We start from the raw sequence: 111733 nt of genomic DNA, 5'->3' as shown, positions 1-111733 counted from the left end.
GCGCTGGCCGCCGGCAAGCGCCGCCTCAACCTTGAGGTGGTGCGCGGCGCGTTGATCGCGACCACGCGGCTTGCATCTTTCGTGATGTTCATCCTGGTCGGCGCACGGGTCTTCTCGCTGACCTTCTACGGGGTGAACGGGCATGTCTGGGTGGAGCACCTGCTGACCGGCCTGCCGGGCGGACAGATGGGCTTCCTGATCATCGTGTCGGTCCTGGTCTTCCTGCTGGCCTTCTTCCTCGATTTCTTCGAGCTTGCCTTCATCATCGTGCCCCTTCTGGCCCCGGCGGCCGAGCGGCTGGGCATCGACCTGATCTGGTTCGGGGTAATCCTGGGGGTCAACATGCAGACCTCGTTCATGCACCCGCCCTTCGGCTTCGCGCTTTTCTACCTGCGCTCGGTAGCGCCGCGCGGCTCATACGTGGACAAGGTCACAGGCCAGACGCTCACCGGGGTGTCCACCGGGCAGATCTACTGGGGCGCGGTGCCCTTCGTGGTCATCCAGGTCGTGATGATCGCGGTGGTGATCGCCTTCCCCGGGATGGTCATGCACTACAAGGGCAAGGTCATCGACCCCAGCACGATCGAAATAACCGTGCCCAGCCTGCCGACCCTCGGCGCGCCTTCGGGCACGGGCGGCGGGCTGCCAACCCTGGGCGCCCCCAAGCTGGGCGTTCCCCAGCTCGGCGCCCCGCAACTGGGCGCGCCCCAGCTTGGCGAACCCGTCGTCAAGCCCTGAGCCGAAGCGCACTGAACAAAGAAGGCCCCGGAAATCCGGGGCCTTCCTTTTGCATGACGCCCGGTGATCAGAGTTTGCCGGCCTGCTGCTGGCTCATCATGAACACGTCGTAGTTGTATTCGGACAGCTGCGCCCAAAGGTAGGCGTCCCTGCGGAACGCGTTCTGGCTGTCGAGGATCTTCTTGAACATCGGATTGGTCGCGCCGATTTCCTCGTAGGTGGCTTGGGCCGCGTCGAAGGCCGCCGACATCACATCCTGCGGGAAGGGCCGCAGTTGCGCACCATTCGCCACGAGCGAACGCAGTGCGTTCGGGTTCTTCCAGTCGTAGCTCGCCATCATGTTGGAGTTCGCAGCCTCGCAGGCCGTGGCCATCACCGACTGGTAATGCGCCGGCAGCTCGTTCCACTTCTCGAGGTTGACCATGGTCGAGAGCGTCGGCGCGCCTTCCCACCAGCCCGGGTAGTAGTAATAGGGCGCGACCTTGTAGAAGCCGAGCTTCTCGTCATCGTAGGGACCGACCCATTCGGCCGCGTCGATCGTGCCCTTTTCGAGCGATGGATAGATGTCACCGCCGGCGATCTGTTGCGGCACGACCCCCAGTTTCTCGATGATCTTGCCGGCAAGGCCGCCGATCCGCATCTTCAGCCCCTGCAGGTCGGCGACCGAGTTGATCTCCTTACGGTACCAGCCCCCCATCTGCGCGCCGGTGTTGCCACAGGGCATGTAGTGCAGGTTCTGGGTGTGGAAGAACTCGTTAAGTTGGTCGATGCCGCCGCCGTAGTAGAGCCAGGCGTTCATCTGGCGGTAGTTCATCCCGAACGGCACCGTCGTGCCGAGCGCATAGGTGGGGTCCTTGCCCCAGAAATAGTAGGACGCCGTATGGCAGACCTCGATCGTCCCGCTCGAAACTGCGTCGGCCGCCTCAAGCCCCGGAACCAGCTCCCCCGCCGGGAAGACCTGGAGCGTGAGCCCGCCATCGGTCATCTCGTTGACGTATTTTGCCATCGTCTCGGCCGCGCCGAAGATGGTGTCCAGCGCCTTGGGGAAGGAGGAGGTCACGCGCCAGGTGAACTGCGGTGCGGATTGCGCGATCGCAGGGGCGGCAAGCGCGGCCGATCCGGCCGCCCCGCCAAGCGCGGCCTTAGTCAGAAAGGAACGACGATCCATTAAGCTGAAACTCCCGTTTATTATATCGGTTCCGGCCGTTGATCAGCCGGGACGGCGAAAGAATAGTCGGATCGCCCCCCGGTTCAAGCGCGGGTTTGCCGCACCCTTGGCTAACGCAGGGTCAACCGGCGGCCAGCCGCCCTACCCGTTGCAACAACGGCCGCTAAATTTACCCGCACCCCCTTGCAATGCGCGGTTGCGGCGCGATCTTTTAGCGCAGGCGGAGCGGAGCGTATTTTGATCTTCTTGATGTTTCTTGCGGGCCTCGCGGGGCTTATCCTCGGCGGCGAATTCCTCGTGCGAGGTGCGGTCGGGATCGCCCAACGCTTTCATGTCCCCCCGCTCGTCATCGGCCTGACCATCGTCGGATTTGGCACCTCGACGCCGGAACTCCTCGTGTCGGTCCAGGCGGCCCTGGGGGGTGTTCCCGCGCTCGCATTGGGCAATGTGGTCGGCTCGAACATCGCCAATGTCCTTCTAATCCTGGGGCTGTCGGCCATGATCGTGCCGGTCGTCCTGAACCTTGTGAAACTCAAGCGCGACTTCGTCTTCATGCTTGGGGCGACGTTGGCGCTTTGCGTGGTCCTGCTTGACGGCGTCGTCTCGCGGATCGAGGGCGGGCTCCTTGTCGTCTCGCTTATCGTCTATCTCTGGATCTGCCTGACCAGCGCGCGCGAGATCCCGGAAACCGCCATTCGCGTGCGACCCGTCTGGCAATCAGTGGCGCTTCTCGCCGTCGGATTTGTCGGCCTTCTGCTCGGCGCCAATGCGCTGGTTGCCAGCGCCACCCAGATGGCCCGCGCCTTCGGCGTGTCCGAGGCGGTGATCGGCCTCACGATCGTCGCGATCGGAACCTCGCTTCCGGAAATGGCGACCGGCGTCCTCGCCGCGATCCGCAAACACCCCGAGATCGCCATCGGCAATGTTCTGGGCTCCAACATCTTCAACATTCTCGGGATCCTCGGCATCACCGCGGCGATCACCCCCATTCCGGTCGACAGCGACTTTTCGGCCCTCGACATCGGCCTTGCCGCCGCCGCCGCATTCGCGCTTCTGGCCTTCGCGGCGTTTCCCGGACGTATCGGGAGGGTCGCGGGCGTGGGCCTTCTTGGGACTTACGGCGGCTATCTCGTCCTGCTTGGGTTCAGCTAAGACGCTACGGATTCGCATTCTTGCGCCGTATCGCTGGCATTACGCAATAAAAGTACGGCCATTTGAGCCCCTGCGACACTTTATTCCCGATTTTGGCGGTTGACGCTGCAATCAACCCTGAATAAATTCCGCCGCACAGCAGCGAAAGGACCCGAGGGGCGATGCACGCAATCCTCGTACTTGTGGAAAGAACGCGCATGGGCCGGTGACGGTTGCCAGAATGGTTCCCATGCGCCCCGGTCAAGATGATCCGGGGCTTTTTGTTGCCAAAGACGATGCACGGATGGAGCGAGAGATGTCAGGGCAGATGACCGGCGCGAGAATGGTAGTTCAGGCGCTGAGGGATCAGGGGGTGGACACGGTCTTCGGGTATCCCGGGGGCGCGGTGCTACCGATCTATGACGAGATCTTCCAGCAGAACGACATTCGCCACATCCTCGTGCGGCACGAACAGGGCGCGGTCCACATGGCCGAGGGCTACGCGCGTTCGACAGGCAAGCCGGGGGTGGTCCTGGTCACCTCCGGGCCCGGCGCGACGAACGCCGTCACGGGCCTGACCGACGCGCTCATGGACTCGATCCCGATCGTCGTCCTGACGGGCCAGGTTCCGACCTTCATGATCGGCACCGACGGCTTCCAGGAGGCCGACACCGTCGGCATCACCCGCCCCTGCACCAAGCACAACTGGCTGGTCAAGGACACCGACAAGCTGGCCGAGACAATCCACCAGGCCTTCCACGTCGCGACCCAGGGTCGCCCCGGCCCGGTGCTGGTCGACATTCCGAAGGATGTGCAGTTCGCGACCGGCGCCTATGTCGCGCCGAAGGCCGCGCGCGTCAGCCACTACCAGCCGCGGGTCAAGGGCGACATCGAACTGATCACCGAGCTGGTCGAGATGATGGAAAAGGCCGAGCGCCCGATCCTTTATACCGGCGGCGGCATCATCAACTCCGGCCCCGGCGCCAGCCAGCTGCTGCGCGAACTGGCGGATGCAACCGGGTTCCCGGTGACCTCGACCCTGATGGGGCTCGGCGCCTATCCCGCCAGCGGCAAGCACTGGATCGGCATGCTCGGCATGCATGGCCTCTACGAGGCCAACCTTGCCATGCATGACTGCGACCTGATGATCAACCTCGGCGCGCGCTTCGACGACCGGATCACGGGCCGCATCGCAGACTTCTCCCCCCGCTCGAAAAAGGCGCATGTCGACATCGACCCGTCCTCGATCAACAAGGTCATCCATGTCGATCTGGGCATCGTCGGCGACGTCGGCCATGTGCTTGAGGACCTCCTGAAGGTCTGGAAGTCGCGCGGCCGCAAGACCAACAAGGAAGGTCTCGCGAAGTGGTGGTCGCGGATCGATCAATGGAAGGCCAAGAAATGCCTGACCTACCGGGGCTCCGACACGGTCATCAAGCCGCAGTACGCGCTGGAGCGGCTTGAAGCCCTGACCAAGGGCCGTGACCGCTACGTCACGACCGAGGTCGGCCAGCACCAGATGTGGGCCGCGCAATTCCTGGGCTTCGACGCGCCCAACCGCTGGATGACCTCCGGCGGGCTCGGGACTATGGGTTACGGCCTGCCGGCCTCGATCGGCGTGCAGGTCGCCCATCCCGACGCGCTGGTCATCAACGTCGCGGGCGAGGCGTCCTGGTTGATGAACATGCAGGAGATGGGCACTGCCGTGCAGTTCCGCGCACCGGTCAAGCAGTTCATCCTGAACAACGAACGCCTGGGCATGGTGCGCCAGTGGCAGCAGCTGCTGCACGGAGAGCGCTATTCGCACAGCTGGTCCGAAAGCCTGCCCGACTTCGTGAAGCTGGCCGAGGCCTTCGGCTGCTCCGGTGCCAAGGTGGACAGCCCCAAGGATCTCGACGACGCGATCATGGCGATGATCGAATACGACGGGCCGTTCATCCTCGACGTTCTGGTGGAGAAGCACGAAAACTGCTTCCCCATGATCCCGTCGGGCAAACCGCACAACGAGATGCTTCTGGGCGACGCCTCGACCGAGGGCGCGATCCAGGCCGGTGGCGCCGTTCTCGTCTGAGACGGCGCGACCCCGCGCAACTGACACAACGAAGACTGCACTGCGAGAGGATGAGGGCTGATGTCGGCGCTGAAGATCAAGAAAGGCTCTACGAGCCACTCCGCCTATGAGCTGCGCGACCCCAACGCCGAGGTGATCGAGACCCATACCCTGGCCGTCCTGGTCGATAACGAGGCCGGGGTGCTGGCGCGGGTCATCGGCTTATTCTCGGGCCGGGGCTACAACATCGAAAGCCTGACCGTGGCCGAGGTCGATCACAAGGGCCATCGGTCGCGGATCACCGTCGTCACCCGCGGGACGCCGGGCGTGATCGAACAGATCAAGGCGCAGCTTGGCCGCCTGGTCCCCGTGCATGAGGTTCATGACCTCACGGTCGAGGGGCCCTCGGTCGAGCGGGAACTGTCGCTTTTCAAGGTGGTGGGCACCGGCGAAAAGCGGATCGAGGCGCTGCGCCTGGCCGAGATCTTCCGCGCCAACGTCGTCGACAGCACGCTGGAAAGCTTCGTCTTCGAGATCACCGGAACCCCGGAAAAGATCGACGCCTTTGCCGACCTGATGCGCCCGCTGGGCCTGGCCGACGTCGCGCGCACCGGGGTCGCGGCCCTGGCACGCGGCGCCTGAACCCCTGCCCGTGCTGCGGGCGGTCAGGGCCGCCCGCGCAAAGCCACACCGCTCAAAAACATCGGGCCCCGGCGCTTGCGCTCCGGGGCCCTTTCGTACGTATCGGATCGCTGGGGCCGATCAGGCCGCGATCTTGCCAGCTTCTTGCGCAGCGGCCAGTTCGTCGGCGTCCACCGCACCGTCAGCGTTCGCGTCGATCTCGGCGAACAGCTCCGGCGTCATGTCCGGGTAAGCAGCGGTCAGCTCCTCGATCGAGTAGGTGCCGTTGCCGTCGGTGTCGGTGACGGCCGTCTGGGCGTGGGCAGCAGAGGCGATCGCAGCCATGGCGCCGAGTGCCAGAACGAACTTCTTCATCTTCTTTGTCTCCGGGTAAGGGCATTTGCCCTGGAATCAGTGGCTTAAGCGCCACCACGCGCTATCTGCGCCGCCCCGGAGGTTTCGGCAAGAGGCCTTGATGGGCCCCCCTGCCCGGCGCGCGCGCCCATCGGCAATCCCTTGCCGATGGGGCCCGTCCAGCGGCCCGCCTTGCGCGGGTTCCGGCCTGTTCGGCTTACGCGATCAGCCCGTTCTCGATCGCGGCCTGAAGCTCGTCGGCATCGACCTCGCCCGAGCCATCGACATCGATCTGGGAAAAGAGCGCATCGTCGATGTCGGGATAGGCCGCCGTCAGTTCCTCGAACGAGAAGGTGCCATTGCCGTCGGTATCGCTTACCTGGGCATGAGCGGCCACGGCGGCCAGCGCAAAGACGCCGGACAGGGCAAGTCGCGAAAGCTTCATCGTCATCTCCTATGATGGCCGGGCGCGCGCATCACCTGGACACTGTGCCCGTTCGATCGAGAACATGGGCCGGACGCGGCTGTTAGGCAATAACAGCTGCGGCGCAGGTGGATAACAAGGGCGAAATCGCGCCAATCTGACCCGGATCGCCCGACACCGGCGCGTGTCAGACCCGGCCGCCGCCGGCCGCGAAAAAGAAAGGCCCCCGAAATCTCGGGGGCCAGTCTCGCCGTTCAGGCTCATCCTTTGTACCGCTCGGTGTTCTCGCCTGCGGCCTGAACGTCGTCGGGGGCGAGCGCACCCGCCCCGGAACCATACCCGGCCGCCCCATGGACGGGCCGGGTCTGGAGGTCTCAGCTACACCCGCTCGTTCCGCCGCAGGTGTTGCACTTCATGCAGGTGCCGTTGCGGACCAGCGTGTAGTTGCCGCATTCGCCGCAGGGATCGCCCTCGTAGCCTTGCATCTTGGCCTTGGTACGGGCGTCCATCGTGACGGTGCCGGTGGCGAGCGCCGTGGCCCCGCTTACCGCGGCCTGCGCGGTCGCGGGCACCAGCGTGTTCAGCGCCGCGACCGGGTCGCCCGCCAGCGCCGTCGCGCCGACGCCGCCCTGGAACACGACCAGCTCCTGCGGCAGGCGCTTGCGCAGATAGCCGGGCGAGGCAACCTGCTTGAGCATTTCGAGCGACTTCGAGGCCGCCGTCTCGCTCACCTCGGACACGTTCGCCTTGCCCTCGTCGGCACCGCCGCCAAGGTCGTCGAAGGCCGCGCCCTGCGGCTTCACATGGGCCAGATCCGTGCGATCAAGGTAGCTGACCGCCAGTTCCCGGAAGATATAGTCCAGGATCGAGGTCGCGTTCTTGATCGAGTCGTTGCCCTGCACCATCCCCGCCGGTTCGAACTTGGTGAAGGTGAAGGCGTCCACGAACTCCTCCAGCGGCACGCCGTATTGCAGGCCGACGGAGACCGCGATGGCGAAGTTGTTCATCATCGCCCGGAAGCCCGCGCCTTCCTTGTGCATGTCGATGAAGATCTCGCCCAGTGCGCCGTCCTTGTATTCGCCGGTGCGCAGGTAGACCTTGTGCCCGCCGACGATCGCTTTCTGGGTGTAGCCCTTGCGGCGCTCGGGCAGCTTTTCACGGTGGCGGCGGATAACCTCCTTCACCACGATCTTCTCGACGATCTTCTCGGCCAGAACGGCGGCCTTTTCCTGCGCCGAGCCGGTGGCCAGGATTTCCTCGGCCTCCTCGTCATCCTCGACCAGAGCCGAGGCAAGCGGCTGCGACAGCTTGGACCCGTCGCGGTAGATCGCGTTGGCCTTCAGGCCCAGGCTCCAGCTCAGCTCATAGGCCGCCAGCACGTCCTCGATCGTGGCCGAGTTCGGCATGTTGATCGTCTTGGAGATCGCGCCGGAGATGAACGACTGCGCCGCCGCCATCATGGTGATGTGGCTGTTGACGGAGAGGAACCGCTTGCCCTTCTTGCCGCAGGCGTTGGCGCAGTCGAAGACGTGGTAGTGGTCGGTCTTCAGATGCGGCGCGCCTTCCAGGGTCATCGTCCCGCAGACGTGATCGTTCGCGGCCTCGATCTGCGCGCGGGTGTATCCCAGGTGACGCAGCAGGTCGAAGGTCGGATCGTTCAGCTTTTCGGCCGGGATGCCGAGCGTGCCGGTGCAGAATTCTGCCCCCAGCGTCCACTGGTTGAAGACGAAGCGGATGTCGAACGCGGTCGGCAGCGCGGCTTCGATCTTTGCAAGCTCGGCCTGGCCGAAGCCGTGGCCGATCAGCGCGGTGTGGTTGATCGCCGGGCAGTTGCCGAGGCTTGCGTGACCGACGGCATAGGCCACGATCTCCTCGATCTGTGCGGAGCCGTAACCGAGCGTTTCGAGCGCGGCGGGAACCGAGCGGTTGATGATCTTGAAGTAACCGCCACCAGCAAGCTTCTTGAACTTCACCAGCGCGAAGTCCGGCTCGATCCCGGTGGTGTCGCAGTCCATGACCAGGCCGATGGTGCCGGTGGGGGCGACGACGCTGGTCTGGGCGTTGCGGTAGCCGTGCTTTTCACCCAGCTCCAGCGCCTCGTCCCAGGCGGACCTGGCCAGGCCGACCAGATCCTGATCGGGCACGTTGGCGAGGTCGAGCGCGACCGGCTTGACCGCCAGCGCCTCGTAGCCCTCGGTCCGGCCGTGGGCGGCGTTGCGGTGGTTGCGGATGACGCGCAGCATCGCGTCGCGGTTCTGCGGATAGGCCGGGAAGGCCCCGAGTTCCCCCGCCATCTCCGCCGAGGTGGCATAGCAGACGCCGGTCATGATCGCGCTCAGCGCGCCGCAAAGCGCGCGGCCCGCGTCGCTGTCATAGCCAAGCCCCATGTTCATGAGGAGCCCGCCGATGTTGGCGTAGCCGAGGCCCAACGTGCGGTAGTCATAGGACCGCTGCGCGATCTCGCGGCTGGGGAACTGCGCCATCAGCACCGAGATTTCCAGCGTCACGGTCCAGAGCCGGGTGGCGTGGACATAGGCGTCGGCGTCGAACTTGCCGCCCTTGTAGAAGGTCAGCAAGTTCATCGAGGCCAGGTTGCAGGCCGTGTCGTCCAGGAACATGTATTCCGAACAGGGGTTCGAGCCGCGGATATCCCCGTCCGCCGGGCAGGTGTGCCAGGCGTTCACGGTGTCGTGGAACTGGATGCCGGGATCGGCGCAGGCCCAGGCAGCGTGGCCCACCTGCGCCCAAAGCTCGCGCGCCTTGACGGTCTTGGCGACCTTGCCGTCGGTGCGGCGGATCAGTTCCCAGTCGGCATCGTCGCGCACTGCCTTCAGGAAGGCATCGGTGACGCGGACCGAGTTGTTGGAGTTCTGGCCCGAAACGCTGGCGTAGGCCTCGGAATCCCAGTCGGTGTCGTAGGTCGGGAACTCGATGCTGTCATAGCCCTGCTTGGCGTAGTCGAGCACGCGCTTGACATAGGTTTCCGGGATCATCGCCTTCTTGGCACCACGGATGGCGGTCTTGAGGCTGGCGTTCTTCGCCGGATCGACCGCGTCCTCGGTCGAGCCATCCCAGCCGCGGATCGCCGCGAAGATCTCGTTCAACTGGCGTTCATGCGACTTGGACCCGGCGACGAGCGAGGCGACCTTCTGTTCCTCGATCACCTTCCAGTTCACGAACTGCTCGATATCGGGGTGATCCATGTCGCAGATCACCATCTTGGCCGCGCGGCGCGTGGTGCCGCCCGACTTGATCGCGCCCGCCGCGCGGTCGCCGATCTTGAGGAAGCCCATCAGCCCCGAGGACTTGCCACCGCCCGAAAGCTTCTCGCCCTCGCCGCGCAGGGACGAGAAGTTGGTGCCGGTGCCGGAGCCATATTTGAACAGCCGCGCCTCCCGGACCCAGAGGTCCATGATGCCGCCCTCGTTCACCAGATCGTCGGCGACGGACTGGATAAAGCAGGCGTGGGGCTGCGGATGCTCGTAGGCCGAGTCGGACTTCACCAGCTTGCCGGTCTTGTAGTCGACGTAGAAATGCCCCTGCCCCGGACCATCGATCCCATAGGCCCAGTGCAGCCCGGTGTTGAACCATTGGGGCGAGTTCGGCGCCGCCATCTGGCGCGCCAGCATGAAGCGCATCTCGTCGTAATAGGCTTCGGCGTCGGCCTCGGTGGTGAAGTAGCCGCCCTTCCAGCCCCAATAGGCCCAGGCCCCCGCCAGGCGGTCGAAGACCTGCTTGGCCGAGGTCTCTCCGCCAAAGCGGGCCTCTTTCGGCAGGCGTTCCAGCGCCGCCTCATCCGGGACAGAGCGCCACAGGAATTCCGGCACGCCCTTTTCCTTGACCTTCTTCAGGCAGGCGGCCACGCCCGCCTTGCGGAAATACTTCTGCGCCAGCACGTCCGAGGCCACCTGGCTGAAGCCGCGCGGCACCTCGACGGAGTCGTTGCGGAAGACGACCTTGCCGTCCGGGTTGCGAATCTCCGACACGGTCGTCGTGAACTCGATCTCGCCATAGGCGCCGGCCCCGGCCGTGGTGAATTTTCTTTCGATCTTCATCTCTGCCCCGTTTGCTTGCGGTCGTGTGCCGCCTGATATCTTCCCCCGCAGGCGACGCTTCGAAGCGCTCTTGCCTGCGCTGCCGTTTGGGAAAACACGACCAGCCCCCAAGGACTGATCCCCAGGCCGATGCCACAGCTTTGTGCAGTCTGCGTTTTCGCTTTTCCCGCTGGAGCCACTAGATCTAGTGGGCGCCCCGACAGCCCGCACAAATTGGCGTGTAAAAGCCCTCCGGGTCAACATCATTTTTCGCGCGGGGCGATGTTATTTTCCATTGACCCGGCCCAAGTGGCGCACCGCCCGTTAGGCGGGGCGATTCATGCACAGGGGGCCTGGAAAACCGGCATGCGCGAAAAGGCAAAGAAATGGTGACCTTTGGCACCGATAGCTCATCAAGCGCGTGAGTTTATCCACAGAAGCCGAGGCGAAGGGCGCGCGCGGTCAGCGAAAGCAGCTATGGCAAAAAGACGACAGCCGACGGCTTCTGGCCTCGGCCCCCTCACGAATGCTGCGTCTCTGGATGGTCGGGGCGAGAAGATTCGAACTTCCGACCTACGGTACCCAAAACCGTCGCGCTACCAGGCTGCGCTACGCCCCGACGACTTGTCTCTAGCGGCTTGAGGCCGGGTTGGAAAGGCCCGTTATTGCCCGGCGCAGGGCCAAAGGGCGCGCCCCTGGTCCATCGCGGGGTGGCGCAGTTCGGCCCCTTCCGAAATGCCCAGCCGCCGCGCGAGGCCGCCGTTGATCTCCAATACATAGGCGATGTTCGCGCCGCCGGGGATCAGCGTCTCGTCATGGGGGATAGCGTTTTCGTGCACCTTGGCCACGCGGCCGTCCGGCTCGACGAAGAGCATGTCGAGGGGGATCAGCGTGTTCTTCATCCAGAAGCCCACCTCGCGCGGGCGGTCGAACACGAAAAGCATCCCGGCGCCCGAGGACATGCTTTCGCGATACATGAGCCCACGCGCGCGTTCCTCCGGGCTGTCCGCGATCTCCACGCGGAAGCGCGCGCTGCCTCCGTCCCAGCGCAGCTCAGCAACGTCGTCGGAGCACCCCGCGAAGGCAGCGGATGCAGAGAACGCTACTGTCAGAATCAGCAGGGCGGCGCGGATCACTTCCCGGTCCTTAGCGCCGCTTCCCAAGAGGTCACCTGCGCGGCCATCCGGCCCCGCTTGCCCTCGATCACGCGAAGACCGATCGCCTCGCCCGGCGCGAGGTCCGCGAAACCGGACCGGCGCAACACCTCGATGTGGATGAAGACATCCTCCGGCCGCGCGAAGATATTCGCAAAGCCGAACCCCTTGCCCTTGTCGAACCACTTCACGCGGCCCGGCTCCAGCGGCAACGCGAGAATCACGGTCATGTCGCTGTCGCCCAGATCCTCGATCGGGGGGGCTGTGTCGCCCTCGGGCGGCAGGATCTCGATCACCTCGACGGCCTGGGCGCCACGGCCCGTCACCTGAACCATCACCGTGATGCGGGCGTTATCGGCAACGGAACCTTGGCCGAAATTCCTCAAGACATTCGCGTGCAACAGAATGTCGCCTGCGTCATCATTCCCGATGATAAACCCAAAACCCTTAGCGGGGTCGAACCACTTGACCCGGCCTGTGACCCGTTTTGATGCGGGTTCTTGTTGTGTCATTTGAGTGCCCCGTCTTTCGTTTGTGGGGGTATCTGTCTAGATAACCAAAACTCGCACGGACGACAATGACGTTTCAAGTAACCTACATGCTTGTTAACGAAATTGTCGGACATTAAACCGTCAAATTGCGACAACTAAGGGTTTAGTCGCTGAATGTGCCAGTCGTGCAACAAATTGCTCCTTTGCCATCTGAACCGGTCGTGCAGGCGGAAGGCGCCATCGGCCCAGAACTCGATCTCAAGCGGACGGATCCGGTAGCCCCCCCAGAACGGCGGCCGCTTGGGGTTGGGCCCGTGCTCAGCCGTGACCTTGGCCACCTCGGCCATCAGCGCGAGGCGTGACGACAGCGGCCGCGACTGCTGCGAGGCCCAGGCGCCGAGCCGGCTCTTGAGCGACCGCGAGGCATAGTATTCGTCGGCTTGGGGGCCCTCTTCCCGGCTGACGACGCCGCGGACGCGAATCTGCCGGCGCAGCGATTTCCAGTGTAGCACGAAAGCCGCCTTGCCGGCGCCCTCGATCTCCTGCGCCTTGGCGGATTCGTAGTTCGTGTAGAAGACGAAGGCGTCGGCTTCGATATCCTTCAGAAGGACCATCCGCACATTGGGCAGCCCCTCTGCATCGACGGTCGCAAGCGCGATCGCATTGGGGTCGTTCACCTCTGTCCCCTCGGCCTGCGCAAGCCAGGATCGCGCGATCGCGAACGGGTCGTCGCCCGCGAAAATTCCGCCTCTGTCGCTCATCGGCCAGTCCTCTTCGGGGCGCACGGGCGCCGTTCATTACTTGAGCCCGGCGAATTTACCGTTCGCGGCGGCGCATTCAACCCTTGCCGTTACCCTTGCGGGATTCCCTGACATGTCCTAATGGAATACCTCTCGGAACAGGGCCTCGGGGGACGGACATGACGACGAAGCTGATGGCTGGCAAACGCGGCCTGATCATGGGCCTGGCGAATGACAAATCCATTGCATGGGGCATCGCCAAGGCCGTTGCGGATCAGGGGGCGGAGCTTGCCTTTTCCTATCAGGGCGAGGCGCTGAAGAAGCGCGTGGAGCCGCTCGCGGCGGAGTTGGGCTCCAACGCGGTCATGGAGTGCGACGTGTCGGACGAAGCCTCGCTCGACGCGCTTTTTGGCTGGATCGAGAAGACCTGGGGCAAGCTCGATTTCGTCGTTCACGCGATCGGCTTTTCGGACAAGAACGAACTGCGCGGGCGCTATGTGGACACCAGCCCCGCGAACTTCCGCATGACCATGGACATCTCGGTCTACTCCTTCACCGCGGTGTGCCAACGCGCGGCGGCGCTGATGCCCGATGGCGGCAGCCTGCTGACGCTCACCTATTACGGGGCGGAGCGCGTGATGCCGCATTACAACGTCATGGGCGTGGCCAAGGCCGCGCTTGAGGCTTCTGTGCGATATATTGCAGAAGACCTGGGCAAGGTCGGCATCCGCTGCAACGCGATTTCGGCCGGCCCGATCAAGACGCTCGCCGCCAGCGGCATCGGTGATTTCCGCTACATCCTGAAGTGGAACGAGCTGAACTCGCCCCTGCGCCGCAACGTCAGCCAGGACGAGGTCGGCAAATCCGCGCTTTACCTGCTGTCGGACCTCGGCTCGGGCGTGACGGGCGAGGTTCACCATGTTGACGCGGGCTACCACCTTGTCGGGATGAAGGCGGTCGACGCCCCCGACATCGATGTCGTGACCGGCCGCAAGGAGTGATCAGATGACCGACCGTCTGCCGCACGAGAAGGGCTTTCATGTCTCCTGGGACCAGATCCACCGGGACGCGCGCGCGCTGGCCTGGCGGCTGGACGGCAAGGGGCCGGACGACGGCGCCTGGCGCGCGGTCGTGGCGATCACCCGGGGCGGCATGGCCCCCGCGATGATCGTCAGCCGGGAGTTGGACATCCGCGTCGTCGATACGATCTCGGTCAAGTCCTACAACCATCAAGCCCAGACCCAGCCCCGCGTGATCAAGGCCCCGCAGGCCGACATCATGGGCGACCAGGGCGAGGGCGTGCTGGTCGTCGATGACCTTGTCGATACCGGCAAGACGCTGGAACTGGTGCGCAACCTTTACCCCAAGGCGCATTTCGCCACCGTCTACGCCAAGCCGGAGGGGCGCGGCATGGTCGATACCTATATCACCGAGGTCAGCCAGGACACCTGGATCTTCTTCCCCTGGGACATGGCGCTGCAATATGTCGAGCCCTATCGCGGGCGCGACTGACGGATTGGGCCCGCGATGATCCGCCAACACGCTGACCGGGTCGCGCGCTGGCTTCATCGGCTTTTCGAGGCCTCGCTTGTCGTCAAGGGCCTTCTGGCCACGGCCGAGGCCGCCTCGGGCCTCGGCCTGCTTCTGACCCCCAACACGGTGATTCAGGGCTTCGTTGCCTGGATGACCCGCAACGAACTGGCCGAGGACCCCGGCGACGCGATGGCGCAGTGGGTAGAAAGGCTGGCGCACAGCTTCTCGATCGGGCTTCAGCATTTCTACGCGCTCTACCTGCTCAGCCACGGGCTTTTAAAACTGTTGATGGTCTTGCTGCTGGCCGCGCGGGTCAGCTGGGCCTATCCCGCATCGATGGCGGTTCTGGCGGGTTTCATCCTCTACCAGTTGCAGCAATGGACGGCCTCCGGGTCGCTGCCGCTTCTGGCGCTCTCGGCGTTCGATGCCGTCATGATCGCCCTCATCTGGCGCGAATGGCGCGCGCTGAGGCACAGCGTGCCCGGATAAGCGCACCCGCCCCGTTGCCTGGCGCCGCCACATCGGCAACAACAGGGCAAACCGAAAAGGAGCCGCACCGGTGACCCTGCCCCTGAACCCCGCGATGGCCGCGACCTTTGCCCCCCCGGTCATGGAAGCGCGCCGCTGGCTCGAAGGGGTCAGCTTCCCACCCGGTCGCCCGCTCCTGAACGTGAGCCAGGCCGCCCCGGTCGAACCCCCGCCCGAAGGGCTCCGCCGGGCATTGGCCGAGGCCGCCTTGAATGACCCCGCCGCCCATCTTTACGGCCCGGTCCTGGGCCTGCCCGACCTGCGGACAGAGGTCGCGTCCCAGTGGTCGGCGGCCTATGGCGGCACCATCGCACCCGAGGAAGTCGCGATCACCCAGGGCTGCAACCAGGCTTTCTGCGCGATCCTTGCCACCCTGGCCGGCGCGGGGGATGAGGTCATCCTTCCAACCCCTTGGTATTTCAATCACAAGATGTGGCTGGACATGCAAGGGATGAAGGCCGTTCCCCTGCCGACGGGCGAGGATCTGATCCCGCAGGCCGAGGCTGCCCTGCGCCTGATCACGCCGCGCACCCGCGCGATCGTCCTGGTTTCACCGAACAACCCCGGTGGTGTGGAATACCCGGCCGAGACGCTGCGCGCCTTCTTCGAGCTTGCGCGCACCCATGGGATCGCGCTGATCGTCGATGAGACCTACCGGGACTTCGACGCCCGCAGCGGCGCGCCCCACGACCTGTTCGCCGATCCCGACTGGCGCGGCACTCTGGTTCAGCTCTACTCCTTCTCCAAGGCCTACCGGCTGACGGGGCACCGGGTCGGCGCCATTGTCGCCGACCGCGCGCAGCTTGCTGAGGTGGAGAAGTTCCAGGACTGCGTCGCCATCTGCCCCAGCCAGTTGGGTCAGATCGGCGCGCTTTGGGGTATGCGCAACCTTTCCCAATGGGTCGCGGGCGAGCGGGATGAGATCCTGGCGCGGCGCGCGGCGATGAACGGGGCCTTTGCCGACTTGCCGGGCTGGCGCATCCTCGGCTGTGGGGCCTATTTCGCCTATGTCGAACAGACGAGCGGCATCCCCTCGCCCGAGCTTGCGAAGCGGCTGGTGCGGGAGGCCGGCGTACTGATGCTTCCCGGCACCATGTTCATGCCCGAGGACGACCCCCGCGCGGCGCGCCAGATGCGCATTGCCTTCGCCAATGTCGATCGCGACGGCATCGCGAACCTTGCGCGAAGGCTGACCTCCTGGCGTTCCTGAACCGGCGGTCCCTTGCCCCTTGCGGGCCGCTGCCCTAAACACCGTGCAAATCCTCTGACCGGAGCCTGCGAGATGTCCCAGAAGCTGCGCAACAAGAAGGGCAAGAATACCGTCATCTGGGTGCTGATGGCGCTGATGGTGGCGGGCCTTGGCGGTTACGGGGTCACCAACTTCGGCGCCTCGATCGGCGCCATCGGTTCGGTCGGCGGGCGCGAGGTGGACCTGCGCGACTATGCCCGCGCGCTAAACCAGGAAGTTCGTGCGATGTCGGCCCAGCTCGGCACCCCCCTGACCTTCGCCCAGGCGCAGCAGTTCGGCATCTCCGGACGCGTGCAGGCGCAGATCTTTGCCGCAACGGCGCTCGATGGCGAGGCCGCGGACCGCGGCCTTTCGGTCGGCGACGAGGAAGTGCGCCGCCAGGTGACCGACATCCAGGCCTTCAAGGGGCTCGACGGCAGCTTCGACCGGGACGCGTACAAACTGACGCTGCGCCAGGAAGGATTGACCGAGGCTGAGTTCGAAGTGCGGCTGCGCGCGGACGCGGCCCGCGGGCTCTTGCAGCGCGCCGTCGTCGGCGCCGCTGCGGCGCCCGAAACCTTCGTGACCTCGGTCGCGGGCTGGGCCAACGAAACCCGCGACTTCACGCTGGCGGAGCTGATCGCCGCAGACCTCGACGCCCCGGTCGAGGCGCCCACGGAAGAGGCGCTGAGCGCCTATTACGAGGCCCACCCCGAGGATTACACCCGCCCCGAGACGCGCCACATCACCTATGTCTGGCTCTCGCCAGAGATGGTCCAGTCCGAGATCGAGATCGACGATGCCACGCTGAGAGCCGCCTATGACGCGCGGATCGATGAGTTCGTCATCCCCGAAAAGCGGCTGGTCGAACGGCTGGTTTTCGCCAACGAGGACGAGGCCAGGGCCGCCAAGGCGCGCTACGACGCGGGCGAGGCGAGCTTTGAGCAGATCACCAGCGAACGCGGCCTGGCGCTCGCCGACATCGACCTGGGCGAAATGTCGAAGGAAGAGCTTGGCGATGCGGGCGAGGCGATCTTCGCCATGGCGGAGCCGGGCGTCGTCGGCCCCCTCCCCTCGACCCTCGGGCCCGCGCTTTACGCGATGAACGGCGTTCTGGCCGCGCAGGAAACCACCTTCGAGGAGGCGCGCGACACGCTCCTGCCCGATCTGACCATCGACCGTGCGCGGCGCCTCATCCTCGACCGCAGCGAAGGGATCGCCGATGTGCTCGCCGGCGGATCCACGCTGGAACAGGTGGCCGAAGAGCAGAAGATGCAGCTTGGCCAGATCGACTTCAGCGCTGAGACGAGCGAGGGCATCGCCGCCTATGCCGCCTTCCGCGACGCGGCCAAACAGGCCACCGCCGATGATTTCCCTCAGCTTGTCGAACTGGAGGATGGCGGCCTTTTCGCGCTGCGCCTCGACGGGATCGACCCGCCCGCCGTGCGTCCGCTCGATGAAGTGCGCGCGGCCGCTGTCGCGGACTGGACGCGGGCCGAGACGCACAGCCGCCTTCTGGCCAAGGCGGCGGAGGTTCAGGCGGCGCTCGACAATGGCGGCACGCTTGCGACGCTGGGGCTGGTGACGACGCGCTATGACGGCTTCGCGCGTTCCGGCCACCTGGCCGACCTGCCCGCCAGCATCGCCGAGCGCGCCTTCGCGCTGGAGGACGGCAAGTCCGGCGTGATCGACGCCGCCGCCCGCGTCTTCGTGGTCCAGGTCGACGCGGTGCACGCCGCCGACCCGGCCGAGGCTGCGGCCCTCGCCGACAGCCTGAAGCCCCGGATCGCGCAATCCATCGCGGGGGACATGCTGGACATGTTCACCACCGCGCTTGAGAACGAAAAAGGCGTCACCGTTGATCAGGCCGCGATCAACGCCGTGCACGCGCAGATGCAGTAGGACCGGACCCGTGGCGCTTATCCCCTCTTTCGCGGAGTTCGAGGCCGGCTGGAACGCGGGCCGGAACCAGTTGGTGTTCACCCGGCTCGCCGCCGACCTCGACACGCCGGTGTCGCTGATGCTGAAGCTCGCCGACGCGGGCCGGATGAGCTTCATGCTGGAAAGCGTGACGGGCGGAGAGGTCCGGGGCCGCTATTCGGTCGTGGGCCTGAAGCCGGACGTGATCTGGGATTGCCGTGGCACGCAAAGCCGCATCAACCGCCAGGCGCGCTTCGACGCCGAAGCCTTCGAACCGCTGGAGGGTCATCCGCTCGACACGCTGCGCGCGCTGATCGCGGAAAGCCGGATCGAGATGCCGGAGGGCCTGCCTGCCATCGCCGCCGGGCTCTTCGGCTACCTAGGCTATGACATGATCCGGCTGGTGGAGCATCTGCCGAACGTCAAGCCCGACCCCATCGGGGTGCCCGACGCCACGCTGATGCGCCCCACCATCGTCGCGGTGCTGGACGGGGTGAAGGGCGAGGTGACGGTCTGTTCGCCCGCCTGGGTCTCCTCCGGCCTTTCGGCGCGGGCGGCTTATGCGCAGGCGGCCGAGCGCGTGATGGACGCGGTCCGCGACCTCGAACGCGCGCCCTCGGGCGAGACGCGCAGCCTGGGTGACGCCGCGCATCTGGGCGAGATGAAGTCGAACTTTACCCCCGAGGGGTACCGCGCCGCCGTCGAGAAGGCCAAGGAATACATCCGCGCGGGCGACATCTTCCAGGTCGTGCCCTCGCAGCGCTGGACGGCGGATTTCAAGCTGCCACCCTTCGCGCTATACCGCTCCCTGCGCCGCACCAACCCCTCGCCGTTCCTGACCTTCTTCAACTTCGGCACCTTCCAGATCGTCGGCGCCAGCCCCGAGATCCTCGTGCGGCTGCGCGACGGCGAGGTGACCGTCCGTCCGATCGCCGGCACCCGTCCGCGCGGCGCCACGGTCGAGGAGGACAAGGCGCTGGAGGCCGACCTTCTGGCCGACAAGAAGGAACTGGCCGAGCATCTGATGCTGCTGGACCTGGGCCGCAATGACGTGGGCCGCGTGGCCAGGATCGGCACCGTGCATCCGACCGAGAAGTTCATCATCGAGCGCTACAGCCACGTCATGCACATCGTCTCGAACGTGGTGGGCGAGATCCGGGAGGACGAGGACGCGCTTTCGGCGCTTCTCGCGGGCCTTCCAGCGGGGACGGTCTCCGGCGCGCCGAAGGTTCGCGCGATGGAAATCATCGACGAACTGGAACCCGAAAAGCGCGGCGTCTACGGCGGCGGCGTGGGGTATTTCGCCGCGAACGGCGAAATGGACATGTGCATCGCACTGCGGACGGCCGTGGTGAAGGACGAAAAGCTCTACATTCAGGCCGGCGGCGGGGTCGTCTACGACAGCGACCCCGAGGCGGAGTTCCAGGAAACCGTCAACAAGTCCAAGGCCCTGAAGAAGGCGGCCGAGGATGCGGGTCTGTTCATTCGGCGGACCAACGGCTGACGGCACCGCCCGAACGGGCTGTGCGGTGCCGCCACCCGTTCGCGGCCGATCGCCGCTAGGCCCGCGCGGCGCTTGCGCCCCGCGCCCTAACCTTTTCCGCTACTGCCCGGACATCTCCGCGATCATGCGGGCGGAAACCGGGGCCAGCGTGACCCCCTTGGGGCCCGAGGCGAACCATTCGCGAAGCGCCTGCATCGTTTCGGGATAGGCGTGTGCCACGATTACCGCCTGCCCCTTCTGCCCTGCGTCGAAGGCGGCCCGATCCAGAAGTCTGCGCACGGAATCGGCGTCCTCCTTGTATTCATCGACGACGCGGTCGACGCTCGCGTGCGGGACGCCCGCCTGCCCGGCGGCCTGACCTGCGACATTGAGGCCCCGCGCATAGGTGATCAGCCCGCGCCCGTCGTCCTTGAGCGCGAAGGCCAGGTGTTTGACCACCTCCCGGTCGATCTGGAACAGGGCGTCGGGCGCCGGAACCACGGCGACGGTCTCCGGAAGCGGGGTCAACAGCGCCTCGACCGCCACCTCGACATCCTTGGCGGTCATGCCGCGCTGCAGGCCGTTGCCGACGACCGCGACAAGTTCGAAGCCCGCGGCACGGAACTTGCGCGCCCGGTCACGCGACTCGGAACTGTTGGGATCGAAGCCGATGGTCGCGGGGAAAGGCAGCGCCTCGATCTCGGCCGCGTCCACGCCGTCGCGGCCCTCGCCCGGGTCGAGAAGCACGATTGACACGGTCGGGCCAACGCCGGTCAGGTCGAAGGGGGCCGCATAGCGCATAAGCGCAGGCAGGCCCTCGTCCTCCAGAGCCGCATCGTCCGAAGCGGGCTCCGTGTCCGCAGGGGGGGCCGCAAGCTCAGGCGCGACGTCGCTGATCGTCGGCAAGGTCCCGGCGCGCTGGCCTGGCATGGCGGTGACCGCCGCTTCGGCGCTGGCCTCGGGCTCCGTGCTAGGTTCGGGCTCACTGGCGGGAGCTTCCTCCGCCGACGCTGGCTCGGCCGCGGCCTCCTCTGTCGGCGCGGGCTCGGCCGGGGCGGGATCGACCGCCGGATCGGTGGCTGCATCGACGGCGGCATCGACGCTTTGCGGGATCTGGGGCATCGCATTGCCTGCATCCGCCGCGACAGGCTGCTCGGCGGGCTCGATCGACCCGGCCTCAACCGGGGCGCTCTCCGCCTGTTCGGGCGCAGCCGAGGCGGTCGCTTCTTCGGTCAGTTCCGGCGCCTCGGGGGCGGCAGGCGCCTCCGTCTGGCTTTCGGGCTGGCCGGCGGTGTTGACCTCGGCCAGCTGCGGCGCGCCTTCGCCGGCGGGCTGCGAAACGGCCGGTGCCTCCTGCACAGGCGCGGCCTCGTCCGGTGTGGGGACCTCCGCGGCTTCCTCGGGCTTGGCCTTCTCGAACTCGGAACCGGCGGGCACCTCGACGATGGGGGTGTCCGGGATCGACTGGGGCTCCTCGCCCGCGGCCTCCGAGGGGGCGGGCTCGACCTCGGGCTGGACCTCGGCCTTGGCCTCGGGCTCCGGCATCGCCGCGGGGGCCGGGGCGGGTGCCGCACCGCGGGCGGCCTCTCCCGCCGCGCGCACCGCTTCAAGCTGCTGACCTGGAGGGGCCGCCTGCAGCGACAGGATCGCCGCAGTTGCGCCGCCCAGAATGGTCCCCATCAAAAGACCCGACAGTATACTTTTGCCCAATTTTGCCTCCGGCTGAATTCCGCCCAATCCGCTTCGCCCTTGACCCCGGCGCGCGGCTCTGACCATGTATAGCCCGACCTGAATGGGGGTTCACCCCCCGATTGCCGCCGATCCCACCGAGGCCCACACCATGTTGCTGCTGATCGACAATTACGACAGTTTTACATACAACCTCGTCCATTATTTTGGCGAACTGGGCGCCGATGTCGTGGTTCGACGCAACGATGCGCTGAACGTGCAAGAGGCCATGGCGCTGCGCCCGCAGGCGATCGTGCTTTCGCCCGGCCCCTGCGACCCCGATCAAGCCGGGATCTGCCTTGCGCTGACCCATGCGGCGGCCGAAACGCGCACGCCGCTTCTGGGGGTGTGCCTGGGCCATCAGACGATCGGCCAAGCATTCGGCGGACGTGTGGTGCGCTGCCATGAGATCGTGCACGGCAAGATGGGCACCATGCACCATGCGGGCAAGGGTGTGTTCGCGGGCCTGCCCTCCCCCTTCCTCGCGACCCGCTACCACTCGCTGGTGGTCGAACGCGAGACCCTGCCCGACTGCCTGGAGATTACGGCCTGGCTCGCAGACGGGACGATCATGGGCCTGCGCCACCGCGAATTGCCGATCGAGGGGGTGCAGTTCCACCCCGAATCCATCGCCTCCGAACACGGGCACCGGATGCTGCAGACCTTCCTCGAAGGCGCGGGCGTGGATCTGAAGGTGCCGGCATGAGCGATATCCGTCCCCTGATCGGTCTGGCCGCCGACCGGCCCCTGACCCGTGACGAGGCCGAGGCCGCGTTCGAGGCGCTTTTCGAAGGCGCGGCGACCCCCAGCCAGATGGGCGGTCTGCTGATGGCGCTCAGGACGCGCGGCGAAACGGTCGAGGAGATCGCCGCCGCCGCCCGTGTCATGCGGGCCAAGTGCAACAAGGTCCGCGCACCCGAGGGCGCGATCGACATCGTGGGCACCGGGGGCGACGGCAAGGGGACACTCAACATCTCCACCGCCACGGCCTTCGTGGTCGCGGGTGCGGGCGTGCCGGTGGCCAAGCATGGCAACCGCAACCTGTCGTCGAAATCCGGCGCGGCGGATGCGCTCACGCAGATGGGCATCAACGTGATGGTCGGTCCGGAGGTCGTTGAAAAGGCTTTGGAAGAGGTCGGCATCGCCTTCATGATGGCGCCCATGCACCACCCGGCGATCCGTCACGTCATGCCGACCCGGGCGGAGCTTGGCACACGCACGGTCTTCAACCTTCTGGGGCCGCTGACAAACCCCGCCGGGGTCAAGCGGCAGCTGACCGGCGCGTTTTCGCGCCAGTGGATCCGGCCCATGGCCGAGACGCTGGCCGCCCTCGGCTCCGACCGGGCCTGGCTTGTCCACGGCGGCGATGGCACGGACGAACTGTCGATCGCCGGTGTCAGTTGGGTCGCGGCGCTGGAGGATGGCGCCGTGCGGGAGTTCGAACTGCACCCGGAGGATGCGGGCCTGCCCGTCCATCCCTTCGAGGCGATCATGGGCGGCACGCCCGAGGACAACGCAGCCGCCTTCCGCGCGTTGCTGGACGGTGCCGGTGGCGCCTATCGCGACGCAGTGCTTCTGAACGCGAGCGCGGCGCTGGTCGTCGCTGGGGCGGCTTCGGACCTGAAGGACGGCGCCGCAAAGGCGGCTGAGGCCATCGATTCCGGTGCCGCCAAGGGCAAGATCGAAGCGCTGGCGCGCGTCACCGCGGCCGCATGATCCCCGAGGCCTGGGTGCATCTGCCCTTCTTCAGCCGGGACTGGCCGCGGATCGCGACCGCGCTGGCGGCAGAGACGGCGCCCGTCTATCCCCCGCGAGAGCGCCTCTTCGCCGCGCTTGAGGCTGCGGCGCCCGATGCCGTGCGCGTGGTGATCCTGGGCCAGGACCCCTATCACACCCCCGGAAAGGCCGACGGGCTGGCCTTTTCCATCCCGGATGGGTTTCCCGGCCGCCTGGATAGCCTTGGAAATATTTTCAAGGAGTTGCAGGCCGATCTTGGCGTTGCGAGAGCGCGCACGCAACTTAACGACTGGGCCGCGCAGGGGGTGCTTTTGCTCAACACCGCGCTGAGCGTGCCGGAAGCACGGCCCAAGGGTCACGACAGGCTCGGCTGGGACCGTCTCGTGGGGGAGGTTCTGGGCGCACTGGACGCCACGCCGCGCGCCTTTCTGCTCTGGGGTGGGCCGGCGCAAAAGCTCGCGGCACGGTACCTGAGCAACCCGGACCACCTGAGGATCGAAACCGCCCACCCTTCGCCCCTGTCGGCTTATCGCGGCTTTTTCGGATCGCGCCCGTTCAGCCGGGTCAACGCCTGGCTGGAGGCTCGGGGCGAGGCGCCGATCGTCTGGGCGGGCTGAAGCGGCCGGCCGCGGGGGTTTCACACCCCCGCACCCCCGTGGGGTATTTCGGCAATGAAGAACGCAAGGGGCTTTTCGCCCCGCAAGCGGAGGGGTAAGAGAAGGCATGGATATTCTCGACAAGATCAAGGCCTACAAGCTTGAGGAAATCGCCGCGGCGAAGGCCGCGCGCCCCCTGGCGGAGGTCGAGGCAGCAGCGCGCGCAGCCGGAGCGTTGCGCGGCTTTCACGCGGCGCTGGAGCGGGCGGAGCGGGCCGGTTACGGGCTGATCGCCGAGATCAAGAAAGCCTCGCCCTCCAAGGGGTTGATCCGGGCCGACTTCGATCCGCCGATGCTGGCGCGCGCCTACGAGGCTGGGGGGGCGACCTGCCTTTCGGTGCTGACAGACGCGCCCTCGTTCCAGGGCGCACCGGAGTTCCTGACAGCCGCGCGGGCAGCCTGCGCCCTGCCCGCACTGCGCAAGGATTTCCTCTATGACACCTACCAGGTGGCCGAAGCGCGTGCCTGGGGCGCGGACTGTATCCTGATCATCATGGCCTCGGTCAGCGACACGCTGGCCGCCGAGCTTGAGGACGCCGCCCGCCACTGGGGAATGGACGCCCTGATCGAGGTGCATGACGAGGCCGAGATGGAGCGCGCGCTGGCGCTGAAATCGCCGATGATCGGCGTCAACAACCGCAATCTCAAGACCTTTGAGGTGACGCTCGACACCACGCGGCGGCTGGCACCGATGCTGCCCGAGGGACGGATGCTGGTCTGCGAAAGCGGTCTGTTCACGCCCGCAGACCTCGCCGCGATGGCCGAGGTGGGCGCGCGCAGTTTCCTGATCGGGGAAAGCCTGATGCGGCAGGCAGATGTTACGGCCGCGACGCGGGCGATCCTGGCCGATCCGCTGGGGGTCTGAGATGGCGCTGACGCATTTCGACACCGAGGGCAACGCCCATATGGTCGATGTCTCGGACAAGGACGTGACGGACCGGATCGCGGTGGCCGAGGCACGGGTCGAGATGCTGCCCGAAACCCTGGCGCTGGTGACCACCGGTACCGCGAAGAAGGGCGATGTTCTGGGCGTGGCGCGGCTGGCGGGCATCATGGCCGCGAAGCGGACCGCCGACCTGATCCCGCTCTGCCATCCGTTGCCGATCACGAAAGTCTCGGTGGACCTGCGGCCCGACCCGGCTTTGCCTGGGGTGCGGATCGAGGCGACGGTCAAGACGACCGGCCAGACGGGGGTTGAGATGGAGGCGCTGACTGCGGCCTCGGTCGCAGCGCTGACCGTCTACGACATGCTCAAGGCAGCAGAAAAATCCATGCGTATAGAAGGCTTGCGGGTCGTTCTTAAGGACGGCGGGAAGTCCGGCCGATATGAGGCCGGGGCGTGATCCCGGTCGAGGAGGCGCTGGCGCGGGTCCTGGCGCTTGTGGCGCCGACCGGGGTTGAAAGCGTGCCGTTGCGACAAGCCGCGGGCCGCGTCTTGGCCGAGCCGGTGGCGGCGCGCCTGACGCAGCCGCCCTTCGCCGCCTCCGCCATGGACGGCTATGCAATCCGCGAGGCCGATCATGTCGCTGGCCGGGTGCTAACGGTGATCGGAGAGGCCGCCGCCGGGCGCGGCTTTGGCGGCACCGTCTCAGAAGGCCAGGCGGTTCGGATCTTCACCGGCGCGCCGGTGCCGGCGGGGGCTGAACGCGTCATTCTGCAGGAGGACGTGACCCGCGCAGGCGAAGACATCACCTTGGGCACCCGCCTGGAAGAGGGGCGGAACATCCGCGCGGCCGGCCAGGACTTCGCCGAGGGCGACCTGATTTCGGCACCACGGCGGATCGGAGCGAAGGAGATCGCCCTGTTCGCCGCGATGAACGTGCCGGAGGTTTCCGTCCGCCGCCGCCCCGTCGTCGCCTTCCTGTCAACCGGAGACGAGCTCGTGATGCCGGGCGAAGCGCCCGGCCCCGACCAGATCGTGGCGTCGAACGGCCTGGCCCTGGCGGCGATGGCGGAGGCCGAGGGCGCCGAGGCCCGGGTGCTACCGATCGCGCGTGACACGGAGGCCTCGCTCCGTTTCACGCTGGCGCTGGCCGAGGATGCGGATCTGATCGTGACCATCGGTGGCGCCTCGGTCGGCGATCATGACCTCGTGGGCAAGGTATTGGCCGACCTCGGCATGGCGCAGGCGTTCTGGAAGGTTGCGATGCGGCCGGGAAAGCCGCTGATGGCCGGGACGCTCGGCCGTTCCGCCGTTCTTGGCCTTCCTGGAAATCCTGTTTCTTCAATTGTTTGCGGCCACATCTTCATGCTTCCCGCAATCCGCGCGATGCTGGACCTGCCCGATCCGGCTGCAACACCGATTCAGGCGACGCTGTCGGCCCCGGTCGAGGAGAACGGGCCGCGCGCCCACTACATGCGCGCCACCGTCAAGACGCAGGACGGGGTGCCGGTGATCCACGCGCTGCCGCGGCAAGACAGTGCCTTGCTGTCGGTTCTGGGCATGTCGAATGCGTTGCTGATCCGCCCCGTCGGGGACAAGGCGCGCGAGGCGGGTGAACTGGTCAGCTACCTTCCCATCTGACGCAGTCCCGCGCCGGTTGACACAAACCGGGAACGCGCGTAGAACATTTGCGAACAGATGACCCGACAAAAGAAGGGAAGCTGCCGCTATGCTGACACGCAAGCAACTGGAACTTTTGAATTTCATCCAGAAGCGCATGGCGCGCGACGGCGTTCCGCCCTCTTTCGACGAAATGAAGGACGCGCTGGACCTGCGCTCCAAGTCCGGCATCCACCGCCTGATCACGGCGCTGGAGGAACGGGGTTTCATCCGCCGCCTCGCCCATCGCGCCCGCGCCCTCGAGATCGTGAAACTGCCCGAAGCGATGGAGAAGCAGACCTTCCAGCCCCGCGTGATCGAGGGCGACCGGCGAGATCCGCCGCCCGGCGCCATGCCGGTCGAGGCCGTTCACGCCCTAGAACTTCCGGTGATGGGCCGGATTGCCGCCGGCGTCCCGATCGAGGCGATCTCGGAAGTGTCGCACCATGTCGCCGTGCCCGGATCGATGTTGTCCGGAAAGGGGGCGCATTACGCGCTTGAGGTGCGCGGCGATTCGATGATCGACGCGGGGATCAACGACGGCGACATCGTCGTGATCCGCGAACAGACGACGGCGGACAACGGCGACATCGTGGTCGCGCTGGTCGATGGGCATGAGGCCACGCTGAAACGGTTTCGCAGACAGGGCGCGATGATCCTGCTTGAGGCCGCGAATGCCGCCTATGAAACCCGCGTGCTGCCTGCCGCAATGGTGAAGGTGCAGGGCCGGCTGGTCGGGCTGATCCGCTGCTACTGACGGTCGCCCCTCGGGAAGGCTCAGTTACCCAAGCGCCAGGCGCGCAGGACCCTGTCGTTCCAGAGGCGTCTACCCGAAATGTCGCGCGCGGCGGTAATTCTGAGGTCCCCGCCTTCCATTGAAATCGCCAGAGCACCGCTGCGCGCCAACGACTGCGCGTCGAAGAGCAGGCAGTCCGGTCGTCCGCCGTGCCAATACCCGTCCAGCACCACGATCGTGTCCGAGCGGCAAAGCTCCCCCGCCCGGCGCATGCCGGTCTTTCCGGTCAGGTGCCAAAGTCTTCGCGGCCCAAAGCCCGCGGCGACCTGGCCGCGCGGACCAGTGAACGCGCCGCGCCCGAAGGCGGTTTCCTGATCCGCGCCGTCGCCATCATCTTCAAGCCAACTCGACGCGACAAAGCCCGCGCCCAAGGGCTTGGAGAGCGCCCGGCCGCCTTCGGTCATCACCCCGACCAGCTTGCCCTCAGCGGCAACCAACAGAGCCGGCCGGTCGGCAGAGGACCAGAGCGCGATGCCCGCCACGACGGCCGCCGCCCCCGCGAGTTGAAGCCCTCGCCGCCGAGTCAGGGCAAGGATCAGCGCGCCGAGGCTCATCAACGGTAGAACCGCGCTCGCGGGCGCCGGCACCGGGATGACCGCACCGTCGAGCGCCGTGATCCATCCCGCCACCGCCAGAATCGCGCGACAACCCGCCTCCATCACCCAGAGCGCCGGGGCCGCAAGCCCCAGCGGCGCGAGGAGCGCGGCCAGCACGCCCGCGGGCATGACCGCAAGCCCCATCAGCGGTACGGCGGCGAGGTTGGCCGCGAAGCCATATTCCGCGATCCGGTTAAAATGCGCCCCCGCAATCGGCGCGGTCGCGAGCCCGGCGGAAAGCGAGGACAGGCAGAGCCCCGCGACCGGCCGAAGCACCGCCGGTAAGCGGGCCGCGACGCCCCCCCAGTGCTCGAAGGCGACGATCAGCGCGACAGTGGCCCCGAAGGACATCTGAAACCCGGGCTCCACCAGGCTTTCGGGGGCCAGCGTCAGGACGAGCAGCGCCGCGATCGCCACCGACCGCAAAGAGATCGCCCGGCGGTCCACCAGCACCGCGCACAGCATCACGGCCGCCATCACGAAGGCGCGGCGCGTGGCCACGTTGGGACCGGCCAGGAAAAGGTAGAAGGCCGCCGCCAGCAGCGCCACCACCGCAGCGACCTTCTTCGTGTTCAGCCGGAGCGCGAGCGGCGGCACAAGCGCCAGGCCGTAGCGGCAAAGCGCAAAGACAAAGCCCGTCAGCAACCCCATGTGAAGCCCGGAGATCGAGATCAGGTGCGACAGGTTCGAGGCGCGCAGGGCCTCGGTCGTCTCCCGCGTGACGCCTGAGCGGTCGCCGGTCATCAGCGCCGCGGCGAAGGCGCCCGCCTGCCCCTCCATCCGTCCCTGCATCGCGCGCGAGAGCGTCATGCGGGCGCGGAAGGCCCAGATGTCGGGGCCCGGCGCGGCCTCGGTCAAGACCTCGACCGGATCACGCGTGTAGCCGACGGCCCCCAGCCCCGAGAACCAGGCAACGCGCTGGAAGTCGAATCCGCCCGGCTCCACCGGGCCGTCGGGCGGCGACAGATGCGCGGTAAGGCGCACGCGCTGACCGGGCTCAGGCAGGATGTTTTCCGCGCCGTGAAGCGCAATGCGCACCCGCTCCGGCGTCCGGGACGGCGCGACGACCTGCAATGTTACCGCATCGAGGGTCAGGCGCAGCTGGTCCGAAAAGGACCGGTCGATGCCGACGATCCGTCCCGTGACGGGGCCGTAATAGCGCTCCGCCAGGACCGGGGCGGCGACAAGATGCGCGTGCGCCATGGCCGCCAGCAGCCCCGCCAGCACCAGCAGAAGCACCAGCGCGGGGACGTGCCAGCGTTCCGGCCCGCGCAGCCGCAAGAGGAACGCCCCCGACAGAACCGCCCCGATGGCCATCGCCGCAGCGCCGCCGGGCTCGACCGGCAGCGCGAAGTAGGCGCCGATACCCAAGGAGAACAGCACCGGCGCCCAGAGCAGAAACCTGCCACGCGCCGCCGCGAGTTCCTCCAGCAGGGCTGCTGCCCCGCCCCCCTGCCACCATCGCACCTTGTTTCCCCGCCGGGGTTTGCCTAATGAACGCGGGTCAGCCTGAACTCGTTTGGTTTCCGAAAGGTTAACGCGCCCATGACCCAGATCGTGACCCGTTTCGCCCCCTCGCCTACGGGCTATCTGCACATCGGCGGCGCGCGCACCGCGCTGTTCAACTGGCTTTTCGCCCGCGGGCGCGGCGGCCGCTTCCTGCTTCGCATTGAGGATACCGACCGCGAGCGCTCCACCCCGCAAGCCACCGAGGCGATCCTGCGGGGCCTGAAATGGCTGGGTCTCGACTGGGACGGCGACGTGGTCAGCCAGTTCGAACGGCGCGCCCGCCATGCCGAGGTCGCCCATGAGATGCTTGCGCGCGGGACCGCTTACAAGTGCTTCGCCACGGCGGACGAGATTGCGGCGTTCCGCGCCGAGCAGGAGGCGAAGGGCGCCTCCTACGCGGTGTTCCAGAGCCCCTGGCGTGACGCGGACCCCGCCACGCACCCCGACGCACCCTTTGCAATCCGTATGAAGGCGCCGCGCGACGGGGAAACCGTGATCCGCGACGAGGTTCAGGGAATCGTAACGGTCAGGAACGAGAATCTGGACGACATGATCGTCCTGCGCTCCGACGGCACGCCGACTTACATGCTGGCCGTGGTGGTGGACGACCACGACATGGGGATCACCCATGTGATCCGGGGGGACGACCACCTGAACAACGCCGCGCGCCAGCAAATGGTCTACGACGCAATGGGTTGGACCGTGCCGGTCTGGGCCCATATTCCGCTGATCCACGGCCCCGACGGCAAGAAGCTGTCGAAGCGCCACGGGGCGGTGGGACTGGAGGAATACCAGGCCATGGGCTACCCGGCGGCCGGGATGCGCAACTACCTCGCGCGGCTGGGCTGGGCCCATGGCGACGCGGAATTCTTCACCGACGAACAGGCGCAGGAGTGGTTCGACCTGTCGGGAATCGGGCGGGCGCCGGCGCGGCTCGACTTCAAGAAACTCGAAAACCTGTGCGGCCAGCACATTGCGGCCACGCCCGATGAGAAGCTTTTGCCTGAAATTGAGGCATTTCTGGAGGCCTCGGGCCAGCCCGCGCTTTCGCAGGTGCAGAAAAATGGCCTTTCGCGCGCGCTTTACTGCTTGCGGGAACGATCGAAGACATTCCCGGAACTCATTGATAAAGCGCATTTTGCCCTGACCTCCCGCCCCCTTGAGATGGAGGAGAAGGCAGCGGCGGCGCTTGATACGGTATCCCATGGTATACTGCATGAATTGACGCCGCAGCTGCAAAATGCTAGCTGGTCGAGAGATGAGCTGGAGGCCGTTGTTGCCGCCGTTGCAGCCGCGCATGGCCTGGGTCTTGGAAAGATCGCAGGCCCGCTGCGCGCCGCTCTGGCCGGGCGGACGGTCACGCCCAGCGTCTTCGACATGATGCTCGTTCTCGGGCGGGAAGAAGTTATTGCCCGCCTGAAGGACGCGACGGCCTGATCCCCGCATCGGGAGGAACGGCCAACAGGGTCACGTTCGCCGGTCCTGAACCGGTGAACCATGAGGAGAGGGACGCAAATGGCCGAGACGAAGAAGACCGCAACCATCAGCATCGAAGGCAACAGCTTTGACTTGCCCGTGCTGACGCCGACCGCCGGCCCGGACGTGATCGACATCCGAAAACTCTACGGCCAGGCCGGCGTGTTCACCTACGACCCCGGCTTCACCTCGACCGCGGCCTGCGACAGCTCGATCACCTATATCGACGGCGATCTGGGGGAGCTGCTCTACCGCGGCTACCCGATCGAACAGCTGGCCGAAAAATCGCACTTCCTCGAAGTTTGCTACCTGCTGCTTTACGGAGAGCTGCCGAACGCCGCCCAGATGGTCGACTTCGAGGGGCGCGTGACCCGGCACACGATGCTGCACGAGCAGATCCAGTACTTCTTCCGCGGGTTCCGCCGCGACGCCCACCCGATGGCGACCATGGTCGGCGTGGTCGGAGCGCTGTCGTCCTTCTATCACGACAGCCTTGACATCGCCGACCCCTGGCAACGCGAGGTTGCCGCGATCCGGATGATCGCCAAGCTGCCGACCATCGCGGCCTGGGCCTACAAGTATTCGATCGGCCAGCCCTTCGTTTACCCGAAGAACTCGCTCTCCTACGCGGGTAATTTCCTCCACATGTGCTTCAACGTCCCCTGTGAGGACTATGTTGTCCGTCCCGAGCTTGAGCGCGCGATGGACCGCATCATGATGCTGCATGCGGATCACGAACAGAACGCCTCCACCTCCACCGTGCGTCTTGCGGGCTCTTCGGGGGCGAACCCCTTTGCCTGCATCGCTGCCGGTATCGCCTGCCTTTGGGGCCCCGCCCACGGCGGCGCCAACCAGGCCTGCCTGGAGATGCTGCGCGAGATCGGCTCGGTCGAGAACATCCCCGAGGCCATCCGCCGCGCCAAGGACAAGTCGGACCCGTTCCGGCTGATGGGCTTCGGGCACCGCGTCTACAAGAACTTCGACCCGCGTGCGAAGGTCATGAAGGAATCGGCGGATGAGGTGCTGGACCTTCTGGGCGTCCATAACAACCCGCTGCTCCAGGTTGCCAAGGAACTGGAGCGCATCGCGCTCGAGGATCCCTACTTCGTCGAGAAGAAGCTCTATCCGAACGTTGACTTCTATTCGGGCATCATCCTGGAGGCGATGGGCTTCCCCACCTCGATGTTCACGCCGATCTTCGCGCTGTCGCGCACCGTCGGCTGGATCTCGCAGTGGAAAGAGATGATCGCCGATCCGCAGCAGAAAATCGGCCGCCCGCGCCAGCTTTATGTCGGGCCGACCCGCCGCGACTACCCGGAGGTCGAGGCGCGCTGAGCGCCCCAGCAATACGACAGCGGGCCGCCCTTCGGGGCGGCCTTTCTTTTTCAGGTCCCTTGCAGAGGGATCGCAGTTGAACCGCCTATCCGTCAGACATCACGGCGCGCGGCGTCGCGCATGACCTTGTAAAGCGACATGACATGCGCGTCCTGATACCCGGCCTTTGCTGCGCGCTCGAAGAACAGGGCGACATGTTCCGGGAACTCGGCATTGATCCCGGCGTCCTCGGCCTGACGGACAAGCAGATCCAGGGAAGCGGACCAGACCTTCAGCGTCGCGCTCGGCGCATCATAATTGCCGTCTCGAATTGTCCCGACATGGTGCTGGATCTGGGCGTCGTCCGGGAACAGCGCCATGAACTGCGATAGATCCACGTCCTGGGACCGGCATAGATTGGCCGCATGGATCATGCCCATGAACTTGCCAAACCGCGTGGAGAGCCAGGCAAGGTCCAGGGTCGAGGCGGCTCTCACATTCTCGCCCAGATACTGTACCCCGTCACCGAGGCAGCCGATCAGATCCCTTGCGCGCGCGTAGGCCTCCTCTTTTCCGCAAATGAGGAGTTGTCCGTCGCTCGTGCCAATGGCCGCCGGTCCGCAAAGTATCGCGCCGTCGAGGTAGGACGCCCCAAGAGACCGGAGCCAGCATTCCGCTTCGTCTGCCTGACTTGGCAGGCAGGTACTCAATTGGATCACGGTTTTCCCATCAAGATGCGGCGCCACCTCGGGAGTATTGAGAAGCGCTTGGACCGAATCCGGCTTATCGACGCACAGAACGACAAAGGGGCTCGCCGCGACGGCCTCGGCGACACTTCCGGTCGCGGTCATGCCCCGGGCGGGAAGCTCCGCGTAGCGGCCCTGCGACCGATTCCAGACCGAAAGATCGAAGCCCGACCTTTCCCATGCACTGGCGAGCGCTGAACCCATGAGCCCGAGACCCAGAACTGAAACACCTGTCATCTCCAATCCCTCCGGTGCTGCGGCGACGGGCCTGCACACGCCTTGGGGGAGCAGAGGCCATACCCCCGCAGATCAGGTCGGGACCCCTGGTCCGATCCACTCTCGGGCCATTCCTGCCGCGCGACAGTCCGTTCGATCAGGAGGTCCTGACGTTTCGGGCAGCCCCATTCACGCGGCCGCATGTTCCTTGCTGATCTTCTCGGCCTCCTTGCCGTAGATCTCCTCGTAGTGATCGAAGGTCGCCTCATGCCAGGCCGTGCCTTGCGTCGAAGAGCCGAGCGCCATCACCAGGTCCTCGGTCGCGGAGGCGGGGATGAGCGCGCGGAAGATGTCCCAGCCCCGGAAACCCGGATCGGCGTCGAAGCCCAGGACCTGCCCCTTCATCGACGAGACGAGCGAAACCATGGCGCCCGAATAGACCGAGGGGACGTGGATATCGACGCGCTCGATCGGTTGCAGCAGCACTGGGCCGGCCTTTTGCAGCGCCTCGCGCACCCCCATCCGTCCTGCGGTGCGGAAGGCGAAGTCGGAACTGTCCACCGCGTGCGACTTGCCGTCGGTCAGCGTCACCGCGACATCGATGACCGGGAAGCCCAAGGGTCCCTTGTCGAGCGCCTCGCGCGCGCCTTCCTCGACCGAGGGGATGTAGTTGCGCGGCACCGCCCCCCCTTTCACCACCTCGCCGAAGCGGAAGCCCTCACCGCGCGTCACCGGTCCGACCGTCAGCGCGACATCGGCGAATTGCCCGGCGCCGCCCGACTGCTTGCGGTGCCGATAGTGTTCGTCGATCTGGGCCGAGATCGTCTCGCAGTAGCGCGGTGCGGGGGCGTCGATCGTGACCTCGATCCCGAAGTCGTCCGAAAGCGCGGCCAGCGTCTGGCGCTGATGCATCGGGCCTTGCAGGCGGATCGCGGCGTGGCCGGTCGCGGCGTCCTGACCGACCGACAGCATCGGGTCGGCCTCTGCCAGCCGCGCCAGCGCCGCCGACAGGCGCACCTCGTCGCGTTCGTTCGCGGGCATCACGATCCGCGTCAGCGCGGGCGGGCACCCCGCCGCCCAGGCGGGCGCCGCATGCGCGGCGGCGGCGGAAAAGAGCTTGCCCGCGTCAAGCTGGTCCGACTTGACCGTCACCGCGACCTCTCCGGCGGCAAGCCGGTCGGCCTGCCCCTTGCCGCCAAGCTCGACAAGGCCGCCGAGGTTGTCGCCGCCCAGTTGGCCCCCCGCCGCGACCCCATCGTCGAGCGCGCGCAGGAAGACACATTTGCCAAGGTGCTTGCGGTTCTGGGCGTGAAAACCCACGGCCAGCGCAGTGCCCTCCCCCAGCCGGGCCTTGAGCGCCGCGACCTGCGGCGCCTCGTGGCGCAGCGCCTTCATCAGCCGCATGACGCCGTTCATGTGGCTTGCCGCGCCGAGGAAGGTGGGGATCAGGACGCTGTCCTGGGTTTCGCGCTTGGCGATGGCGAAAAGCGCGCCGGTCGCGGGCTCATGATCCTCGATCAGTTCCTCCAGAAGCGCGTCGTCGAAATCCGACATGTGTTCCAAAAGCTCGGCGCGCGCCTCATGCTCGCGCTCCGCCTCCGCCTTGGGCATCGAAACGAGGGTGGAGGGCTGGCCCTCCCGGTAGCGCCAGGCGCGTTCGGAGATCAGGTCGATCGCCCCCACGATCTGCCCGCCCTCACGGATCGGGATCTGGCGCAGGACGATCGCGTGATTGGTATAGGCCTGAAGCGCCCCCACGATGTCGCGTACCCGGCCCTTCGGGGCGTCCATCCGGTTGATGAAGATCATGCAGGGCACGCCCGATTCCTCGATCGCGCGGAGCCAGGGGGCGGCCAGGACCGCCTCCTCCGGGTCGGCAGAAACGCAAAGCACCGCCGCGTCGGAGGCCAGAAGCGGCGCGCCCGCCATGCGCGCGAACTCGGGCCCGCCAGCCATGTCGATCGCACACCACTCCTCGCCCATGAAGCCGAAACGGGTCAGCGACAGATGGCCCGCGCTTTCACTTCGCGCGGGCTTGCCGTCGAGATTGGCGAGCTGTTTGACCAGCTCGCTCTTGCCCGAATGCGATGGGCCCAGGACTGTGATGCAACGCATGAATACCTCCCCGTTCGGCACATTGAAGAGGGTGCGGCGGATCGCCGGCCCCTCGTGCCAAGGGGCCATGCGCCCTCTGGTTCAACCTTCGGGCGGGAAAGGGTTCCGGTCAAGCCGGGACATGGGCGTGGTGCGGAAAAGCGCCGCGGCTTATCAGCGCCCCTCGAAACTCGCGGGGCGTTTTTCGAGGAAGGCGATCACCCCCTCCTTGAAGTCGTTGGTCATGCCGCATTCGCCCTGGAGTTTCGCCTCCAGCGACAGCTGGCCGTCAAGGTCGCGGTCCCACGCGGATCGCAGCGCGATCTTCATGTTGCGATAGGCGACGGTCGGCCCGTTGGCCAGATGCCCGGCGCGGGCGCGCCAATGGGCGTCGAACTCGGCATCAGGGACGCATTCCCAGATCATCCCCCAGTCGGAGGCCTGCCGTGCCGGGATGCGGTCGGCGAAAAGCGCCGCCCCCATCGCCTTCGCGAATCCCATCTGACGCGGCAGCCACCAGGTGCCGCCCGCATCCGGCAGCAGGCCGATCCGCGCGAAAGCCTGGCTGAAGAAGGCGCTTTCAGCAGCGATCACCACATCGGCCGCCAGCGCAAGGTTCGCCCCCGCCCCGGCGGCGGCCCCGTTCACCGCCGCGATGACCGGCACCGGGCAGTCGATGATCGCCCGCAGCATGGGTTCGTATTCGTCCCTGAGCGTGCGTTCGAGGTCGATATCGGCGATCTGCGCCCGGTCGCCCAGATCCTGGCCCGCGCAAAAGGCGCGCCCCGCGCCGGTCAGCACCACGCAGCGCGACGAACCGGCGGCGCGGCGCAGCGCGTCGGTCAGTTCCGCCCGCATCTGGGTGTTGAGCGCATTCATCACCTCGGGCCGGGTGAGGGTAATGATGCTCAGCCCCTCGGCCGTTTCGGTTGTGATCGTCTGATAGGCCATGTGCGCCTCCCCTTGCTGGCGGCGCCAGATTAGCGGGCGGGGCGGCAAGGGGAAGGGGAACGGTGCGTCACTCCTTCAGGATTTCCTTAAGGCGCCGGGACTCGTCCTCATCGAGCGGCGTGGGCGCGGCCTCGGTCGCGGCCCCGCGGCGGCGCAGGTAAAGCGCGGCACCCATCAGCGCGATCAGCAACATCACCGGCCCGGCGACCCAGAGGATGATATTGGCCCCCCGCGCCTGGGGTTCGAAAAGCACGAACTCTCCGAAGCGCTGGACGACATAGTCGATCACCTGCGCGTCGGTGTCCCCCGCGACCACTCTTTCGCGCACGACAAGGCGCAGGTCGCGCGCGACCGGGGCATTGGAATCGTCGATGGTCTCGCCCTGGCAGACGGGGCAGCGCAAAACCGCAGAAATCTCGCGTGCCCGCGCCTCAAGCGCGGGATCGGACAGGATTTCGTCCGGCTGGACCGCCAAAACCGGCGTGGCCAGAAGGAAGAACGCCAGCAGTATCCGTTTCATTCGCGCTACTCCGCCGGTTGGGCGGCCGCGACGGCGCCGCGCCGCGCGCCCGCCGCCACGCGGTAGCGGCGGTCCGAAAGGCTCAGAAGCCCGCCCAGCGCCATCAGGATGGACCCCGCCCAGATCCAGTTGGCAAAGGGTTTGACATAGGTCCTGACCGCCCAGCCGCCGTTCTTCTGTTCGTCCCCGATCACGAGGTAGAGGTCCCGGAACACGCCGTTGTCGATGGCGGCTTCGGTCGTGGGCATGTTCGCGACCGGATAGAAGCGTTTCTCGGGGTAGAGCGTCGCGACATGCTTGCCGTGCAGCGCCACCTCCATCGTCGCCATGGTCGTCATGTAGTTCGGCCCCCGCGTCTTTTCGACATCGGCGAGCGTCACGGAGTAATCGCCAAGATCGAACGTCTCCCCGACCTTGGCCACCCGGATATCCTCGATGCTCCAGGCCATCAAAGTGGAAATGCCGATGAAGACGATGCCAAGGCCGGAATGCGCGGCGGCCTTGCCCCAGTCCGCGCGCGGCAGGCGCCGCAGGCGGTTCGGGTTGCGGCCCGCGCGCAGCCAAAGCTCGGTCGCGGAGCCTGCGACCAGCCATGCGCCCAGCGCGATGCCCACCGGGGCCAGCGCGGTCTTGCCGGTCTGCATCGCGAAGGCAAGCGCGCCAAGGGCGAGCGCCAAGGCCAGCGCGCCGCCCAGCGGGCGCAGCACCTTCGCGACGGAGCCGCGCTTCCAGGGCAGGATCGCGCCGACCGGCAACAGGATAGCCAAGATCACCATGAAGGGGGTGAAGGCTTTTTCGAAGAAGGGCGCGCCGACCGACAGTTTGCGGTCAAAGAACATCTCGGCGAAAAGCGGCCAGACGGTGCCGATGAAGACGACGAAGGCCGCGACCGCCAGAAGCACGTTGTTCATTACCAGCGCGGATTCGCGGCTGACCACCCCGAAGACGCCCCGCGCCTCAAGCGCGCTTGCCCGCGCGGCATAAAGCGTAAGCGCCCCGCCGATGAAGATGGCGAGGATGGCAAGTATGAATACCCCCCGCTCCGGATCGTTGGCAAAGGCGTGGACGCTGGTGATCACGCCGGAGCGGACGATGAAGGTCCCGATGAGCGAGAAGCCGAAGGCCAGGATCGCCAGGAGGATGGTCCAGCTTTTCAGCGCCTCGCGCTTTTCCACCACGATCGCGGAATGCAGGAGCGCGGCCGCCAGAAGCCAGGGCATGAAGCTTGCGTTTTCCACCGGATCCCAGAACCAAAACCCGCCCCAGCCCAGTTCGTAATAGGCCCACCACGACCCCAGCGCGATGCCGATGGTCAGGAACATCCAGGCCGCCAGCGTCCAGGGACGGACCCAGCGCGCCCAGGCAGCATCGACCCGCCCCTCGATCAGCGCGGCGACGGCGAAGGAAAATGCCATCGAAAGCCCCACATAGCCGAGGTAGAGGAACGGCGGATGGAAGGCGAGGCCGGGGTCCTGCAGAAGCGGGTTCAGGTCATGCCCGTCGAAGGGCGGCAAGCCCACGCGGTCGAAGGGGTTGGAGGTGAGGATGACGAAGGCGAGAAACGCCACGCCGATCATCGCCTGCACCGAGAGCACCCGCGCCAGAAGCCGGGGAGGCAGCCCGCCGCCAAAGACCGCGGCGGCCGCGCCGAACAATGCCAGGATCAGCACCCAAAGGAGCATTGAGCCCTCGTGGTTCCCCCAGACGCCCGCGACCTTGTAGAGCATGGGCTTGAGCGTGTGGGAGTTCTCCACCACCACCCGGAGCGAAAAGTCCGAGGTGACGAAGGCATGCGTCAGCGCCGCGAAGGCGGCGGCGATCAGGATCACCTGGATCTTCGCGGCCGGAACCGCGACGGCAATCCAGCCGGGCCAGCCCCGCCAGGCGCCGATCAGGGGAACGATGGCCTGCACAAGGGCAACGCCCAGGGCAAGGATGAGGGTGAAATGGCCAAGCTCTGCTATCATGAGGGCGGATCATAGTGCCTTGCCGCGGCAGCGCCAATGGCCTGCGCGCGCATGTCGCGGCGACGTGAGGGTCGCGGGCTTCGAAAATTATCTGATTTTTTCACTCGGGTATTGACGGGGCGCACAGGATCGCGCAACAGGGGCGCAGACTATCCGACAAAAGGACTCAGGAAATGAAGACCCTTATGATGCTGTCGCTGCCGCTTCTGGCGATCGCCCTGCCCGCCGCCGCGCAAGAGGTGAATGTCTATTCGCACCGCCAGCCGGAGCTTGTGCAGCCGCTGTTCGACGCCTTCACCCAGGAAACCGGGATCGAGGTCAATGTGGCCTATGTCGACAAGGGGATGGTGGAGCGCCTGGTGTCCGAAGGCAGCCGCAGCCCCGCCGACCTGGTGATGACGGTGGACATTGCGCGGCTTGCGCAGATCGTCGACGCGGGCGTGACCCAGCCGGTCGAATCCGAGGTTCTTGCGGCGAATATCCCGGCGGAATTCCGCGACCCCGGCAACCAGTGGTTCGGCCTGACCTCTCGCGCCCGGATCGTCTACGCCTCGAAGGAGCGCGTGGCCGATGGCGAGGTTACCACCTATGAGGATCTGGCCGATCCGAAGTGGCAGGGCCGCATCTGCACCCGCCCCGGCACGCATGACTACAACCTTGGCCTGATGGCGGGTGTGATCGCGCACGACGGCGAAGAGGCCGCGAAGGAATGGGCCACCGCCCTGCGCGCCAACCTCGCCCGCAAGCCCGAGGGCAACGACCGCGGCCAGGTCAAGTCGATCTGGGCGGGCGAATGCGACATCTCTCTCGGCAACACCTACTACATGGGCGAAATGCTGGCCGATCCCGAGCAGAAGGAATGGGCCGACAGCGTCCGCATCGTCTACCCGGTCTTCAAGGACGGCGGCACGCATGTGAACGTCTCGGGCGTCGCCATGACCAAGGCCGCGCCGCACCATGACGACGCGCTGAAGCTTATGGAGTACCTGTCCTCGGACGCGGCGCAGAAGATCTATGCCGAGATCAACCACGAGTTCCCGGTCAAGCCCGGCGTCCCAAGCTCCGATCTTGTCGAAAGCTGGGGGCCGTTCACGCCCGACAGCGTGAACCTGATGGACCTTGCGCGGCTGCGCCCCGACGCGCTCCGGATCATGGAAGAAGTGAACTTCGACGGCTGAGCCTCCCTTCCCGGCCATCGACGCGAAGACCCCGGCCCTTCCGGCCGGGGTCTTTTCTTTGCCGCTGGACAAGCCCCCCGGCCCACGCCAAATTCGGCGCTTCGAGTGAGGCAGGACATGGCGCGCAAGATCATCATCGACACCGATCCGGGGCAGGACGACGCGGTCGCGATCCTCTTGGCCCTGGCCTCGCGGGAACTGGATGTCCTGGGGATCACCACGGTCGCGGGCAACGTGCCGCTGGACCTGACCACGCGCAACGCCCGCATCGTCTGCGAGATCGCGGACCGCCCCGGGGTGCGCGTCTTTGCCGGATGCGACCGCCCGCTGACGCGCAAGCTCGTCACCGCCGAATATGTCCATGGCAAGTCCGGCCTGGACGGAATCGCGCTGTTCGAGCCCACGATGCCGCTGCAATCCGCCCACGCCGTCGACTTCCTAATCGAGACGCTGCGGCGCGAGGCGCCGGGCACGGTGACGCTTTGCCCGCTCGGTCCGCTGACCAACATCGCCACCGCCTTCACCCGCGCCCCCGACATCGTGGACCGCGTGGCGGAGATCGTGCTGATGGGCGGGGCCTATTTCGAGGTGGGCAACGTCACCCCGGCCGCCGAGTTCAATATCTACGTGGACCCCGAGGCCGCCGATATCGTCTTCCGCGCCGGCGCGCCGCTGGTCGTGGTGCCGCTTGACGTGACGCACAAGGCGCTGACATCGCGCGCCTGGATCGAACAGCTCAGGGCCATGGGCACACGCGTCGGCAATGCCGTCGCGGGGCTGACGGACTTCTTCGAGCGTTTCGACATGGCGAAATACGGCAGCCAAGGCGCGCCGCTCCACGACGCTTGCGTCATCGGGTACCTGTTGAAGCCCGAGCTATTCACCGGCCGCCACATCAACGTGACGATCGAGACGGCGGGCGAGTTCACCACCGGCATGACCGTCGCCGACTGGTGGCGCGTGACGGGGCGCGAGCCCAACGCGATGTTCCTGGGCGGCATCGACCGCGACGGCTTCTACGCGATCCTGACCGAACGCCTGGCGCGGCTATGACAACTGCGCTGACCCTTGCGGGGCCAGAGGATCTGGAACGCCTCCTGCCGCTGGTCGCCGCCTATCACGCGTTCGAGGGGATCGAGACAAACGACGCCCAGCGCCGCGCGGCGCTTGGCCCGCTGCTGGCGGGCACCGAGTTGGGTGCGGTCTGGCTGATCGGGCCGCGCGCCGCACCCTTGGGCTACATCGCCACCGGGCTTGGCTGGTCGATCGAACTGGGCGGGCCAGATGCCTTCGTGGATGAGCTTTTCGTGCTGCCAGAGGCACGCGAGCGCGGCCTGGGCAAGGCGGCGCTCGCGCATCTGGAAGGCGCCCTGAAGGCGCGGGGAGTGGTTGCCCTGCATCTGGAGGTTGCGCGGGACAACCGCGACGCACAGAGATTTTACGCGCAAGCGGGCTATGAGGCGCGGGACCGCTATTTCCTGATGACCCGCAAGCTCTAGATTAAGACCATGAGCATCGCCCTGCCCTTCGACAATTCCTACGCACGCCTGCCCGACCGCTTCCATGTGCGGCAAGCCCCCGTGCCGGTGGCCGACCCCGCGCTGATCGCGGTCAACGACGCTTTGGCGCGCGATCTTGGCCTCGACCCTGCGGCGTTGCGGACAGAGGCGGCGGTTGCAGCCTTTGCGGGCAACACGCCGCCAGACGGCGCCGAACCGCTGGCCCAGGCCTACGCCGGGCATCAGTTCGGCAACTGGGTGCCGCAGCTCGGCGACGGCCGCGCGATCCTTCTGGGCGAGGTCGTGGCGCCGGACGGGCGGCGGGTCGATATCCAGCTGAAGGGCGCGGGCCAAACGCCGTTTTCGCGCCGGGGCGACGGGCGCGCGGCGATCGGGCCGGTGATCCGCGAATACATCGTTTCGGAAGCGATGGCGGCACTGGCTGTGCCGACCACGCGGGCCTTGGCGGCGGTGACGACGGGTGAGGTGGTCTGGCGCGAAACCGGCCTGCCCGGCGCGGTGCTGACGCGCGTGGCGGCCAGCCATATCCGCGTCGGCACCTTCCAGTATTTCGCCGCGCGCGAGGATGCGGAGGCGCTCGACCTTCTGACGCGCCATGTGATCGCACGCCACTACCCCGGCGCAGAAGATCCGCTTGCGCTGCTCGACGCCGTCACCGAACGCCAGGCGCGCCTGATCGCGCGGTGGATGAGCCTCGGCTTCATCCACGGCGTGATGAACACCGACAACATGGCGGTGTCGGGGGAAACCATCGACTACGGCCCTTGTGCCTTCATGGACGGCTACCACCCGCGCAAGGTATTTTCCTCGATCGACCAGTTCGGGCGTTACGCCTATGGCAATCAGCCAAGGGTGGCGGTCTGGAACCTTGCGCAATTCGCCTCCTGCCTATTACCGCTGATGGGCGCCGAGGGCCCGGCGGTGGAGGCCGCGACCGAAAGCATCAACCGCTTCCCCGCGATCTACGAGGAAGAATGGCTGAGGCTGTTCCGGGCGAAGGTCGGGATCAGCTGGCCTGAAGAGGACGACTACGCTCTGATCGCGGCCCTCCTGGAGGTCATGGCGCAACAAAACGCCGACTTCACCCGGGTCTTCCGCGGCCTTGCGACCGGCATGGCGGCCGCCGAATTCACCGACACCGCCCCCTTTGCCGCGTGGGAGGATCGCTGGCGCGCGCGCATCGCGGAGGAACCGGCGCCAGAGGCGGTCATGCGCAAGGTCAACCCCGCCTATATCCCGCGCAACCACCGGGTGGAGGAGGCGATCCGGGCCGCCACCGAAGGCGATTACGCCCCCTTCCACCGGCTGAACAAGGTGCTCGCGCAGCCCTTCGAGGAACGGGAGGCCGATGCCGCCTTCGCCCTTGCCCCCCTGCCGGAGGAAGAGGTGCGCCGGACCTTCTGCGGCACCTGAGCGCCCTAGCGGCGCTTGCGGAAGAAGCGCCGGTTGGCGGCGACGAACTCCCTTATCGCGGCCGTCAGCCCGCCCAGTTCCTGCCCCTTGAGATAGGCAAGCCCGGCGATGGCCCCGATGCTGGCGCCCGCGGTGTCCACGATCAGGTCCCACATCGTGTCGATCAACCCGGTCTTCTGCATGTTCAGCCCGAAGATCTGGTCCATCGCGAACTCGAAGATCTCCCACATCGTGCCGATCGAAAGGGCGAAGCAGAAGCTGATGAAGGCTACCGCCCAGGCGGGCGCGGCATAGCGGTCGCCCTCAAACAGCATGAAGACGAAAAGGAACCCGGCAAGGCCGAAGCCCACCGCCGAGCCTGCATGCAAGATCACATCCCACCACCAGTAGCGATGGTAGAAATCGAACGCCTCCCCCAGGAAGATGGTGCCGAAGACGAAGAGCACGATCCAGACGAAGAAGCGCACCGGCAGGCGAATGCCGAAGCGGCGCGAGGCGAGGACCGGCAACAGTGAAAGGCCAAAAGTCGCGGCCGAAACGAAGGCCAGCGACCAGCGCCCCTCGATCAGGGCCACGACGAAGGCCACGACCAGCACGGCCCAGATGATCTGGACCACAAGCGGCTGGCGCAGGATGCGGCGGTGCAACATGAAAGAAGGCTAGGTACCCGCGCATCCCGCTTCAAGTCCCCGGCGCGGGCGACTACACCCTTGGACATGAAACTCCGACTTGCCTCTTACAACGTCCACAAATGCGTGGGGCTCGACCGGCGCCGCAAGCCGGGCCGCATCATCGATGTGATCAACGAAACCGGCGCGGACATCATCGCCTTGCAAGAGGTCGACCTGCGCCTTGGCAAACGCCCCGCAGCCCTGCCCCTGTCGCTGGTCGAGGACCAGACCGACTACCACGTCCCCGACTTCGCCCCCGACAGCCCGAGCCTCGGCTGGCACGGTCAGGCGATCCTTTTACGCCACGGGATCGACGTGACGGAGATCCGGCGCATCCTGCTGCCCGGGCTTGAACCGCGCGGCGCGCTGATGGCGGACCTTGTCCGCGATGGCCTACCCTTCCGCGTCGTGGGCGTTCACCTGGGGCTTCTGCGGCGTTACCGGCTGATGCAGATGGCCGCGATCCGCGCGGCGATCTCGACCCGGAAAGCCATGCCGGCGGCAATCCTGGGCGATTTCAACGAGTGGTCCTCCCGCAACGGGGTGGCGCCATTCGCCGAGGCGTTCCGCGTTCACGCGCCGGGCCGGTCCTTTCCGGCGGCGCGTCCGATCGGGCGGCTCGACCGCATCGCGCTTTCCGACGGCTGGCACCTGAAGGACGCGGGCGTCCACGTCTCCGCGCTTGCCCGCGTGGCCTCGGACCATCTGCCGGTCTGGGCGGATGTCACGCTTTCCGCAGACGGTTGATCGGGGCGGTCCCCAGCGCTGCCGGCATCGACGCGACCGGCTGCCGCCCCCAAGACGCATTGAGCCTCAATGCACCATGCGCCGCACGGGAACGTGCCGGAGCCTTCGCCGGGGTCGAAGTCAAGGATGGCATCAGGGGAAATTCCCGCTTTATCCTACGCCACGATCACCTTAAACCGTGCGGCGAAGACCGGGAAGCGGACACATGGCGGAAAGCATCATCGCGCGCTGCGAGGCCAAGGGCCTCCGACTGACGGAACAACGTCGGGTCATCGCGCGCGTGCTCGAATCCTCCGACGATCACCCCGATGTCGAGGAGCTTTATGCCCGCGCCTGTGCGGTGGACCCCAAGATCTCGCTCGCGACGGTCTACCGGACGGTCCGGCTCTTCGAGGAGACGGGGATCGTCGAGAAGCTGGAATTCGGCGACGGCCGCGCCCGTTACGAAGACGCGGAGCGCGAGCACCACGATCACCTGATCGACCTTGAGACCGGCGAGGTGATCGAGTTCTGCGACCCTGAGATCGAGGCGCTTCAGGAAAAGATCGCCGCACGGCTTGGCTACAAGCTCAAGGGCCACCGGATGGAGCTTTTCGGCGTGCCGGCCAAGCGCGGCAAGAGGGACTAGGGCGCAATGTCGAACCTTCGCGGGATCGCGCTCGTCCTTTACTCCATGACTGTCTTCTCGGTCGAGGACGCGCTGATCAAGTCCCTGACAGAGACGCTGCCGATCGGGCAGGTGCTGCTCATGGTCGGCGTATCCGGGATGCTCGTCTTCATGATTGCCGCGGGCGATGGCGGGCGCGCGGCAATGGTCCACGCCGCCACGGTGCCCAGCGTGCTGCTGCGGACCTTCAGCGAGGGGATCGGTGCGGTCAGCTTCGTGACCGCGCTGTCGCTGCTGCCGCTATCGACGGTGGCGGCAGTCTTTCAGGCGACGCCTCTTGCCGTGACGGCGGGTGCGGCACTGTTCATGGGCGAACGTGTGGGCTGGCGGCGCTGGCTGGCGGTGCTGGCGGGCTTCATCGGCGTCCTGATGATCATCCGTCCGGGCGCCGAGGGCTTCCGGGTCGAGGCGCTTCTGGTTGTGGTCACGGTGGTCTTCATCGCGCTGCGCGACCTCGTCACGCGCCGCATCCCGTCGCATGTGCCCTCCATCGCGGTGTCCTGCTACGGGTTCCTCGCGGTCGCGATCGCGGGCGCGGTCTTGATCCTCTTGGGCGATCGCCCGGTCATGCCGGGGGTGGAGGTGCTGTGGAAGATCGTGCTGATGGTGATCTGCTCGACGACCGGATACTACGCCATCGTCGCCGCCATGCGGCTTGCCGAGGCCTCGGCGCTGATGCCCTTCCGCTATGCCCGCCTAGTCCTGTCGCTTGCCATCGGCATGGTGGTCTTTGCCGAGCATCCGGACGCGCTGACGCTGGCGGGCGCGGCGGTGATCGTCGGCGCCGCGTTCTACACCTACCTGCGGGAACGGGCGGTCTCGGTAGCGCTAACGCGCCGCCCGGCCTGATTTCCCTTTCCCTCGCGCCCCCAACCGCGTAAACACCGCGCGTATCAATTCTTTCCGCCGTCAGGGAGCGCCTCATGAGCACGATCATCGACATCCACGCCCGCGAAATCCTCGACAGCCGCGGCAACCCGACCGTCGAGGTCGACGTGACGCTGGAAGACGGCACGATGGGCCGGGCGGCCGTACCCTCGGGCGCCTCGACCGGCGCGCATGAGGCGGTCGAGAAGCGTGACGGCGACAAGTCGCGCTACATGGGCAAAGGTGTGCAGGAGGCGGTCGCCGCCGTCAACGGCGAGATCGCCGAAAACCTTCTGGGCGCCGACGCGACCGAACAGGTCGAGATCGACCGCCTGATGATCGAGCTTGACGGCACGCCGAACAAGGCGCGCCTGGGCGCGAACGCGATCCTCGGCGTCTCCCTCGCGGTCGCTAAGGCCGCGGCCGATTTCACCAGCCAGCCGCTTTACCGCTACGTCGGCGGCACCAATGCCCGCGTCCTGCCGGTGCCGATGATGAACATCATCAACGGCGGTGAACATGCCGACAACCCGATCGACATCCAGGAATTCATGATCATGCCCGTCGCCGCCGCGAACATCCGCGAGGCGGTGCGCATGGGATCGGAAGTCTTCCACACGCTGAAGAAGGAGCTGTCGGCGGCGGGCCTCGCCACCGGCGTCGGCGACGAGGGCGGCTTTGCCCCGAACCTCTCCTCCACCCGCGCGGCGCTCGACTTCATCCTCAAGGCGATCGAGAAGGCGGGCTACAAGCCCGGCGAGGACATCCACCTGGCGCTCGACTGCGCCTCGACCGAATACTTCAAGGACGGGAAATATGTACTTTCGGGCGAGGGCAAGACCCTGTCGCCGGAGGAAAACGTGGCCTACCTCGCGGCGCTGGTTGCCGACTACCCGATCATCTCGATCGAGGACGGCTGCGCCGAGGATGACTGGTCCGGCTGGAAACACCTGACCGACGTGCTGGGCAACAAGTGCCAGCTGGTGGGCGACGACCTCTTCGTCACCAACCCCGTGCGCCTGTCGCAGGGGATCAAGCAGGGCGTGGCGAACTCCATGCTGGTCAAGGTCAACCAGATCGGCACGCTGACCGAAACGCTCCAGGCCGTCGATATGGCCCACCGCGCGCGCTACACCAACGTCATGTCGCACCGCTCGGGCGAGACCGAGGATGCGACGATCGCCGACCTCGCCGTCGCGACGAACTGCGGCCAGATCAAGACCGGCTCGCTCGCGCGGTCCGACCGGCTTGCGAAATACAACCAGCTGATCCGCATCGAGGAAATGCTGGGCGAGACCGCCGAATACGCCGGCCGCTCGATCCTGCGCGGCTGAGGCTTGCGCGAGGGGCGGGGCGGTTCGCGCCGCCCGCCCCTTCTTCCCCGCCCCTTCTTCATTGTCCAAATACCCCCGCCGAAGGCGGTCCCGGCCCCAGGGGCCTAAAGCGCGACCTTGTATTCCTGGATCGTGTTGCCGCCGTCCACCACGACAAGCTGCCCGGTCATGTAGCTCGCCTCTTCCGCGGCAAGGAATAGGACCGCGTGGGCGACCTCCTCGGGCCGGCCGGGCCGGCCGAGCGGCGTGTAGCGCCCCGCGGTGATCTCCGCCGCGCTTGACGATCCGGTCTGGATCCAGCCGGGGCCAACGCAGTTCACCGTCACACCCTTGCCGCCCACGTCGATGGCCAGCGCCCGGGTCATGCCTAGAATGCCCGCCTTGGCGGAGGCATAGATGGCCGAGGTCGGGATGCCGACGACCGGCCCCGTGACCGAGGACATCTGGACGATGCGGCCGTAGCCCCGCGCGGTCATCCCCGGCAGAACCGCTCGGGTCATCCGGAAGACCGAGGTCAGGTTGATATCGAGCCCGAAAGCCCAGTCGGCATCGGGCGTGTCGGCAAGGCTGCGGGATTCCGTGTCGTGCCCCGTCTGGACCATGCCCGCGTTGTTCACGAGGATATCGATCGGCCCCAGCGCGGCTTCCGTCTCGGCGATGAGGCGGTCGACATCCTCCTGCCGTGTCAGGTCGGCCGGCGTGGCAGAGGTGCCCTCCACCCCCAGCTCCGCACGGCGGTCGTGGATGCGCGACGTGGTGGAGCTGATCGCGACCTTCGCGCCCTGTGCCTTCAGAACCTTCGCGCAGGCAAAACCGATCCCGCTTGCGCTGCCCGCGCCAGTCACCAGTGCCACCCTGCCTTCAACGCCCGCCATGACCGCCCCCGTTCCTGCCATTCGCCGCCAGAGTAATCAGGCATCGCGACCGCAGGCAACGGGCTTGCGGATCGATCTGACTGGCGGCATGGTCGCCCCATGACGGCGGACGAGATCATCCGATCGCTGGACCTTCGCCCCCACCCCGAGGGCGGCTGGTACCGCGAAACCTGGGTTGCGCGGGGCGAAGGCCGCCCGGCGGGCACCTGCATCTATTTCCTGCTTCGCGCGGGCGAGCGGAGCCACTGGCACCGCGTGGATGCAGACGAAATCTGGCACTATTACGCGGGATCGCCGCTTATTGTTTCCATATCGGAAACAACTAACGGGCCTTTCGGAAACAATATCCTCGGGATCGACTTACTGTCCGGACAGCGACCGCAGATTATCGTTCCGACCGGGCACTGGCAATCCGCTCGCACGACAGGCGACTGGACGCTGGCGGGCTGCACGGTCTCACCCGGCTTCCACTTCGAAGGGTTCGAACTTGCCCCACCGGGCTTCGACATTCCGTCGCGCTGAGCGCATCCATGAAAGAGCAATTCCAGATGGCTGACCACCGCGACTTCCTGTCCCAACTCGCCGCGGAGGACAAGGCAAGGCTGACGCTGCCGAGCGACCGGGCGGGGCTGATGCATCTGGCGGGCCATTGGGGGCTGATCCTTGGATGCGGCGCGCTGATCGCGGCGCGCGTCCCGCTTTGGCCCCTGCTGCTGCCGGTGCAGGGGGTGCTGATCGCCTTCCTCTTTACGCTGGAACACGAATGCACGCACCGGACGCCCTTTCGGACGCCCGCGATTTCTGACTGGGTCGGGCGGGTTTGCGGGGTGCTGCTGATCCTGCCCTTCGAATGGTTCCGCTACTTCCACCTCGCCCATCACCGCTTCACCAACATCCCCGGCAAGGACCCGGAACTTGAGGGCACGAAGCCCGGGACCTTGTGGCAGTGGGTCTGGCATGTCTCCGGCCTGCCGGTCTGGCGGGCGAACATCGCGCTGACCTTCCGGCTGGCGGCGGGGCGCGAGCGCGCGCCCTATCTTCCCGAGCGCGCCCTGCCCCGCATGGAACGCGAGGCGCGCGTGATGCTGGGGCTTTACACGCTGGCGGCACTCTCGCTTCTGTGGTCGCCGCTGCTGCTTTGGGTCTGGGTGGTGCCCGCCCTGCTCGGCCAGCCGATGCTGAGGCTCTACCTGCTGGCGGAACATGGCGACTGCCCCTTCGTTGCCAACATGTTTGAAAACACCCGCACCACCTTCACCAATGCCGTCGTACGGTTCCTGGCCTGGAACATGCCCTATCATGTCGAACACCACGTCTTTCCGGCCGTGCCGTTCCACCACCTGCCGGAGCTTCACCACCTGATCCGCGCGGAACTGAAGGTCACAGCAAAGGGTTACGCGGCCTTCACCCGCGCCTACCTCGCCCGGCGCCTGCGCTGAATGTATCGGTGACAAAGAGGCGATGGCGGGCGCCTGGCCATTCCGCTAGTCAGGCCGCGAACCAGGGGGATCGCGATGGCCACGGGGCAGACACCGGCAACCGGAAGCGGCGACAGCCTGCCCGGCTTTCTGTTCGCCTTGGCCGCTTATGTGCTTTGGGGATTCCTGCCGCTCTACATGAAGGCGCTGGCGCATATCCCCCCGCAGGAAGTGATCGCCCATCGCGTCCTCTGGTCGGTTCCGGTGGCCGGTGCGATCCTGATCGCCACGGGCCGGACGGCGGATCTGATGCGCGCGCTTCGCACACCCCGGATGCTGGGCATGGCGGCCCTGACCGCGGCGCTGGTCTCCCTCAACTGGGGGATCTACGTCTGGGCGATTGGATCGGGCCATGCGCTGGACGCGGCGCTGGGGTATTTCATCAACCCGCTGTTTTCGGTCTTGCTTGGCGCGGTGCTGTTGGGGGAACGCTTGTCGGGCGCGCAGTGGCTTGCCATCACGCTGGCGGCCCTCGCCGTCGCAATCCTGACGATCAAGGCAGGGCATCTGCCCGTCGTCGCGCTGGCGTTGACGCTGACCTGGGGCTGCTATGCCTTCTTCAAGAAATGGCTACCGATCGGTCCCAATCAGGGCTTCATGCTTGAGGTTCTTCTGCTGACCCCGCCGGCTCTGGCCTATGTGCTTTGGCTCGCCAGCAGTGGCCAGGGCCATCTGCTTGCGGGATCGGCCTTCGACACCTGGATGCTTCTGGGCTGCGGGGTCGTAACCGCCGTGCCGCTGGTGCTTTATGCAAACGGGGCGAAAAAGCTGACGCTCTCGACCATCGCGATCATGCAGTACATCGCGCCGACGATGATCTTCCTGACCGCGGTCTTCGTTTTCGGAGAAGAGTTCGACACCACCCGCAAGATCGCGTTCCCGCTGATCTGGGCGGCGCTGGTGATCTACACGATGGCGATGCTGCGGGGCCGCAAGCGCGCGGCGGCCTGACGGCCGCTCAGACCGCTGGCGCGACGGGGTAGCTGATTTGGCCGCCCCCCACCGCCGCGCCTACCCCCGTGGTCGAGGGGCAGGAGGTCGGCAAGCCTCGCGCGACCCGGACGGCAAGGTAGGCGAAGGCCTGCGCCTCCAGCATGTCGCCGTCGAGGCCCGCGTCCTCCACTGGGGCGACGGGCGCGTCGAGCACGTCGTCGAGCATCGCCATCAGCGTCACGTTACGCCGCCCGCCGCCGGTCACGAGGATGCGTTCGGGTGGCGAAGGGAAATGCTCGGCCGCACGTCCAACGGCGGCCGCAGCTGCAAAGGTCAGCGTGGCTGCGGCATTGGCATCCGACAGGTCCGCCACCATGCCGAGAAGCCCGTGAAAGTCGTTCCGGTCCAGCGATTTGGGCGGCAGCTTCAGGAAATAGGGGTGATCGAGGAAGCGGGCGATGACGGCTTCGTCCACCGCGCCCTCCGCCGCCAGCCCGCCCGAGGCGTCATGCGAAACACCCAGCCGCTCCGTCATGAGGTCGTTCACGGGCGCATTCGCCGGGCCGGTGTCGAAGGCGAGGCATGCGCCCGGCACTTCGGGCGCAGGCTGGGCCGGATCGACCCAGGTCAGGTTCCCGACCCCGCCAAGGTTCAGGAACACGACCGGAGCCCGCGCGCCGATCCAGCGCGCGCAGGCGAAGTGAAAGAAGGGCGCAAGCGGCGCCCCCTGCCCGCCCAGTTGCACGTCCGAGGACCGGAAATCCCAGACCACGGGGCGGTCCAGATGCTGGGCAAGCCGCGCCCCGTCGCCAGCCTGATGGGTGCCACGCCCGGCGGGATCGTGGGCGAGGGTCTGGCCATGGAACCCCACGAGGGCCGCCCTGGGCGCAAGCGGGGCCAGGACCTCCTCATGCGCGGCCTCGACCATGCGGGCGGCGGCGGAAACGGCAATCCCCTCGGGCCATTGGCCGAGCGCGGCACGGATCACGGCGCGTTCATCATCCGAATAGGGCCGGTAGGCTGTGTCGCCGAAGGCCTCGATCCGGTGGCCATCCGTCAGAACAAGCGCCGCGTCCACCCCGTCGAGCGAGGTCCCCGACATGGCGCCCAGCGCCCAGATGGAACCCGATTTCATCATGCCCTTCCCCTCGCCCGCCCCCACAGATATACGCAAGGCGCAATCAATGGGACAAGCGGCGATGACCTACCACCCGAAATCCGATTTCATGCGCGTGATGATGGAGCGCGGCTTCCTGGCCGACTGCACCGATTATCAGGGCCTGGACGAGGCTTTGGCGAAGGGCGTGGTCCCGGCCTATATCGGCTTTGATGCCACGGCGAAGTCGCTGCATGTCGGCTCTCTCATCCAGATCATGATGCTGCGTTGGTTGCAGAAGACCGGGCACAAGCCCTTGGTCCTGATGGGCGGCGGCACGACCAAGGTGGGTGACCCCTCCTTCCGCGCGGAGGAGCGTCCGCTGCTGACGCCCGCGCAGATCGACGACAACATCGCGGGCATCAAGCGGGTCTTTGCCGCCTATGTCACTTTCGGCGACGGGCCGGCGGACGCGCTGATGCTGAACAACGCGGAATGGCTCGATACGCTCAACTACCTCGACTTCCTGCGCGACATCGGGCGGCATTTCAGCGTCAACCGGATGCTGTCGTTCGAAAGCGTGAAATCGCGGCTGGACCGCGAGCAGTCGCTGTCGTTCCTGGAGTTCAACTACATGATCCTCCAGGCCTATGACTTCCTGGAGCTGAACCGCCGTTACGGCTGCCTGTTGCAGATGGGCGGCTCCGACCAGTGGGGCAACATCGTCAACGGTATCGACCTGACGCGCCGGGTTCTGGACCGGGAGATCTATGGCCTGACCTCGCCGCTTCTGACGACCTCGGACGGCAAGAAGATGGGCAAATCGGCCTCGGGCGCCATCTGGCTCAATGCCGACATGCTGAGCCCCTACGAGTTCTGGCAGTTCTGGCGCAACACCACGGATGCCGACGTGGGGCGGTTCCTGAAGCTTTACACCGAGCTTCCGATCGAGGAATGCGACCGGCTGGGCGCGCTGGAAGGCGCGGAGATCAACCAGGCGAAGGTCGTCCTTGCAAACGAGGTCACGACGCTGGCCCACGGGAGCGAGGCCGCACAGGCGGCGGAGGCGACCGCGCGCGAGGTCTTCGAGAAGGGCGGCGTGGGCGAGGACCTGCCGACGTTGCAGCTGAACCCGTCCGAGCTAGGCGAGGGCATCAGCCTGGCGCAGTTGATCGTGCGCTCTGGCCTCGCGAAATCCGGCAAGGACGCCAAGCGCCTGATCGCCGAAGGCGGGGCGCGGGTGAACGACGAGCTTGCGACCGATGCGGGACAGATGTTCGGGGCAAGCCATTTTGCGGCGCCGCTGAAACTCACCGCGGGCAAGAAACGCCACGCGCTGGTAGTCCTGAGCTAGGCCGCCGCCCGGGCCTTTGGCGCGCGCGGGGGGCTGTCTGCCCCCCGCACCCCCCGAGGATATTTGTGAAAAGAAGAAGGCGGGGTCGCGGATTATTCCGCGACCGTCACCTTGTCCATGCGGTCGGGGTCGCTGACCGACCCGTTGCGGGCCTGGTCGCCGCGCTTGATCGCATCGACCACGTCCATGCCTTCGATCACATGCCCGACGACGGTGTAGTCGCCGTTCAGGAACTCCCCCGGCGCGAACATGATGAAGAACTGAGAGTTCGCGCTGTCGGGATGCTGGGAGCGGGCCATGCCGACGATGCCGCGCAGGAAGGGCACCTCGGAGAACTCCGCCGGGATGTCGGGGAGGTCGGAGCCGCCCATGCCGGCCATCGACAGATCGCCACCGGTCTTGCCGTATTGCACATCGCCGGTCTGGGCCATGAAACCGTCAATGACGCGGTGGAAGACCACGCCATCATAGGCGCCCGAGGCCGCAAGCGTGGTGATCTGCTTGACATGCAGCGGCGCCACGTCCGGCATGAGGTCGATGACGATACGGCCATTGGCCTCGCCCGCCACCTCGATCACAAGGTTGGGGCCGGGGCCGTCGGTCGTGTCGGCCTCGGTCCCCGACTGGGCCACGGCGACCATCGCGCCAAGCGCCAGGAAACCGGCGGCGAAAAGGCCGCCGGCAAGAAAGCGCGGATCACGCATCTGCGGCCACCTTCACGGTGATCATGCGATCGGGATTCATCGGCGGTTCGCCGCGCTGGATCTTGTCCACGTGTTCCATACCCGAGATGACACGGCCATAGACCGTGTACTGGCGGTTCAGGAAGTGGTTGTCCTTGAAGTTGATAAAGAACTGGCTGTTGGCCGAGTTCGGGTTCGATGAGCGCGCCGCCCCGAGCGTGCCACGGTCATGCGGGACGCCGGAAAACTCGGCCGGAAGGTCAGGCAGGTCCGATCCGCCGGTCCCGGCGCGGCGCGGGTTCCAGCCCTGCTCCATGTTGGCATGTTCAACGTCGCCGGTCTGGGCCATGAAGCCGTCGATGACACGGTGGAAGGCCACGTTGTCATACTTGCCGGCGCGGGCGAGGTCCTTCATCCGCTGGCTGTGATGGGGCGCGACGTCGGGCAGAAGCTCGATGACGACGGGGCCGTCCTTCAGTTCGATGATGATGGTGTTTTCGGGGTCCTTGATCTCGGCCATGGCGGTCTCCTCAGAAAAAGTCCCGCGGAACCTAGTGCGGGCGCGGGCGTATTGAAAGGGCAAAGCGATGCCTTCGGTTGACCTTTGGTGAATGTTGGGCTGAATGGTCGGAAAAAGGCGGGCGGTGCGCCCGGAATGGAAAGGATGCGGCGATGCGCTGGAAGACCCTCGACGACATGGAGCTGAAGGACAAGACGGTGCTTGTCCGGGTGGACATCAACGTGCCGGTCGAGGCGGGCCATGTCACGGACGCGACCCGCATCGAGAAGATCGTGCCGACCGTCCGCGACATCCTGAAGGCGGGCGGGCGGCCAGTTCTGCTGGCGCATTTCGGGCGCCCCAAGGGCGAGGTCGTGCCAGAGATGAGCCTGCGCATCACCCTTCCCTCTTTGGAAAAGGCGCTCGGGTGCAAGGTGATCTTTGCCGAGGACTGCATCGGCGGACCGGCGAAGAAGGCCGTCGCGGCGATGCAGCCGGGTGACGTGGTGCTTCTGGAAAACACCCGCTTCCACAAGGGCGAGGAAAAGAACGACCCCATGCTGGCGGCCAGCATGGCGGCGCTGGGCCAGGTCTATGTGAACGACGCGTTTTCGGCGGCGCACCGGGCGCATGCCTCGACCGAGGGAATCGCGAAGCTGATGCCGTCCTGCGCGGGACGTTTGATGGAGGCGGAACTGAAGGCGCTGAACGCGGCGCTGGGCGATCCGGCGCGTCCCGTGGCCGCCGTCGTCGGTGGCGCCAAGGTTTCCACCAAGCTCGATCTGCTCGGCAATCTGGTGACCAAGGTCGATCACCTGATCATCGGCGGCGGCATGGCCAATACTTTCCTGGTCGCCCAGGGGATCGGCGTCGGCAAGTCGCTGGCCGAACATGACATGGCCGACACGGCGCGCGCGATCCTGGCCAAGGCGGCGGATGCGGGCTGCACGATCCATCTGCCCGCCGACGTGGTCGTGGCGCGGGAATTCGCGGCCGGTGCCGCCAGCGCGGTCGTGGCCGCCGACGCCTGCCCCGAGGACGCGATGATCCTGGACGCGGGGCCGGAGGCCGTCGCAGCCATCGCCTCGGTGTTCGAGACATGCCGAACGCTCATCTGGAACGGGCCGCTCGGCGCGTTCGAGATCGAGCCGTTCGATGCCGCGACAAACGCGGCCGCCCGTACGGCGGCGGAACTGACCAAGGCGGGCAAGCTGGTGTCGGTCGCGGGCGGCGGCGATACCGTTGCCGCGCTGAACAAGGCGGGCGCCGCGGGGGATTTCAGCTATATCTCCACCGCCGGAGGGGCGTTCCTGGAATGGATGGAGGGCAAGACCCTGCCGGGTGTTGCCGCGCTGATGGACTAGACGACACGGTCAGTCGGGATTGTGCGCCCGCCGGGCGGCTGTTTGCGCCACCATATTTGCATCGCCCCGGCCCCTCGCCTAAGACTGGGCGCCGGGGCGTAAACTCATGGGATTCCTTGGCGGAGAGAATGATGGCACGGCAGGATCAGGCGAAACAGATGCGGGCGGGCAAGGGCTTTATCGCGGCGCTCGACCAGAGCGGCGGGTCCACCCCGAAGGCGCTGAAACTTTATGGGATCGCCGAGGGCGCCTGGTCGAATGACGAGGAGATGTTTTCGCTGATCCACGCGATGCGCAGCCGCATCGCGACGTCGCCCGCCTTTACCGGCGACCGCGTGATCGGCGCCATCCTGTTCGAGCGGACCATGGACGGCGAGATCGGCGGCAAGCCCGCCGCGCAGTACATCTGGGAAGACCGCGGCGTCGTGCCCTTCCTGAAGATCGACAAGGGGCTTGAGGACGCGACCGACGGGGTCAAGCTGATGAAGTCCATCGGCGGGCTCGACGCGCTTCTGGAGCGGGCGGTCAAGGCCGGTATCTTCGGGACCAAGGAACGCTCCGTCATCGACGCGGCCAACCCCAAGGGGATCGCGGCCTGCGTGGCGCAGCAGTTCGACCTGGCCCGCCAGGTTCTGGCACATGGGCTGATGCCGATCATCGAACCGGAGGTCACGATCTCCATCGCCGACAAGGCCGAGGCCGAGGACATCCTGCTGACCGAGATCCTCAAGCAACTGGATGCCCTGCCCGACGGCACCGAAGTCATGCTGAAGCTGACGCTGCCGACGAAGCCCGATCTTTATCGACCGCTGGTCGACCACCCGAAGGTCATGCGCGTCGTCGCGCTTTCGGGCGGCTACAGCCGCGACGAGGCCAACGCGCATCTCGCGCGGAACACCGGCGTGATCGCCAGCTTCTCCCGCGCGCTGACCGAAGGGCTTTCGGCCCAGCAGTCGGATGCGGAATTCGATGCCGCGCTGGATCGCGCGATCCAGTCGATCTACGAGGCCTCGATCACCTGAGACGGCCCGAAATAGGGAAAAACAGGGGATTCCCTTGGCGAATCGCCTGTGCCATTATGCCTCGCAGCCACCCGTCAGAGGCGGCAGCGAGGCATAGATGAGCGCAGCACGAAATTCACCCCGCATCGGGCCGGTGTTGTTTTACGCCGGGGCCTTGGCGGCCGCATTCTACTTTACGTTCGCCGCCGTTCAGGGGGATTTCGGCGTGTTCCGCCGTGTGCAGATCGACGCGGAGAAGGCGGGCCTGATCGCGGAGCGTGACCGTCTGAAACAGGAGGTCACCCGCATGGCCAATCTGACACGCCGCCTGTCGGATGACTACCTCGACCTGGACCTCCTTGATCAACAGGCCCGTGACGTCCTGGGCCTGATCCGGTCCGACGAGATCGTGATCCGCTGAGCGCTGGCGCCGCCCCAGAAAGACCGTCACAGCAGAGCCGAGGCCAGTGGGCGCTGAAGAGGCCGATCCAGCCCTGAATTCCCGGGCCATCCCCTCGCGCGGCCTGCATCGCCGGCCTACAGGGATTACCTGATCTCGCGAAAAAAACCTCGTCACAACGTCGAAGTTGGGCTATAAGATAGTTCAACGTTGAACTACTTTTTCGCCATTGGGAGGTCGCCGCTATGGCAGCAAGAAAAGTCGCAGCGAAATCAAATACATCAAAAGACGAGCTGCTATCCTATTACCGGGAGATGCTCCTGATCCGGCGATTCGAGGAAAAGGCGGGTCAGCTTTATGGCATGGGCCTGATCGGCGGCTTCTGCCACCTTTACATCGGGCAGGAAGCCGTCGTCGTCGGACTTGAGGCCGCGGCGGAAGAGGGCGACAAGCGCATCACTTCCTATCGCGACCACGGACACATGCTCGCCTGCGGGATGGACCCCAAGGGCGTGATGGCGGAACTGACGGGACGTGAGGGCGGCCTTTCCAAGGGGAAGGGTGGCTCCATGCACATGTTCTCGAAGGAAAAGCACTTCTACGGCGGCCACGGCATCGTTGGTGCGCAGGTGCCGCTGGGCGCAGGCCTAGCCTTCGCGGATAAGTATAAGGGCAACGGTCGCGTTACCTTCGCCTATTTTGGCGACGGTGCGGCAAACCAGGGCCAGATCTACGAAACCTTCAACATGGCGGCGCTTTGGAAGCTGCCGGTGATCTTCGTGATCGAGAATAACCAGTACGCCATGGGGACCGCCCAGCGCCGCTCGACCTCCACGCCCGACTTGCACACCCGTGGCCTCGCCTTCGGCATTCCGGGCGAAACCGTCGACGGGATGGATGTGCTGGCGGTCAAGGCTGCCGGCGAAAAGGCTGTCGCGCACTGCCGCGAGGGCAAGGGCCCCTACATCCTTGAGGTGATGACCTACCGTTACCGCGGGCATTCGATGTCCGACCCGGCGAAGTACCGCACGCGCGAGGAAGTTCAGAAGATGCGCGACGAGCGCGATGCGATCGAGCATGTGCGCGAATTGCTGCTGCAAGGCAAGCACGCGACCGAGGACGACCTGAAGGCCATCGACAAGGAAATCAAGGCGGTCGTGAACGAGGCGGCCGAATTTTCGAAGCAAAGCCCCGAGCCCGCGCTCGAGGAGCTTTGGACCGACATCTACGCGTAAGGGGGACTGACGCATGGCTACCGAAATTCTGATGCCCGCCCTGTCGCCGACGATGGAGGAGGGAAAACTCGCGAAATGGCTGGTGAAGGAGGGCGACAGCGTCACCTCGGGCCAGATCATCGCAGAGATCGAAACCGACAAGGCTACGATGGAATTCGAGGCCGTCGATGAGGGGACAGTCGGCAAGATCCTGATTGCCGAGGGCACCGAGGGCGTAAAGGTCAACACCCCCATCGCGATTCTTGTCGAGGAAGGCGAGAGCGTTTCCGAGGCGACGACCCCGGCTGCGCCCGCGCCGGCCCCAACCCCGGCCCCGGCTTCCGCACCCGTCGCGGCGGCCCCGGCAGCGCCCGTAGCCGACCGCTCGCCGGATTGGCCCGAGGGCACACCGATGAAGACCATGACCGTGCGCGAGGCGCTTCGCGAGGCGATGGCCGAAGAGATGACCCGCGACGAGGATGTCTACCTCATGGGGGAGGAAGTGGGCGAGTACCAGGGCGCCTACAAGATCTCCCAAGGGTTGCTCGACCAGTTTGGTGAACGGCGCGTGATCGACACGCCGATCACCGAGCATGGCTTTGCAGGCATCGCGGTCGGTTCGGCCATGGCAGGCCTACGCCCGATCGTGGAGTTCATGACCTTCAACTTCGCCATGCAGGCGATCGACCACATCATCAACTCTGCCGCCAAGACACTTTACATGTCCGGCGGCCAGATGGGGTGCCCGATCGTGTTCCGCGGCCCGAATGGTGCGGCTGCGCGCGTGGCCGCCCAGCACAGCCAGGACTACGCGGCCTGGTACGCCCAGATCCCGGGCCTGAAGGTCGTGCAGCCCTATTCGGCCGCCGACGCCAAGGGTCTGCTGAAGACTGCGATCCGCGATCCGAACCCGGTCATCTTCCTGGAAAACGAGATCCTCTACGGCCGGAGCTTCGAGGTCCCGGACCTGCCGGACTTCACCGTGCCCTTCGGCAAGGCGAAGATCTGGCGCGAGGGCTCGGATGTGACCATCGTCTCCTTCGGGATCGGGATGACGCATGCGCTCGACGCGGCGGACAAGCTGGCCGCCGAGGGCATCAGCGCCGAGGTCATCGACCTGCGCACCCTGCGCCCGATCGATTATGACACTGTCATCGCCTCGGTCATGAAGACGAACCGCTGCGTGACCGTTGAGGAAGGCTGGCCCGTTGCCTCGATCGGCAATCACCTGTCCGCCGTGATCATGGAGCGCGCCTTCGACTGGCTCGACGCGCCGGTGATCAATTGCACGGGCAAGGACGTGCCGATGCCCTACGCGGCCAACCTGGAAAAACTGGCGCTTGTGACCTCGGACGAGGTTGTGGCGGCGGTCAAGAAAGTCACCTACCGCTGAGGAGATAAGACGATGGCAACCGAAATCCTGATGCCCGCCCTGTCTCCGACGATGGAGGAAGGGACACTTGCAAAATGGCTGGTGAAGGAGGGCGACACGGTGTCGTCCGGCGATATCATCGCCGAGATCGAAACCGACAAGGCCACGATGGAGTTCGAGGCGGTTGATGAGGGGATCGTCGGCAAGATCCTGATCGCCGAGGGCACCTCAGGCGTGAAGGTCAACACGCCGATCGCCATCATGGTCGAGGAAGGCGAAAGCGCGGACGCGGCCCCGGCCGCCAAGCCTGCCCCTGCTGTCTCGGCGCCTGCGCCCGCCTCCGTGGCGCCCGCCCCCGGTCCTGCCGCCGCCCCGGCGGCGCCAGCTGCAACCAGCGGGGCGCGCGTCCTGGCCTCGCCGCTCGCGCGGCGCCTGGCAAAGGAAAAGGGCGTCGATATCTCGACCCTGTCAGGCTCGGGCCCGCACGGCCGGATCGTAAAGGCGGATGTGGAGGCGGCCTCCGCAGCGCCCAAGGCCGCAGCCGCGATTGCGGCACCCGAGGCTGCTCCCGCTGCGGCGGCGCCCGCGGCCGCCACGGCTCCGACAGGCATGTCCGCCAGTGTCGTCGCACGGATGTACGAAGGCCGCGTATATACCGAAGTTCCGCTTGACGGGATGCGCAAGACGATTGCCGCGCGTCTGACCGAGGCCAAGCAGACGATCCCGCATTTCTATCTGCGGCGCGAGGTGCAGCTGGATGCGCTCATGGCCTTCCGGGGGCAGTTGAACAAGCAGCTTGAGGCGCGCGGCGTGAAGCTGTCGGTCAACGACTTCATCATCAAGGCCTGCGCGAATGCGCTTCAGGCGGTTCCCGACGCGAACGCCGTCTGGGCCGGGGACCGAATGTTGAAGCTGAAGCCCTCTGACGTGGCGGTCGCGGTCGCGGTCGAAGGCGGGCTCTTCACGCCCGTCCTGAAAGATGCCGAAAAGAAGACCTTGTCGGCGCTGTCTGCGGAGATGAAGGACCTGGCGAACCGCGCCAAGACCAAGAAGCTCGCCCCCCATGAATATCAGGGCGGAAGCTTCGCCATCTCAAACCTCGGCATGTTCGGGATCGAGAACTTTGATGCCGTCATCAACCCGCCGCACGGGGCAATCCTTGCGGTGGGGGCCGGCCTCAAGAAACCCGTCGTCAAACCGGACGGAGAGATCGGGGTAGCTACGGTGATGTCGATGACGCTGTCTGTCGATCACCGCGTGATCGATGGGGCGCTTGGTGCGGCTTTGCTTCAATCGATCGTCGACAATCTTGAGAACCCGCTGTCGATGCTGGCCTGAACCCGGGCCACCTGGAATACAGAAAGGCCGGGGCAGATGCCCCGGCCTTTTACCATTCTTACGGGGTTTCAGATCCCGTCGTCGATCAACTGATCCATCGCCAGTGCAGGTTGAGCGCAGCCGGCCTGGCCGATCACCTTGGCGGGAACACCCGCAACCGTTGAACATTCGGGCACGTCATGCAGAACGACCGACCCAGCCGCGATGCGGGAACAATCGCCCACGCGGATATTTCCCAAGACTTTAGCGCCCGCCCCGATCATCACGCCATTTCCGATTTTCGGATGACGGTCGCCATCTTCCTTGCCAGTGCCGCCCAGCGTCACTGAATGCAGCATGGAGACGTTGTCCCCGACGACCGCCGTCTCGCCAATCACGATGGAATGGGCGTGGTCGATCATGATCCCACGCCCAATCCGTGCGCCCGGATGGATATCAACGCCAAAGACCTCGCTCACACGCATTTGCACGAAGTAGGCCAGATCGCGCCGTCCGGTCATCCAGAGCCAGTGCCCGATGCGATAGGCTTGCACCGCCTGATAGCCCTTGAAGAACAGGATCGGTTGCAAGAACCGGTGGCATGCGGGGTCGCGGTCATAGACGGCCACGCAATCCGCGCGCGCCGCCTGACCGATCTCGGGGTCGGTCGCCAGCGCCTCATCCGCGATCTCGCGCAGGACCTGCTCGCTCATCTCGCCTGAGGCGAGCTTGAGCGAGAAGCGATAGGCGAGCGCCCGCTCCATCGACGGATGATGGAGCACACCCGAATGGATGAAGCCGCCCAGCAGCGGCTCGTCACGCACGGCCGCACGGGCTTCTTCACAGATATGCGTCCAGACCGGATCTACAGATGCGACTTTCGGGTTTCTCTGGGCCATGGCAACACCTCCGCGCTTGTTCCCTTCTAACAGATAGGAACGCCCGGCGAAACCGGTAGAGTGGAGACGCCACGATTGCACCGATGACGGCGGAGTAGGGTGTCCAGCACCAGCACAAGCGCTTCCAGATAGGAAGCATCGGTCAGATAGGGCTCCGTAGCGGGGTTCGGCACAGCCTGCCGAACGGCGGAAATCAGCGTTCCGTTTCCCCAGACCGGATGCACGCGGCCTATGCGTTTTCGATACCGGTCCGCCCAATCCGCATGAAGAAGCCAAGAGGCAAGCTGCCCGCCGCGCTCATCAGGCTCAAACCGTAAAAGCGCGCGGGCCGCCGCAACCACGTCAGCATGTGTCGGGGTTCGCAATCGCTAGAGATCCGGGAGCGAAAGCGTCAGGTAGTGGACGGCGATACGCACCGTGCCGGACGCGAAATCCCCGCCCGATGCGTCTAGCTGCATGGCCTCCGGCGCGTAGAATGTCGTCGGTTGCCCCAGGACACCGCGTGCGTAGGAGCCCACCGCCAAGCCGAGCCCCGCCCCGTAGCGCCCCGCCGCGCCGGGGTTGCCAAGCTGCCAACTCGACAGCGTCCCGGTGATCTCGCTGACCACCCGTGCGGTGGCCCCGATGACAACCGCATTCGACGGGATGATCGCACCCGTGATGGAGGCCGAACCCGGCGTCAAGACGTGATCGACCTCCGCGACACGCGCGGCGAGGCCGGAATTGTAGGGCGAAAGCGTGACCTGCCCAATGCGCCAGTTCGTGCCATCGTGAATCGCGCCAGCCCCAACGTCGGCAACGTGAGCCCGCCATCCGCGTGCGGGCGCGGCGAAGCTCCAGCCGCCGTTGGTGCCGATCGCGACCGTGCCCTCCCGCCCACTCCAGGCGTTAACCGCACCAGCCGGGACGCCAAAACACATCCCATCAAGGACCACCACCGGGGGTGTCGCTTGGCTGATGGATTGCAGGGTCAATTGGACCAACCCGTCGAGGCGCATGAGCGCCTCGTTGACGGTGACATGCTTTTGCGCCTGCGATGCCTGAACGAGCGGCAAGCCCAGTTGGCTGGTATCAGTCATTGATGTTCATCCTCGTGAATGCGCCGGGCCCGAAGGCGTCGGAGAGTTGTGCGACATGGATCTCGAAAGGCGCTGCGACCGCGTCCGCCTGGATCAGCGCCTGGGCGTAGGTCCAATAAGGCAGACCAACCGTGATTTCCCGGCGAATGGCGCCGTTCTGAACGATCCGCACCACGTAGGCCTCTCGGCTTTCGCCCAAGGGGACTTCGATCCCGCTCCAGCTATCGCCGCTGACCCGCGTTCGGCGAACCCAGCTTATGGAGAGGTCTCCACCCTGCCAGGCGCCCCGCAAGTGCGCTGGCGCATAGGGGCGAAGGCCGATGCCCGGGAACGCCTCGACAAGATGCAGATAGGAAGGATCGTCATAGCTCCGCGTCGCCGGGCCTATCCGGAAATGCCGCGACAGGTCGCGCGCTTCTACGGAAAGCCCGATCTGCCGTGGCGCACCGTCCAGAAGCACGACGTGGCTACCGACAGGCCAGATGTCCGGCGCGATGGCATCGGTGCCCACCTGTCCACGCAGCAGATGGCGCAGATCATAGGTATCCGGGCCGACCAAAAGCGCCTCCTGGAACTGCAAAACCTCCCAGTTCGTTGGGGTTCCATCGCCGATCGCCATCAGGTTTGCCCCGTTCAGCACCTGCTCGCTACCGACCGAGCTCAACGCGCCGCCGGTAACATTGACCCGCAACACGCCCCCCCTGTCCCAGATACCCGGCCTCGCCGAGGCGAGCGGCGTGAGTGTCTGCCCCATGATCGACCGAACAGTCAGGATCTGGTCAAGCGCATAGCCCGCATCGGCGTCTGAGGCATAGACCGCCACGGTTCCTGGCCAGGGTTCCGCAGTCGCGGCGATATGCGGGGCGTGCGGTACCTCGTCACCGGACAGAAGCGGAAGATCCAGAAACAGCGCAGCGACAGGCAAGGGCGGCGCGAAAGGCCGCGGGGTTACCCGCTCTTCAGCTTCGTCCGAAGGCTCATAGACTGCGGATTCCACCCGAACCGCGTCCAACTGAAGTGCCCCGGCCCTTTCGACCTGATCGATGCGATAGGTGCGATCCGCGCAGGTCACGACATCCCCAGCCGCAAGCGCCCCGGCAGAGGGCGGCACCGCGAAGCGCGCGCTATCCCTGGCCACGCGCGCTTCCGAAAGCCAGCGTTCGACGATCCGCTGCCCCTCGCTTCGCGTCAGCGACAGATTGAGTTCCGATTGGGATACGCTTTGGGTCCGCTCATCCGGAAAGATCGCCTCGACCGATCGTGCCTCGTAATCTCCTTCCGCCTCGACGAAATTCAAGCGCACGCGCCCGGCCAATTCCGCCTCGGGCGCGCGGTCGGTTTCCGTCCAGCCGTCCAGATCGTCGGTAACGGCGAGGTGATCGGGCGTAAGCGCCCGCACGGGGCGCCCATCCCGCATCCGGAAGGACAAAACGCCATCACGCTCTGCCGCGTCAAATCCAAAGGCCAGCATCAGGGGCTGCAACCCCGCGCGCCCCGTGCCGACATCCGAGACCCCATAGCCACGAACAAACCCGTGAAGCTGCGATACGTCGATGTCGCGAAGGCCGGAACGATCGCAGATCTCCGCCACCACGCTCGCGAGCGGCTGGGAGGCGGCGCGTCCGTTCAGCCAATGGCCACGCGCATAGTTCTCCCCGTCCGACCAGAGCGCCGTGTCGCCCGGAAACTGTGGAAACGGGCGCGCGTCCCAGGACCAGACATGGGCATGCTCCATGTCGATCATCCGGCCGTCGTACCGGTCGGAAACCGGGTTTCGGGCGGGATCGTCCCAGTATTCGCGCATCGCACGCAGATACTGCATCTGGATCAGATCGTCGCGTCGGCCGTCGGACCCGAAAGGCAGGGCGCTTTCCGACGATTTCGGGTCAAGGAACTTGTTCGGCTCGTTGGTGCCCCGATCGATGGCGGCGCATCCGTACTCAGCGAACCAGATTGGTTTCGACCGCGGTTCCCAGGCCGTTGGGGCAGACTGCCGGATGCCGCCAATCCGCTCGTGATGGGCGTTTTCCCACCAAGAACGAAAGTCCTTTAGGCGCCAGACCCAAGGCTCTCCGTGGGCGCCATCCTCGATCGGGGTCCGGATCTGCGCCACACGATGCGCGTCGCACGCGTAATACCAGTCGTAGTATTCGCCACCTTCGACGTTCGCTTTCAGATAGTCGAGGTTGTAGATCGTGCCCCAATGGGCGTCGGCCTGCGCGGTTCCCTCGCGCCAGTCGGACAGCGGCAGGTAGTTGTCGATCGCCACGAAGTCCACGTTCGGATCCGCCCAGAGCGCGTCGAGCGGATAGAGAAGATCACCCGAACCGTCCTGATAGCAATTGTATTCCGACCAGTCCGCCGCATAGCTGATCTTTGTCTGGGGACCCAGGATCGAGCGCACATCCGCCGCCAGGTGTCGCAGGGCCTCAACCGCGACGAAGGCGTCGTCGGCACCCCGAATACCGGTCAGGCCCCGCAGTTCCGACCCGATCAGGAATGCATCGACGCCACCTGCTGCAGCGCAAAGATGCGCATAATGCAGAACGAAACGGCGGTAGGACCACTCCGCCGGACCTGCGTAAGTGATCGTGGTGCCCGACACCGTGAAGTCTGAGGCCTGGACAGTCCCGAAGAAGGCCGCGACTTCCTCCCCCGCCGCCGCAGTCCGGTCTGGACTACCCGAACGGCCCGGTGCCACGGACAAGGTGATCCGCCCGCGCCATGGCAGCACGGACTGTTCCGCTGAGCCGTCCCAGGGGTCAGTCAGGCCGTTGCCCTCCAACTGATCCATCAGGATGAAGGGACAAAACATGACCGCCTGCCCATCCGCCCGGATCGCCGCAATCGCCTCGACAACGGAGGCGTCGGCCGGCGTTCCGCCGTAGACCGGCCTATCATCCTTGCGCGCGACCATCTCGGCCGCATGCCGCTTGACCCCACCCGCGCGCCAGGCCATCCCCTGCCCTTCGCGCGACGAATATTCGACCTTCGGCTTTACTTCGCACGCGGCGCATCGCAGGTCACTGCCGAACCAGGAAACGAGCAGCGAGACGGAACCGCAGTTCGGCAACTCCTCGCGCAGCGCGCGGAGCGAGACCGAAAAGTCCGTGCCTCCGACAGGAGAATGGACATTGGCCGAGACGTTCCGGCCTACACCCTCCTGATAGTGAACCGGCGTCGTCGCCAAGGCATACTCACCCGTTCCAGGGATCAATGCCACGCCGCGCACGCCCTCGCGCAGATCGGCAACGGCCTTCGTTGCAGGACCCTGTGCCGGGCGGAACACCTCGAACGACAGTTGCGGCACGCGGTTTCCGAAGCGTGTCACGGGCAGATCCTCAAACACGACATAGGCGATACCACGATATGCCGGCACGGCCCCAGCGCCTTCGACCGCCTCGATCTTCGGGTCCGGCAGTTGATCGTAGGCCCCGGTATAGACGCGCATCGTCACTTCATCGGGAGAGATCTCAACGCCGTCCGCCCAGATGCGACCAACGCGCGTTATCTCACCCTCACCAAGAGCGACGGCGAGGCTGACCGAGTAGGAATACTCCGTTACCGTAGGCTGCGAGGGCATTCCCTTGCCCCCGCCAGAGGTTGCCACGTGCTCACGAAATCGGGTTGCCCAGATGACCTGCCCGGAAACTCGCATCCGACCCCAGACAAGGCCAACGGGCGCTCCTTCGCTCGCCGAAGTCAGACGGTAGCGATCAATCCGGCCCGTTTCGACGGCGCGCGATCCCGATCCCAGAACCCGCTGGTCGATCATCCGGCCAATCGTCGCGCCGATGGCTCGCCCGATGACCGCGCCGGACAGACCCAGGATGGTGCCACCGAAGCCCGCACCGACAAATGCGCCCGCGGCTGACAGCAGGATGGTTGCCATGAGGACTCTCCTTAGGGAAATTCGAAACGCGCCGCCACGCGACGGCGCCATGCGTCGGTCAGGGCGCTTTCGACCACACCGTGCCCTGAATAGGCGTGAATGAAGCTGTCGCGCCCGGAGGCGATACCCAGATGCTTGGCGACCGACCCGTCGCGCATGCGGAATAGCAGCACCTGGCCAGCCGCCAGCGCACCGCTGCAAGCCACCAAATGGCGACCCGCCGCAGCCCAAAGGCGTTCCTCACCCTCGGGCTCGGACCAATCGCGTGTATAGGCTGGAACGGCCTCGGGCTCTTCTCCGTAAAGCTCCCGCCAGACCGCCCTGAGCAGGCCAAGGCAATCACACCCCGCCCCGAGACAGGACGCCTGATGACGGTAGGGCGTGCCGATCCAGCGCCGTGCGATCTCGACCGCCTGCAATCCAACCACGCCCGTCATCTGAGGCTCCCGCCGTCCTTGGCAGCGCCGGACGTCGGATAATCGATCAGCCAGTCCTCACCGGGAATATCCGGAAACCCCTGAAAATTCAGAAGGTTTGCGAACTTGAGCCGACACGTCTCCGCTCGCTTGTCGCACCCTGCCTCGATCCGGACGATCGTGCCGGCTGCGGGCGCTATGCCGAGCGATTGCCACAACTCGATCTCGCGTCGCGTCCCACGGATGCGATCGTTCTTGACGATCCCGATCAGGCCCTCCGCCGTACCGTCCAGAACCGTTAACCGGCCCTTCTCAAACCAGCGGTCGTCATGGCCGGCAAGTTGAGCAAAGTGAAAGACCCGCCCGTCCTCGACCACTTCGACCGGTAGCTCCACACGATAGCCGGGGGAGGCCGTGTCAAAGCTACAGGCCCGATCCCCGAGGATCGCCGAGCAGCGCGCATGGTAGATACGGCCCTGTGGTTGGTTAAGTGCCTCAGCCAGCCCCCGCAACTCGGCTGAAAACGCCCCCCCACGCCGCGTGACCTCACCAAGTGATCCGCGAAAGATCAGGGCCCGCTGCGCGGTGTCGGCCCAGTTGACCAGCCAGGCCCGAACCTCGGCGCCATCGTACCGGCCAGCAAGGATATCCGTCTCGGTGATCGCCTCGGAACTCAACGCGCCAAGGGCTTCAGTATTATCGACCGCGAGGCCCGTGCCACTCTGTACGGCCTTCGCTGTCAGCCCTGCATCGGCACGAAACGCGATCCCCTCGAAAGAAAGCGATCGGTCGTGATCGGTGAAACCCAGTGTCAGCCCATCGCGCCGCGTCACCGCGAAGGCGCGCGCGACCGTGGTCGCGCCGCTTTCCAGATGCGCGATGAACTCGCCGGAGAACCCGCTCACAGCCGCACCTCCACCACTGGAACGTTTGGAACATCGCCCGCCTGGAACGAGGCGACTGAAACCTGGATCGCATCGCTATCGAAGCGCACCGGCACATCAAACTCGAACCCCGCCGTCACCGTTTCGCCGACGGCGGGCGGCGAGGCGAAGGTGACGACCCCGGTTTCGACATCGACGGTGAAATGGACGCCTTCCGCCAGCTCGTCGCCCTGAAGGCCAATGCGCACGGTTCCGGCGACCGGCTTGGTGATCCGCCGGACCTGTGCATGCCCGCCCGAGGCGTAGGTCTTTACCAGCTGAAACCCGCGAAGAACCTCATCACCGATCCCGATCACCTGATCGGTGTAGGCGGGCGCGCCGGAGACCGAGCAGGACTTGTAGTCGGTCCAGTCCTTCCAGCGGAACGCGTGCAACTGTCCCTGCCTTGCCTCAAAGAACGCGATCAGCTCGCCAATGTCGTCCAGGCTGCGCAGGCTGACACCTGCATCATAGCGTCGGCGGGCCTCTGCCCAAGGCGTGTTGCGCTCTTCGAACCCGTTGGCGAGCGTAACGATCTCAGTCCGCCGCTCAGGCCCCCCGACCGAGCCGAAGCTCAGCTTCGTGGGAAATCGAACCTCGTGAAAGGCCATCTCTCTCTCCTCACCTGTTGCGTTCGCCGCGCGAGAGCGCCCGCGCCATCTGCGCGGCAATCTGGCTCTGGCTGCGGGCAAATCCCTGGACGTCGGGGGTGGTCACATGCACGGTCACGTTCACCGGCCGCCCCCCACCCGCGCTTTGCACGCCGAGCCGCCCGTCGGCGCCGCGCATCAACGGCATGATGGCCTCGGGTCCCGCTTCGCCCATCAGCCCGGTTGCCCCCCGCATGGGGAACATCGTCGGCGAACTGACAATGCCGCCCCGCGCAAAAGGCATCACCCGTCCCTGTGCGAAGCTCCCGCCGTTTTCGAAGGCGAAAACCCCGCTCAGCGCGGAGTTGAGCCCGTTTGCAAGCGCGCCGCCCAGCGCGTTCTGCACCGGGGCCATCGCGATATTGTAGATGGTATCCACAATGGTCTGCGCGACATCCTTCAGCGCGTCCGAAAGCTTCATCCCCTCGAACACCAGCCCGTCGAAGGCGCTGCGAAGGCCATTGCCAATGCTTCGGGACAGCGTGTTGACCTCGCGCCCCGTGAAAATCATGCTGTCGCGCATCCTGAGCAGTTCCGCATCGAACGCCGCCGCCATGACGCGCGCGCCACCAAGCGATTGCTCCAGCGCTGCGGCCTGTGCCTCAAGCCCGTCTAACCCGTCCGTCACCGGCATTTCCGTTTCCTTCCGTCTTGTCAGGCCAGGCCGCGATCAACTCTTCCAGCCGCGTCCGGCCCATGGGCCGTGCCGTTCCCGGTCCGCCCAGCATCAACACCAGTTCCGCGGGCGTCAGCCGCCAGAACTCCTCAGGCTTCAATCGCAGTTGAACCAATCCCGCCCGAAGAAGCGCGGGCCAGTCGAACCGGCCCATCACGGCTCCGGTGCGGTGAAGGCGCGCGCCAGAAGCTCGGCCGCTATGCGTGCGGCCGCCACCGGCCCGCCGGCGATCTCCGCCGCCATCAAATCCTCGGCCGTCCCGCGCCATCCGCCGCCACGCAGGCCCGCGACCACCAACATCAGCACATCGCGCGCCGAAAACCGCCCTGACTCGAACCGTTCCGCCAGCTCAACCAAGGAACCGGTCCCCAGTGCCGCCTCCAGCTCCGCCAGCGCGCCCAGTGTCAGCTTGGCTTCCCGGCGCTCGCCGTCCACGACGACTGCGACCTCTCCGGCCCAGGGGTTAGCCATCAGGCCACCGCCAGCGGCGTAAAGGTCAGCGCGCCGGCCGAGGCCAGCGACAGCTCATAGGTCGCCTCGCCGTTGTAGCTCCCTGCGTATTCGATCGAGGTCAGCTGGAACGGCCCCTCCACCACACCGAAATCCGGGATGATGACCTGAAACGCCTCGACCGTGCCGTCGAAAAAGATCTGGCGCGCGCGCTCGTCGGTGTTGTTGTCGAGGAATACGCCCGAGCCAGAAACCGAGGCGGAACGCACGCCCGCACCCCCCAGAAGCTCGCGCCACCCGCCTTGGCTGGCGAGGCTGGTGATGTCCACCGTTTCGGCGTTGAAACTGATACGCGTGGCCCTGAGGCCCGCGATGGTTTCGAACTGCCCGCCCCCTGTCTGGTCGAGCTTGATGAGAAGATCCTTGCCGTTCTGGGCCGCCATGTCCGGTCTCCGATTGATGATGGTGGGGGTCTGCCTCCCCCGATAAACCTGCGCGGGCGAGAACCGCCCTGCGCCTACTCCTCGACCCGCGCGCGGAAGGTCAGGTCAATCCGGCGCACGTCCGCCTCCTCGACCCGCCGGGCGCGGGCACGCAGAAACCAGAGCCCGACAAGCCGCCCCCGCGAAAGGACAAGTGGCGCGCCGTCCAAAGCGTCCGACACCGCCGCCGCGACCAGCTTCGCGGTCTGAAAACCCGCAGCATCCGTCACGACCGAAACGACGAATTCGTGAAACGCCCCGCGCCCCACCTGATCGGACGCGTCGCGCGCATCCTCAGGCCCAAGCGAGATATAGGTGCCCGCCGCCGTGCCCGGCGGGGCTGCGTCGTAGATCGCCCCGGGAACCAAAGCGCCAAGTGCGCCATCCCCCGCCAGCCGCGCATAGACCGCCGTCTGAAGCGCCGCCGCCATTGCGTAGCTCATGCCAGAAGCTCCTCTTGCGCGAAGCAGGTCAGATAGTGCCCGTCCGGGTCATCCTCGGCGACGGCAGCGATCCTGAAGACGCGCGCGCCGTCCCGCAGGCGCTGTTCGGGTCTCGGGCGCCGCGGCGAGCCGATGGGCGCGGCGCGTACCGTGATGCGATAGGTGACGGTAGAGACGGTCACGAACTCCCCGGCCCGCTCTCGACCGGAGCCTGCCTCAACGGCAGCCCAAAGAATGCCCCTGGCCTCCCATACCGTCGCGTAGCCGCCTGCCCCATCGGGCAGCCGCGCCGCCTCTTCCAGCACCAGCCGTCGGTTCAACCTCAGCGGTTTCATGCCGCGCCCCCGCCGAGCACACGCACATTGCGCCAGCGCTCGATCAGCGCCGCAATCCCCAGAGGGATAGCCTGGCGCCTTTCGGTGTCGTGCCGATGCTCGTGATATTCGGCAGCAAGCAGAAAGATCGCTTGCGCAAGATCGGGCGGCACGTCGGCCCAAGCGGAACCGAACCCCGCCGTGAAGACCACCTCGACCGTGCCGCCCGCGGGAACTCCGGGCAGATAGGAACCCACCGCCTTCAGCCGCGGCCGATGGGCATCACGCTCCAGCGCGTAGCGGCCTGCATCAACCGTTTCGACGGCGCCGGCATCGTCGCGAAGCGCGACCGAAACGATCGCCGAAACCGGCGCGACCGGCAGCGCCTGCGCCCAGTCGTCACGCCAATCCGACAACTCAAGCCGGAAGTCGCGCGTCAGGATCGCCTTGCCAATCCGGCCCTCGATCGCCGCCAGCGCCGCGCGCAGATAGGCCTCGGCCAGCGCATCTTCTGCACCGTCGTCGGCAAAGCCGGTGCCAAGCCTGAGGTGATCCTTGAAAGCCTGCACCGGCAGCGCGGCCTGCGCGACCGGGCTCAACTCGCTCAGCATCATGGAAAATCTCCGAAAGTCTACTCCATCCTGAAAGGAGGGCGCGAGGCGATCCGATGCCGCTCGGACGGAGGGAGCAGCTAGACGGCATCGACCGGGTATCCCCCGCGCCCATCCGGGCCGAGCGTTGCCGCTCGACCCATTCACACGCGTCTTACGACACGGCGAATTTCAGAAGCTTGATCGCCGCGAAGTCGCTCACATCGCCCCCCACGCGCTTGGAGGCGTAGAAGAGGACGTGCGGCTTTGCCGAGAACGGATCGCGCAGCACCCGCATGTCCGGACGCTCGGCGATGGTGTAGCCGTTGTGGAAGTCGCCGAAGGCGATGGCATGGGCATCCGCGCCGATGTCGGGCATGTCCTCGGCGATCAGAACCGGGTAGCCCATCAGCCGGGCCGGTTCCCCCGCCTGAAGCCCGTCAGACCACAGGAAGCGGCCGTCGGCATCCTTCATCTTGCGGACCGCCCCCGCGGTTTTCGAGTTCATCACGAAGGTCGCATTCGCCCGGTACTCCGCGTTCAGCGCATAGACGAGGTCCACGATCGCATCAGAGGCATTGGTCGGCGCGAAATCGCCCGCCGCCCCGGTCGCAACGTAGCCCAGCGCCCCCCAGGCCCAGACACCGTCATCGACAGCGGTATGGGTCAGGAAGCCCTTCGGCTTGTCGATCCCGTCGCCCAAGACAAAGGCCTGAGCCTCGGCACGGGCGAACCTGTCGGCGATTCGCCCCGCCAGCCAACCCTCGATGTCGAAGGCGCTGTCATCCAGCAGCCGCTGGCTGGCCTTGGGCATCGCCGCAAGCTCATGCAGCGGGATCGAGATGCGGTCGATCTGCGGCGTGCCGCTTTCCGACAGCGTGCCGGTTTCCGTCGCCCAGCCCGAGCCCATGTCGGTGTGGTCGACCAGCACGTCAAAGCTCGACGCCTCGACATTCACGACATTGGCGATCGAGCGGATCGAAGCCATCGACTTCAGGACCCCACGGATGCGGTCCGACGTTTCGGGGTCCACCAGGAACCCGCCCTCGGCATTCACCTGGGTGTTGAGGGCCTTGCCCTCAAGCGCCAGCCCGCGCAGCGCGTCGTCGTCACCCGAGCGCAGATAGGCGGCAAAGGCCTTCTTGTGCGGCGCGTCGAGATCGACGGCGGTGGAAAGCGCCGGGCGCCCGAAGGAATGTCCGGCGGCGTAAGATTTGCGATCCAGCATGGTCAGTCGCTCTTCCTGTTGTTGCAACTTCGATTTCACGTCATCCTGCAAGCTCTTGAACTCGCTCAGGAACCCTTGCAGCGCGGCTTTCACCGCCTCGGCCGGAGCGTCGGACACGCCTTCCCCGGCCCGAGCCTTCGTCTCGGTCTTCGTCATCCCATCACCTCAAGTCAGGGTTGGCCTTCTGGGGGGCTAGTCGCCCACCAGCATCCGGCGCGCGTCCTCGAAGGCCGCCGCCAGTTCACGCAAAACGGCATCCGCCGGGGTATCCCCCTTGGCCGCCACCCGCGCCTCGGGAAGCATCGGGAAGGTGACCAGGGACACCTCCCAAAGCTCCACCTCACGAAGAAGCCGCTGGCCCTTCGCATCCCGCTCTGCCGTGACCGTGCGGTAACCGATCGACAAACCATCGATGGCACCCGCCGCCAGTAGCGCCGCGGCCTCGCGGCCCTTCTCGACCTCGGTCAGAATACGTCCCTTGACCTTCAGGCCCCGCGCGTCCTCGGCAATCTCGTCCCAGACGCCGATCGGCTGTGCCGGGTCGTGCTGCCACAGCATCTTGACCGCGCGCCCCGCCTCCTTCAGCCGGTCCAACGACCGGCGATAGGCGCCGGCCGTCACCACATCCCCCCCCTGATCGGCCAGCCCGAACAGAGAGGCATAGCCCTCGATCCGGCACCCGTCCGTCAGCGCGACATCCGCGTCGAGCCGGCAGAACTTCGTCTCCAGCCCATAGTCCAAACTCATCATCTGGCTTTCCTACCTTGTCCCGAATTCCAGTATCGACTGCGCCGCCTGGCTCAGGATCACGCCGACGACCCCGAAGACCGTCATCCACAGGCGCCGCTCCACGCCCTCGATCATGGCCTCGATCCGCTCGAGCCGCCGCTCGACGGTTTCGAACTGCAAGGCCATGATCCTTTCGGTGGTCTCGAACCGATGCTCATGGGCGCATTCGAAAGGCTCCTTCAGGTATCGCGACCCTGACGCCACCTCAGACGCCCTCCGCCAACGGCGGCAGGCCCAGGATGGCGCGTTTTTCGCCTTGGCTCAGGAAATCGGCCTCTCCGACCCGCTTCCACTGCTGGTCCCGCTCGGCCGCGAGCGCGGGAACCTGGTCCAGATCCGGGCGCAACTCCACCTGCTCGCCCAGATGGGTCGATAGCCAGTACCCGACCGCCGCCGCCACCCGCGTCGCCAACGGCAGGACGGTGAGGCGATAGAACCCGCGGTTCGCCTCCTGATAGTTGGCATAGGTCGCATCGCCCGGAATACCCAGCAGCATCGGCGGCACCCCGAAGGCCACCGCGATCTCTCGCGCCGCCGCTTCCTTCGTCTTTTGGAATTCCATGTCCGAGGGGCTGAAGCCCATCGGTTTCCAGTCCAGCCCCCCCTCCAGCAACATCGGCCGCCCGGCATTGCGCGCGCCCTGATGATGCGCCTCCATCTCGCTCACCAACCGGTCATACTGGTCCGATGACAGGCTCCCCTGCCCATCCACGCCGCGGTAGACAATCGCGCCCGAAGGCCGCGCGGCATTGTCCAGAAGCGCCTTTGACCAGGCCGAGGCACTATTATGCACGTCGATGGCCACCGCAGCGGCCTGAAGCGGCGATAGACCATAGTGGTCATCCTGCGGATGGAAGCTGCGGATGTGGCAGACCGGATCGACAGGCCCCGTCATGTCGAAGCGGTGCTTGCGGCCGCCCACCGCATAATCATAGGCCACAGGCCAGCCATCGACGCCCGGCACCACCGCCATCCGGTCAGAGCGCAGGACGTGAAGCTCCCGCGGCAACCCGCCCGGCCCCACGGCCTCCAAATAGCCGTTCCCGCTCAGAAGCAGCTGGCCGTAAAGCGCCTCGAACAGCTCGGCCCGCCCCTGGCCGGGGTTCGGGCGCCGCATCAGGTCCACGACCGGATGGGCGTCATACCGTCGTTCCCGATCCTGACACACCAGCGGCAAGGCCGCTGCCGCCTCCGCGATCAACTTCACCGCCCGAAAGCCGACCGGATTCCCCGCAAAACCGGTCCTCGTCAGGCTCACCGTGTCGCGCGGGCTCCACGCCACGCGCCCCGCTGTGCCCCAGGCCACGACCCGCCCCGTGGCCGAGGCCTTGCGCTCCGGCACGGTCTCGGTCGCGCGCCGGAAGAAATTCCACGCCATCCGCGATCTCCTGTCTGATGAAACGGCCAGACAAACCGCTCTGCTGGCGGTTCATCCTTCACTTTGGCCCAAATACTCCACGGGAGTCCGGGGGTGTGAAACCCCCGGCCTCGCCGCCCGACGAGCCGCCTAAAGGCTGCGCACCTGTGGCCGTCGCCACCCGCGTGCCGGTTCCAAAAGCAGCTCGCTCAACGCCCAGACCAGCGCATCGGCACGGTCCGGGCTGCCGCGCCCCTCATAGCCGAAAACCGTCATCCGGCACATCTGATCCTCCAGCCGGTTCAGCCCACGCACATGGTGCACCCGGCCCTGCTCATAGAGCGCCGCGACCGGCTCCGCCCGCACCGCCTTGCCCGCCGACGCCGAGACGCCCCGATAGGGGACCAGCGGGTCGACTTGCCGGACCACGCTTTCGACGAGCTTACCGCCCTGGTTCACCTCCGCGACCAGCCGGTCCGCCCCGTGCCGGCGAAAGGCGGCGACCGCGGCCTCCGCCCACTGCAGGGGCGAGCCCGAAAGGCTCGCGTCCTCAAGCACCCAGGCCCGCCAGGTTTCCGGCGGCCCCTCCGTGACTGCACCTGCCACCACGATCCCGCATTCATCCGCGCCGCTCTTGCCAGAAACCGCCGGATCGACCGCGACGACGATACGGGAAAACCGCTCCGGCGGCTCCTTGCGCCCCGCCTCGATCATCGCGGTAGTCCAAAGGGCGCCCTCCACGTCCTCCAGCAACTCGCCGGCAAGCTCCTGCCGTCCAAGCCTTGTGCCCGCATAGCGCGCCTGTACCTCCGCCAGGAACGACGCGGCGAGATGCGCCTTGTTCGCCTCGGTCGGTGCATGTGTGATGACCGTCGAGGGGTTGTTGAGGATCGCCTTCAGCGCACCGACATTCCTGGGCGTCGTTGTCACCACCTGCCGCGGATGCGAGCCCAGGCGCAGCGCGAACTGGAGCATGTCCCAAGCCTCCTCTGCGCGCTTCCACTTTGCCAGTTCGTCCACCCAGGCCGCGTCGAATTGCGGGCCCCGCAAGGCCTCAGGCTCATGCGCCGAAAAGACCTGCGCAACCGCGCCGTTCGGCCAGACCAGGCGTTTGCGCGTCGCCTCCCAAACAGGTTTGCGATCCGGGGGCGAACAGGCGATGATGCCGCTGTCGCCGAAGATCATGACCTCGCGCGCCTGCTCGATCGTCTCGCCGACCAGGGCCACCCGCTTCGACCGGCCCGGGTCGAGGGGGCGCGGCCCCTCGACCTCGGCGCGCACCCACTCGGCGCCCGCGCGCGTCTTGCCCGCGCCCCGCCCCCCCATGATCACCCAGGTCTTCCAGGCACCCTCGGGTGGCAACTGATGCGGCAGCGCCCAGAATTCGAAGAGCCAGGGCAACGACATAAGCGCACCCTCGCTCAGCCCCGCCATGAACTCCTCAACCACCTCCGGCGTCGCGCAGGCAAGCCAGGCGGCGGCCGATCTCAATCCGTGCGGCATCGAAGTCGAGCGCGTAGTCGTAAGCGACCCCCGACTGCTCTTTGCTGAGTCTTGCAATCCGGTTGTTCTCCTCCAGAAACAGCGCAAGGGCCTTGCGCAACTCCGACGCAACGCTGGCCCCCTTGCCATCCCATTCCCCGCTGTTCATCCGCCGGATCAGAGCCTCCAGCTCCGATACCGTCGTTGCGAACAACATCTGCGCCTGCGCGATCATGGAACGCGCAGCCGGCTCTTCCGCCGTAAACCTCAATGTCATCAGGTCTTGGTCCGCCTCTCATGCCGATCCGCACGAGCAAAATGGAAAAGCGGCCCCGGGGGATCACCCCTGTGCCGCTCGCCCACTTCTTCTAGCATGCCCGAAGGTATACATTGGACCGTTCGGGAAGTCAAGAGAAATCCATTTTATATCAGAGCGTTAGAGCGCGCTGCGTTAACCCCTCATTAACTGCATTTCGCGCCCGGGGCGCCACCTAGTCAGGTAGCGTTTCGCCCGACCCCCCGAGTTCGGCTGGGAAGTCGCGCATCTTCGGCAACCCGTCCGGCATGCGCAGCACCGTCTCCTGGTAATTGACGTGGACACCGGGCGTGAAGGCCACCCCGGGCACGGTCGCCGCATAAACATCGACGACGCCCCATAGCGGGTGATCGGTCATCAGGTGGCCGCCGCAGATCTTGCAGAACTTGCGGACCGACTTCTCCGTCTTCTGGAAGGCGCCAATATTCTCGGCACCCTTCGTGACCTTGACGTTTTCGGGCTTCCAGAGCGTGAAGGCGTTCACCGGACCCGCCGACCACGACCGACAGGACTCGCAGTGGCAGTAGCCCATGCCCAACGGATCGCCCGAGACCTCAAGCTCGACCGCGCCGCAAAAGCATTTTCCAGATGTCGACATTTCGCACCTCCCCTTGCATCTGCCCGCGCCGGGTTTCGTGCCGGTCTGTCGCCCCTCGGCACAACCCTAGCACAGTTCCGCGCCGACAGGGAGGAAACGCGCTGTCAGCCGCCGTCGCTTTTCTGCGCCTCGATCTCGCGCCACTTCGCGACGTTGCGGTTATGTTCGTCGAGTGTCTTGGCAAAGACGTGCCCGCCTGTCCCGTCCGCCACGAAGAACAGGTAATCGCTCTGCGCGGGGTTCAGCGCGGCGCGGATGCTGTCCTCGCCTGGATTGGCGATGGGCGTGGGCGGCAGCCCTTCGATCACGTAGGTGTTGTAGGGGTTGTCCTTCTTCAACTCGCTTTGGCGCAGGCCACGCCCCAGCACCGATTTGCCACCGGTCAGCCCATAGATGACGGTCGGGTCGGTCTGCAGCTTCATCCCCTGGCGCAGGCGGTTGACGAAGACGCTTGCCACCACTGGGCGCTCCTCCGGCACCCCGGTCTCCTTCTCGACGATCGAGGCCATGACCAGCCCCGCTTCGGGCGTGTCATAGGGCAGATCGCCTGCGCGTTCCGCCCAGAGCCGTTCGATGGTCGCGCGCTGGCGCTCCTCCATATCCGCCAGAAGCTCCGCGCGCGAGGCGCCGCGCTTGATCTCGTAGCTGTCAGGCATAAGGTAGCCCTCGGCGGGAACCTCCTTGACCTCGCCCGCCAGGAACTCGGCGCGCTTGAGCGCCTCGACGACCTGCCAGCTTGTGACACCTTCGGCGAGCGTGATCCGGATACGGGTGTCGGCATCCTCGGCGATGTCGAGATAGTCTTGAGGGACGGCATCGGCCGCCGGATCGAATTTCACCTTCTCAACGTAGCGGTTCGTCACTGCGTCAAGCTCGCGCACCAGGACATCGGTCGCCGCGACGCCTATGCGATAGTTGATCTCGGTTCCGCAGGTCGACCGCCCGCTGCCCGCGACGATACCCATGATCTCCTGCATGGGGGTGCCCGGCTGGATCAGATAGGACCCGGCCTTGAGCCCCGAGGCCCGCCCCTCGTAATCCGCGCCAACCTTGAAGATATAGGCAGAAGTGACAGCGCCCTTCTCCTCCAACCCCTCGGCAACCTGCCAAAGCTTGGCACCGGAGGGCACCTTGTAGCAGATCGCCTCGGCAAGGGGCCCGGGGCCGACGTACTGGCGCTGCCCCCAAGCGAGCACACCGACGACAACCACCAACAATACGACGGCGATCGACAGGAAGTTGGAGGCAATGTTACGCCACATCAGTCCTTGACCCGCCCCAGTACGACCGAAGCGTTGGTGCCGCCGAAGCCGAAGCTGTTGGACAGCGCCACGTCGATCTTGCGCTTGACCGCGGCATTGGCCGCCAGGTCAAGCTTCGGTTCGACGGCCGGGTTGTCCAGGTTGATCGTCGGCGGAGCGACCTGGTCGCGCAACGCCAGCACACAGAAGATTGCCTCGACGGCACCTGCCGCGCCCAAGAGGTGCCCGATGGAGGACTTTGTGGACGACATCGTCGCATTGGACGCATGGTTGCCCAGCAGCCGCTCGACCGCGCCAAGCTCGATCGTGTCGGCCATGGTCGAGGTGCCATGGGCATTGATGTAATCGATCTGGTCCGGCGTGACTCCCGCCCGCTTTAGCGCGGCCGACATCGAGCGGAAACCGCCGTCGCCATCCTCGGACGGGGCAGTGATGTGGTAGGCGTCGCCCGAAAGGCCATAGCCCAGCACCTCGGCATAGATCTTCGCACCGCGCGCCTTGGCGTGCTCGTATTCTTCGAGCACCACGACACCCGCGCCCTCACCCATGACGAAGCCGTCGCGATCCGCGTCATAAGGGCGGCTGGCCTTGGTCGGATCGTCCGCTCGTTTTGTGGAAAGCGCCTTGCAGGCGTTGAAGCCCGCGATCCCGATCTCGCTGATCGGGCTTTCGGCGCCGCCGGCCACCATCACATCCGCATCGCCCCACTGGATCAGCCGCGCCGCGTCGCCGATGGCGTGCGCACCCGTCGAACAGGCCGTCACGACCGCGTGGTTCGGCCCCTTGAAGCCGAAGCGGATCGAGACCTGCCCGGAAATGAGGTTGATCAGCGCGCCCGGGATAAAGAACGGGCTGACCCGCTTCGGGCCCTTTTCCTTGATCAGGACAGCCGTTTCCGCGATCGAGGTCAGACCGCCGATCCCCGAACCGATCATGACGCCCGTGCGCAGGCGCCCTTCCTCGTCCTCGGGCATCCAGCCCGAATCCTCGACCGCCATCTGCGCGGCCGCCATGCCGTAGAGGATGAAGTCATCGACCTTGCGGCGATCTTTCGGCTCCATCCACTGATCTGGGTTGAAGGTCCCGTCGCTACCATCGCCAAAGGGGATCTCGCAGGCATAGGTCGTGATCACGTTGGCGGTATCGAACCGAGAGATCGGACCCGCGCCCGACTGACCGGCCAGAAGCCGCTTCCAGGTCTCCTCGACCCCGCACGCCAACGGCGTGACCATCCCCAGACCCGTGACAACTACACGACGCATCGGCTGCCCTCGTTCTATCCGCGCTACAGCGGTTAGATACACGGCAATCAAAGGGACGGGCAAGGCCCGTTACCCGAACCGGCGGCAGCCGGCCGGTCCCTAGAGGAATTCCGCGACCTTCTGCCGCCCGGGTTGAGCTTCCTGCAGCGCCTCGGCAAGATCGATGGTCCGGTTGAACAGCGCACGTCCGACGAGGGCCCCGGCCACGTCGCCCAGAAGCTTCAGCCGGGAAATATCGTCAAGCGAGCGCACGATCCCGCTGGCGATGATCGGCGCCCGGGTGGAGCGCGCGATCCCCTCGATCATGCCCAGTGCCGCGTCCGCGCCCTCGATGTCCGCGGCAATGTCGGTCACGATGATCCCCGCGAAGGGCGTGTCGGCGAAGGCGTTGATGAAGCCTTCGGCGGTATAGGCGCTTTGGGCCTTCCAACCCTCGATCATCACATGCCCCTGCCAGACATCCACCGCGAGCACGATCTGATCCACGTGGCGGCCTGCCAATTCCTTGACCAGGTGCGGGTTCTGCGCGGCGAGCGTACCGACCACGATACGCCCCGCCCCGAGCTCGATCCATTCCTCGATCCGGTCGCGCGACCGGAAACCGCCGCCAAGCTGAACGGGAATTCCGGCCTCCCGGATGATCCGAAGCACGAGATCGTGGTTCTCCGAACTGCCCGTCACGGCGTCGAAATCGGTGACGTGCATCCACTCCGCACCGGCGTGGGCGAATTCCTTCGCCTTCTCGACCGGATCTACATGCCAAATTGCCGCCTCGGACATGTTTCCGCGCGGCAGGCTCACGCAACGTCCGTTCTGTAGTTCGATTGTCGGATAGATAATCATGCGGCCCTCCTTGGTCTTGGTATTGACCGGCCGCGGCGGACCCGCCCTGGCCGGGATCTCCCTACGCGCAGCCTAACAGCAGAAGTGCCAGAATCCAAAGGGCTATCATGGGCAGGCTTGAACCCCATGCCCCCGGGTACTGGAACATGCACCGTAGTCCCGCGCCAGCGCCCGCGAGCCCCCGCAGGCGTGCGCCCCCCGTCGCCGCCAACGTCGGCCCCGGGCCCCAGGGCGCGTCCCTGCTGCGATGTTGTAGCGATCCAGCCCGCTTGCGCGCAGCCTCAAGATCCTCATCGACTCGCAGCCGGGCGGCAACGAAGCTGGTCTACCTAGTCAAACCGCGTCAGGTTGCCGCAACGTCACCCATTACCCGAATCCCTCGACCGCCCCGTTACCGGCGATCCGAGGGAAGACCGGCCAGCTTTCGGTATCGGGCCGCAGGTTTCCGCCGCTGAAACGATAGACGGGCAGCTCCCGCCCGAACGCCGCGAAGGCGGGAAAACCCGCCGTGGTCGGGGAACTCAGGACCGGCCGTTTGGTTTCGATGGCTGGGATCAGGTCGGCCGTCGGGGCAAAACCGTTCCCCAAACGAAAAACGGCGCCCGTTCGGGGCGCCGTTTCACTTGCTGTTCCGTCAGGATCAGGCGGCTTCGGTGATGAACTTCACCGCATCGCCGAAGGTCTGGATCGTCTCGGCCGCGTCATCGGGGATCTCGATGCCGAATTCCTCTTCGAACGCCATGACCAGTTCCACGGTATCAAGGCTGTCGGCGCCCAGATCGTCGATGAACGACGCATTTTCGGTCACCTTGTCCTCGTCCACGCCCAGGTGCTCGACGACGATCTTCTTCACGCGATCAGCGATGTCGCTCATGTCCAATCCTCATATTCGCGGGACTGCCCCGCCCTTGGTTCCTTGCTCGTTCAGAGCGGTTCTGGCCCTGCGTAAAACAAAGCCACCGGTAAAAGCCTAGCCTTCCCGGCAAATCTGCGCCGCCTATAGCATAGTCTTTGCACGAGGCAAACGCTTTCGCAACCACGCCGTGGCGCGGTTCAGATCATCGCCATGCCGCCGTTCACATGAAGGGTCGTGCCGGTCACATAACCCGCTTCAGGGCTGGCCAGATAGAGCACCGCGGCGCCGATCTCCTCTGCCTCGCCCATGCGTCCGGCGGGTACCTGGGTCAGGATCCGCGCCTTCTGGTCGTCGTTCAGCTTCCCGGTCATCGCCGTTGTGATGAAGCCCGGCGCCACGCAGTTGACAGTGATTCCCCGGCTGGCGACCTCATAGGCGAGGCTTTTCGACATGCCGACCATGCCGGCCTTGGCCGCCGCATAGTTGCCCTGACCCGGATTGCCCGTGGCCCCGACGACGGAGGAGATATTCACGATCCGGCCCCAGCGCGACTTCATCATCCCGCGCAGCACGCCACGGCAAAGCCGGAAGGTCGAGGTCAGGTTGACCTCGATCACGTCGCGCCATTCGTCGTCCGACATGCGCATGAAGAGGTTGTCGCGCGTGATGCCCGCGTTGTTCACCAGGATATCGACCGCCCCCATGGCCTCGACCGCCTGCTTGGGCAGCGCCTCCACCGCCGCGGCGTCGGACAGGTTGCAGGGCAGCACATGCGCCCGCCCACCCAACTCGCCCGCCAGCGCCTCCAGCGGTTCCAGCCGGGTGCCCGAAAGCGCGACCGTCGCGCCCGCCCCGTGCAGCGCGCGCGCGATCGCCCCGCCGATGCCCCCCGAAGCGCCCGTCACCAGCGCCGATTTTCCCGTCAGATCGAACATGTCCGCCCTCTTTTCGTTATCGTTGCCATTCGTGCAGGCCGTACTGGACGGCCACCACCTCAGCCCTTTGCCGACGCCACGTCCTCGGGCGTGCCGACCGCGCGCGTCTCAGCCTCCTTGGCGATGCGCCGGATCATACCCGACAGTGCCTTGCCCGCGCCGATCTCCCAGAAGGAGGTCACGCCCTGCCCCGCCATCCAGGCCACCGATTCCCGCCAACGAACCGAGCCGGTCACCTGTTCGACAAGCAGGCTGCGGATCACCTCGGGGTTGCGAACTGCAACCGCCCGGACGTTCGCCACGACCGGCACCACGGGTTCGCCGATGGCCACGTCGTCCAGCGCCTCGGCCATTACCTTCGCCGCGGGCTCCATCAGCGCGCAGTGGAATGGGGCGCTGACGGGCAGCAGGACCGCCCGTTTGGCGCCCTTGGCCTTGGCGATCTCGACCGCACGTTCCACTGCGGCCTTGTGACCGGAAACCACAACCTGCGCGGGATCATTGTCGTTTGCCGCCTGGCAGACCTCGCCCTGCGCGGCCTCCTCCGCGACCGCCGTCGCGGCCTCGAAATCGAGGCCAAGCAGCGCGGCCATCGCCCCCACACCCACCGGAACCGCCTGCTGCATGGCCTGGCCACGCAGGCGCAAGAGACGCGCGGTATCGGCAAGGCTCAACGCCCCCGCAGCGCAAAGCGCGGAATACTCGCCAAGCGAATGCCCCGCAACATAGGCGGCGGAGGTGACCGGGATACCCTCGGCCTCCAGCGCGCGCGCCGCTGCGATCGAGGTCGCCATCAGCGCGGGCTGCGCGTTCTGCGTCAGCGTCAGGTCTTCCTGCGCGCCCTCCCAGATCAACGCGGAAAGCTTCTCGCCCAGTGCCGCGTCCACTTCCTCGAACACCGCCCGGGCCGCCGGATAGGCCTCGGCGAGCGCCTTGCCCATGCCGATCACCTGCGCCCCCTGCCCCGGAAAAACGAATGCGCGCGTCATCTGGTCCCCCTCACTCGCGATTTCTTTCCCGCATAGCGCGCGCGCGCCTGCCGCGCAATGGACCCGGGGCAATGGACCGGGGCACTGGGCTGGGGCTAGGCAAAGCCCGCCCGGGTCGTCATCATGCCCCCAAGGCAGGAGGTCTGCGGATGTCGCGCTATCATGGCCAGCATGGGTACGGTCCGGTCATCCGGCTCTTTCACTGGCTGACCGCGGTGCTGATCGCAGCCGTGGCGCTGCGCGGCGTAACCATGGTTTCGCTTCCCGCGACGACAGAGGCCGAGGTCGTCGCGATTTTTTCGGCCTATTCCCTGCACAAGACGGTGGGCGTCGCCGCCTTCGCCGTAATCGCGCTGCGACTGGTCGCGCGGCTGCTCACTACCACCCCCGGCCCCCTGCATCCCGAACGCCGGGTCGAGGTCTTCGTGGCCCGGACAACCCATCTGGTGCTTTGGGGCGGCATGATCCTCATCCCGCTCTCGGGCTGGCTGCGGCACGCCTCCGCGCCGGGTTTCGCACCGATCCTTTGGCCCTTCGGCCAGGGTTTTCCCGGCATTCCCTCAAACGAGGCACTCTCGCTCGTCTTCCAGACCTTTCATCGGTTCGCGGGCTGGACGCTGGCCGTGGCCTTCACACTCCACCTTCTGGGCGCGGCGAAGCATGCGGTGCTGGACCGCGATGCGACCTTGGCGCGGATCACGACCGGCGCGGGCCCCTATGCCCCGGCAGCCGCCTTTCCCTTGGGCCCGCTGATCGTCACGCTGCTGATCTGGGCGGGTGTCACCGCGCTTGCCATGCAGCTTGCACCCGCGCCGATGGCCGACCCTTTCGCAGCCTTCGAAACCGCACCGGAACCCGAAGCACCCGCGCAGCCCGCCCCGGCGCCGGAAACCCCGTCCCCGGCCCTGCCGGAACCGGACGGGGAGCCCATCGACATGCCGCCGCCGCCCGCGGACTGAACGGCCATCTGCCGCTTGCATCCAGCGCCCGTTCCTCTATAAGGCCGCATCCTTCCGCTTTCACGAAACCGGCGTAGCCTCTCGTGGCGGGCCGCGGAGGGTTTGCCCGCCTATGAAGCCGCCCGAGACGATAAAGGAGCATACATGCCGCTCTACGAGCATGTCCTCATCGCGCGTCAGGACCTTTCCAACGCGCAGGCCGAAGGGCTCATCGAACACTTCTCCACGGTCCTCGCAGACAACGGCGGCAAGGTCGTCATGTCCGAGTACTGGGGCGTCAAGACGATGGCCTACAAGATCAACAAGAACCGCAAGGGCCACTACGCCTTCCTGCGCACCGACGCGCCTTCGGCCGCCGTGCAGGAGATGGAGCGTCTCGCCCGTCTGCATGACGACGTGATGCGCGTGATGTCGATCCGCGTCGACGCCCACGACGAGGGCCCCTCGGTCCAGATGCAGAAGCGTGACGATCGCGGTGACCGTCCCGAGCGCGGCGAACGCCGCGAGCGTCGTTGATCCGGGCTTGAGGAAAGGAACCTAACACATGGCGAACAAACCGTTTTTCCGCCGTCGCAAGGTCTGCCCGTTCTCGGGTGAGAATGCGCCGAAGATCGACTACAAGGACGTCCGTCTGCTTCAGCGCTACATCTCTGAGCGCGGCAAGATCGTCCCGGCCCGCATCACCGCCGTTTCGGCGAAGAAGCAGCGTGAACTGGCGCAGGCCATCAAGCGCGCCCGCTTCCTCGCGCTTCTGCCCTATGCCGTGAAGTAAGGAGAGAGGCACATGCAAGTCATCCTTCTGGAACGCGTGGCCAAGCTTGGCCAGATGGGCGAAGTCGTCAAGGTCAAGGACGGCTACGCGCGCAACTTCCTGCTGCCGCAGGGCAAGGCGCTGCGCGCCTCCGACGCCAACATCAAGAACTTCGAGGCCCAGAAAGCCCAGCTCGAAGCCCGCAACCTCGAGACCCGCAAGGAAGCCGAGGCACTGGGCGAAAAGCTGGACGGTCAGTCCTACATCGTGATTCGCTCGGCCTCCGACGCCGGTGCGCTTTACGGTTCGGTCACGCCCCGCGACATCGCGGACGCCGCGACCGCAGCCGGTTTCACGATCGACCGCAAGCAGATCTCGCTCGATGCGCCGATCAAGGACCTGGGCCTGCACCGCGTCACCGTCGTGCTGCACCCCGAAGTTTCGGTCTCCGTCTCGGTGAACGTCGCGCGTTCGGCCGAAGAAGCCGAGCTTCAGGCCTCGGGCAAGTCGATCCAGGAACTCGCGGCCGAGGCGGAAGCCGCGGCGGAGTTCGAGATCGCCGAACTGTTCGACGAAGTCGGCGCGGCCGCTTCCGACGAATAATCGGAACAACATCCCGGTCTTGAGCCGCGCCGGTCCCTCCGGCGCGGCTTTTTCATTCCCACGTCCCGACCGTGTCCGATCCGCAACGCCAAGGCCAAGCCTCACACCCTGCAGTTGAGCCGGCTTAAACTGCGGACCGGGTCGGGAGAAGATGCCCTCAATCAAGCACTCGACCAAAAAAGTGTCGGAGAAGGGGACAGACGTGACAAACGGTTTCAAACACTCGCTCGTGGCGCTTGCCGCGCTTGCCCTGGGCGCAGCGGCGGCCGCGCCCGTTAACGCCGAAGGCGCGCGGTACTATGTCGGGTTGGGTGCCGCCTACCAGGCGCTCTCAAACGATTTCGGCGGCTTCAACACTGCGGGCGGTTTCTACAACACCGATACCCAGTCCAGCGACACCAACGCGTTTTCGGCAACCCTCGGAATGCGCGATGCGTTCGCGCTGGGACAGACGTCTTTCGACGTCGAACTCGAATATTCCCAGGGTGGTTCCTACGACACGGTCTCGGCATCCTTCCCTGGCCTGCCGAACCCCACTTTCTTCTATCGTTCCACGATCGAGTCCCGGCGGATCGGCGTCAATCTCTGGACCCAGCTTTCCAACGCCCCGGGGAACTGGGACTTCGACGCGGGTCTTGGCCTTGGCATGGTCAAGACCGACCTCGTGAGCAGTGACACGGTCGTGCCGGCGAACAGCAGCGACAGCACGACCTACGGGATGTTCGGCCTGCGGGCCAGCCGGGCCTTGGGCGCCAATGCGAACCTGGTGCTGGATACGCGCTACATCCTGTCCGCCTCGACCAATCACCCGCTGGCGTCAGGGGTCGTCGATGCTGGCAACCTGACGCACAGCGCCGACGGCCTGCAAGTCGGGATGGGCTTCCAGATCAACTTCGGGGGCTGACCGCGCGCACTACCCAGCCGCGCGGCCGGGCGATGCAAGACGCCCGAGCGCTCCAATCTCGGGCCGCGCCGTCCCCGGCGCGGCCTTCTGCGTTTCGTTCCCGTCATTCGACTGTCGCCCGCAGCCAAGCGGCCCGAGCTGCCCCGCGCTAGGTTTTCGCAAAAATCACGGAACCTCGCATGGCCCATGTCGCACCGGCCTTTCGGCCAGATCACTCCAGCGCCACAGGCGTTGCCTATCTTGTCACCGGCATCACCGTCTTTTCGCTCCAGGACCTGATCCTGAAGCTGCTGAGCGGTAGCTACCCGCTTTACGAAATCATGGTCCTGCGCAGCCTGACCGCGATGCCGTTGCTGCTGATACTGGTCTTGCTGAACGGAGGGTTGCGCAGCCTCGTCGCGCCGGGCTGGTCGGCAATGCTCTGGCGCGGTTTCGTGATCTGCGCGGCCTATTTCGGCTACTACCTCGCCCTAGCTGCGCTGTCGCTTGCCACGACGGCGGCGCTCTACTTCACCGCGCCGCTTTTCATCACGCTCTTTTCCGTCCTGATCCTGCGCGAGCATGTGGGGCCGCGCCGGTGGGCGGCGGTCATCGTCGGCTTTCTTGGCGCTTTGGTGATGCTGCGGCCGGGATCGGAGCTCTTCGACTGGGCCGCGGTCCTCGCAATCGGTTCGGGCCTGACCTATGCTGCCTCAATGGTCCATGCCCGCCACCTTGGCGCCCGCCACAGCGCCGCGGCGCTGGCGTTCTGGGGCAACCTCGTGTTCCTGATCTGCGCGCTGGCGCTGGCTGCTGTCTTTCACGATGGCAGTCAGGAAAGCGCCACGCATGCCAGCCTCGGCTTTCTGTTGCGCGGCTGGGTCAACCCGCCGATGCGCGATCTGGCGATGATGATGGCGACGGGGTTTGTCGCGGCGGCGGGGCTGACGCTGCTGACCCAAGCTTACCGCGTCGCGGAGTCGAATGTCGTCGCGCCCTTCGAATACACCGCGATGATCTGGAGCGTGCTGTTCGGCTGGCTCTATTTCCGCGACTTGCCCGACGCCCAAGGATGGCTTGGGATCGCCATGATCATCAGCGCCGGGCTTTACGTGCTTTACCGCGAGGGGCTGCGCGCCCGCCGCTGATCAGCCCATCTGATAACCGGGGGTGGAGCGCATGATCTCCCGCTCCTCATCGGTCATGTCTTCGACGATGCCTTCGAAGAGCGGCGTCGACAGGTAACGCTCGCCCGTATCGGGCAGCATCACCAGCATGACCGATCCGGGCGCCGCGCTTTCGGCGGCCTTCATCGCGGCGGCAAAGGTCGCCCCCGCCGAGATGCCGACGAAGATCCCCTCCTCGGCGGCAAGCCGACGGGACCAGGCGATGCCCTCGGCGCCCGGAACCGGGATCAGCGCGTCAAAGAAGCTCTTGTCCAAGGTCTCTTGCAGGACAAGCGGGATGAAGTCGGGCGTCCAGCCCTGGATCGGGTGCGGCTGCCAGGCGGGATGGCCCTGGGCAGGGGCGCCATCGGCCTCGCGCGGCTGGGGCGTGCCGCTTTCGATCAAAGCCGCGTTGGAGGGTTCGGTAAGGATGATCTTCGTGTCCGGCCGTGCCTTGCGTATGACGCGCCCGATCCCCGTCACCGTACCGCCGGTGCCGTAGCCGGTGACGATGTAGTCCAGCCGTTCGCCGTCGAAATCGGCAAGGATCTCCTGCGCGGTTGTGGCTTCGTGGATGTCGGCATTGTCCTTGGTCTCGAACTGCCGGGCCAGGAACCAGCCGTGCTTGTCGGCAAGCTCCGCCGCCTTGCGGTACATGCCCACCGCCTTTTCGGCGCGTGGCGTCAGGACGACCTTGGCGCCCAGTATCCGCATCAGCCGCCGCCGCTCGACCGAGAAGCTGTCGGCCATGGTCACCACCAGCGGATAGCCCTTGGCGGCGCAGACGAGGGCAAGGCCGATGCCGGTATTGCCCGAGGTCGCCTCCACCACGGTCTGACCCGGCTTCAGCCGGCCCTCGCGCTCGGCGGCCTCGATGATGTTCACGGCCAGCCTGTCCTTGACCGACGCGCCGGGGTTGAACGCCTCCACCTTCACATAGACGGTGACATGGTCCGGCCCGATCCGGTTGATGCGGATGACCGGTGTGTCACCGATGGTGTCCAGCACGCTGTCATAGCGCCGGCGGCGGCCCTTCGTGGTCCTGATGCTGTCAGTCATGAGGCGTTCCCCTTTTCTCCCTGGTTCCGAACAGCATACGCCATCGTCGCGTGCCCGAACAGGGTTGCGCGCTTTCAGGCCGGCGGCTCCATCAGGGCCTGCCGGGCGCGCTCCAGCGCCTCACCAAAGGCGGCGCGGGCGTGGTGAGGGACCCCGGGCAGCGCAGCGACCACGGTCTCCGCCCAGTCGAGATAGGCCGCGCGGCGCGAAAGCGGCCAGTCAAGCGGCGGCGTCTCGGCGACCGCGCGGACGTTCGACATCTTGTCGCAGACTTTCAGAAGGGCCGCACCGGGGGATTTGCGCGGGGCATTCAGCACCTGGCGCCGCTTGCGCTCGGGCGCGCTCAGGCCCTTGTCATCGGTCAGTTCCTCGACGAGGGCCGTAACCTCATCTCCGAAGATCACGCGCAGTTCGTGGGCGGTGACAGCGCAATCCTCGATCGTGTCGTGCAGCCAAGCGGCGGCGATCACGGTTTCGTCCGCACCAAAGCGGATCGCCAGGGCCGCAACCTCCTCCAGATGCACGATATAGGGCTCACGCGCGGCCCCTTTGCGAACCTGGCCCTGATGCGCGCGCGCCGCGAAGGCCTTTGCTTGGTCTATGATGTCCATGAATACTCCATCCGGCCGGCTGTCGCAGGCGGGCAACCCCGCGATACGCAGAGCATGGCCGTTTTCGGATTTGGGGAAAAGAAGGCAGTGCCTTCCCCGCCAAGATGGCAGTCTTCGCGCCGATTGCAAGGGCAAAAGAAAAGACCGCGCCCAAAGGCGCGGTCCCGTTACTGTCCCTCAGGATCGGGGCCCTCAGATCTCGTCGAGCGCCTCGACCGCTTTCTGAAGATCGTCCTTGGACACTTCCTTCTCGCTCACCGAGGCGCCGGCGAAGATGAAGTCCACGACCTTGTCCTCGAAGATCGGCGCACGCAGCTGCTGCTGCATCTGCGGGTTCTTCTGCACGAATTCGAAGAAGGCGCGCTCCTGCCCCGGATACTGACGCGCCTGCGCCAGAACCGCCTGGGTCATCTCGGCATCCGTCACTTCGACGTTCTGCTTGCGGCCGACCTCGGCCAGCAGTAGGCCAAGGCGCACGCGGCGCTCGGCCAGCGTCTTGTGCTCTTCCGTCGGCTCGATCGAGCCATGGTCGTGACCGTGGTGATCGGGGTTTTCCTCGTGCCAGAGCTGGTGCGCGATCTGGTTTGCTTCCGCGTCAACCAGGCTCGGCGGCAGTTCGAAGCTGACCAGCTTGTCGAGCGCATCCAGAAGCGCACGCTTCATCACCGCGCGCGCCGCAGAGACGTATTCGGCTTCGAGCCGCTCCGTCACCTGCCCCTTGAGCGCCTCAAGGCTTTCCGCGCCGAAACGCTTGGCAAGCTCGTCGTCGATCTCGGCGGGCTTCGGCGCCTTGACGGCCTTCACGGTGCAGTCAAAGACGGCGGCCTTGCCGGCCAGGTGCTGCGCGCCGTAGTTCTCGGGGAAGCTCACTTCGACGGCGACTTCCTCACCGGCCTTGGCGCCGACCAGCTTCTCTTCGAAACCGGGGATGAACGCGCCTGAGCCCAGGACCAGCGGATAATCCTCGCCGGCGCCGCCCTCGAAGGGTTCGCCGTCGATCTTGCCGACGAAGTCGATCACGACCTGATCGCCGTCCTTGGCCTTGGTGCCCTTCTTGCGGTCCTCGAAGGTCTGCGCGTTGGAGGCGAGGTTGTCGAGCGCTTCCTGCACCGACTTCTCATCCGCCTTCACGACGAGCTTTTCCAGCGCGACGGCCGAAACGTCGAGGTCCGGGATCTCCGGCAGGGCCTCGTAGGACATCTCGACGACGACATCGTCGCCCTCTTTCCACTCTTCGCCGCCCTTCATCTCGACCTTCGGCTGAACCGCCGGACGGTCGCCGGTCGCATCGAAATGCGACTTCATCGCGCCGTCGATCGCGTCCTGCATCGCGTCGCCCAGCAGGCGCTGGCCGAACGTCTTGCGCAGCATCGCAAGCGGCACCTTGCCCTTGCGGAAGCCCTTCATCTCGACCTCGGGCTGCGCCTCGACGAGCTTCTCGGTGACCTTCATGTCCAGATCGGCAGCCGGCACGGTGATCGTGTAGCTACGCTTCAGACCGTCCTTCAGGGTCTCGGTGACCTGCATTCCTTCGTCCTTTTCCCTCATGGTGCGGGTGGAGGGACTTGAACCCCCACGCCTCGCGGCGCCAGAACCTAAATCTGGTGCGTCTGCCAATTTCGCCACACCCGCAATGCCCGTGGGAGGCAGCCCGTGAAAACCACCCCCCAAATCCGCGCCCTTCTATCAAGTCCCGCACAGGGATGCGAGAGGAAAAACAGCCCTGCGGCGCAGGCAGCGACTCGGGCAGCCGCGCGGGTGCGGCACCGAAGATTTCCCCGAAAAGCCCCCCGATTAACGCATTCTTGACAGATTCCTCACCCAGGATCGGGACTTAGTTCGGTAACAGGTGCTGCCATGTCGTTGATGTTCTCTGACAATCTTGCCCGGAAAACCTCGTCCCTGGATGAGGGGACGTTCCACGGAATCGCGGAAGGGACCCGGATCTTCACCTCGCAAGGCCCCCGCCTTGTCGAGACGCTGGGAAGCGGTGACCGGATCGTGACCCGCGAGGGGATGCGCATCCTGCGCAACGTCTGGGTCGAGGATCACGCAGGCCCGTCCATCCGGGTCAAGGCCAGCACGCTGGGCGCCGACCAGCCGGCACGGGACATGACCTTTTCCGCCGGGATGCCCGTCGTCATGCGCCAGTGGCGCAAGCGCGGCCGCGGCGCGCAGGCGGTCGTTCCGCTGCTGCGGCTCGTCGATGGGGTTGAGATCTGCCGTGGCGAGGACGAGATTCTGCGCACCTACACGCTCCAGTTCGACACCGATCAGGTCGTCTACGCCGCCGGGCTGGAGGTCTTCTGCGCCGGCACCGGCATCGAAAACGAGACCTGGTTCAAGCGCGGCAACATCTTCCTCGACTAGGGCTCAAAGCCCCAGGTCACGAAAGACCGCCGGCAGTTGCTCCGGCAGATCCTCGGCGATGAGGCCGGGTCCGAACTTAAGCGCGCATTCGACATGAAGCCAGGCGGCGGTCTCTGCCGCCTGCATCGGCGCGAAGCCCCGCGCCAGAAGCCCCGCGATGAATCCCGCCAGAACGTCGCCCGACCCGGCGGTGGCAAGCCAGGGCGCGGCGCGGTCATGATGGGCCGAATGGACGGAACACAGGCCAGCGGCATGTGCGATGACCGTGTCGGCCCCCTTGAACACAACGGTACACCCGAACTCCGCAGCAACCTCCCGCGTAGCGTCAACCTTGGAATAGGCGGGGCCGCTTTTTGCAGTGGTCTTGAGTTTCTTGGCGGCCTGCGGCGACAGGCGGGCGAATTCGCCCTCATGGGGTGTCAACACACATCCCCCGTGCAACTTTGCCCTGAGATGCCTCTGCGCCCCGACCATCGTCAGCGCGTCCGCATCGAGCACGACGCGTTTCTTGCTGTCCAGAACAGCCTCCAGAAGTGACACTGCCCGCGGATCGAGGCCGAACCCCGGACCGACGCAAACCGCATTTACCCGGTCATCATCAAGCAAAGCCGCTGCGTCATCCGCTTCGCGGATCATGATCGCATCGACCCGAGCCGCCGTTTCCGCCACAGCGTCGTGAGGAACGACCAGCGTGACCAACCCGGCCCCGATCCGCAGCGCTCCACGGGCAGCGAGCCGCGCCGCACCGCCTCGCCCCGGACCGCCAGACAGCACCAGGGCGTGCCCCTGATGATATTTGTGCAGATCGACGCGCTTTCGCAGGCCAACTGCTCCGGGCGCCGAGTAATAGGCGCCCCCGGAAGTGTTGGGCCGCGCGACTTCGCGCGCAAAGGCCCGTGCCGCAATCGGATCGATGGCATCCGCACTTCGGCCTTCCGCTGCATCGCGGACGGCTTTGTCGAGGCCGATATCGACAACGGCAACACGGCCGCAATAGAGCGGCCCCTGTCCGATAACGTGGCCCAGTTTCCGCCGCTGGAAGGTCACGGTGAGATCGGCGGCGGGCACATACATCCCAGCCGCACCCGCCCCTTTCTGAATGGGAAGCCCGGAGTCGAGGCACAATCCCGATGGACAATCCACGGCGACCAGCGCCTTTCGCGCTGCGCTCCGCCCCTTAAGGCCGAGCAGGAATCGTTGCACATCGACTGCCGCACCCTCGAGCGGCCGTGAAAGACCGGTTCCAAAGAGCGCATCAATGATGACGGCTCCGGCATGACGCCTGATGTCAATGGACCGGCCCGAGAGCGGATTGACCTCCCCCAACGCCCTCCAGCGCTCGTAGTTCACCCGCGCATCCGGCGGCAGGTTTTCCGGGTTGCCATAGAGGAAGACCTCCACCTCCCAACTCCGCTCCGCCAGCAGCCGCGCCACGACAAACCCGTCACCACCGTTGTTTCCCGGCCCGCACAGTACGACCGCCCGAAAGGACCCGCCCCCCTCTTCTTCATTGCCCAAATACCCCGGGGGTGCGGGGGCGGCGCCCCCGCGGTTCGCCGCCAGTTCCGGCCAAGCCTCGAAGATCGCCTCAACCACGCCCCGTCCGGCGCGCTCCATCAGGTCCAGCCCCGTCACCTCGCCGGAGGCGATCGCGGCCGCTTCGATGGCGCGCATTTGGGCAGAGGTCAGCAACTCGGTCATCAAGGAAACCCTGAAAGTTTATAAACAGCCCGCAATCCGGGCGCATTGCACAAATTTTGTGCATAATGCCTGGAATCGTCATCCGGCCCGGCTTCCCCGAAGCCTAGCCAATTGTGCGTCCGCAGCGAAAGTGGTGACAGAGGGCCGACCGCAGAAAACGCCCCCAAGGGAGTCGGCCCATGAAGAAGATCGAAGCCATCATCAAGCCCTTCAAACTCGACGAGGTGAAGGAGGCCCTTCAGGAAGTCGGCGTCCAGGGACTTTCGGTGATCGAGGTCAAGGGCTTCGGCCGCCAGAAGGGCCACACCGAGCTTTACCGTGGCGCAGAATACGTCGTCGATTTCCTGCCCAAGGTGAAGATCGAGGTCGTCCTCTCCGACGACATGGTCGAAACGGCGATCGAGGCCATCATCTCGGCCGCGCGCACCGACAAGATCGGCGACGGCAAGATCTTCGTCAGCCCCGTCGAACAGGTCATCCGCATCCGCACCGGCGAATCCGGCGAGGACGCGATCTGAAACACCCCGGAGGCCCCCGGCCTCCGGCCCGAAACCCCAAGGAAAGGATCAAATGATGAGCGCTATCGAGAATGCTCTGAAACTGATGAAGGACGAGGAGGTCGAATATGTCGACATCCGCTTCACCGACCCCAAAGGCAAACTCCAGCACGTGACGCTGGTGGTCGATCTGGTGGACGAGGAGTTCTTCGAGGAAGGCTTCATGTTCGACGGTTCCTCCATCGCCGGCTGGAAGTCGATCGACCAGTCCGACATGAAGCTGATCCCGGACGCGTCCTCGGTCTATATCGACCCGTTCTACGCGGAAAAGACCATGTGCGTGCACTGCAACGTGGTCGAGCCGGACACGGGCGAGCCCTACAGCCGCGACCCGCGCGGCACCGCATCGAAGGCCGAAGCCTACCTCAAGGCCTCGGGCATCGGCGACACCGCCTACTTCGGTCCGGAAGCCGAATTCTTCGTCTTCGACGACGTGCGCTACTCGGTCACGCCGTCCAAGGTCGCCTACCAGATCGATGCGCATGACGCGGCCTGGAACACCGACACGGAATACGAGATGGGCAACCTCGCCCACCGCGCGCAGCACAAGGGCGGCTACTTCCCAGTCAACCCGATCGACGCAGCCCAGGACCTTCGCGGCGAGATGCTTTCGACCATGAAGCGCATGGGCATGAAGGTCGATAAGCACCACCACGAGGTGGCGACCGCCCAGCACGAACTCGGCCTGATTTTCGGCGGCCTCGTCGAACAAGCCGACAACATGCAGAAGTACAAGTACGTGATCCACAACGTGGCCCACGCCTACGGCAAGTCGGTGACCTTCATGCCGAAGCCGATGAAGGGCGACAACGGCTCGGGTATGCACGTCAACATGTCGATCTGGAAGGACGGCAAGCCGCTCTTCGCGGGCGACAAGTATGCGGACCTGTCGCAAGAGGCACTGTGGTTCATCGGCGGCCTGCTGAAGCACGCCAAGGCGCTCAACGCCTTCACGAACCCCTCGACCAACTCCTACAAGCGCCTGATCCCCGGCTTCGAGGCCCCGGTTCTGCGCGCCTACTCCGCCCGCAACCGCTCCGGCTGCGTGCGTATTCCGTGGACCGAATCGCCGAAGGCCAAGCGCGTCGAGGCCCGCTTCCCGGATCCGGCGGCCAACCCCTACCTGGCGTTCGCGGCCCTTCTGATGGCCGGTCTTGACGGCATCAAGAACAAGATCGACCCGGGCGCGGCTTCGGACAAGGACCTTTACGATCTGCCGCCGGAAGAACTCGCCGAGATCCCGACCGTCTGTGGCTCGCTGCGCGAGGCGCTGGAAGAGCTGGAGAAGGACATGGACTTCCTGCTGGCCGGCGACGTGTTCACCCGCGACCAGATCGAGGGTTACGTGGCGCTGAAGTGGGAAGAGGTTTACGCCTACGAGCACACGCCGCACCCGATCGAGTACCAGATGTACTACAGCTGCTGAACGCAGGCTTTAGCGCTGGAAAAGGGCCCCGACCGGGGCCCTTTTTCTTTTGCGGGCCGTTCTTGGCGGCTCCCCGATCAAACGGGCGGCGGGCCTGCGGGTGTGGCGGTCACCCTCCTTCTGCCCCCGCCGCGCGCAGGGGACGTGCCACAGCCGCTCAAATGAGCGCGGCACTGGCGGCCAAGTCACCGTTCTGACACCCAAAACGCACAGAAAACAGACGAACCGCGACGCCCCGATACAAAAATATACTATAGTATAAATATGTTAATCCGTGCGGACTTATCCTTTTGACTTGACCGGGCGGTCAGTGCTCCTTACGAACAATGTTGAGTTCTGGTAGGTTTGCCGTGAAAAAGCCGCTATTCTGACAGAGCATCCAAAATCAGGTTGGTGAAAGGAGGCCCCTGTGACGGACCCCAATACCGATGTGATATCCATCCGGCCCGATGCCCGCTCCGAAATCTCTTCGGCCGTCGGGACTTCCGTTTCACGTCTGCGCGCGCACGCCTCGATCACCCTGCGCGAGCTCGGCAAGAAATCCGGCGTTTCGCCCGCAATGATCTCCCGCATCGAGAACGGGCAGGTCTCGCCCTCGCTGTCGACGTTGGAGGCGCTGGCAGCCGCCCTGGATGTGCCTGTGATCGCCTTCTTCCAGCACACGGTACACCATGCCGAGATCGCCTTCGCCCGCGCGGGCGAGGGGCTGGAATCCAAGTCCGTCCTGCCGAACCATTCGCAGGCCTACCGCCTGCTTGGCAGCTTCGCGAACACCGAGATGCGGTTCTCTGCCGTTCGGATCACCCGCAAGCGGTCGGACAACGGCAATCATCCCCTCTTCCATGACGCAGGCTACATGCTTGTGACGGTCCTTGAGGGGAATTGCGTCTACACCTGCGGCGAGAGCACCTACGACATGGGGCCGGGCGACACGCTCACCTTCGACGCGCAGCTGCGGCACGGCGTGAAGAGCTGTGAAAGCGAGACGGTGGCCTACATGGTCGTGGTAGCGGAACCGGCCTGACCAAGCAGGCGACCGCTCGGGGTACCCTCCAGACTTCGATCCGCCGCGCCTTTACCGGGCGCGGCGTTTGCTTGCCCTCCGCCTGGGTAGAGGCCACTATGCCCGAACCTTGAGCCATCGCCACGCCCCGGCGGCGGCGATTGACACGGGATGGAAATTAAGTTAGTTATGACTAACAAACAAACGGAAGCATCCGCGCAACTGCAAGACAGCATCAGGCGCCTTCAGTGGCATCTTTGGCGCCTCTGGCGGCAGGAATCGCAGCAAAGCGGCAGCATGGATCTGACTTCGACAGAATACGACTACCTGGATGTCGTCGCCTGGCACCCGGAAGGGATGCGCCTGACCGAACTGGCCGAGCGCATGAGCGTCAGCAAGGCTTCCGCCAGCGCGATGGCCTCCAAGCTGGAGGCCCGGGGGTACCTCGAACGGACCCCGGATCCGGAGGACAGGCGGGCAAGCCTGATCCGCCCCACACCCCGGACCGCCGCGCTGGAGACTGAGGAAAGCGCCATCCACGCGCGCGCCGCCGCAAGCCTGTCCGCCGCGCTCAGCGCCGAGGAACTGGCCCGGTTCGAGGAACTTTTCGAAAAAGCCTGTCGGGGGCTTCCCTCCGCCTGACAGGTGGAGGTTGACATGGTGACGAAATCGCTGACCCGGACCTTCTGGTCCTACACCCTGCCCGCCATGGCCGCGCTGATGGTCAGCGGGCTTTATTCCGTCGTCGACGGGATCTTCATCGGTCATGCGCTTGGCGCTGACGGCCTTTCGGCGGTCAACTTGGCGTGGCCGCTTGCCGGGGTGATATGGGCCGTCGCGATGCTGGCCGGAATGGGCGGTGGGGCGCAACTGGGCGCGGCACGGGGTGCCGGCGATGCCAAGCGGCAGGGCGAAACCCTGGGCGTGACGCTGGGCCTGATCGCCGTTCTGGGTGCGGCCACGGGCGCGCTTATTCTCGCGCTCGGCCCGGCCTTCCTGACAGCGCAGGGGGCGGAGGGGACGCTCGCCGCCATGGGCTTTGGCTATCTGTCGGTGCTGGGCTGGTCGGCGCCGGTGATCATGGCCGGGATGGCGCTGCCGCTTTTGCTGCGCAACCTCGGCGCTCCACGGCTCGCGACGGCTGCCATGCTGGTCGGCGCCGCCACGAACGTGGCCTTCGACTGGCTCTTCGTGCTGAAGCTCGGCCACGGGCTGGCGGGCGCCGCCCGCGCCACGCTGATCGCAGAGGTCGTCGTCATCATCGTCAGCCTGGCGGCGATGGCGCGGCTCGGCGTGCTGCGCGCCTTGCGTCCGGGCCGCGGGACCCCTGCCCGCGCCGCCCGCATCCTGACGAGCGGCTTTTCCTCGATGATCATGGCGCTTTACCTGAGCTTCGTGGTCGTCCTGCATAACATGCTGTTCCTTCAGCATGGTGGAACGCTGACGGTCGCGGCCTATACGGTGGCGGGCTATGTCATGTCCTTCTTCTACTACTTCTCCGAAGGCGTGGCGGGGGGGATGCAGCCGCTGACGAGCTACTACCACGGCGCGCGTGACAGGATGCGGATGGCGCAGGTGCTCAAGCTCGCCTTGATGCTGAGCCTGGGCGGAGGGGCAGCCTTGACGGCACTGGTCGTGGCCTTTCCGGCGCCGGTCGCGCGGATCTTCGCCGGTCACGACGCCGCGCTGATCGCGGAGGCCGCGCACGGGCTCCGCCTGCATCTGTCGGCCATGGTGCTGGATGGATTCATCGTGCTGTCGGCCACCTATTTCCAGTCGGTCGGACAGGCGCGCAAGGCCGCGCTTATCACCATGGGCAACATCGCGATCCAGCTGCCCTTCCTCTTCGCCCTGCCGCGCCTGATGGGCACCGACGGGGTCTGGCTTGCCATGCCGCTGTCGAATGTCGCGCTGTCCGGCATCGTCGTCTGGATGCTGTGGCGGGCCCATCGCGGCGTCTTCGCCCGCGCCGCCGTACACGCGCGCCGGGCGCTTGAAGTCGGCACGCAGGCCTGTGAGGAGGCCTGGGCGCATGGCCCCGACGGCGGGCGCACCGCCTGACGGGGCCGCCGCGCGCTTGCTGTGCCCTCAGATCAGCCGGGTCATGACCAGGGTGAAGAAGCCCCCGAACACCAGGAGCATCAGCCCGACCGCAAGTGAACCGAGGTCCTTGGCGTCTTTCGCCGTCTGTGACCATTCGGGCGAGATGCGGTCGGTCAGAACCTCGATCGCGGTGTTGATCGCCTCGGTCGCCAGCACCAGCCCGGCAAGGGCGCCAGCGACCAGCCAGTGCCAGGGCTCGACGCCCCGCCAGAGAAAGGCGAGGATCACCGCAACGGCCCCCGCGATCTCAAGCCGTGCCGCCGTTTCCGCCCAGAGACGGCGCAACCCGGCAAGGGAGTAACCGGCCGCATCCACGACATGCATCAGGCCGCCGCGCGGGGGGATCACCGTCCGAGGGGCTTCCTTTTCTGGTGTCCCCATCAGCTGTCCCTCCGCTCCTGGCAGCCCTGCGTCAGGTCGAGGTCCGGATCGCGGGCGGTCGTGGTGACGTTCAGAAGGCCCAGCACGCTGTGAAACAGGTTATCCTGGCTGGCGGGCCGGGCGGCGGCGTCCCGCAGGCAGGCTGCATCAAGCCCCATGGCCTGGCGAAACTCCTCGCCCAACCAGAGCACCATCGGAACCTTGGTCTGCGTTTCCGGCGCCATGAACATCGGCGCAGCATGCAGGTAAAGCCCGCCTTCGCCAAGCGACTCGCCATGGTCGGACAGGAAAAGCATCGCGCTTAGCGCACGGTCGCCAGCCGACAGGATGTCGATCGTGCGCGACAGCACATCGTCGGTCTCCAGGATCGCGTTGTCATAGGCGTTCACGATCTCCTCCACCGCGCATTCGGAGAACTCGGCCGTCTGGCAATCGGGCGTGAAGACTGCACGTTCGCGCGGATAGCGCAGGTGATAGGCCGGCCCGTGGTTCCCGATCATGTGCAGCACCAGCACCGTGTCCTGCGTGATCGTGTCCAGCGTCTGTTCGATCAGCGGCAAGAAGACCTCATCGGTACATTCGATCGCGCAGGCTTCCGGATCAAGCGTTGCGTCCACCCGGCCCCAACCCGTGCGCGCGGCGATATGCTGGTCGCCGGTGTTGTTGTCCACCCAATGGATCGCAAAGCCCGTGCGCGCGAGCACGTCGAGCAGGTTTTCCTGCGCCAGGAACGTGTCGCGCGAATACTTCGCCTGCCCCAAGCCTGAGAACATGCAGGGCAGCGACACGGCCGTCGAGGTGCCGCAGGACGACACGTCGGGAAAATTGATCACATCGCGCGCGGCCAGTTCGGGCGTGGTCTGACGCTCGTAACCGTCAAGGCCGAAGTTCTGCGCCCGCGCGGTTTCGCCTGCGAAAAGCACTAGAAGCACCGGCTTGTCGGCCGCGGCCAGGAGCGGCCCACGCGCGGCATCCGTGGCGATCGGGCGAAGCACCCCTGCCTCGGCCTTCAACTGCTGTTTGGCGTAGCGCGTCAGCGCCGCGATGGTCGCGCCCGGCTGGTAGGAGGCCATGAGGTCCTTGCGTTCGCGCAGGACGGCCGAGAAGGTCTTGAAATCCGCGAAGAGCCCGCCCACGAGCACGGCGAATGACAGCGCCACGCCTAGCGGCCAACGCCACAGATGATGCCATTGCTTCACGCGGATCACGCGCGGCCAGAAGACCAGCGCCGCCGGTAGCACGCCCGTCAGCAGGATCGAGACGACCGCCCCGGTGGTCATCAGGTGACGCGACTCGGTCACCGTCGTCTCAAAGACGTTGCGCACCATCTCGCGGTCGATCAGGACACCAAAGGTGCGTTCGTAGTAATGCGCGCCCGCCGAAACCAAGATCAGCACCGCCGCGACAGGCCGTTGCAGCCGGCCGGGCGCGAGGAGTTCCAGCGTCAGAACGGTCAGCGCGAAGATCGCGAGCGAGAAAAGCGCCGCCTCACGCAGGCTATGCGCGAAGATGTCGAGCAGGCGATGCCAGAATCCCCCGTTCAACACCGCGAGGATATAGGCGGCGACGACAAGGTTCAGGGCGGTCTGCCCGATCACGGGGCGGGGGAGTTTTGCTCGTTGGGTTTTGGGCGCGTTCTTGTTGGTCATGGGGTGTTCGGGCTTTCCTGGGTACGAAACAGCCCCTGACATCGGGATCGCTGCGGGCACTGGTCATGCGGCCGGCGCAACGCCCCGGCCGGGCCTGCGCGGTTCCCATCGCAGCCTAACATTGCGCCAACCTTACAGCGCGCGCGGAAACTGCCCCTCGCGCCACCTGACGCGGCAGGCTACAAGAGAGGCATGCGCCTGCTGCTGGTGGAAGACACGGATGAACTTGCCCAGACGGTCCTGAGATTTCTCAGGGCCGAGGGGCATTCCGTCGACCATGCCCCCGACGCGGCAACGGCAGAGGAGGCGATGGCGGTCGCGAATTACGCTTGCGTGATCCTCGACCTTGGCCTGCCCGACGGCTCCGGGCTCGACGTGCTGAAGGCACGCCGCCGGGCCGGAGACCGGACCCCCGTGGTGATCGCCACCGCGCGCGACCAGGTCAGCGACCGGATCGCCGGGCTGGACGCGGGGGCAGACGATTATGTCGTCAAGCCCTTCGACCTGAGCGAGCTTTCCGCCCGCATCCGCGCACAGGCGCGGCGGGGGCAGGGCCTGCCGGAAACGCGCATCACCGTCGCCGGGCTGGAAGTGGATCGCGCGGCCGCGCGGATCTGGCGCGACGGGGCGGAGATTCGGCTGACCGCACGGGAATGGGCGCTGTTCGACGCGCTTCTTGGCGCGCGGGGACGGATCGTGCCGAAAGCGGCGCTGGAAGAACTGCTGGGCACCTTCGATGCCGTGATCGAGGGCAACGCGGTCGAGGTCTATGTGTCGCGCCTGCGCACCAAGCTTGGCCCTTCGGTGATCGAGACCCGCCGGGGCCTCGGCTATGTGCTGCCATGACCGAAGCCTCGCGCCCCCGGTCGCTGCGCGCAAGACTGACGGGCCGGGTGCTCGGCCTGGTGTTGGGGGGGTGGCTCGCGACGATCCTTCTATCCGCCTATGTGCTCGACCAGGAAATGACGGAGATGTTCGACGAGGAACTCCGCGCCCTTGTCGAGACCACCGTGCTTCACCTCGACACCGACCACGGGGACAAGATTCCCCGCACCCTGGGCGTGCAGACGAACGACGGCGAAAGCGTGCTGCGCATCTTGCCTTCGAACCAGGACGAATCCCCCGCCCCTTGGCCTGCCCTGTCGGGCGATGGGTTCCACGACGCGCCGGGGTGGCGCATCCTGCGGCGCACCGCCGAGGGCGCGGTGATCGAGGCCGCGCATTCGACCAGATTGCGCCGCGAAGAAACGCTGGAGGCGGCCTCCGCGTTTCTGATCTTCGCCGTGCCGCTGATGGTGCTCCTGGTCTGGGGCCTGCGCCGCACCGTGGCGGAGGCGACAGCGCCGGTGGCCCGTCTTGCCGAGTCCGTATCGGGACGCGGCCCGGACGATCTCTCCCCCGTCACGGCCGAAGGTCTGCCGCGCGAATTGCGTCCTCTGGCGGAGGCCTTCAACGGCTATCTTGCCCGGATCGGGGCCCTGCGGCAGTCGGAACGGGACTTCATCGCGAATGCCGCCCATGAGTTGCGCACGCCGTTGGCCGCGCTGCGCAGCCGGCTGGAGCTTTCGGCTGATGCAGATGCCGCCGCCGCGGTGACAACGGTCGATGCGCTGACCCGCCGGCTGGAACGCCTGCTGCAACTTTCGCGGCTGGAGGCGGGCGTGGGCTTTGGCCGTGGGCCCTGCGATCTGGTCCGGGTTCTCCGGCTACTGATCGACGAGTTTCGCCCCGGCGCACGGCATCCGATCCGCTTCGATGACAGCGACCTTGAACAGCTGATGGTGGCGGCTGATCCCGATGCCCTCGCGATCCTTTTGCGCAACCTGATCGAAAACGCGCTGGAGCATGGCTCCGGCGCGGTACGCTTGCGACTGGCCCCCGACGGGATGCTGACCATCGACAACCCGACCCGGAACGACAGCCTGCCCGAGGGGCGCTTCGACCGTGGCCAGGGATCTTCCGGGCTTGGCCTTGGGCTGTCGATCATCGAGGCGCTGGCCAAGGCGATGGGCGTGCCGCTTGCCCGAAGCGTCGGCAAGGGAACCGTGCGCTTCGAGCTTCATTTTGCCGTGCAGGCGCCGGGTGCGCAGTAGGCTATTCTACGCCGTTCTGGCTGTCTTGGAGACCACCAAGGGCCCATCCGTCTAACGTCCCTCAGGCAGGACGATTTCGGCAGACAGGCCGCCCAGCCTTTCGCTATCGCTCAACCGCAACTGGCCGCCGTGACTGCGGGCGATGTCGGCCGCAATCGCGAGGCCAAGGCCCGCGCCCGACCCTCGATCCTGGTTGCGCGCGGGGTCCAGACGGGTGAACGGCCTTTGCGCCTCCTCGCGGCGCGCTTCGGGGATGCCCGGCCCGTCGTCCTCCACCCGGAACACGATCCGCCCACCGGCCCTGAGAACTGAAACCTCGGCCCTGCGCCCGTAGCGCACGGCATTTCCGATCAGGTTGTCGAGCGCGCGCCGGACGGCGTGCGCGCGCAGCGTGACCGGCGGGCCGGCCGCCGCGCCGGTCAGATCGACCTCGGCACCCGTGCGCCGGAAATCGGCAACCGCCGTCGCGGCAAGCTCAGCCGGGTCGCAAGGCGCGCTCTCCTCATCGGAGGAAACACCGCGCACGAAGGCGAGAAACGCGTCGGTCAGAACCTGCATGTCATCGACATCGCGCTGCATCGCGCGCGTCTCGTCATCGTCGGGAAGCATCGACAGGCCCAGCTTGAGCCGTGTCAGCGGGGTTCTGAGGTCGTGACTGACGCCGCTCAGCATCAGCGTGCGCTGCTCACGCTGCCGCTCGATCCGTTCGCGCATATGCAGGAACGCATGCCCCGCCGCCCGAACCTCCGTCGCACCGGACGGGCGGTAGGGAAGCACCCTGCCCTTCCCGAAGGCCTCGGCCGCGATCGCCATCCGGCGGATCGGACGCAGCTGGTTGCGTAGGAAAACGAAGGCGACCAGCGTCATCAAGAGCCCCGTCACCATCATCAGCACCAGAAGCTGGTGGGGATTGGAGGCCGAGACGCGCCGCCGGTCAAAGGCGACCTCGACCGGCCCCGCCGAGGTCGACAGCGCAAGCCGCACGCGGCCCAGGTCCGAAAGGTCCACGGGCCCGACCCCGGGAACGTTTTCGCGCAAGGTCGAGATCACCACACGCCCCGACAGGTCGTAGAAGATCCTGCGATCGCTTTCCGGCCGGTCCGCCCAGTCGAGGTCCAGGGCAAGCGGCCCCGCCACTGCCAAGGCGGCCTCCTGCACCGCCCCGGGCGGGGCGCTCTCGATCGCATCGCTCAGCAGGTCGATCTCCAGCACGATGTTCTGGGTCATTTGCCGGGTCACGCCTTCGAAATGGCGCTGAAGGAAGGCGACGGAAACGACCAGCTGGACCACCACCACCGGCAGGATCAGGATCAGCGCTGCGCGGCCGTAAAGCCCGCGCGGCAGGATCCTTTTCAGACTTGCAGAGATCGGCGTATTTGGCATGGTCGGACCCTAGCGGCGCGACGGCAGGGAAGGAAGCGTAAGATGCAGGATGCGACCGGGGGACCGATCCCGCTGGAACCGGGGCTTCGGCTTCTGCGTGCGCCGAATCCTGCCCCGATGACCTTCACCGGCACCAACACCTATATCCTTGGCGAAGGCCGTGTCGCCGTGATCGACCCCGGCCCAGCCCTGCCCGCCCATCTGGACGCCATCTTGGCCGCGCTGGCGCCCGGTGAAACCGTCAGCCATATTTTCGTCACCCACAGCCACCTCGACCACTCTCCGCTAGCCCGCCCGCTCTCCGAAGCCACGGGGGCGCCGGTCCTGGCCTTCGGAGGCGCCTTCGCCGGGCGCAGCGCACGAATGGAGGAACTGGCGCGACAGGGCACCTTCGGCGGCGGCGAGGGTATCGACCTCGACTTCAGCCCGGACGAGGCCTTGGTGGACGGCGCAATCGTCTCCGGTGAGGGATGGTCACTGCAGGCCGTCCATACGCCCGGACATCTGGGCAATCACCTCTGCTTCGCCTGGGGCGACCGCATTTTTTCCGGGGATCACGTGATGGGCTGGGCCAGTTCGCTGGTCTCGCCGCCCGACGGGGACATGGGGGCCTATATGGAGAGCCTTGCCCGGCTGGCGGCGCTCGGCGCCAGCCGGCTACACCCCGGCCATGGCGACCCGGTCGAGGACCCAGCCGACCGCATAGCCTTCCTCACCAACCACCGGCGCGAACGCGAGTCCCAGATCCTGGCGGCACTTGAGGCCGGCGCAGCCGACGCCGACGCCCTCGCACGCCGCATCTACACCGACACGCCCGCCGCCCTCATGGGCGCGGCCACCCGCAACGTCCTTGCCCATCTCCTTGATCTCGAAGACAGAAACCAGATTTCCCGGAACGGCACCCCCGGACCCGGCACCATCTACCGTCGCATGTGAGAGATTACGATTTTTGTGACAAATCCCTCTGGACGCCCCCAGTATCGCTTGCTATATCGCCCCCCGTGTTCCGGCGTAGCTCAGCGGTAGAGCAGTTGACTGTTAATCAATTGGTCGTAGGTTCGATCCCTACCGCCGGAGCCAAAAATATCCAATAAAAACAGAAACTTGACCAAACATAGGGTGTGTTACCTCGAGGAGCCGCTCATGCTCCGGGGAACGCCCGGGGAACAAAATGCCTCACTCCCCAGAATCCAATCGAATCCTGGATTTGACAGCGTTCACGCCGGCGCCGAGCAGCAAGAGGAATGCAGAACGTGGCGACAGGAGTGGAGCGCTTCGCAAAAGGCCGCCTCCTCGAATTTGCAAAGAACGCGGAGCGTGCAAAAGCGATCTGGCAAGAGGCTCTGCCTATTCAGGGATCTGTGGCGGACCTGTACCTGCGTCACCGTGGGATCACCGCTTCGCTACCTGAAACTTTGCGGTACCACCCGAAGTGCTGGCACGGCCCGACGGCCCGCCACCTGCCCGCGATGATCGCGCGTGTGGACGGGGGCGATCACTTTGCGATCCACCGCACTTACCTTCGGCAGGACGGCTTGGGGAATGCAGATCTGCCGAACGGAACCAAGAAGCTGATGCTGGGTGCGTGCGGCGGCGGTCACGTCGAGCTCAGCTGTGCGGAGGCCCCTGTGGTCGTGGCGGAGGGCATTGAGACTGCGCTCAGCCTAGCCAGCGGGTTGCTGACAGGGCCTGCAGCTATCTGGGCTGCCCTCTCGACCTCCGGTTTGGTCGGGCTGCGCCTGCCTAGGCGACCTGGTCGGCTGATCGTGGCGAGCGATGGAGACAACGCTGGACGCGGCGCTGGCAACAAACTGGCATTTCGCGCTGCTGCATTGGGCTGGGATGTATCTCTGCTGCCCGCTCCTGAAGGCAGTGATTGGAACGATTTCCTGACCAAGGCGGAGGCGTAGCCGTGAAGATGGTGCCCGAACGCATCGTGGCACTAGAAGTCCCATTTGCTGCGGAAGCTCCCCAGCCTCTTCTGCGGGAATTGAGACCCGGTGCGGAGTATCCTGTGGCGGCTCTTGGGCCGCTGCGGCAGGCAGTGAAGGCGGTGCAGGGCAAGACCGGCGCGCCGGTCGCCTTGCCGGCGGCATCTGCGCTTTCGATTGCATCGCTTGCAATGCAGGGTTTTGTTGATGTCGAGACGCTCGGCGGGTCGCGTCCGGTTTCGTTGTACGCCATGACCATCGCCAAGTCGGGAGAGCGGAAGTCTTCCTGTGATGCGGCTCTCATGGCCGGTCTTCGGGCCTTCGAGCAAGAGGCACAAAAAGCCTGGAACCTGGATTATGCATCCTGGGAGATCAAGCATGCGCTGTGGAAGGGCCAGCGTGAATCTATCCTTTCGGAAGCCAAGAAGTCCAAGGGGCAGAACCGCACGGCCGCGGAGGCGGATCTGAAGGCTCTTGGAGTTGAGCCGACTGCGCCGCCGTCGCCCGGACGCATCGTGACGGAACCCACTTTCGCAGGTTTAGCCCGCAAGTACGCCGAGGGAATCCCTTCTCTTGGTATCTTTTCGGATGAAGGCGGACAGTTCCTGGGGGGCTACGCGATGTCTCGGGACAACCGGCAAAGCACGCTCGCCGCGTTCAATGATCTGTGGCAGGGCAATCCGATCCAGAGAACCCGAAAGGAAGAGGGTTCATACACGCTCTACGGCCGCAGACTGGCAATCCACCTGATGATTCAGCCAGGCTGGTCCGCAGTTCGCGGTTGGGCGCCCGCTGAATTACGTCGCTCGGCAGAACCTCAGGGTAATCCCAAGTGTCCACGAGCCACTTGGCCGCCGCGGAAGCCATCGAGATACTTGTGCGGCACGGGTGACGGAGGCGCGTGACTGGGGAACAGGGCTGCCGTTGAAGAACAACTTGCTGGGAAGAATGAGCCGCCTCGAAGTTCACCACATCTTCCCACGCGCGCGCCTCTACGAGGCCAGCTACGCACGTGCCGAGGTGAACGCGCTGGCGAACTTCTGCTTCCTGACCAAGGATACAAACCTCGCGATCTCCGACCGCAGGCCCGAGGACTATTTCCCGACGATCGAAGCAGCCCACCCAGGCGCGCTGAGGTCGCAGTGGATCCCGGAAGACCCGGCGCTATGGCGTATCGAAAACTACCGCGACTTCATGGAAGCGCGCAAAGATCTCCTGGCGGATGCCGCCAACGCTTGCCTCGCCTCGCTTCTGCATGACGAAACGTCACTTCTCGACGGCGCACGCGCGGCCAGGATCACGGACCGGGTCCTGCTCGGCGGGATCGCCAGTGAAGATGAAGCAAGCGAGCTTGAAGCGCTAAACGATTGGGTGGTTGAGCAAGGCTTCGCACGAGGTGAGATGGCTCTCGACCACGTGGACCCCGAAACGGGAGAACAGCGCGCAATCCTCGATCTGGTCTGGCCCAATGGAGTCCAGGCCGAATTGACGGAGCCTGTGGCTGTGCTGTTGGGAGAAAGCGCTGAGCTGATCTCCATGGCCAGCGCGGCAGGCCTTCGCTGCTTTACTTCGCCGGGCGAGTTCAAGTCCTATGTCAAGCGGCTGAGCATGTCTGGCGCAGGCATGGCGGCCGAGTAGCCAGCATAACTTGAAGGGACATTCTAAACTCTAAGGGCGGAAATGGGACTTGCCATAATGATTGGGGGGCTGAAACTCGCTCCGAGAAGGTCTGAATAAAACGGATCTGTCCTGTAGCAAGACCGATCCGCAAGGAGATTAACGGCTTGGTCGCAAGATCCAAGAATGAGCCCAACAGACGTGATAGGCGATGCTCGTCTTTCGGAAAACACAACCGCGTCCCATTCGTGCGAAAGCCCAAGGCTCATCCGATCGCGCTTAAAAAGCACCGATTGATTACATCAGCAGAGGAAGGTGATAATGCGTCAGATTCTTTATTTTCTTATGATAACCTTGACGGTCGGAGTTTCGCCGGCCTTTGGCGATCGCTGGGATTTCGCTCGATTTCGGGAGAACGACTCCAATCTGCCGGGCTCCTACAAAATTCTTCGCCACAACATCGAAGGTATCGTCGCAAAGCGTATCCATGCATTTTCCATTTATGGTGGAGACTGCTTGACGGGCACCTACTCGGATGGGTCTGGACAAGGAGACTGCTCTTACGGATCTGTACGTTCCATGCTTCGCGAGCTTGCGTCTGGAGGTCGTGGCAATTTCTCCCAACCTGATCAGGCTTGGTACGCTTGGGACATGCTGATCCCCACTGATTTCCCGACCTATACGCAGCAAACCGGTGGCGGTTATATCTTTGCACAATGGAAAGGTTTCGACTGTCCCCATGCCAGCATCGCGCACAACTCACGCGCGGGAAGCGGAAACCAACTGATCCTACGCCTTCAAAAAACCACGGGACAGCATGACTGCGCCGCCGTAGCCGAGATTAACTTGATGCCGATGCGAGACTTCAAAGGGCGCTGGCGGCATATTGAAGTCTTTGCGAATTGGTCCAATGGCGCCGATGGCCAATTAACTGTCTTCATCGACGGCAAGCAGCGTGGTGCCTATCGAGGGCCGACCCTCGACCCTAACATTCGTGCTCAGAATGGGCGAGATAACACGACGAACCACTTCGACTACGGAGTTTATCTCTGCTGCACGCGCGGTGTTCATCTAGTTCAGCCCGGAACGCTGTACTTCGCCAATGTTCGGAGGGCAAGAAGTCGCGAAAACCTCGCACGCTAATGAGGGGCGTTGATGAGGCAATCTCTGTCTTTGCTTCGGATTGATTTGCCTTAAGCGTGGCGACCTCGGGTTGCCGAGTTGGCAGACAAGTTGGCCCCCGCCTCTCAGGAAACCAAATGGGTAATCATGGTGGAGTTTTGTTATCACCGGCGCGGCTAACCGGGCGGCACGGAAAACGCCAACATCTTCCGCACACTATCCCGGGATATCCCGAAATGCCGGGCGGCCTCCCGCTGGCTCATGCCTTCGGCACAGGCCAAGCGAACCTTTCGATACAAGTCCACGGTGAAGATCCTCCCGCCCTCCCTCCGTCAAAAAGGAAGGCAAAGGTGGACGACTTTTACGCCGCCCGCAGCAGGCTTATCCCGCCGCTACCGTGGCCGACTTTCTCACCGCCCTTCTCATCCGAGCCCGCCTGTCTGATAGGAACCCTGCACGCGGACTTCATCAGGGCCAGCGGTCGGAAACACCGCGCACAAAGGCCGGACAAATGACCGCAACCTGCTTCGATCCACGTCGCTCAAGAAAACCCTTGCAAAACCGGAGCCGTCCACAAATGACACCACCATTTCCCCGATGGCGCAGCCAGCTCGCCATCGTGAAAGTGCCGGAAGATTCCAGCTTCCGGCGGTCCAGGATTGGGGCGCGGAGCAGGTCGGCGCAGACTCTACATCACCGTGAGAGATTTCGCGGGGGGCAGGTCAAACCTGTTCGGGTTTCGATTCTGCCCTGAATTGTGTCGGCGTCCTGCCGGTCCATCGCCTGAATGCACGGTCAAGGGCGGCTGGGCCGGAGAGACCTACCTGCAGTGCGATTTGCGCAACGGGCAGGGTCGTGTTCGACAAGAGGTCTTCGGTGACGCTCTGGCGCGCGTCGTCCTTCAGCTGACTGTAGGAGGTGCCCTGTGCCCACAGGATGCGCTGGATGCGGCGTGGATGCACGCGGCAGATCGAGGCAAAGTCGTCCAGTGTCAGATCCTGATAAGCGATGTTGTCCCGCAGCATGTCGCGAAGATAGGAAAGGGTCGCTTCGCTGGCGCCATCTGTGGCAAACTCCCCTCGTGACGCCTTCACCAGGTCCCAGTCCAGCGAGAATGGTGCCCAAAGCCAGTGCGGCGGAAATGAAATCCGCATTCCGTCGATCGGGGATGTGATGAGCGCCTGTTTCGGAAGAAAACCCGGCGGAAGCCCCTCGGTAGTCGGAACAGTGATCAGGATTTCTTTGGTGTCGAAGGTTTCTCCGATCCCCTTCTTAATCAAAGTCACATAAAGTGCGACGCCGACTGCATCCAACTGTGTCGACGGCTTAGTAACCTTGACGGTGCGGTGAATTTCGAAGGTTACAATGTCGGGCGTGATGGAAATGGAGTACCGCACGTTATCAACCTGCTTTGAGACTTCCACCACAACCCGGGACAGAAAATCTCCGAAGTTGCGAGCATTGGTCGCCGAATCCCGGAACGCCGGCGTTCCTTTCCTCGCTGTTTCGATTGCCACCTTTGCGCCAAAATACGGATCGCCGAGAATTTCCGCCATTTCCTCCATGGCGGAATAACAGGCGGACGCGTCAACCAGCATCGCAGGGTCGTTCAGCGCGCCGACGGGAATACCGTTTCGGACCAGGAGCGCGTCAATATCGCCGCCCCGCGAGGTGAAGGCCTTTGCGAACGGTGACAAAATCAACATTCCGCGCGTGAACCTCGGGCCAGATTTCCTGCTCATTAGTGCTGCTCCCTCAACGCCATCAGGTTAACCTTCTAGGACATGTTTCTGACACAGGTGGCATGAGCTGCAAACAGGGTGCGCCGCTGGCATGCTAAATTACTAGCAGCAAACCATGAGACTCAGGCGATGGCCACGCGGCTCTGGCGATCTCGGAAATAGTTGGAGCCAGGAAATGTCGAAAGAGAACACCGTAAAAGCCAAAAAATCTCTTTTGGCAGCAATACTTGTTGCCGGGCTGATGACTGTTTCATCGGTGACCTTCGGCCCGGCATACGCCCAGACACAGGAAGGACAGGCCGTCGGAGCCGCGATCGAGCGGGTCGCGACGAAGCTTGCGGGGCGCATCGGCTTCGCGGCGCAGGAAATCGGCGGCGACGACGTCATCGCGTTCAATGGCGATGAGGCCTTCGTCATGGCCAGCACCTACAAGGTTGCGATCGCGGCGGCCGTACTGGATCGCGTGGGCAGGGGGGAACTCAGCCTCGACCAGATGGTCGACGTCACACCCGACATGATGATGATCGGGGATGCGGCGCTGAGCGACACATTCGTGCACCCCGGGGTCCAGCTTTCGGTGGCGAACCTGATCGAGATCATGATCACGGAGAGCGACAACACGGCGACCGACATCTCGATGGGACTGGCCGGCGGACCCGCGGCAGTAACCGAATATCTGCGCAGGCTCGGGATCACCGATTTCAGGGTCGATCGGACGACTGGCGAGATCATCGGGGAATTCTATGGCCTGCCGGGACCAGCCACGATGAAAGTCGCCGCGGAGGCCTTTGTGACCCGGCCGGAGCTCCTGACGATCATGGGTGACCGCAATCTGGACTTCGAGGCGGATCCCCGCGACCAAGCAACGCCCCTTGCGATGCTGCAACTCCTGCTTGCCATCGACAATGGCACGGCGACGAGCGCCGAGAGCCGCGACTTCCTGATTGACGTCATGTCGCGCACGCGCACCGGCGCTGGTCGGCTCAAGGGGCTGCTGCCCAAGGGAACGCCCGTGGCGAACAAGACCGGAACCATCGGGGGAGTGGCCAACGACGTCGGCTATATCACTCTCCCCGACGGTCGTCGGTTTGCAATCGCCGTGTTCACCAAGAGCAGCGAGACATCCGAGACGGACAGGGATCGGGCAATTGCCGAGGTCGCCCGGTCGCTGTTCGACTACTTCCACGTCGGGCAGATGACGAAGCAGTAAACGGAGAGACTTCGCCGTGCAGACCCTGCCAGTGCGCTCCTGCCCGGCGAAGACAGAACTCTCCGCCAAGAGCCATCGTCATCCCGCGAGGAAAACTCCAGTGAAGACTCCAATGCAAAGGAAAAATTCAGTGAAGAACCGAATGAAACCACTACCTGCCCTGCTTGTTTCGTCGCTACTGTGCGTCACACCGGCACTCGCACAGCAGGCCATGACACAGGAAGAGGGCCAGGCGACCTTTGATGCGGTCCTCG

General features: G+C 65.6%; 111 protein-coding genes, 3 tRNA genes and 1 pseudogene (1 of these 115 cut by a window edge). 58 read left to right on the top strand and 57 right to left on the bottom strand.

Features of this window, described 5'->3' with window-relative positions:
- On the top strand, positions 1–738 hold the 3' portion of the coding sequence (locus OE647_RS08080) for a TRAP transporter large permease (protein ID WP_263721210.1). It extends 1002 nt beyond the left edge of the window; only the last 738 of its 1740 coding nucleotides appear in the window; its start codon lies beyond the left edge, outside the window; its stop codon occupies positions 736–738.
- A 67-nt stretch (positions 739–805) separates the two neighbouring features.
- Here the strand turns inward: OE647_RS08080 and OE647_RS08075 are convergent, their stop codons facing one another.
- Entirely contained in the window at positions 806–1906 is a 1101-nt protein-coding gene (locus OE647_RS08075) for a TRAP transporter substrate-binding protein (RefSeq protein ID WP_263721209.1), read from the bottom strand.
- A 237-nt stretch (positions 1907–2143) separates the two neighbouring features.
- Here OE647_RS08075 and OE647_RS08070 point away from each other — a divergent pair, with 237 nt between their 5' ends.
- The 3 genes from OE647_RS08070 to ilvN all read left to right on the top strand — a co-directional run bounded on the left by OE647_RS08070 (position 2144) and on the right by ilvN (position 5729).
- Positions 2144–3058, top strand: a complete 915-nt coding sequence (locus tag OE647_RS08070) for a calcium/sodium antiporter (RefSeq protein ID WP_263721208.1) — start codon at positions 2144–2146, stop codon at positions 3056–3058.
- A 295-nt stretch (positions 3059–3353) separates the two neighbouring features.
- Entirely contained in the window at positions 3354–5108 is a 1755-nt protein-coding gene (locus OE647_RS08065) for an acetolactate synthase 3 large subunit (RefSeq protein ID WP_263721207.1), read from the top strand.
- A 60-nt stretch (positions 5109–5168) separates the two neighbouring features.
- The gene (ilvN, locus tag OE647_RS08060) at positions 5169–5729 is read left to right on the top strand and encodes an acetolactate synthase small subunit (protein WP_263721205.1); all 561 of its coding nucleotides are present in this window, start codon (positions 5169–5171) and stop codon (positions 5727–5729) included.
- Positions 5730–5849: 120 nt separating this feature from the next.
- On the opposite strand, the gene OE647_RS08055 is transcribed toward ilvN, so the two are convergent.
- From OE647_RS08055 to pdxH, 7 genes are all read right to left on the bottom strand, one after another.
- Positions 5850–6083 carry an EF-hand domain-containing protein gene (locus OE647_RS08055; RefSeq protein WP_263721204.1) on the bottom strand — a complete coding sequence of 78 codons (234 nt, stop codon included), beginning with the start codon at positions 6081–6083 and terminating at the stop codon, positions 5850–5852.
- Positions 6084–6279: 196 nt separating this feature from the next.
- Positions 6280–6507 carry an EF-hand domain-containing protein gene (locus tag OE647_RS08050; RefSeq protein ID WP_263721203.1) on the bottom strand — a complete coding sequence of 76 codons (228 nt, stop codon included), beginning with the start codon at positions 6505–6507 and terminating at the stop codon, positions 6280–6282.
- A gap of 353 nt (positions 6508–6860) precedes the next feature.
- Positions 6861–10541: a vitamin B12-dependent ribonucleotide reductase gene (locus OE647_RS08045; protein WP_263721202.1), complete on the bottom strand. Its 3681-nt coding sequence runs from the start codon at positions 10539–10541 to the stop codon at positions 6861–6863.
- A 521-nt stretch (positions 10542–11062) separates the two neighbouring features.
- Positions 11063–11139 (bottom strand) — tRNA-Pro (locus OE647_RS08040).
- Between the two features lie 43 nt (positions 11140–11182).
- Entirely contained in the window at positions 11183–11656 is a 474-nt protein-coding gene (locus tag OE647_RS08035) for a DUF192 domain-containing protein (protein ID WP_412174935.1), read from the bottom strand.
- On the bottom strand, positions 11653–12186 hold the full coding sequence (locus tag OE647_RS08030) for a cold-shock protein (RefSeq protein ID WP_263721201.1): 534 nt from the start codon (positions 12184–12186) through the stop codon (positions 11653–11655). Before OE647_RS08030 ends, OE647_RS08035 begins: the two co-directional genes overlap by 4 nt.
- Positions 12187–12320: 134 nt before the next feature.
- A complete protein-coding gene (pdxH, locus tag OE647_RS08025) occupies positions 12321–12926 on the bottom strand; it encodes a pyridoxamine 5'-phosphate oxidase (protein ID WP_263721200.1) in 606 nt (201 codons plus the stop codon).
- Positions 12927–13084: 158 nt separating this feature from the next.
- Here pdxH and fabI point away from each other — a divergent pair, with 158 nt between their 5' ends.
- The 6 genes from fabI to trpE all read left to right on the top strand — a co-directional run bounded on the left by fabI (position 13085) and on the right by trpE (position 19618).
- Positions 13085–13906: an enoyl-ACP reductase FabI gene (gene fabI, locus OE647_RS08020; protein WP_263721199.1), complete on the top strand. Its 822-nt coding sequence runs from the start codon at positions 13085–13087 to the stop codon at positions 13904–13906.
- 4 nt (positions 13907–13910) lie between these two features.
- Positions 13911–14417 (top strand): xanthine phosphoribosyltransferase, encoded by a 507-nt coding sequence (gene gpt / locus OE647_RS08015; RefSeq protein ID WP_263721198.1) that lies wholly within the window; start codon positions 13911–13913, stop codon positions 14415–14417.
- Positions 14418–14432: 15 nt separating this feature from the next.
- Positions 14433–14927, top strand: coding sequence for a DUF2127 domain-containing protein (locus tag OE647_RS08010; RefSeq protein ID WP_263721197.1), 495 nt, complete (start codon positions 14433–14435; stop codon positions 14925–14927).
- A 70-nt stretch (positions 14928–14997) separates the two neighbouring features.
- Positions 14998–16176, top strand: a complete 1179-nt coding sequence (locus tag OE647_RS08005) for an aminotransferase (protein WP_263721196.1) — start codon at positions 14998–15000, stop codon at positions 16174–16176.
- Between the two features lie 72 nt (positions 16177–16248).
- Positions 16249–18096: a peptidylprolyl isomerase gene (locus OE647_RS08000; RefSeq protein WP_263721195.1), complete on the top strand. Its 1848-nt coding sequence runs from the start codon at positions 16249–16251 to the stop codon at positions 18094–18096.
- A gap of 10 nt (positions 18097–18106) precedes the next feature.
- Positions 18107–19618, top strand: a complete 1512-nt coding sequence (gene trpE / locus OE647_RS07995) for an anthranilate synthase component I (protein ID WP_263721194.1) — start codon at positions 18107–18109, stop codon at positions 19616–19618.
- Positions 19619–19717: 99 nt separating this feature from the next.
- On the opposite strand, the gene OE647_RS07990 is transcribed toward trpE, so the two are convergent.
- The gene (locus OE647_RS07990) at positions 19718–21277 is read right to left on the bottom strand and encodes a divergent polysaccharide deacetylase family protein (RefSeq protein ID WP_263721193.1); all 1560 of its coding nucleotides are present in this window, start codon (positions 21275–21277) and stop codon (positions 19718–19720) included.
- Between the two features lie 160 nt (positions 21278–21437).
- On the opposite strand from OE647_RS07990, the gene OE647_RS07985 reads away from it, so the two are divergent.
- The 7 genes from OE647_RS07985 (at position 21438) to lexA (ending at position 27017) form a co-directional block, all read left to right on the top strand.
- Entirely contained in the window at positions 21438–22031 is a 594-nt protein-coding gene (locus OE647_RS07985) for an anthranilate synthase component II (protein ID WP_263721324.1), read from the top strand.
- Entirely contained in the window at positions 22028–23041 is a 1014-nt protein-coding gene (trpD, locus tag OE647_RS07980; RefSeq protein ID WP_263721192.1) for an anthranilate phosphoribosyltransferase, read from the top strand. Before OE647_RS07985 ends, trpD begins: the two co-directional genes overlap by 4 nt.
- Complete coding sequence (locus OE647_RS07975) at positions 23038–23679, top strand: uracil-DNA glycosylase (protein WP_263721190.1); 642 nt, start codon at positions 23038–23040, stop codon at positions 23677–23679. Before trpD ends, OE647_RS07975 begins: the two co-directional genes overlap by 4 nt.
- Positions 23680–23785: 106 nt before the next feature.
- Positions 23786–24583, top strand: coding sequence for an indole-3-glycerol phosphate synthase TrpC (gene trpC, locus OE647_RS07970; protein WP_263721189.1), 798 nt, complete (start codon positions 23786–23788; stop codon positions 24581–24583).
- Between the two features lies 1 nt (position 24584).
- Complete coding sequence (gene moaC, locus OE647_RS07965) at positions 24585–25061, top strand: cyclic pyranopterin monophosphate synthase MoaC (RefSeq protein ID WP_263721188.1); 477 nt, start codon at positions 24585–24587, stop codon at positions 25059–25061.
- Positions 25058–26242 (top strand): molybdopterin molybdotransferase MoeA, encoded by a 1185-nt coding sequence (locus OE647_RS07960; RefSeq protein ID WP_263721187.1) that lies wholly within the window; start codon positions 25058–25060, stop codon positions 26240–26242. Before moaC ends, OE647_RS07960 begins: the two co-directional genes overlap by 4 nt.
- An 88-nt stretch (positions 26243–26330) precedes the next feature.
- Entirely contained in the window at positions 26331–27017 is a 687-nt protein-coding gene (gene lexA / locus OE647_RS07955; protein ID WP_263721186.1) for a transcriptional repressor LexA, read from the top strand.
- Positions 27018–27037: 20 nt separating this feature from the next.
- Here the strand turns inward: lexA and OE647_RS07950 are convergent, their stop codons facing one another.
- Positions 27038–29119 (bottom strand): ComEC/Rec2 family competence protein, encoded by a 2082-nt coding sequence (locus OE647_RS07950; RefSeq protein ID WP_263721185.1) that lies wholly within the window; start codon positions 29117–29119, stop codon positions 27038–27040.
- Between the two features lie 78 nt (positions 29120–29197).
- On the opposite strand from OE647_RS07950, the gene gltX reads away from it, so the two are divergent.
- A complete protein-coding gene (gltX, locus tag OE647_RS07945) occupies positions 29198–30598 on the top strand; it encodes a glutamate--tRNA ligase (protein WP_263721184.1) in 1401 nt (466 codons plus the stop codon).
- 78 nt (positions 30599–30676) lie between these two features.
- Complete coding sequence (gene gltA, locus OE647_RS07940; RefSeq protein ID WP_263721183.1) at positions 30677–31972, top strand: citrate synthase; 1296 nt, start codon at positions 30677–30679, stop codon at positions 31970–31972.
- A gap of 92 nt (positions 31973–32064) precedes the next feature.
- Here gltA and OE647_RS07935 read toward each other — a convergent pair whose 3' ends face one another.
- The 5 genes from OE647_RS07935 to OE647_RS07915 form a co-directional block, all read right to left on the bottom strand.
- The gene (locus OE647_RS07935; RefSeq protein WP_263721182.1) at positions 32065–32934 is read right to left on the bottom strand and encodes an NAD(P)-dependent oxidoreductase; all 870 of its coding nucleotides are present in this window, start codon (positions 32932–32934) and stop codon (positions 32065–32067) included.
- 168 nt (positions 32935–33102) lie between these two features.
- Complete coding sequence (locus OE647_RS07930; protein WP_263721181.1) at positions 33103–35028, bottom strand: elongation factor G; 1926 nt, start codon at positions 35026–35028, stop codon at positions 33103–33105.
- 153 nt (positions 35029–35181) lie between these two features.
- The gene (locus tag OE647_RS07925; protein ID WP_263721180.1) at positions 35182–35958 is read right to left on the bottom strand and encodes an enoyl-CoA hydratase-related protein; all 777 of its coding nucleotides are present in this window, start codon (positions 35956–35958) and stop codon (positions 35182–35184) included.
- A 67-nt stretch (positions 35959–36025) separates the two neighbouring features.
- The gene (locus tag OE647_RS07920; RefSeq protein ID WP_263721179.1) at positions 36026–36478 is read right to left on the bottom strand and encodes a cytochrome c-type biogenesis protein; all 453 of its coding nucleotides are present in this window, start codon (positions 36476–36478) and stop codon (positions 36026–36028) included.
- A 5-nt stretch (positions 36479–36483) separates the two neighbouring features.
- Positions 36484–38445, bottom strand: coding sequence for a heme lyase CcmF/NrfE family subunit (locus OE647_RS07915; RefSeq protein WP_263721178.1), 1962 nt, complete (start codon positions 38443–38445; stop codon positions 36484–36486).
- Between the two features lie 173 nt (positions 38446–38618).
- On the opposite strand from OE647_RS07915, the gene OE647_RS07910 reads away from it, so the two are divergent.
- The 4 genes from OE647_RS07910 (at position 38619) to OE647_RS07895 (ending at position 42556) form a co-directional block, all read left to right on the top strand.
- The gene (locus tag OE647_RS07910; RefSeq protein WP_263721177.1) at positions 38619–39623 is read left to right on the top strand and encodes a Fe(3+) ABC transporter substrate-binding protein; all 1005 of its coding nucleotides are present in this window, start codon (positions 38619–38621) and stop codon (positions 39621–39623) included.
- A gap of 117 nt (positions 39624–39740) precedes the next feature.
- Positions 39741–40676 carry a nucleoside hydrolase gene (locus OE647_RS07905; RefSeq protein ID WP_263721176.1) on the top strand — a complete coding sequence of 312 codons (936 nt, stop codon included), beginning with the start codon at positions 39741–39743 and terminating at the stop codon, positions 40674–40676.
- Entirely contained in the window at positions 40673–41122 is a 450-nt protein-coding gene (locus OE647_RS07900) for a GNAT family N-acetyltransferase (protein ID WP_263721175.1), read from the top strand. Before OE647_RS07905 ends, OE647_RS07900 begins: the two co-directional genes overlap by 4 nt.
- Before the next feature lie 9 nt (positions 41123–41131).
- Positions 41132–42556 carry a protein adenylyltransferase SelO gene (locus OE647_RS07895; RefSeq protein WP_263721174.1) on the top strand — a complete coding sequence of 475 codons (1425 nt, stop codon included), beginning with the start codon at positions 41132–41134 and terminating at the stop codon, positions 42554–42556.
- Positions 42557–42561: 5 nt separating this feature from the next.
- On the opposite strand, the gene OE647_RS07890 is transcribed toward OE647_RS07895, so the two are convergent.
- Positions 42562–43206 carry a hypothetical protein gene (locus OE647_RS07890; protein WP_263721173.1) on the bottom strand — a complete coding sequence of 215 codons (645 nt, stop codon included), beginning with the start codon at positions 43204–43206 and terminating at the stop codon, positions 42562–42564.
- A gap of 66 nt (positions 43207–43272) precedes the next feature.
- On the opposite strand from OE647_RS07890, the gene OE647_RS07885 reads away from it, so the two are divergent.
- The 4 genes from OE647_RS07885 (at position 43273) to eno (ending at position 46842) form a co-directional block, all read left to right on the top strand.
- Positions 43273–43974: an endonuclease/exonuclease/phosphatase family protein gene (locus OE647_RS07885; RefSeq protein ID WP_263721172.1), complete on the top strand. Its 702-nt coding sequence runs from the start codon at positions 43273–43275 to the stop codon at positions 43972–43974.
- 205 nt (positions 43975–44179) lie between these two features.
- Positions 44180–44602, top strand: coding sequence for a Fur family transcriptional regulator (locus OE647_RS07880; RefSeq protein ID WP_263721171.1), 423 nt, complete (start codon positions 44180–44182; stop codon positions 44600–44602).
- Between the two features lie 6 nt (positions 44603–44608).
- Positions 44609–45490 carry a DMT family transporter gene (locus OE647_RS07875; protein WP_263721170.1) on the top strand — a complete coding sequence of 294 codons (882 nt, stop codon included), beginning with the start codon at positions 44609–44611 and terminating at the stop codon, positions 45488–45490.
- Positions 45491–45564: 74 nt separating this feature from the next.
- A complete protein-coding gene (gene eno / locus OE647_RS07870; RefSeq protein ID WP_263721169.1) occupies positions 45565–46842 on the top strand; it encodes a phosphopyruvate hydratase in 1278 nt (425 codons plus the stop codon).
- 104 nt (positions 46843–46946) lie between these two features.
- Here the strand turns inward: eno and OE647_RS07865 are convergent, their stop codons facing one another.
- The gene (locus OE647_RS07865; RefSeq protein ID WP_263721168.1) at positions 46947–47717 is read right to left on the bottom strand and encodes an SDR family NAD(P)-dependent oxidoreductase; all 771 of its coding nucleotides are present in this window, start codon (positions 47715–47717) and stop codon (positions 46947–46949) included.
- A gap of 99 nt (positions 47718–47816) precedes the next feature.
- Between OE647_RS07865 and OE647_RS07860 the strand changes: the two genes are divergently transcribed.
- The 3 genes from OE647_RS07860 to rarD all read left to right on the top strand — a co-directional run bounded on the left by OE647_RS07860 (position 47817) and on the right by rarD (position 50146).
- The gene (locus OE647_RS07860) at positions 47817–48239 is read left to right on the top strand and encodes a cupin domain-containing protein (RefSeq protein WP_263721167.1); all 423 of its coding nucleotides are present in this window, start codon (positions 47817–47819) and stop codon (positions 48237–48239) included.
- Between the two features lie 26 nt (positions 48240–48265).
- Positions 48266–49156: a fatty acid desaturase gene (locus OE647_RS07855; RefSeq protein ID WP_263721166.1), complete on the top strand. Its 891-nt coding sequence runs from the start codon at positions 48266–48268 to the stop codon at positions 49154–49156.
- Between the two features lie 75 nt (positions 49157–49231).
- Positions 49232–50146, top strand: a complete 915-nt coding sequence (rarD, locus tag OE647_RS07850) for an EamA family transporter RarD (protein ID WP_263721165.1) — start codon at positions 49232–49234, stop codon at positions 50144–50146.
- A 7-nt stretch (positions 50147–50153) separates the two neighbouring features.
- Here the strand turns inward: rarD and OE647_RS07845 are convergent, their stop codons facing one another.
- Entirely contained in the window at positions 50154–51266 is a 1113-nt protein-coding gene (locus OE647_RS07845) for an anhydro-N-acetylmuramic acid kinase (protein WP_263721164.1), read from the bottom strand.
- A 61-nt stretch (positions 51267–51327) separates the two neighbouring features.
- Here OE647_RS07845 and tyrS point away from each other — a divergent pair, with 61 nt between their 5' ends.
- A complete protein-coding gene (gene tyrS / locus OE647_RS07840; RefSeq protein ID WP_263721323.1) occupies positions 51328–52578 on the top strand; it encodes a tyrosine--tRNA ligase in 1251 nt (416 codons plus the stop codon).
- A 92-nt stretch (positions 52579–52670) separates the two neighbouring features.
- Here tyrS and OE647_RS07835 read toward each other — a convergent pair whose 3' ends face one another.
- The gene (locus tag OE647_RS07835) at positions 52671–53282 is read right to left on the bottom strand and encodes a peptidylprolyl isomerase (RefSeq protein WP_412174934.1); all 612 of its coding nucleotides are present in this window, start codon (positions 53280–53282) and stop codon (positions 52671–52673) included.
- On the bottom strand, positions 53275–53781 hold the full coding sequence (locus tag OE647_RS07830; RefSeq protein ID WP_263721163.1) for a peptidylprolyl isomerase: 507 nt from the start codon (positions 53779–53781) through the stop codon (positions 53275–53277). Before OE647_RS07830 ends, OE647_RS07835 begins: the two co-directional genes overlap by 8 nt.
- Positions 53782–53933: 152 nt before the next feature.
- Between OE647_RS07830 and OE647_RS07825 the strand changes: the two genes are divergently transcribed.
- The 6 genes from OE647_RS07825 to OE647_RS07800 all read left to right on the top strand — a co-directional run bounded on the left by OE647_RS07825 (position 53934) and on the right by OE647_RS07800 (position 60449).
- On the top strand, positions 53934–55124 hold the full coding sequence (locus OE647_RS07825; protein WP_263721162.1) for a phosphoglycerate kinase: 1191 nt from the start codon (positions 53934–53936) through the stop codon (positions 55122–55124).
- Positions 55125–55255: 131 nt separating this feature from the next.
- On the top strand, positions 55256–56146 hold the full coding sequence (locus tag OE647_RS07820) for a fructose bisphosphate aldolase (RefSeq protein WP_263721161.1): 891 nt from the start codon (positions 55256–55258) through the stop codon (positions 56144–56146).
- A 97-nt stretch (positions 56147–56243) separates the two neighbouring features.
- A complete protein-coding gene (locus OE647_RS07815; RefSeq protein WP_263721160.1) occupies positions 56244–56546 on the top strand; it encodes a septum formation initiator family protein in 303 nt (100 codons plus the stop codon).
- Between the two features lie 224 nt (positions 56547–56770).
- Positions 56771–57760, top strand: coding sequence for a pyruvate dehydrogenase (acetyl-transferring) E1 component subunit alpha (pdhA, locus tag OE647_RS07810; protein WP_263721159.1), 990 nt, complete (start codon positions 56771–56773; stop codon positions 57758–57760).
- Positions 57761–57773: 13 nt separating this feature from the next.
- Positions 57774–59132, top strand: coding sequence for a pyruvate dehydrogenase complex E1 component subunit beta (locus OE647_RS07805; RefSeq protein ID WP_263721158.1), 1359 nt, complete (start codon positions 57774–57776; stop codon positions 59130–59132).
- 12 nt (positions 59133–59144) lie between these two features.
- Entirely contained in the window at positions 59145–60449 is a 1305-nt protein-coding gene (locus tag OE647_RS07800) for a pyruvate dehydrogenase complex dihydrolipoamide acetyltransferase (protein WP_263721157.1), read from the top strand.
- Positions 60450–60517: 68 nt separating this feature from the next.
- Here the strand turns inward: OE647_RS07800 and cysE are convergent, their stop codons facing one another.
- The 27 genes from cysE to fabD all read right to left on the bottom strand — a co-directional run bounded on the left by cysE (position 60518) and on the right by fabD (position 83159).
- The gene (cysE, locus tag OE647_RS07795) at positions 60518–61327 is read right to left on the bottom strand and encodes a serine O-acetyltransferase (RefSeq protein ID WP_263721156.1); all 810 of its coding nucleotides are present in this window, start codon (positions 61325–61327) and stop codon (positions 60518–60520) included.
- Positions 61328–61353: 26 nt separating this feature from the next.
- Positions 61354–61692, bottom strand: a complete 339-nt coding sequence (locus OE647_RS20235) for a DUF7742 family protein (protein ID WP_459542707.1) — start codon at positions 61690–61692, stop codon at positions 61354–61356.
- A 3-nt stretch (positions 61693–61695) separates the two neighbouring features.
- Entirely contained in the window at positions 61696–62406 is a 711-nt protein-coding gene (locus OE647_RS07790; protein ID WP_263721155.1) for a DUF2793 domain-containing protein, read from the bottom strand.
- Positions 62399–66298 (bottom strand): baseplate multidomain protein megatron, encoded by a 3900-nt coding sequence (locus OE647_RS07785; protein ID WP_263721154.1) that lies wholly within the window; start codon positions 66296–66298, stop codon positions 62399–62401. The genes OE647_RS07790 and OE647_RS07785 overlap by 8 nt, the downstream gene beginning before the upstream one ends.
- An 11-nt stretch (positions 66299–66309) precedes the next feature.
- Positions 66310–66735, bottom strand: a complete 426-nt coding sequence (locus OE647_RS07780; RefSeq protein ID WP_263721153.1) for an NlpC/P60 family protein — start codon at positions 66733–66735, stop codon at positions 66310–66312.
- Entirely contained in the window at positions 66732–67619 is an 888-nt protein-coding gene (locus OE647_RS07775; protein WP_263721152.1) for a DUF2163 domain-containing protein, read from the bottom strand. The genes OE647_RS07780 and OE647_RS07775 overlap by 4 nt, the downstream gene beginning before the upstream one ends.
- On the bottom strand, positions 67616–68248 hold the full coding sequence (locus OE647_RS07770) for a DUF2460 domain-containing protein (RefSeq protein WP_263721151.1): 633 nt from the start codon (positions 68246–68248) through the stop codon (positions 67616–67618). Before OE647_RS07770 ends, OE647_RS07775 begins: the two co-directional genes overlap by 4 nt.
- A 10-nt stretch (positions 68249–68258) precedes the next feature.
- Positions 68259–68921 carry a phage tail tape measure protein gene (locus OE647_RS07765; protein ID WP_263721150.1) on the bottom strand — a complete coding sequence of 221 codons (663 nt, stop codon included), beginning with the start codon at positions 68919–68921 and terminating at the stop codon, positions 68259–68261.
- The gene (locus tag OE647_RS07760; protein WP_263721149.1) at positions 68890–69117 is read right to left on the bottom strand and encodes a rcc01693 family protein; all 228 of its coding nucleotides are present in this window, start codon (positions 69115–69117) and stop codon (positions 68890–68892) included. Before OE647_RS07760 ends, OE647_RS07765 begins: the two co-directional genes overlap by 32 nt.
- A complete protein-coding gene (locus OE647_RS07755; protein WP_263721148.1) occupies positions 69117–69434 on the bottom strand; it encodes a gene transfer agent family protein in 318 nt (105 codons plus the stop codon). Before OE647_RS07755 ends, OE647_RS07760 begins: the two co-directional genes overlap by 1 nt.
- The gene (locus OE647_RS07750; RefSeq protein ID WP_263721147.1) at positions 69434–69856 is read right to left on the bottom strand and encodes a phage major tail protein, TP901-1 family; all 423 of its coding nucleotides are present in this window, start codon (positions 69854–69856) and stop codon (positions 69434–69436) included. Before OE647_RS07750 ends, OE647_RS07755 begins: the two co-directional genes overlap by 1 nt.
- Before the next feature lie 74 nt (positions 69857–69930).
- Entirely contained in the window at positions 69931–70338 is a 408-nt protein-coding gene (locus tag OE647_RS07745; protein ID WP_263721146.1) for a DUF3168 domain-containing protein, read from the bottom strand.
- A complete protein-coding gene (locus tag OE647_RS07740; protein ID WP_263721145.1) occupies positions 70335–70673 on the bottom strand; it encodes a head-tail adaptor protein in 339 nt (112 codons plus the stop codon). Before OE647_RS07740 ends, OE647_RS07745 begins: the two co-directional genes overlap by 4 nt.
- Entirely contained in the window at positions 70670–71266 is a 597-nt protein-coding gene (locus tag OE647_RS07735) for a head-tail connector protein (protein WP_263721144.1), read from the bottom strand. The genes OE647_RS07740 and OE647_RS07735 overlap by 4 nt, the downstream gene beginning before the upstream one ends.
- Before the next feature lie 151 nt (positions 71267–71417).
- On the bottom strand, positions 71418–72626 hold the full coding sequence (locus OE647_RS07730; protein WP_263721143.1) for a phage major capsid protein: 1209 nt from the start codon (positions 72624–72626) through the stop codon (positions 71418–71420).
- 36 nt (positions 72627–72662) lie between these two features.
- On the bottom strand, positions 72663–73217 hold the full coding sequence (locus tag OE647_RS07725) for an HK97 family phage prohead protease (RefSeq protein WP_263721321.1): 555 nt from the start codon (positions 73215–73217) through the stop codon (positions 72663–72665).
- A gap of 12 nt (positions 73218–73229) precedes the next feature.
- Positions 73230–73463: a GTA head formation protein, RCAP_rcc01685 family gene (locus OE647_RS07720; protein WP_263721142.1), complete on the bottom strand. Its 234-nt coding sequence runs from the start codon at positions 73461–73463 to the stop codon at positions 73230–73232.
- A 1-nt stretch (position 73464) separates the two neighbouring features.
- A complete protein-coding gene (locus OE647_RS07715) occupies positions 73465–74637 on the bottom strand; it encodes a phage portal protein (protein ID WP_263721141.1) in 1173 nt (390 codons plus the stop codon).
- A 129-nt stretch (positions 74638–74766) separates the two neighbouring features.
- Positions 74767–76050: a DNA-packaging protein gene (locus tag OE647_RS07710; RefSeq protein WP_263721140.1), complete on the bottom strand. Its 1284-nt coding sequence runs from the start codon at positions 76048–76050 to the stop codon at positions 74767–74769.
- A 7-nt stretch (positions 76051–76057) separates the two neighbouring features.
- A complete protein-coding gene (locus OE647_RS07705) occupies positions 76058–76333 on the bottom strand; it encodes a hypothetical protein (RefSeq protein ID WP_263721139.1) in 276 nt (91 codons plus the stop codon).
- A 256-nt stretch (positions 76334–76589) separates the two neighbouring features.
- Positions 76590–77012 carry a GFA family protein gene (locus tag OE647_RS07700; protein ID WP_263721138.1) on the bottom strand — a complete coding sequence of 141 codons (423 nt, stop codon included), beginning with the start codon at positions 77010–77012 and terminating at the stop codon, positions 76590–76592.
- 104 nt (positions 77013–77116) lie between these two features.
- The gene (mltG, locus tag OE647_RS07695; RefSeq protein WP_263721137.1) at positions 77117–78274 is read right to left on the bottom strand and encodes an endolytic transglycosylase MltG; all 1158 of its coding nucleotides are present in this window, start codon (positions 78272–78274) and stop codon (positions 77117–77119) included.
- Complete coding sequence (gene fabF / locus OE647_RS07690; RefSeq protein ID WP_263721136.1) at positions 78274–79536, bottom strand: beta-ketoacyl-ACP synthase II; 1263 nt, start codon at positions 79534–79536, stop codon at positions 78274–78276. Before fabF ends, mltG begins: the two co-directional genes overlap by 1 nt.
- Positions 79537–79635: 99 nt before the next feature.
- Positions 79636–80379, bottom strand: coding sequence for a 1-(5-phosphoribosyl)-5-[(5-phosphoribosylamino)methylideneamino]imidazole-4-carboxamide isomerase (locus OE647_RS07685; protein ID WP_263721135.1), 744 nt, complete (start codon positions 80377–80379; stop codon positions 79636–79638).
- Between the two features lie 640 nt (positions 80380–81019).
- Complete coding sequence (locus OE647_RS07680) at positions 81020–81253, bottom strand: acyl carrier protein (RefSeq protein ID WP_263721134.1); 234 nt, start codon at positions 81251–81253, stop codon at positions 81020–81022.
- Positions 81254–81432: 179 nt separating this feature from the next.
- On the bottom strand, positions 81433–82170 hold the full coding sequence (fabG, locus tag OE647_RS07675; protein WP_263721133.1) for a 3-oxoacyl-ACP reductase FabG: 738 nt from the start codon (positions 82168–82170) through the stop codon (positions 81433–81435).
- A 59-nt stretch (positions 82171–82229) separates the two neighbouring features.
- Positions 82230–83159: an ACP S-malonyltransferase gene (gene fabD, locus OE647_RS07670; protein ID WP_263721132.1), complete on the bottom strand. Its 930-nt coding sequence runs from the start codon at positions 83157–83159 to the stop codon at positions 82230–82232.
- Positions 83160–83308: 149 nt separating this feature from the next.
- Here fabD and OE647_RS07665 point away from each other — a divergent pair, with 149 nt between their 5' ends.
- The 6 genes from OE647_RS07665 to OE647_RS07640 all read left to right on the top strand — a co-directional run bounded on the left by OE647_RS07665 (position 83309) and on the right by OE647_RS07640 (position 87503).
- Complete coding sequence (locus OE647_RS07665; RefSeq protein ID WP_263721131.1) at positions 83309–84118, top strand: cytochrome b; 810 nt, start codon at positions 83309–83311, stop codon at positions 84116–84118.
- 144 nt (positions 84119–84262) lie between these two features.
- The gene (rpsF, locus tag OE647_RS07660; RefSeq protein ID WP_263721130.1) at positions 84263–84634 is read left to right on the top strand and encodes a 30S ribosomal protein S6; all 372 of its coding nucleotides are present in this window, start codon (positions 84263–84265) and stop codon (positions 84632–84634) included.
- 28 nt (positions 84635–84662) lie between these two features.
- Entirely contained in the window at positions 84663–84890 is a 228-nt protein-coding gene (rpsR, locus tag OE647_RS07655) for a 30S ribosomal protein S18 (protein ID WP_261494662.1), read from the top strand.
- 12 nt (positions 84891–84902) lie between these two features.
- On the top strand, positions 84903–85472 hold the full coding sequence (gene rplI, locus OE647_RS07650) for a 50S ribosomal protein L9 (protein ID WP_263721129.1): 570 nt from the start codon (positions 84903–84905) through the stop codon (positions 85470–85472).
- 202 nt (positions 85473–85674) lie between these two features.
- Entirely contained in the window at positions 85675–86376 is a 702-nt protein-coding gene (locus tag OE647_RS07645; protein WP_263721128.1) for an outer membrane beta-barrel protein, read from the top strand.
- Between the two features lie 179 nt (positions 86377–86555).
- Positions 86556–87503 carry a DMT family transporter gene (locus OE647_RS07640; protein WP_263721127.1) on the top strand — a complete coding sequence of 316 codons (948 nt, stop codon included), beginning with the start codon at positions 86556–86558 and terminating at the stop codon, positions 87501–87503.
- Here the strand turns inward: OE647_RS07640 and cysK are convergent, their stop codons facing one another.
- The 4 genes from cysK to OE647_RS07620 form a co-directional block, all read right to left on the bottom strand.
- Positions 87504–88580, bottom strand: a complete 1077-nt coding sequence (gene cysK / locus OE647_RS07635; RefSeq protein WP_263721126.1) for a cysteine synthase A — start codon at positions 88578–88580, stop codon at positions 87504–87506. It lies immediately after the preceding gene.
- 74 nt (positions 88581–88654) lie between these two features.
- Positions 88655–89191 carry an HD domain-containing protein gene (locus OE647_RS07630; protein ID WP_263721125.1) on the bottom strand — a complete coding sequence of 179 codons (537 nt, stop codon included), beginning with the start codon at positions 89189–89191 and terminating at the stop codon, positions 88655–88657.
- A gap of 192 nt (positions 89192–89383) precedes the next feature.
- On the bottom strand, positions 89384–90718 hold the full coding sequence (gene tig / locus OE647_RS07625) for a trigger factor (protein WP_263721124.1): 1335 nt from the start codon (positions 90716–90718) through the stop codon (positions 89384–89386).
- A 20-nt stretch (positions 90719–90738) separates the two neighbouring features.
- Positions 90739–90823 (bottom strand) — tRNA-Leu (locus tag OE647_RS07620).
- A gap of 225 nt (positions 90824–91048) precedes the next feature.
- On the opposite strand from OE647_RS07620, the gene OE647_RS07615 reads away from it, so the two are divergent.
- Positions 91049–91561, top strand: a complete 513-nt coding sequence (locus OE647_RS07615; protein WP_263721123.1) for a Hint domain-containing protein — start codon at positions 91049–91051, stop codon at positions 91559–91561.
- 3 nt (positions 91562–91564) lie between these two features.
- Here the strand turns inward: OE647_RS07615 and OE647_RS07610 are convergent, their stop codons facing one another.
- Complete coding sequence (locus tag OE647_RS07610) at positions 91565–93262, bottom strand: NAD(P)H-hydrate dehydratase (RefSeq protein WP_263721122.1); 1698 nt, start codon at positions 93260–93262, stop codon at positions 91565–91567.
- Between the two features lie 179 nt (positions 93263–93441).
- Between OE647_RS07610 and OE647_RS07605 the strand changes: the two genes are divergently transcribed.
- The 5 genes from OE647_RS07605 (at position 93442) to OE647_RS07585 (ending at position 98309) form a co-directional block, all read left to right on the top strand.
- Positions 93442–93780, top strand: a complete 339-nt coding sequence (locus OE647_RS07605; RefSeq protein WP_263721121.1) for a P-II family nitrogen regulator — start codon at positions 93442–93444, stop codon at positions 93778–93780.
- A gap of 55 nt (positions 93781–93835) precedes the next feature.
- Positions 93836–95245 carry a type I glutamate--ammonia ligase gene (gene glnA, locus OE647_RS07600; protein ID WP_318527941.1) on the top strand — a complete coding sequence of 470 codons (1410 nt, stop codon included), beginning with the start codon at positions 93836–93838 and terminating at the stop codon, positions 95243–95245.
- A gap of 409 nt (positions 95246–95654) precedes the next feature.
- Positions 95655–96269, top strand: coding sequence for a helix-turn-helix domain-containing protein (locus OE647_RS07595; RefSeq protein WP_263721119.1), 615 nt, complete (start codon positions 95655–95657; stop codon positions 96267–96269).
- 276 nt (positions 96270–96545) lie between these two features.
- Positions 96546–96890, top strand: coding sequence for a MarR family transcriptional regulator (locus OE647_RS07590; RefSeq protein WP_263721118.1), 345 nt, complete (start codon positions 96546–96548; stop codon positions 96888–96890).
- Between the two features lie 15 nt (positions 96891–96905).
- Positions 96906–98309 carry an MATE family efflux transporter gene (locus OE647_RS07585; RefSeq protein WP_263721117.1) on the top strand — a complete coding sequence of 468 codons (1404 nt, stop codon included), beginning with the start codon at positions 96906–96908 and terminating at the stop codon, positions 98307–98309.
- A gap of 27 nt (positions 98310–98336) precedes the next feature.
- On the opposite strand, the gene OE647_RS07580 is transcribed toward OE647_RS07585, so the two are convergent.
- Positions 98337–98732, bottom strand: coding sequence for a diacylglycerol kinase (locus tag OE647_RS07580; RefSeq protein WP_263721116.1), 396 nt, complete (start codon positions 98730–98732; stop codon positions 98337–98339).
- Complete coding sequence (locus OE647_RS07575; RefSeq protein WP_263721115.1) at positions 98732–100381, bottom strand: phosphoethanolamine transferase; 1650 nt, start codon at positions 100379–100381, stop codon at positions 98732–98734. Before OE647_RS07575 ends, OE647_RS07580 begins: the two co-directional genes overlap by 1 nt.
- A 192-nt stretch (positions 100382–100573) precedes the next feature.
- On the opposite strand from OE647_RS07575, the gene OE647_RS07570 reads away from it, so the two are divergent.
- Complete coding sequence (locus OE647_RS07570; RefSeq protein ID WP_263721114.1) at positions 100574–101227, top strand: response regulator transcription factor; 654 nt, start codon at positions 100574–100576, stop codon at positions 101225–101227.
- A complete protein-coding gene (locus OE647_RS07565; protein ID WP_263721113.1) occupies positions 101224–102474 on the top strand; it encodes a histidine kinase dimerization/phospho-acceptor domain-containing protein in 1251 nt (416 codons plus the stop codon). The genes OE647_RS07570 and OE647_RS07565 overlap by 4 nt, the downstream gene beginning before the upstream one ends.
- A 51-nt stretch (positions 102475–102525) precedes the next feature.
- Here the strand turns inward: OE647_RS07565 and OE647_RS07560 are convergent, their stop codons facing one another.
- Positions 102526–103857 carry an ATP-binding protein gene (locus tag OE647_RS07560; protein ID WP_412174933.1) on the bottom strand — a complete coding sequence of 444 codons (1332 nt, stop codon included), beginning with the start codon at positions 103855–103857 and terminating at the stop codon, positions 102526–102528.
- A 42-nt stretch (positions 103858–103899) separates the two neighbouring features.
- Between OE647_RS07560 and OE647_RS07555 the strand changes: the two genes are divergently transcribed.
- From OE647_RS07555 to OE647_RS07530, 6 genes are all read left to right on the top strand, one after another.
- Positions 103900–104793, top strand: coding sequence for an MBL fold metallo-hydrolase (locus OE647_RS07555; RefSeq protein WP_263721112.1), 894 nt, complete (start codon positions 103900–103902; stop codon positions 104791–104793).
- 69 nt (positions 104794–104862) lie between these two features.
- Positions 104863–104937: transfer RNA gene (locus OE647_RS07550), tRNA-Asn, on the top strand.
- Positions 104938–105101: 164 nt separating this feature from the next.
- Entirely contained in the window at positions 105102–105767 is a 666-nt protein-coding gene (locus tag OE647_RS07545) for a toprim domain-containing protein (RefSeq protein ID WP_263721111.1), read from the top strand.
- A gap of 8 nt (positions 105768–105775) precedes the next feature.
- On the top strand, positions 105776–106693 hold the full coding sequence (locus OE647_RS07540; protein ID WP_263721319.1) for a YfjI family protein: 918 nt from the start codon (positions 105776–105778) through the stop codon (positions 106691–106693).
- Positions 106694–106736: 43 nt separating this feature from the next.
- Positions 106737–107426, top strand: a complete 690-nt coding sequence (locus OE647_RS07535) for a hypothetical protein (RefSeq protein WP_263721110.1) — start codon at positions 106737–106739, stop codon at positions 107424–107426.
- A 300-nt stretch (positions 107427–107726) separates the two neighbouring features.
- Positions 107727–108548: a polysaccharide lyase gene (locus tag OE647_RS07530; RefSeq protein ID WP_263721109.1), complete on the top strand. Its 822-nt coding sequence runs from the start codon at positions 107727–107729 to the stop codon at positions 108546–108548.
- Positions 108549–108706: 158 nt separating this feature from the next.
- Here the strand turns inward: OE647_RS07530 and OE647_RS07525 are convergent.
- A pseudogene (locus OE647_RS07525) lies at positions 108707–108832 on the bottom strand (helix-turn-helix domain-containing protein); the annotation flags it as partial.
- A 417-nt stretch (positions 108833–109249) separates the two neighbouring features.
- Positions 109250–110269 carry an AraC family transcriptional regulator gene (locus OE647_RS07520; RefSeq protein ID WP_263721108.1) on the bottom strand — a complete coding sequence of 340 codons (1020 nt, stop codon included), beginning with the start codon at positions 110267–110269 and terminating at the stop codon, positions 109250–109252.
- Positions 110270–110444: 175 nt separating this feature from the next.
- On the opposite strand from OE647_RS07520, the gene bla reads away from it, so the two are divergent.
- Positions 110445–111479 (top strand): class A beta-lactamase, encoded by a 1035-nt coding sequence (bla, locus tag OE647_RS07515; RefSeq protein ID WP_263721107.1) that lies wholly within the window; start codon positions 110445–110447, stop codon positions 111477–111479.
- Positions 111480–111733: the final 254 nt, after the last annotated feature.

Source organism: Albidovulum sediminicola, from assembly GCF_025751575.1.
Taxonomy (GTDB): Bacteria; Pseudomonadota; Alphaproteobacteria; order Rhodobacterales; family Rhodobacteraceae; genus Albidovulum; species Albidovulum sediminicola.
Note: the sequence above shows the minus strand (reverse complement) of the source record. Positions and strands in the feature narration are given on the sequence as shown.

What these genes read in the sequence shown, in the direction of transcription:
- OE647_RS08075 (WP_263721209.1), bottom strand. Translation starts at nt 1,906, where the DNA reads ATGGATCGTCGTTCCTTTCTGACTAAGGCCGCGCTTGGCGGGGCGGCC.
- OE647_RS08065 (WP_263721207.1), top strand. Translation starts at nt 3,354, where the DNA reads ATGTCAGGGCAGATGACCGGCGCGAGAATGGTAGTTCAGGCGCTGAGG.
- ilvN (WP_263721205.1), top strand. Translation starts at nt 5,169, where the DNA reads ATGTCGGCGCTGAAGATCAAGAAAGGCTCTACGAGCCACTCCGCCTAT.
- OE647_RS08055 (WP_263721204.1), bottom strand. Translation starts at nt 6,083, where the DNA reads ATGAAGAAGTTCGTTCTGGCACTCGGCGCCATGGCTGCGATCGCCTCT.
- OE647_RS08050 (WP_263721203.1), bottom strand. Translation starts at nt 6,507, where the DNA reads ATGAAGCTTTCGCGACTTGCCCTGTCCGGCGTCTTTGCGCTGGCCGCC.
- OE647_RS08045 (WP_263721202.1), bottom strand. Translation starts at nt 10,541, where the DNA reads ATGAAGATCGAAAGAAAATTCACCACGGCCGGGGCCGGCGCCTATGGC.
- OE647_RS08030 (WP_263721201.1), bottom strand. Translation starts at nt 12,186, where the DNA reads ATGACACAACAAGAACCCGCATCAAAACGGGTCACAGGCCGGGTCAAG.
- pdxH (WP_263721200.1), bottom strand. Translation starts at nt 12,926, where the DNA reads ATGAGCGACAGAGGCGGAATTTTCGCGGGCGACGACCCGTTCGCGATC.
- fabI (WP_263721199.1), top strand. Translation starts at nt 13,085, where the DNA reads ATGACGACGAAGCTGATGGCTGGCAAACGCGGCCTGATCATGGGCCTG.
- gpt (WP_263721198.1), top strand. Translation starts at nt 13,911, where the DNA reads ATGACCGACCGTCTGCCGCACGAGAAGGGCTTTCATGTCTCCTGGGAC.
- OE647_RS08010 (WP_263721197.1), top strand. Translation starts at nt 14,433, where the DNA reads ATGATCCGCCAACACGCTGACCGGGTCGCGCGCTGGCTTCATCGGCTT.
- OE647_RS08000 (WP_263721195.1), top strand. Translation starts at nt 16,249, where the DNA reads ATGTCCCAGAAGCTGCGCAACAAGAAGGGCAAGAATACCGTCATCTGG.
- OE647_RS07990 (WP_263721193.1), bottom strand. Translation starts at nt 21,277, where the DNA reads ATGGGGACCATTCTGGGCGGCGCAACTGCGGCGATCCTGTCGCTGCAG.
- OE647_RS07985 (WP_263721324.1), top strand. Translation starts at nt 21,438, where the DNA reads ATGTTGCTGCTGATCGACAATTACGACAGTTTTACATACAACCTCGTC.
- trpD (WP_263721192.1), top strand. Translation starts at nt 22,028, where the DNA reads ATGAGCGATATCCGTCCCCTGATCGGTCTGGCCGCCGACCGGCCCCTG.
- OE647_RS07975 (WP_263721190.1), top strand. Translation starts at nt 23,038, where the DNA reads ATGATCCCCGAGGCCTGGGTGCATCTGCCCTTCTTCAGCCGGGACTGG.
- trpC (WP_263721189.1), top strand. Translation starts at nt 23,786, where the DNA reads ATGGATATTCTCGACAAGATCAAGGCCTACAAGCTTGAGGAAATCGCC.
- moaC (WP_263721188.1), top strand. Translation starts at nt 24,585, where the DNA reads ATGGCGCTGACGCATTTCGACACCGAGGGCAACGCCCATATGGTCGAT.
- lexA (WP_263721186.1), top strand. Translation starts at nt 26,331, where the DNA reads ATGCTGACACGCAAGCAACTGGAACTTTTGAATTTCATCCAGAAGCGC.
- gltX (WP_263721184.1), top strand. Translation starts at nt 29,198, where the DNA reads ATGACCCAGATCGTGACCCGTTTCGCCCCCTCGCCTACGGGCTATCTG.
- gltA (WP_263721183.1), top strand. Translation starts at nt 30,677, where the DNA reads ATGGCCGAGACGAAGAAGACCGCAACCATCAGCATCGAAGGCAACAGC.
- OE647_RS07935 (WP_263721182.1), bottom strand. Translation starts at nt 32,934, where the DNA reads ATGACAGGTGTTTCAGTTCTGGGTCTCGGGCTCATGGGTTCAGCGCTC.
- OE647_RS07930 (WP_263721181.1), bottom strand. Translation starts at nt 35,028, where the DNA reads ATGCGTTGCATCACAGTCCTGGGCCCATCGCATTCGGGCAAGAGCGAG.
- OE647_RS07925 (WP_263721180.1), bottom strand. Translation starts at nt 35,958, where the DNA reads ATGGCCTATCAGACGATCACAACCGAAACGGCCGAGGGGCTGAGCATC.
- OE647_RS07920 (WP_263721179.1), bottom strand. Translation starts at nt 36,478, where the DNA reads ATGAAACGGATACTGCTGGCGTTCTTCCTTCTGGCCACGCCGGTTTTG.
- OE647_RS07915 (WP_263721178.1), bottom strand. Translation starts at nt 38,445, where the DNA reads ATGATAGCAGAGCTTGGCCATTTCACCCTCATCCTTGCCCTGGGCGTT.
- OE647_RS07910 (WP_263721177.1), top strand. Translation starts at nt 38,619, where the DNA reads ATGAAGACCCTTATGATGCTGTCGCTGCCGCTTCTGGCGATCGCCCTG.
- OE647_RS07905 (WP_263721176.1), top strand. Translation starts at nt 39,741, where the DNA reads ATGGCGCGCAAGATCATCATCGACACCGATCCGGGGCAGGACGACGCG.
- OE647_RS07900 (WP_263721175.1), top strand. Translation starts at nt 40,673, where the DNA reads ATGACAACTGCGCTGACCCTTGCGGGGCCAGAGGATCTGGAACGCCTC.
- OE647_RS07895 (WP_263721174.1), top strand. Translation starts at nt 41,132, where the DNA reads ATGAGCATCGCCCTGCCCTTCGACAATTCCTACGCACGCCTGCCCGAC.
- OE647_RS07890 (WP_263721173.1), bottom strand. Translation starts at nt 43,206, where the DNA reads ATGTTGCACCGCCGCATCCTGCGCCAGCCGCTTGTGGTCCAGATCATC.
- OE647_RS07885 (WP_263721172.1), top strand. Translation starts at nt 43,273, where the DNA reads ATGAAACTCCGACTTGCCTCTTACAACGTCCACAAATGCGTGGGGCTC.
- OE647_RS07880 (WP_263721171.1), top strand. Translation starts at nt 44,180, where the DNA reads ATGGCGGAAAGCATCATCGCGCGCTGCGAGGCCAAGGGCCTCCGACTG.
- OE647_RS07875 (WP_263721170.1), top strand. Translation starts at nt 44,609, where the DNA reads ATGTCGAACCTTCGCGGGATCGCGCTCGTCCTTTACTCCATGACTGTC.
- eno (WP_263721169.1), top strand. Translation starts at nt 45,565, where the DNA reads ATGAGCACGATCATCGACATCCACGCCCGCGAAATCCTCGACAGCCGC.
- OE647_RS07865 (WP_263721168.1), bottom strand. Translation starts at nt 47,717, where the DNA reads ATGGCGGGCGTTGAAGGCAGGGTGGCACTGGTGACTGGCGCGGGCAGC.
- OE647_RS07860 (WP_263721167.1), top strand. Translation starts at nt 47,817, where the DNA reads ATGACGGCGGACGAGATCATCCGATCGCTGGACCTTCGCCCCCACCCC.
- OE647_RS07855 (WP_263721166.1), top strand. Translation starts at nt 48,266, where the DNA reads ATGGCTGACCACCGCGACTTCCTGTCCCAACTCGCCGCGGAGGACAAG.
- rarD (WP_263721165.1), top strand. Translation starts at nt 49,232, where the DNA reads ATGGCCACGGGGCAGACACCGGCAACCGGAAGCGGCGACAGCCTGCCC.
- OE647_RS07845 (WP_263721164.1), bottom strand. Translation starts at nt 51,266, where the DNA reads ATGATGAAATCGGGTTCCATCTGGGCGCTGGGCGCCATGTCGGGGACC.
- tyrS (WP_263721323.1), top strand. Translation starts at nt 51,328, where the DNA reads ATGACCTACCACCCGAAATCCGATTTCATGCGCGTGATGATGGAGCGC.
- OE647_RS07835 (WP_412174934.1), bottom strand. Translation starts at nt 53,282, where the DNA reads ATGCGTGATCCGCGCTTTCTTGCCGGCGGCCTTTTCGCCGCCGGTTTC.
- OE647_RS07830 (WP_263721163.1), bottom strand. Translation starts at nt 53,781, where the DNA reads ATGGCCGAGATCAAGGACCCCGAAAACACCATCATCATCGAACTGAAG.
- OE647_RS07825 (WP_263721162.1), top strand. Translation starts at nt 53,934, where the DNA reads ATGCGCTGGAAGACCCTCGACGACATGGAGCTGAAGGACAAGACGGTG.
- OE647_RS07820 (WP_263721161.1), top strand. Translation starts at nt 55,256, where the DNA reads ATGGCACGGCAGGATCAGGCGAAACAGATGCGGGCGGGCAAGGGCTTT.
- OE647_RS07815 (WP_263721160.1), top strand. Translation starts at nt 56,244, where the DNA reads ATGAGCGCAGCACGAAATTCACCCCGCATCGGGCCGGTGTTGTTTTAC.
- pdhA (WP_263721159.1), top strand. Translation starts at nt 56,771, where the DNA reads ATGGCAGCAAGAAAAGTCGCAGCGAAATCAAATACATCAAAAGACGAG.
- OE647_RS07805 (WP_263721158.1), top strand. Translation starts at nt 57,774, where the DNA reads ATGGCTACCGAAATTCTGATGCCCGCCCTGTCGCCGACGATGGAGGAG.
- OE647_RS07800 (WP_263721157.1), top strand. Translation starts at nt 59,145, where the DNA reads ATGGCAACCGAAATCCTGATGCCCGCCCTGTCTCCGACGATGGAGGAA.
- cysE (WP_263721156.1), bottom strand. Translation starts at nt 61,327, where the DNA reads ATGGCCCAGAGAAACCCGAAAGTCGCATCTGTAGATCCGGTCTGGACG.
- OE647_RS07790 (WP_263721155.1), bottom strand. Translation starts at nt 62,406, where the DNA reads ATGACTGATACCAGCCAACTGGGCTTGCCGCTCGTTCAGGCATCGCAG.
- OE647_RS07785 (WP_263721154.1), bottom strand. Translation starts at nt 66,298, where the DNA reads ATGGCAACCATCCTGCTGTCAGCCGCGGGCGCATTTGTCGGTGCGGGC.
- OE647_RS07780 (WP_263721153.1), bottom strand. Translation starts at nt 66,735, where the DNA reads ATGACGGGCGTGGTTGGATTGCAGGCGGTCGAGATCGCACGGCGCTGG.
- OE647_RS07770 (WP_263721151.1), bottom strand. Translation starts at nt 68,248, where the DNA reads ATGGCCTTTCACGAGGTTCGATTTCCCACGAAGCTGAGCTTCGGCTCG.
- OE647_RS07765 (WP_263721150.1), bottom strand. Translation starts at nt 68,921, where the DNA reads ATGCCGGTGACGGACGGGTTAGACGGGCTTGAGGCACAGGCCGCAGCG.
- OE647_RS07760 (WP_263721149.1), bottom strand. Translation starts at nt 69,117, where the DNA reads ATGGGCCGGTTCGACTGGCCCGCGCTTCTTCGGGCGGGATTGGTTCAA.
- OE647_RS07755 (WP_263721148.1), bottom strand. Translation starts at nt 69,434, where the DNA reads ATGGCTAACCCCTGGGCCGGAGAGGTCGCAGTCGTCGTGGACGGCGAG.
- OE647_RS07750 (WP_263721147.1), bottom strand. Translation starts at nt 69,856, where the DNA reads ATGGCGGCCCAGAACGGCAAGGATCTTCTCATCAAGCTCGACCAGACA.
- OE647_RS07745 (WP_263721146.1), bottom strand. Translation starts at nt 70,338, where the DNA reads ATGAGCTACGCAATGGCGGCGGCGCTTCAGACGGCGGTCTATGCGCGG.
- OE647_RS07740 (WP_263721145.1), bottom strand. Translation starts at nt 70,673, where the DNA reads ATGAAACCGCTGAGGTTGAACCGACGGCTGGTGCTGGAAGAGGCGGCG.
- OE647_RS07735 (WP_263721144.1), bottom strand. Translation starts at nt 71,266, where the DNA reads ATGATGCTGAGCGAGTTGAGCCCGGTCGCGCAGGCCGCGCTGCCGGTG.
- OE647_RS07730 (WP_263721143.1), bottom strand. Translation starts at nt 72,626, where the DNA reads ATGACGAAGACCGAGACGAAGGCTCGGGCCGGGGAAGGCGTGTCCGAC.
- OE647_RS07725 (WP_263721321.1), bottom strand. Translation starts at nt 73,217, where the DNA reads ATGAGTTTGGACTATGGGCTGGAGACGAAGTTCTGCCGGCTCGACGCG.
- OE647_RS07715 (WP_263721141.1), bottom strand. Translation starts at nt 74,637, where the DNA reads ATGGCGTGGAATTTCTTCCGGCGCGCGACCGAGACCGTGCCGGAGCGC.
- OE647_RS07710 (WP_263721140.1), bottom strand. Translation starts at nt 76,050, where the DNA reads ATGGCGGGGCTGAGCGAGGGTGCGCTTATGTCGTTGCCCTGGCTCTTC.
- OE647_RS07705 (WP_263721139.1), bottom strand. Translation starts at nt 76,333, where the DNA reads ATGATCGCGCAGGCGCAGATGTTGTTCGCAACGACGGTATCGGAGCTG.
- OE647_RS07700 (WP_263721138.1), bottom strand. Translation starts at nt 77,012, where the DNA reads ATGTCGACATCTGGAAAATGCTTTTGCGGCGCGGTCGAGCTTGAGGTC.
- mltG (WP_263721137.1), bottom strand. Translation starts at nt 78,274, where the DNA reads ATGTGGCGTAACATTGCCTCCAACTTCCTGTCGATCGCCGTCGTATTG.
- fabF (WP_263721136.1), bottom strand. Translation starts at nt 79,536, where the DNA reads ATGCGTCGTGTAGTTGTCACGGGTCTGGGGATGGTCACGCCGTTGGCG.
- OE647_RS07685 (WP_263721135.1), bottom strand. Translation starts at nt 80,379, where the DNA reads ATGATTATCTATCCGACAATCGAACTACAGAACGGACGTTGCGTGAGC.
- OE647_RS07680 (WP_263721134.1), bottom strand. Translation starts at nt 81,253, where the DNA reads ATGAGCGACATCGCTGATCGCGTGAAGAAGATCGTCGTCGAGCACCTG.
- fabG (WP_263721133.1), bottom strand. Translation starts at nt 82,170, where the DNA reads ATGTTCGATCTGACGGGAAAATCGGCGCTGGTGACGGGCGCTTCGGGG.
- fabD (WP_263721132.1), bottom strand. Translation starts at nt 83,159, where the DNA reads ATGACGCGCGCATTCGTTTTTCCGGGGCAGGGGGCGCAGGTGATCGGC.
- OE647_RS07665 (WP_263721131.1), top strand. Translation starts at nt 83,309, where the DNA reads ATGTCGCGCTATCATGGCCAGCATGGGTACGGTCCGGTCATCCGGCTC.
- rpsF (WP_263721130.1), top strand. Translation starts at nt 84,263, where the DNA reads ATGCCGCTCTACGAGCATGTCCTCATCGCGCGTCAGGACCTTTCCAAC.
- rpsR (WP_261494662.1), top strand. Translation starts at nt 84,663, where the DNA reads ATGGCGAACAAACCGTTTTTCCGCCGTCGCAAGGTCTGCCCGTTCTCG.
- rplI (WP_263721129.1), top strand. Translation starts at nt 84,903, where the DNA reads ATGCAAGTCATCCTTCTGGAACGCGTGGCCAAGCTTGGCCAGATGGGC.
- OE647_RS07640 (WP_263721127.1), top strand. Translation starts at nt 86,556, where the DNA reads ATGGCCCATGTCGCACCGGCCTTTCGGCCAGATCACTCCAGCGCCACA.
- cysK (WP_263721126.1), bottom strand. Translation starts at nt 88,580, where the DNA reads ATGACTGACAGCATCAGGACCACGAAGGGCCGCCGCCGGCGCTATGAC.
- OE647_RS07630 (WP_263721125.1), bottom strand. Translation starts at nt 89,191, where the DNA reads ATGGACATCATAGACCAAGCAAAGGCCTTCGCGGCGCGCGCGCATCAG.
- tig (WP_263721124.1), bottom strand. Translation starts at nt 90,718, where the DNA reads ATGCAGGTCACCGAGACCCTGAAGGACGGTCTGAAGCGTAGCTACACG.
- OE647_RS07615 (WP_263721123.1), top strand. Translation starts at nt 91,049, where the DNA reads ATGTCGTTGATGTTCTCTGACAATCTTGCCCGGAAAACCTCGTCCCTG.
- OE647_RS07610 (WP_263721122.1), bottom strand. Translation starts at nt 93,262, where the DNA reads ATGACCGAGTTGCTGACCTCTGCCCAAATGCGCGCCATCGAAGCGGCC.
- OE647_RS07605 (WP_263721121.1), top strand. Translation starts at nt 93,442, where the DNA reads ATGAAGAAGATCGAAGCCATCATCAAGCCCTTCAAACTCGACGAGGTG.
- glnA (WP_318527941.1), top strand. Translation starts at nt 93,836, where the DNA reads ATGAGCGCTATCGAGAATGCTCTGAAACTGATGAAGGACGAGGAGGTC.
- OE647_RS07590 (WP_263721118.1), top strand. Translation starts at nt 96,546, where the DNA reads ATGGATCTGACTTCGACAGAATACGACTACCTGGATGTCGTCGCCTGG.
- OE647_RS07585 (WP_263721117.1), top strand. Translation starts at nt 96,906, where the DNA reads ATGGTGACGAAATCGCTGACCCGGACCTTCTGGTCCTACACCCTGCCC.
- OE647_RS07580 (WP_263721116.1), bottom strand. Translation starts at nt 98,732, where the DNA reads ATGGGGACACCAGAAAAGGAAGCCCCTCGGACGGTGATCCCCCCGCGC.
- OE647_RS07575 (WP_263721115.1), bottom strand. Translation starts at nt 100,381, where the DNA reads ATGACCAACAAGAACGCGCCCAAAACCCAACGAGCAAAACTCCCCCGC.
- OE647_RS07570 (WP_263721114.1), top strand. Translation starts at nt 100,574, where the DNA reads ATGCGCCTGCTGCTGGTGGAAGACACGGATGAACTTGCCCAGACGGTC.
- OE647_RS07565 (WP_263721113.1), top strand. Translation starts at nt 101,224, where the DNA reads ATGACCGAAGCCTCGCGCCCCCGGTCGCTGCGCGCAAGACTGACGGGC.
- OE647_RS07560 (WP_412174933.1), bottom strand. Translation starts at nt 103,857, where the DNA reads ATGCCAAATACGCCGATCTCTGCAAGTCTGAAAAGGATCCTGCCGCGC.
- OE647_RS07555 (WP_263721112.1), top strand. Translation starts at nt 103,900, where the DNA reads ATGCAGGATGCGACCGGGGGACCGATCCCGCTGGAACCGGGGCTTCGG.
- OE647_RS07545 (WP_263721111.1), top strand. Translation starts at nt 105,102, where the DNA reads ATGCAGAACGTGGCGACAGGAGTGGAGCGCTTCGCAAAAGGCCGCCTC.
- OE647_RS07540 (WP_263721319.1), top strand. Translation starts at nt 105,776, where the DNA reads ATGGTGCCCGAACGCATCGTGGCACTAGAAGTCCCATTTGCTGCGGAA.
- OE647_RS07535 (WP_263721110.1), top strand. Translation starts at nt 106,737, where the DNA reads ATGAGCCGCCTCGAAGTTCACCACATCTTCCCACGCGCGCGCCTCTAC.
- OE647_RS07530 (WP_263721109.1), top strand. Translation starts at nt 107,727, where the DNA reads ATGCGTCAGATTCTTTATTTTCTTATGATAACCTTGACGGTCGGAGTT.
- OE647_RS07520 (WP_263721108.1), bottom strand. Translation starts at nt 110,269, where the DNA reads ATGAGCAGGAAATCTGGCCCGAGGTTCACGCGCGGAATGTTGATTTTG.
- bla (WP_263721107.1), top strand. Translation starts at nt 110,445, where the DNA reads ATGTCGAAAGAGAACACCGTAAAAGCCAAAAAATCTCTTTTGGCAGCA.